The following is a 111,259-nucleotide window of genomic DNA, read 5'->3' as shown; positions in this document are numbered from 1 at the left end:
GGTCCTGGACGTACGCCGGATTCGTCGCCCAGGTCGAGATCAGTTCGACGATGCTCGCGGGCACGTGCGGTTCGGCTTGGCCCGGTCGCGTCGGGGCGGCGAGCTGATGCAGGTGCCGGCGGGAGGGTTCGTCCAGGCCGAGCGCCCGGGCCAGCGCGTCGAGGACCTGGGCGGACGGGTTCTGGTCGCGTCCCTGTTCCAGCCGGATGTAGTAGTCGCTGCTGATTCCCGCCAGGAGCGCGAGTTCTTCGCGGCGCAGTCCTCGTACGCGACGCCGCCCGCTGTCCGGCAGCCCGACGTCGGCAGGCGAGATCCGCTCGCGTCGGGCACGGAGGAAGTCGCCGAGGAGGGTGTCCACTTCGTCAGTGTATTTGATTCAGCCGCTGCTGTACTGTTTCGGCTGTGCTGATCTCTGAGACTCGCGAACTGGCGCTCGCCCGGCTCGGCCGGGCGCTGGCGGATCCGACGCGCTGCCGGATTCTCGTGGCGCTGCTGGACGGGGTCGTGTACCCGGCGCAGTTGGCCGCGAAGCTGGAGCTGAGCAGGTCGAACGTCTCGAATCATCTTGCGTGCCTGCGCGGGTGCGGGCTGGTGGTCGCGACGTACGAGGGCAGGCAGGTCCGGTATGCGATCGCCGACCCGCATCTCGCGCACGCGTTGTCGGAGCTGACGCAGGTGGTTTTGGCTGTCGCGCCGACGGATGCGTGCGACGAGGAACCGCGGGCAGTCCGATGAGCGAACCCTGCCGGGACTGTCGCGCGGAAGCGGTGTCGCTGGATGACTCGGGCAGCTGCGGTGCTTCGGGACAGTCGCGTCCCGTGGCGGATGCCGCGAGGCGTGCGGTCCTGCATCGGCGAGTGCGGTGGCTGGTTGCCGGGACGATCACGTACAACGTGGTCGAGGCGATCGTCGCGGTGTCGGTCGGGACGATCGCGTCCTCGTCGGCACTTGTTGCGTTCGGGCTCGACTCAGTGGCCGAGGTGCTGTCCGCGGTGGCCGTGGCGTGGCAGTTCGCGAGCGCGGACCCGGAGCGCCGGGAACGGGTCGCGCTGCGGGTGATCGCGGTGTCGTTCTTCCTGCTGGCGGCTTACGTCACGGCCGATTCGGTGCGTTCGCTGCTCGGCGGCGGCGAGGCCTCGCATTCGACAGCGGGGATCGTGCTTGCCGCGGTGTCCTTGGTTGTGATGCCGGTGCTTTCGAGCGCGCAACGCCGGGCCGGACGGGAACTCGGCTCCGCGAGCGCGGTCGCCGATTCGAAGCAAACGCTCCTCTGCACTTACCTTTCCGGAGTGCTGCTGGCCGGGTTGCTGGTGAACGCACTGTTCGGCTGGTACTGGGCGGATCCGGTCGCGGCGTTGGCGATCGCGGCGGTCGCGGTGCGCGAGGGGCTCGAGGCCTGGCGGGGCGAGCACTGCTGCTGATCGCGGGCCAAGCGGCGCTGGACGGTGCGCAAGGTCAAAGCGAAGGCGATGAACACGCCGATCAGCATCAGTGCGGCAGCTAGGTCGTTCACCTGCGGGCCTTTCTTCGGTGGTTGTTCAGGCCGGTCGAGCATGACCTGGCGCGGGTCCGGATTTCGGCGGCGCTCACGCTTCCTTGACTGCACTCCAGCCGATGTTGACGCCGCTGATGCTCGCTGGCGCATGCGGACACGTGTCCGGTAGTGTTGCGGACACGTGTCCGTTTATGTGTCAGGGGTGGGAATGTCTGTGCTGGCTGGGAAAGTCGTCGCCATCACCGGTGCCAGCAGCGGAATCGGCGAAGCGACCGGTCGGATGCTCGCGGCACGGGGCGCGGCGGTGGTCCTGGGTGCGCGCCGCGAGGATCGGCTCGACGCGCTGGTGAAGGAAATCCGCGACGGAGGCGGTCGCGCGGTCGCGTGTGTCACCGACGTGACGCGCCGCGCGGACCTGGATCGGTTCGTGCGGCGGGCGGTCGACGAGTTCGGCAGGCTCGACGTGCTGGTGAGCAACGCCGGGATCGCGAAGCTGGGGCCGGTGGCGGACGTCGATGTCGAGGGCTGGTCGGCGATGATCGACGTGAACGTGCGCGGGGTGCTGCACGGGATCGCCGCCGCGCTGCCGGTTTTCCGGCGCCAAGGCCGGGGCCATCTGGTGACGACCGTGTCGACGGCCGGGCTGAAGATCGTTCCCTCGCAGGCGGTTTACGCGGGGACGAAGAACGCGGTGCGGACGATCCTGGAGGCGCTGCGGCAGGAATCCACGGACGGAGTTCTTCGCACGACGTCGGTGTCGCCGGGGTTCGTCCGGACGGAGCTGGCGGATTCGATCGACGACCCGGGGGAGCGGGAGGCGATCCGGCGGAGGGTCGAGGAGTTCGCGCTGGACCCGGCCGCGGTGGCGCGGGCGATCGGGTTCGCGATCGAGCAGCCGGACGACGTCGAGATCGGGGACATCACGATCCGGCCCGCGGTGCAGAACTAGGGGGTTTGGCGCCGTCTTCGGCGGTCGGTGGCGCGGCGGGCTCGGCAGGCCAGGGGAAGCGGGAGTGCTGCTCCTGGCCTGCCGGGTGCCGGAACCTCTGCGGGACGGGCTCGCCCTGCATGCGGAGCGTGCTTCGGGCCGAAGCGGCGCGCCGGGTCAGAGGCAGGGCGGCTGGTAGCCGTCGATGAGCAGTTCGCGGAAGTCGAGCGTGTTGGGGGTCTTGCCGACGAAGACCAGGCCGCGGGCTTCGGTCAGCGCGGAGGCGAACGAGTACTGCGGCTGGCCCAGTTCGGGAAGCCAGGTCCACGCGTCGGGATCGAAGGGGAAGAACTTGCGGACCAGCTGGCCGCCGGTCGAGGGGATGCGGGTGAGCCATTTGTCGCCGCCGCTCCAGTGGGAGGCGGGGCGCAACTGGACGTAAAGGTCGTCGTCGGCGCTGTAGGTCAGCCAGAATCCTGACGAATGGCTGAGGTCGGCCTGTGCGTCGAACTGGTTGCCCAGCCAGACCACGGCGACGTGCCATTCGTTGTTCTGGAAGACGACCTTCGCCGCGTAGCCGTCGCCTTCGGGGACGAGAAGGCTGCCGGTGGGCGGGACGGTCGTTCCTTCGCCGCTGGCCAGCCACTTCTGCAGCCGGTTGATCGACGGGGTGCTGCATTCGTCTTGCACGCTGACGCCGGGGCGCCCGGCGGGAGCGGCGTGGGCGGCTGGCGCGGAGAGCGGAGCCAGCAGCAGTACGGAAATCGCGGCGAGGACTGGGATTCCGGCCTTGGTCCGGCGAGATGCGGGCATGAATCGGAAGCTACCAGCGGGATTTCCGGCCGGTCAGGGCCGATAGTCGGCTTTCGGGCAGTGGTATGGACCTTTTCGGGAAGGGACCAGACCACTTGCGGCGGTCGGGGGCGAAGCGCGCGGTCGGGTGGCGCCGGGGCCTGGGCGCGGCCGGGTGGCACCAGGACCCCAGCGTGCGGCCGGGTAGCGCCGGGCCCGAGCGTGCGGCTGGGTGGCACCTGGACCGAGCGCGCGGTCGGGTGGCACGGGACCCGAGCGCGCGGCGGCGACGGTCAGGTTTGCTGGGGCCAGCGACGGTCAGGCTCGCTGAGGCCGGGGCTGGCTGCCAGGCGCGATCTCTCGTGGTGACCAGGCCGGGCCGGTTGCCCGGAGCCCCGGGCCTTCGCGTCGCGCGGCCGGGATGAACACTTCCGGCGGCTGCGGCGAATATCCGGTGTGACTAGGGCGGAGCGGTACGCCGCGGCGGGCGCGGCGGACGGTGACGATCGACCGGACTTGTGCGGGCAGGACCTTCAGCCGATCTTCCAGAGCTTGTTCGACCGGCACGCCCGGGACGTGCGCCGATACCTGGCCAGCCGCGCCGGGCCGGTGGCGGCCGACGATCTGGTCGGCGACACGTTCCTGATCGCGTTGCAGCGCCGGGCCAGCTACGACCCGGCACGGGCCAGCGCTCGCGCCTGGTTGTTCGGCATCGCGACGAACCTGCTGCGCCAGCATGCCAGGGCCGAAATCCGGTACCTGCGGATGACCGCCCGCGACCACGGCGCGCCGGTCGCCCACGGTCATGCGGACCGGGTGGCCGACCAGGTCGACGCACAGGCCAGGGTCCGGGAACTGGCCGCCGCGCTGGCCGACCTCGCGCCGGGGGACCGGGACGTCTTGCTGCTGACCAGCTGGGGAGAGCTGGACGCCAGCGAGATCAGTGCGGTCCTGGACATTCCCGCGGGCACTGTCCGTTCCCGGCTGCACCGGGTCAGACGGCTGCTCCGAGCCCGAGCCACGCCGAAGGCCCCGCACAGTCTGGAAGGAGAGCGCGACGATGACTGAGAACAACGTCCGTCGCTTGTGGACGAACGACGAGCTGGACGAGGCACTGAACTCGCTGCGCGCCGAGGAACTCACCGGCAGCCGGCCGTTGGCCGCGGCCAACAAAGCGCTGGTGAACGCAGTGCGGTTCGCCGAAGGGAAAAGCACTTCCGTGCCGGAAACGATCCCGCCGACCGAGTTCAAGGGCAAGGCGGTGTCCGGCGCCGGGCGGCGCAGGTGGATCAGCGCGGTCGCCGCAGCGGCGGTCATCGCTGTCGGCGCCACCGCGGCGATCACCGGAGCCGGCTACGGCGACGCTCCGGCCCAGACGTCCGCGCCGGGGGTGAAGTTCTTGTCGGTGAAGCAGGCGTTGAATACCGCTGCTCACCAGATCCACGTCATCGGCGAGACCCCTGTCCCTGCGGGCAAGTTCCGCTACATCGCGACCCGTACGTGGCTCCTGTGGAACGACAGCAGGATCCCGGCCGCCTTTGCCGGGGAGCAGCTGACCCAGACTTGGCAGCCCAGCGATTTCGCCGGGCAGTGGCTGCTCAAGACCGCGCCCACCGGAAGCCGGAAATGGCTGATCGGCGACGAGCAAACGCTGAAGGCGGGCACCGAGAAGATCAACGGAGGCCACGCCGCCGACCTCAGCGAATACTGGCCGAGCGGCGAATGGCGCGCTGCCGGCGGAAAGTTTCCCGGCAAGGCCATGGCCACCGTCGGCCGGTCCGCCGACGAATGGGGCGCACCCACCGAACAGCGGCTGGCCGAATTGCCGCGCGACCCGCAGAAGCTGTACGACCTCATGGCGGCAGACCTCTCGGTGGTGAACAAGCCCAAGCTCGGCGGGGTGCTGGACATCGCCGCACAACTGCTCAAGACCGGCACTCTGCCTGCCGACCTCAAAGAGTCGCTCTACCGCGCGGTGGCGAAGATCCCCGGCCTCAAGGTGACCGAGCAGGTGGCCAACCTCGACGGCCGCACGGGCGTCGCACTGGGCGTGGATCCCGTCGACGGCACCTTCCGCATGGAAATCATCGTCGACCCCGCCACCGGCGAGTTCATCGGAGAACGCCGGACCCGGCTCAAGCGGGACGACACCGACATCACGACAGCGGGCATCAAACCCGGCACCGTGACTTTCTCCAGTTCGGTCCGGACCGCCGTCGCCGACGAGCAGGGAGTCGTCCCGCCCGGACTGTGATCCCGCCGCGTCACCTCCCCTTCCCGGCCGACCATCCGAAATTTCCCGCAAACCCGGCATCACCTCACCAGGGAGAACTGATGACATCACGGAGACGGTTGACCGCCGTCGTGCTGGCCACGGCCTGCGCGGCGGCGACCTTGGCGGCCGTGCCCGGCCCAGCGGTCGCGGCCGGTGCACCGGCCGCGACCGGGGACGGTGCCAGTCACCAGGTCACGTTGATCACCGGCGACCGGGTCAGCGCGCGCAAGGACGTGCGCGGCCACTGGTCGCTGGCCATGCAGGACGACGCCCGCTCCGGGCACACGCCGTACGTCCAGTTCGGCACCCGGCACGGCGACAGCACCGACTCGTACCTGGTGCCTGCCTCGGCCATTCCCCTCCTCGAATCGGGCCGGCTAGACCGGGAACTGTTCAACGTCACGGGGTTGATTCGTCAGGGTTACGACGACGCCAGCACCGACACGCTGCCCTTGCTGGCCGAGTACCCGGACGGCGCGGCCGCCCGCTCGGCCGCGCCGTCCGGCGCTCAGCGCGGCCGCAGCTTCGACGCACTGGGCTACACCGAACTCGGCGAGTCCAAAAAGGACGCCAAGGGGTTCTGGGCCGGGCTGAGCGCGGCAGGACCGGCCGCGCTCGCGGGCGGGCCGAGCAAGATCTGGCTCAACCACCAGGTGCACGCCTCGCTGGACCAGAGCGTGCCGCAGATCGGCGCGCCCACGGCCTGGCAGGCTGGTTACACCGGCAAGGGCGTCACGGTGGCCGTCCTGGACACCGGGGTGGACGCGGAGCATCCCGACCTGGCCGGGAAAGTCGCGCAGAGCAAGGACTTCAGCGGCAAGGGCACCGTGGCCGACGGCAACGGGCACGGAACGCACGTCGCCTCCATCATCACCGGCTCCGGCGCGGCCTCGGGCGGCAAGTACAAGGGGGTCGCCCCGGACGCGAGGCTGGCCATCGGCAAGGTGATGAACGACGGCGGCTCGGGCCGCGAGTCCGACATCATGGCCGGCATGGAGTGGGCCGCACGCGAGGCCAAGGCGAAGGTGGTCAACCTGAGTCTGGGCACCTATCCCACCGACGGCACCGATCCCAGCTCTCAGACGGTCAACAAGCTGAGCCGTCAGTACGGCACGCTGTTCGTGATCGCGGCCGGCAATTCGGGCCAGGACGAGGGAGTGAGCTCCCCGGCGACGGCCGACGCGGCGCTGGCGGTGGGCAGTGTGACCAAATCCGATGCGCTGTCCTCGTTCTCCGACCGCGGCCCGCGCGTCGGCGACGGCGCGGTGAAGCCGGAGATCGGCGCGCCAGGCAGCGACATCGTGGCTGCGCGCGCCAAGGGAACCGCACTGGGCAACCCGGTGGACGAGAACTACACCAGGCTCTCCGGCACCTCGATGGCCACTCCGCACACCGCGGGAGCGGCGGCCATCCTGGCCCAGGAGCACCCCGAATGGACTGGCGAGCAACTCAAGTCCGGGCTGGTCGGCACGGCCAAAGAACTGCCCGGCGTCGGGGTGACCGCGATCGGCGGCGGCCGGCTCGACGTGGCCGCCGCGGTGACCCAGGCCGTCCGGTCCGAGCCCGCGACGGTGAACACGGTCGTGCGGTGGTCGGACAAGCCCGGCAAGCGCACCGTCACCTACACCAACCCCGGTACCGCTCCGATCACGCTGAACCTGGCCTTCAGCTTGGCGGACAAGGATGGGCAGCCACCCGCCGCGAACCTGGCGAAGATCTCGGCGAACTCGGTCACCGTGCCCGCCGGCGGCAAGGCCGGCGTGGAGATCGCGTTCACCGCGAGGTCCGGCAAGCCAGGGACCTACACAGGTCTGCTGCTGGCCGGCACCGCGGACGGCAAGACCCGGGTGCGCACCCCGATCGGGGTGAAGGACGAGCCAGAACTGTACGACCTGTCGGCGAACCTGCTGGGCAGGGACGGCAAGGCCCCGGGCGAGCAGGACATCCAAACCTCGGTCGCGGTGAATGTCCACACCGGACAGAACTACCTGGGCTACGCCGGCAAGCCGCTGCGTGTGCCGCCAGGGGAGTACACGCTGAGTGCAGGGCTCACGGCCCGCAATCCGGGCGGGCCGCCGGAGATCACCGCGTTCGCCAACCCTGTCGTCAAGGTGGCCCGCGATACGAGGGTCTCCTTCGACGCCCGCCAGGCCAAGCCGGTGACGGTGCACACCGACCAGACGGGAGCCCTCGACGGCGGACTGGGCGCCCGGTTGGAGACCCGTCCCGAGGGACCGCACGAGCCGGTCTCGCTCGGGCTGGCCGCCGGCGCGCAGTTCCAGCGGCTCTACGCCTATTCGACCCCTGGCGCGAGCTCGAAGTACTTCCGCTTCACCGAGGACGTGCAGCTCTATCAGCCGTGGATCGAACTCGCCGCGGAAGGGACGCAGCCGCTGGCGGTGAGCGCGGGCTTCACGCGGTTCTCCGACAGCCTCCCTCCGTCCACTCAGCGGCTGGGCACCGTCTACGGCGGTGCCGGCACCCCGGCCGACCTGTCCACAGTGGACGCCAAGGACAAGCTGGTGGTGCTGGACTTCCCGGACGGCATGCCCGTCGTCGAGGCAGGCAAGCGCATCGACAACGTCAAGGCGGCAGGCGGGCGTCTCGCGGCCTTCCGGCTCGTCGATCCCGTCGCGTCGGCCAAGCTGCTCGGCAGCATGCCGGAGAAGTGGTCGCTGCCGACCCTGCAGGTGGACGGCTACACCGGCGACCGCTACGTGGCACTGGCCAAGGCCGGCGGGTTGACCTCTTCGCTGACCACGCGGGACCGCAGCGATTACCAGTACGACCTGTACTACCCGTCGGCGGGCAGCATCCCCGCCAACCTCACGCACGAGGCGAGGGCCGCGGACGTAGCCGCGGTGACCATGGCCTACCACGGCTACGCCAAGGAATTCCTGCCGATGGTGTACGCGATCGTGGCGGGTCCCGAAGGCGAAATCAACCGGGGCGGAGCGAGTGCCGCGCCGCAGTCCGAGCAACGGCGCTACTTCACCCCGGGCGACTGGCGGTTCGCGGTGCAGGGCGTCGAGTTCACTGAGGCCAGTGCTGCCGAGGGCGGCACCCTCGTCGAGGGACAGCGCACCCTGGCAGCGGGCAAGTCCTACCGCGTCGACTGGAACACCGCGGTCATCGGCCCCTCCTTCGCCGGGCCTACCGCGTCGGGCCGCCCGTGGGTGTGGCGGACCAAGGACTGGGCGCTCGACGTCACGGTGCCGGTGTTCTCCGACGCCTCCGGGCACAGCGGCAGCGCGGACTACCTCAACGGACTGGATGGAGGCACCACCTCGGCTTATCTCGACGGCCAGCTCCTCGGCACCCAGAACTCGCCGGGCCGCGGCGTTTTCCAGGCCCCGGCGCGGTTCGGCACGTACCGGATCACCGCGGAGGCGACCCGGGACAAGCCCTGGTGGCCGACCTCCACGAAGTTCAGCGGCGAGTGGACGGTCGCCCCGACGCTGTTCTCGGACGGCCCGCTGGGCATGCTCGCGGTCGGCTTCGCCCCGCCGGCGGACCTGCGCAACATCGTGCCGGGCGGCAAGGAGATCAGTTTCCCGGTGACCGTGACGCGGCAGGACTCGCCGCCGAAGGTCACCGAGCTGACGGTAGAGATCTCCTACGACGACGGCGCGACTTGGCAACCGGTGGAGCTGACTCCGGACGGTCCGCAGTGGACGGCCAAGGTCCGCAATCCGGCGAGCGGGTTCGCTTCGCTGCGGGCGAAGGCTGCCGACGACAAGGGCAATGCGGTGAGCCAGACGATTACTCGCGCCTATCAGATCGGTTGAGCAGGGCGGGGGTTCGTCGCGTCGGGCGAACCCCCGCCTCCGGCCGCTGGTGGCCGTCCAGGGTGCGCGGTGGCTTTCCGGTCTCAAAAGCCTGGCCGTGGCTGCGTGCCCTCCGGTTCTTCGAGGGTGGGTGCCACCGAGGCACCCTAGGTGACGACGACGGTGTGCTCGGAGCGGAGGCCGACCGGAACACTCGGTCCTCGGGTAATCCGGCAGGGCTCGGGCCAGGCTGACACGCGTCCGGTCAGTACTGCCGCAGCTTGACATTTTTCGGAACAAGAGATCTCCGCCTCGGGGTGTGGTGGTTCGGCGTGGTGAAGGGTTGGCAACTGACGCCGTAGCGCCCTGCCCGCAACGGGATGCAGGTGCTGCCACTGCCGGGAAAGGCGCGCTGGACCGTTCGTTTGACGACTGTGGCCGCGCCCAGCGGACAGGTGGCGATGTCCTTGTGCTGCCGCAGTTTCCGGTGCGGCGGCGCGGTCGTGGCACGGGCAGGGAGCATCCACGGGGCGGTAAGCCGCCAAAGCGGGCGCCAATGAGCGCGGGCGAAGGTCAGAAGGGTGGGGCATCGCCTGCCGTTACCGGGGTGTCGGTGATCCAGCCGTCGCCGGGCAAGGGGCTGTTGCCGTTCGCGGAGCGGGACACTTTGACGACCTTCGCGGTGGCATAACGCAGGGACGGGCCGATTTCGTCGACTAGCAGTTCGACTACCGTCCGGCGTTCGCCTTCTCTGGTTTCGTAGGAACGTTGCCGCAATCTGCCCTGCACGATTACCCGTGCGCCCCGCGTGAGGCTTTCGGCGACGTTTTCCGCGGGGTTCTTCCAGAGGCTGCAGCGGAGGAACAACGGGTCGCCGTCTTTGAAGTCGTTGGATTGGCGGTCCAGGAATCGCGGGGTGCTCGCGACGGTGAAGTTGACGACCGCGGCGCCGGACGGGGTGAAGGTGAGTTCCGGGTCGGCGGTCAGGTTTCCGATGACGGTGAGGACGGTTTCTCCGGCCATGGTGACGCTCCTCTGTTCGGTGCGGGCCCGGGGGGCGGGCGCCGCTTCGGGAATCAGGAGACCATCCGGGTACGACAGTTTCCGGGCTTTTCGGTCACTCCATCGGGTGGGACTGCCGCGGGTTCTCGCGGCGACGGCGGAGCGGTTCCCACCGTTCGGCTGTTGTTCCGGGGAGAGGCGGCGGGCAGCATGGGCGGCATGGCCGGTGGGAAGTGGGGACGGGCGGCGGCGGTGGTGGTCGCGGTCGTGGGGATTTCGGTGGCAGGACAGGCGATAGCACCTGCCGAAGCGGGGGCGAAGCCCGGTTCGGCGGCGGAAGGCAGAGCGGGCGGAAGCGGGCAAGAAGCGGCGGGAGGCACGCCGGGAGACTGCTGCGGCGGGCCGTCATCGTGGACAACCGGGGACAAATCCGCCCTCGGGACGGCCGCCGGTACGGCGAGCCCGTTGTGGTTCACGGTCGCGAAGGGCGTTGCGTCCGAGGTGTTCTATCCGCGTGCGGACGTCGCCAACATGCAGGACATGCAGTACGTCGTCACCGACGGGAAGTCCTTTGTGGACCTGGAACGCGACGCGACGGAACACGTCGTTTCGATGCCGGACGAGAAGGCACTCGAGTATACGGTCACGAACACCGCCAAGAACGGCCGCTATCGCATCGCCACGACGTACGTCACCGACTCCGGGCGGCCGACTCTCGTTACCCGAACGCGGTTTCAGGCGCTCGACGGCGGCCTGTATCAGGTCTACCTGCTGGCGAATCCCTCGATGGCGGGCGGCGCGGCGAATGACACCGCGGCGTGGGACGGGACCGGGCTGACGGCCAGCGGGACGGAGGACCTGTTCGGGGCGAGGACGACCGTGGCGTCGGCATTGCGGGCCTCGACCGGGTTCGTCGCGCACGACAACGGATATTCGGGTGCCGGGAGCGATTGCCTGGTAGACTTGCGGGCACATCAACGTCTTGCGAATCAATTCGATTCCACTGATTACGGCAACATAGTCCAATGTGGACAGATCCCGGTCGGGCAGGACACGACGTTCTCGGTCGCGCTCGGGTACGGGAGCGACGCTCACGGCGCGGCGGCGGCTGCGGACGGGTCGCTGGCGAGCGGGTTCGACAATCTCGAGCAGGCGTATCGGCGCGGATGGGAGGAGTATGCCGGCGGCCTGAAGGCGGCGCCGGGCAGCGTGGCGGGCGACGAGCGGCAGCGGAGGGCGTATTACGTCGCGCTGATGGCGTTGCACGCGGCGGAGGACAAGACGCATCGCGGCGCGAGTGTCGCGGGGCTGGCCACGCCGTGGGGCGACGTCGTGAACGGCGACGCGCTCAACGACGGGTACCACCGCGTGTGGGGCCGGGATCTGTACCAGCAGGCGACCGGGCTGCTCGCGGCGGGCGACGCGGCGCAGGCCAAGCGGATGGCGCAGTTCCTGTGGTCCTCGCAGTGGATTTCCGCGCCCACGCAAGGCGACGGGACGACGTATCCGGCCGGCGCGTTTCCCCGGTACAGCCCGGTGAGCGGGGTCCCAGGGGCGACGCCGCAGCAGCTCGGCTGCTGTGAGCAGCTCGACCAGGACTCCGACGCGATCGTTCTCGCCTGGATGACCGGGCTCACCGACGCGGCGACGTACGCACGGGTCAAAGTGACGGCCGAGCACATCCGGACGACCGGGCCCGCGACGACCGAGCGGTGGGAGGAGCAGTACGGCCGGTCGCCGTCGTCGATCGCGGCGGAGGTGGCCGGGCTCGTCACGGCCGGGGCGATCGCGCGGGCGAACGGCGACACCGCGGCGGCGCAGCAGTGGGAGTCCACTGCGGACTCGTGGCGGTCGCAGCTCGACGGCTGGACCCGGACGACCTCCGGGTACTGGGGCGGCCACACGTATTACGAACGGCTGGACAAAGGCGCCGACCCGAACGACAACGGCCAGATCTGCTTCGACGAAGGGTGTTTCTACGAGCACGACGTGGTCGACTTCGGATTCCTCGACCTGGTCCGGCTGGGGCTCCGCGCGCCGGCGGACCCGGCGGTCGCGGAGTCGGTGGCTCCGACGGCGGCGGCCCGCGACGGCAACGCGCCGATGCAGGTGACGACCCCGGACGGCGACATCTACTTCCACCGGTATCCGCACGACAACTACGGCGAGAGCACCTCGAACTGCACCGGCTGGCCGGCGAACGGGCCGCAGCGGTTCGGACGGCTCTGGCCGGTCCTGTCCGGCGAGCGCGGCGAGTACGAACTGGCCAGCGGACGTCCGGCGGCGGTGTACCTGAAGTCGATGGCGGACGCGGCGAACGACGGCTACTTCATTCCCGAGCAGGTGTGGGATCGCGCCGACGTCGCGTGCTTCGGGCTGGGCCGTCCGACCGGGAGCGCGGGGCCGTTGATGTGGGCGGAAGGCCAGTACCTCCGGCTCGCGCAGAACATGGACGCGCGGAAGAACCTGGAGACTCCGGAGGTGGTCCGGCAACGCTACGGCGGCTGACCCGCCCGTTCGCGACGACAGCCGCGACCAGGGCCAATCCGAGGCCTATGCCGGTCAGCACGGTGAACGGCTCGCCGAACAGCAGCGTGCCCCACACCGAGGTGACCGGTGCGATCAGGAACATCAGGCTGTTCACCGCGGTCATGCCGATCCGTCCGACGAGCAGCCAGTACAAGCCGTACCCGCCGAAGGTCGCCAGCACGACCAGCCAGGCCAGGGCGAACCAGAAGTGCCCGGACGCGGGCGGCACCGCGTTCCCGGTCGCCAGGGCGAGCGCGGTGAAGACGACCGCCGAGGCAGCGCAGTGGACGGCCAGCGCGCGCAACGGGGGAGCGGGGACGCGCGCCCGGCGTTCGAGGACTGTGGAGGCGACCAGTCCGAGCATGCCGGCGAACGGGATCAGATACGCCCAGGCCGGAGCGTTCGACGCGGCGTCCGACCAGCTGACCAGGACGACTCCGACAAGGCCCAGCGCGAGTCCGAGCCACTGCCGTCCGGTCGCCGCGACGCCGAGCAGCGGACCGGCGAGCGCGGCGGCGACCAGCGGCTGCACGCCGTCGATGAGTGCCGTCGTGCCGGTGCTGACGCCTTCGCCGATGGCCCAGTAGACGGTGAGCAGATAGCCCGACTGGGACAGCAGGCCGATCAGGATGTGCCTGCCCAGTTCGCCAACGGGCCGCACCCGCAAGAACGGTGCCAGCAGCAGGGCGAGCGGGAGGAACCGCCACATCAGCACGGTCGGCACAGAGGCGTCCGCCGCGCCGAGTTTCGCGCCGATGAACCCCGACGACCAGCACGCCACGAACAGGACGGCAGCTCCGACTATACCGATCGGTTTACTCATGGCACCGGACTATACAGATCGGTATACACTGGGGCCATGACGATCGACTGGACCCCGAAAGCGCAAGCGGTGCTGACAGCCGCGTCGGAGCTGTTCTACGAACGCGGGATCCACGCGGTCGGCGTCGACGTCATCGCGGCTAAGGCAGGGGTCACCAAGAAGACCCTCTACGACCGGTTCGGGTCCAAGGACCGGCTGGTCGTGGAGTATCTGTCCGCCCGGGACGCGCGCTGGCGGGAGTTCCTGGGCGAGTGGCTGGAGAAGGCCGGAACGGACCCGCGGGACCGGCTGGCGGCGGCGTTCGACGCGTCCGAGGCGTGGGCGAAGAAGTACGGCGGCAAGGGCTGCAGCATGATCAACGCGCACGCGGAGATCAGCGATCCCGCGCATCCGGCGTACGCGGTCGTGACCGAGAGCAAAAGGTGGATGCTCGGCGTTTTCGTCGAATTGGCCGGGTCGGCGGGCGTTTCGGATCCGCGTGAGACGGGCGAGCGGATCATGCTGCTGCACGAGGGCGCGGTCGTGATGGCGGGCATGCGGGTCGCGAAGGACGTCTTCGCGCGTGCAGCGGAAACGGCGGTGGTGTTGCTGGACTGAGCCGTCAGCGCGTCGACCGGACCTTTTCGTAATGCCGTGCGGCGCGCGCTCGGTTGCCGCAGGCGACGGAGCACCATTCGCGGCGCGGATGCGTCTTCATGAAGTAGAGCACGCAACCCGGCGCATAACAGGCGCGCAGCTTGGCCGCGTCCGGCCCGCCCAGAAGCGCGATCGATTCTCGCGCCACGCGGGCTAATCCCGTGACGACCAGCGAAGTGCCGCGCGTGGAACTCTCCTGCAATTTTCCTGCCACGAAGGTCAATTGGGGGACCGGCAGGCGGGTGACGAGGTCGTTCAAGTCGCTCAGCGCGGTGTCCAGGTCGACGGTCGGGGTCTGCCGGTCGTCGGCGGTGACTTGAGCGGCGAGGCGGCGGACGGCGTCGCGAAGCCGTCGCGCCTGCGCGAGTTCGGCGGCGGACGACGGCCGGTGCTCGATGCCGACGTCGTCGAGCCATGCGTCGAGGTCTTCGCGGGTGCGGAGGTCGTCGTGGAGCCCGCTCGTGTCGGCCCAGACGGTCGCCATCAGGCGGACCGGCACGACCTCGTCCGGCAGCATCCCCATGGCCGAGACCGTATCACGGATGGAACGGGTTGCATCCGTGAGAAGCGACTGCTAGAACTTCTCACGGAACATCGTCGCGCAACCCGTGAGAAAGGGAGGTGGCATGAACCCGCAGATCCAGCAGGCCTTCCACGCCGGCGAGCTGGCAGTCCAGCGCGAGGCCGGAGTCGAACGCCAGGCCGCGCGTTTGTCCCGGATGGCCGAACCCGCCGGGATTTCCGCGGGAATGGCGGGGTTCCTGGCCGAGCGGACACTTCTCGTGGTCACCGGGCGCGACGCTGACGGGCGGCTGTGGACGTCGCCGATCGTCGGCCCGCCCGGATTCCTCGAAACCCGATCGGCGACGACGCTCGCGATCCGCCGCGGGATCCCGGAGGGCGATCCGCTCCACGGGCTCCCGGCCGGGCAGAAGCTGGGGATGACGAGCATCGAGTTCGCCACGCGCCGCCGGGTCCGGATCAACGGCAGTCTCGCCATCGCCGCCGAAGACCACCTGATCGTCGACATCGAGCAGGCGTACGGCAATTGCCCGCAATACATCCAGCAGCGCGTGCTGTCCGAAGACGCCGTGCCGACGGCACCAGTGCAAGAGCGCACCGAACTGAGTCCCGGCGACGCCGAGCTGATCCAGGCAGCCGACACGTTCTTCCTCGGCACCATCAACCCCAGCCACGGCGCGGACGCGTCCCATCGCGGCGGCGCGCCCGGATTCGTCCGTGTCGAGGGAAATACCTTGTGGTGGCCCGATTACCCCGGCAACAACCTGTTCAACAGCCTCGGCAATATCGCCGCGAACCCGGAAGCCGCGCTGCTCTTCTTCGAGTTCGCCACCGGCCAGATCCGGCAAGTCTCCGGCGCCGCCGCGATCGAATGGGGCGAAGCGGGCCGTTCGGGCGACGACGGCTACACCGGCCGGATCGTCCGGCTCGAAGTGCGGCACGTCGTCTCCGGGCGTCCGGCCCCGCGCCAGGTCGCGCATACGCCGTATCCGCGCAATCCCCATCTCATCAACTGAAAGGACCCCGTCATGACCGAATCACGGCCACCGTTTCCGCCGTTCGACCTGTCCGCCGCTCTGAAGAAGGTTCAGGCCGCCGAGGACGCGTGGAACACCCGGGATCCCGAGAAGGTTTCACTCGCGTACACGCCGGATTCCGTGTGGCGCAACCGGGATACGCACGTCGTCGGCCGCGCCGCGATCGTCGAGTTCCTCGCCGCGAAGTGGGAGCGCGAGCAGGATTACGCGCTGCGCAAGGGACTCTGGGGATTCCGTGAGAATCGCATCGCCGTCCGGTTCCAGTACGAGAGCCGCGACGCGGACGGGCAATGGTGGCGCAGCTACGGCAACGAACTGTGGGAATTCGCCGAGAACGGCCTGATGAGCCGGCGCGAGGCGTCGATCAACGACCGGCGCATCGACGAAGCCGAGCGGCGCATCTTCGGGCCGCGGCCGGAGTCGGAGCACGGGGCCGACTTCCCGTTGTGGTGAAACGAAAGAACCCGGCCGCCCCTCCGGGGATACCGGAAGGGCGGCCGGGCCGGTCCCGCGTTCGAGGGGGTGAGGGAACGCGGGCTCCGCTCAGGCGCCGGTGCGCGCCTGCCGCCTGCGAGACACCAGCCGCCAGCCGACGGCGAGCACCACGACGATCGCCGGGATCGAGTAGAACGCGATCTTTTCGGCTCCGTCGGAGAATCCCATCAGCACCACGACCAGCACGAGGAAGCCGAGCGTGGCCCAGCCCGTGTACGGCGCGCCGGGCATGCGGTAGCTCGGCCGCTCCAGTTCGCCGCGCAACGACGCCTGGCGCATGCGCATCTGCGAGAACACCAGCGTCGCCCACGTCGCGACCACGCCGAGCGAGGCGATTGCGGTGGCGATGTCGAAGGCCTTCGACGGCACGATGTAGTTCAGGACCACACCGAGCACGTAAGCCACCGAGGTGAAGAGAATTCCGCCGTACGGCACGTGCCGCGAGTTCATCTTGCCGACGAACTTCGGCGCCTCGCCCTCGTCGGCGAGCGCGCGGAGGATGCGGCCGGTCGAGTAAAGGCCCGAGTTGCACGAGGACAGCGCGGCGGTGAGGACGACGGCGTTCATCACGTCGCCGATGCCGCCGATGCCCAGCCGGGAGAACACCGTGACGAACGGGCTTTCGCCGCCGTTGTAGAACGGCCACGGCATCAGCATCGCCAGCAGCAGCACCGAACCGACGTAGAAGACGCCGATCCGCCACACGACGCCGTTGATCGCCTTCGGCAGCACCTTGCGCGCGTCCTTGGTCTCGCCGGCCGCGATGCCGACGACCTCGATCGCGGAGTAGGCGAACACGACCGCCTGCAGCGTCATCAACGCGATGCCGACGCCCGCCGGGAAGAACCCGCCGTGGTCGGTCAGGTTGTGCACGCCGGCGGTGGTGCCGCCGATGTTCGCGCCGGTGAACACGAGCCCGAGCGCGGTCACCAGGAACACGATGATCGCGAGGACCTTCACGACGGAGAACCAGAACTCCAGTTCCCCGAACAGCTTCACGCTCAGCAGGTTGACCGCCATCAGCACGCCGAGCGCGACCAAAGCGGTGATCCACTGCGGCACGTCCGGCAGCCACTTGTGCACGTAGATGGCGACCGCGGTGATCTCCGCGATCCCGGTCATCGCCCAGTTCAGCCAGTACATCCAGCCGGAGACGAACCCGGCCCACGGCCCGATGAACTCGCGGGCGTAGGTGACGAAACTGCCGGAGCTGGGCCGGTGCATGACGAGTTCGCCGAGCGCCCGCATCACGAAGTAGGCCGCGATGCCGCACAGCGCATAGGAAAGGACCAGCGACGGCCCCGCTTCGTGGAGCCGCCCGCCCGCGCCGAGGAAGAGCCCGACCCCGATCGCCCCGCCGATCGCGATCATCTGCACCTGGCGATTGCCCAGTGCTTTCGTGTAGTTGTCGCCCTCTTTGGCGACCACTGTGGATTCCATGGTTGCGTGACGCTAGCGGTACCGCACCGCGTGACGCAGCACACCTAGGCTGGACTTAAGGTGTGCTCCAGATCACCGTGGAGGAACCGGGTAAATCGGGCAGGACCCGTTTGACTTCCGGAAATCGCGCTGGAGCTGCGCGGATGTCCACGGTGGACGGTCTCGTCGGAGACTTTCGGGTAACTCGGGGCGTCCGCAAGGGTATTCGGCTCCGGCGAGCCGCGACAGTCACCGGAACGGGCGACGCTCCGGCCGGGCGGCTATTCCACAGTGGACCGAGGTGATTACGTGGACGCGCCGGGAGCGGCCCGGCGCGGGCGCGCGAGGAGGAGCCGATGACGGCCACGGCGGAGGAGATCCGGGAGGAACCGGCGCCGGCGGCGCTCTCGCGGCGCAAGATCCACGCGGTGTTCGGTGCGGTCGTGCTCGGCATGCTGCTCGCCGCGCTGGACCAGACCATCGTCGGGACCGCGCTGCCCACCATCGTCGGCGACCTCGGCGGGGCCGGGCACCTGTCCTGGGTCGTCACCGCGTACCTGCTGGCCGAGACGATCATGACGGTCGTCGTCGGCAAGCTGGGCGACCTCTTCGGCCGCAAGCTGATGTTCCAGCTGTCGGTGGTCGTCTTCGGCGTGGGCTCGTTCTTCTGCGGGTTCGCCGACAGCATGACCTGGCTGATCATCTGGCGCGCGGTGCAGGGCCTCGGCGGCGGCGGGCTGATGGTCACCTCGACCGCGCTGATCGCCGACGTCGTGCCGCTGCGCGAACGCGGCAAGTACCAGGGCGCGCTCGGTTCGGTGTTCGGCGTCGTGACCGTGGCCGGGCCGATGCTCGGCGGGCTGTTCGTCGACCATCTGTCGTGGCGTTGGGCGTTCTACGTCAACATCCCGCTCGCGGTGGTGGTGCTCGCGGTCGCGGCGTCGGCGATGCCGAGCGTGCGCGCCGCGGTCAAACCGGTGATCGACTACCTCGGCATCCTGCTGATCGGTCTCGCCGCGACCGGGCTGACGCTCGTCACGAGCTGGGGCGGCACCACCTACGCGTGGGGTTCGCCGGTGATCATCGGCATGGCCGCGGGCTCGGTGGTGCTGCTGGGCGCGTTCGTCGCGGTCGAACTGCGCGCGCCGGAGCCGATGCTGCCGATGCGGCTGTTCCGGAATCCGGTGTTCACCGTCGCCGGGATCATGAGCTTCGTCGTCGGGTTCGCGATGCTCGGCGCGCTGTCCTATCTGCCCACCTACATGCAGTACGTCCAAGGCGTCTCGGCGACGACGTCCGGCGTGCGGCTGCTGCCGATGGTGCTCGCGCTGCTGGTCGCCTCGATCCTGTCCGGCACGCTGGTGAGCCGCACCGGGAAGTACAAGATCTACCCGCTCGTCGGGTCTGCGGTGATGACGGCCGGGCTGTATCTGCTGTCGCGGCTCGGCCCGCACACCGGGTTCTGGGAATCCGCGCTCTACATGGCGGTCCTCGGCCTCGGGATCGGGCTCGGCATGCAGGTGCTGACGATCGCGGTGCAGAACACGGTGGACTACAAGGATCTCGGCGTCGCGACGTCCGGGGTGACCTTCCTGCGTTCGATCGGCAGTTCTTTCGGCGCGGCCATTTTCGGCACCGTTTACGCGAATCAGCTCGGCCCGAATCTGGCGAAGGCGCTCGCCGAACATCCGCTGCCGCCGGGCGTCGACCCGAAAGCGGTCCAGGTTCCGCTGGCCTTGCACCATTTGCCCGCGACGGTTTCGGAACCGGTGATCAGCGCGTACGCGGATTCGCTGCACGTCGTGTTCCTTTATGCCGCGCCCGTCGGGCTGGTCGCCTTCGTGCTCGCGTTCTTCCTCAAGGAAATGCCGTTGCGCGACACCGCCCGCGCCGCCGCGCCGGACCTCGGCGACGGATTCGCCATGCCCGAAGCGCACGAACCCGACCGGGAACTCGAACGGGCGATCGCGACTTTGCTGTTCCGGGAACGCCGCAAAGCCGCGCCCGCGATCGTCGCGCGGGCGGGTTCGGAGCTGGACGTCGGCGGCCTGTGGTGCGTTCTGCAGGTCCGGCTCCGGCAGCGCGCCGGGCGGCCGGCGACGCTGGAAACGATCGGCGAGGACCACGGCGTCCCGGCGCAGGTGCTCGAACCGGCCTTCGCGCGGCTGGAACTGACCGGACACCTGAACTACGCGCGGGACAGCTGGTCGCTCACCGAATCCGGGACACGGGAATGGGACAAGCTCGTCCGCGCGTGGCACGACTGGATCGCCGAGCGCCTCGGCGACTGGGGCGCGGGCGACCGGTCCGAACTGGACGCCGCGATCACCCGCGTGGCGACCCGGATCCTCGACCAGGGCGCCGACCGCGCCGGCGGACGGCACGCGCTGGCGTGAAACCGCGGGAAATTCTCCCGTGCGGCGGGAAACCGTTGCGAAACCGGTACCGCTGGGGGAGAGGGTGCGGCGGCGCCGACGTTTCGGACAGCCCGTTAGCATCTGCCTGTCAGACACCCTCTACTGTTCCGGGATCATGTCGGTGGATGAATCTGTGCTCACGACTTCGGACGACGCGAACAGCGCGGAAAGCGCGCGCGTTCCCGTCCGGTCCCGCCTCGCCGCGTGGCTGCCACTGGCCGCCGCCGTGCTCGGCCTGCTCTCGTTCCTGCTCGTGCGCGGGAGCCTCACCGACGACGGGTACATCACCCTGTCCTACGCGAAGAATCTCGCGTTGCACGGCGAATGGGCGCTCGTTCCCGGTTCGGTCGCGAACTCCGCGACGTCGCCGCTCGACGTCCTGCTGCTCGGGTTCCTGACCTTCGTCACCCGGATCAGCGGCTCCGCGCACCCGGTGCTGGCGCTCGGCGCGCTCACCGTGCTGAGCAGCGCCGCGATCGGCTGGGCGTGGGCGCGGCTGACCCGCCGCTTCGGCCTGTCGCCGTGGGTCGGCGTGCTGGGCCTGCTGCTGGTGATCGCCAACCCGTTCCTGCTGTCGGCCACCGGCCTCGAGGTGCTGCTCGTCCCGACCGTCCTGCTGTGGCTCGTCGTGGCCGCGCTGGAGAAGCGCCCGGTGCTGTTCGGCGCGGTCGCCGCGCTGACCGTGCTGACCCGCCTCGACCTGGTCGTGTTCGTCCTCGTGATCGCGTTCTCCACCGCGGCGATCCGCAAGAAGTTCTGGACCGCGGTCGCCACCGCGGCGATCGTGTCCGCGCCGTGGTTCCTCACGAGCTGGTTCGCGCTCGGTTCGTTCATCCCGGACACGCTGGTGATCAAGCAGGACCAGGAAGGCCTCTTCGGGGCCTGGGGCTACTTCAGCGGCCCGATGATGTACTTCCTGTACCTGCCGTTCACCGTGATGGTCGCCTTTGCCTCGGCGCTGGTCGGCGTGACCGTGCTGCTCGGCTGGCTCGCCCTGCGCTTCGCGCGCCGGTGGGACGACTTCCCGCCGCTGGCCCCGGTCGTCGCGCTCGGCGCGGGCGGCGTCGTCTACTACATCGTCTACTCGACGCTCGGCGTCGGCCCGTACCACTGGTACTACGTGACCCCGATCGTCAGCACGGCCTCGTTCGCGGTCCTGATGCTCGGCGTCTGGCACGCCGAGACGAAGAAGCGGCCGAAGCTCAACCGCGTCCCGCCGCTCGTCGCGCTCGGGCTCGGCGGCGCGGTCGCGCTCGCCAACGTGGGCGTGGACCTCGCGCAGGGCGTGCCGTGGCCGTCGCCGGTCATCTTCGGCAACTGGGCGAGTTCGACCGATTACGCCCGGGTGGGCAAGGAACTCGGCGCGCGGCTGCAGGGCAAGTCGGTGGCCGGGCCGGGCGAGATCGGCACGCTGGCCTACTACTGCGACTGCCAGATCCTCGACGTCTTCTCCGACCGCAGCCAGGTCACGATGATCGTCAACAAGCGGCTCGCGGAGGACGGCTTCTTCAGCAAGACGATCCTGCGGATCAACTACCACTGGTTCAAGCGGCTGCCGCTGCGCAAACCGGACTACCGGCTGCTCTACGACCCGGGCCCCGGCCACGGTCCGGACCAGTGGACGGTCCATTCCGCGGCCAAGGGCGTCGGGCATTTCACCCTCGTGCCGTTCGACCGCTGACGCACCGGGCGATTTCCGGATACGGTCGGTTCCATGGCGAAGGGCGAGGCCGTCGAGCTCGAGGTGGGGGACCGGACGGTCCGGGTGTCCAGCCCGGACCGGGTCTACTTCCCGGCGCGCGGCGAGACGAAGCTCGATCTCGTCCGCTACTACCTGTCGGTCGGCGACGGGATCGTGCGCGCGCTGCGGGAGCGGCCGTGCATGCTGCACCGTTTCCCGTCCGGGGTGGCCGGGGAGAAGGTGCACCAGAAGCGGGTGCCGAACGGCGCGCCGCCGTGGCTGGAGACGGTGCGGGTGCAGTTCCCGCGCTATAACCGGCACGCGGACGAGCTGTGCGTGACGGAGCTGGCGCACGTGGCGTGGGCGGTGCAGATGTCCACTGTGGAGTTTCACCCCTGGAATTCCCGCCGCGCGGACACTGAACGGCCGGACGAATGGCGGATCGACCTCGATCCGATGCCGGAATGCGGGTTCGGCACGGTGCGCCGGGTCGCGCACGTGGCGGAGGAAATCCTGGACGAGCTGAACATCCGCGGCTGGCCGAAGACGTCCGGCGGCAGCGGCATGCACATCTACGTCCGGATCGAGCCGCGGTGGGGCTTCGCGGACGTCCGCCGGGCGGCGCTCGCGTTCGCCCGCGAGGTCGAGCGGCGGGCTCCGGACGAGGTCACCACCACCTGGTGGCGCAAGGACCGCGACCCGAAGAAGCTGTTCGTGGACTACAACCAGAACGCCCGGGACCACACGATCGCCAGCGCTTATTCGGTGCGCGGCGTGCCGGAGGCGCTGGTGTCCACGCCGATCCGCTGGGACGAGGTCGACGACGTCGACCCGCACGACTGCACGATCGCGACCGTGCCCGCCCGGTTCGCCGAACTCGGCGATCTGCACGCGGGCATCGACGACACGGCGTATTCGCTCGAGCCGTTGCTGGAGTGGGCCGACCGGGACGGGTTGGAGGCGGAAGACTCCTGAGCGAAGTCATTCGGGCGCCTGGCGTCATGGGGGAGTCCCCGCCGCGTCTCCCTGGGGACCGAGCGGAGGAGAGCACGATGGACAGTGCTGGGCAGAACGATCCGCTCGCCGTGCTTTATCGCCTGCACCACCAGTTGCGCGTGCTGTCGCCGGTGCTGACTGTCGCGCCCGGACGGCCGGAAACGAAAGCCATGCTGGACGGGCTCGCCGAGACCGTTTCCGAAGCGGCGGGCCTGCTCTCGACCGCGGAACCGGCCACGCTGGCCGCCCTGCGGCAGGCGTTCGACCACGCTCGCGCGGGACGGGGCAACGAGGCGACGTCGGAGCTGATCACCGCTTACGGGCGGCTGTCGGTGCTGCTGCGGAAGGACGCGCCGCGCCGGGACAGCACGGACGAGCCGACTGTGCGGTGGCGCTCGAGGTTTTGACTCGCTCGAGGTTTTGACTCCCGCGGTGCCCGGCGTGCCAGGATGGCGGACGAGAGCCGGCTGAGCCCGGGCGGTGCGGCAGCGGGAGGACCACGTGGCCGAGCAGATCCTCGTCACCGGCGGGACCGGACAACTGGGCCGGGTGGTCGTGGAACGGCTCCGCGCCGTGGAGGCTCCGGTGCGGGCGTTGAGCAGGCGGCGACGGTCCAGCGAAGGTGTCGAATGGACGGCCGGCGACCTGCGCACGGGGCGGGGCATCGACGTCGCGGTCGCCGGGGTCGGCATCGTGATCCATTGCGCGACGGACTACCGCCGCGAGGTCGAGACGGTCCGCACGCTCGTCGAGGCCGCGCGGTGGAGCGGGCAGACGCCGCATCTGGTGTACGTCTCGATCGTCGGCGCCGACAAGATCCCGATGGGCTACTACCAGGCGAAACTGGCTGCCGAGCAAGTGATCGCGGATTCCGGGATGCCGCACACGATTCTGCGGGCGACGCAGTTCCACTCGCTGGTGCGGACGATCCTCGCCGGCGCCGCGCGGCTGCCGGTCGTGCCGGTGCCGAAGTTCCGCTTCCAGCCGGTCGACGTGCGCGACGTCGCGGCCCGGCTGGTCGAGCTGGCGCAGGGCGAGCCGCAGGGCCGCGTCGCGGATTTCGGCGGACCGGAGGTGCGGACGACGGCGGACCTGGCGCGTGCCCTGCTCGCCGCGTCCGGGAAGGACAAACGGCTCGTTTCGGTGCCGGTGCCGGGGCGGATCGGCCGGGGTTACGCGACTGGCGCGAATCTGACCCCGAAGCATGCCGACGGCGTGGTTACCTTCGAGCAGTATCTGGCGGAGCAGGGCAAGCCGACCGCGTTGCGGTACCGCTAGCCGGCGGCGCGGCGGCGGACGGTGCGCTCCAGGATGCCGAGAGTCGCCTTGAGCGCGGACTCGGGGACGACCGGGAACGTGAGGCGCTCCTTCCACTCGTCGGACAGTTCCGACCAGTCGTAATAGGACGTGACGCGCGTGCCGCCCTCGGCGGGTTCGAGCCGGTAGCCGTAGATGTGGCGGACGTGCGGGCGGAGGCTGCCCTCGACGGTCCAGGCGATCTCCTCGTCCGGGACGAGCTTCGTGATGACGACCTCGACGTCGTATTTGCCGATGGGCCGGTCGCCGAGCGCCTGCCGGTCCATGTGGACCACGAACCGGTCGCCGGCCTGGGCGACGGGTTCGCCTTCGGCGTCCATGAGCATTCCGGAGGCGTCGATGTCGACGTGGCCCTGCGGATCGGTGAGGACCGCGAAGACGGCGCTGGCGGGGGCGGGGACGAGCCGCGAGACCTCGAGGCGTTCGGTGGTGGTCATGTCATCGACTATAGCAGAAATAATCGATGATTTGCCCGGGGCTAGCTCTGGACGAAGAAATGCCAGCCGACCCACCACCAGGCCAGCACGAGCGCGATCCGCGTGGACCGCTTGCGCATCAGCGCGGAGAGGACCCGGGTCAGCGGCGGGATCTTCTTCGGGAACAGGCGGCTGCCCAGCCACAGCACGACGGCGGCGGCCACGATCGCGCCGAAGCCGATTTCGGTGATCAGCCTGCTGCTCATGCCGTTCTCCTCGCCGCGGCCGCGGCACGCAGCATCGCCAGCCCGGCGGCGACCCAGACGCCGAGCGCGAGGGCCTGGACGACGCGGTTGTCGAGCATCGGGTCGACGAGGTCACTCATCGTCGGGTGGGTGAGCGAGAGTCCGCCCGCGGCTTGTTCGTAGACGAAGGAGACGAGTTCCCAGAGGCACCAGGAGATCGCGAGCGCGACCCACAGCCACCCGCGCCGCGGGACCGGTTGCGGCGGGAGCGACGGGTCCCGCCATTCGACGACCAGCGCGCCGATGCCGATCGCGGCGATGGTGAGGAACATCGGCACGGTCTGGCGGCCGAAGACCAGTGCTACCAGTGCGACGGCAGCTATCAGCGAGGCGCCGGGGAGCCGGGTGGAGGGTGCGAGGAGGGCGTCGGCGGCCATGCTGTGGCGTTCGGTGAAGAGCAGGAGGATCGCAGCGGCGAAGAAGATGACGCCGTCGGCGGGGGCGCCGCGGATCCAGTGGGCGAGGGACGCGATCAGGAGGGCGGCGATCGGGAGATCGACGGCCAGCCGAGGCGCCGGGTAGTCCGCCGCGTGCCGTTCGGGTGTTGCCATGCGACGCACCCCATTTCGTGCCGATCCTGCTTTGAGGACAACACGGAAGGGGGCGCTTGGCTTCCCGGACGGGCGATCTTTTCGGGGATCGAGGGAAACGGCGGTGCGGACTGGACGGTTCGGTGAAAAAAGCGCTGGCGGGAACGGTCAGATCGGGCGGGCTTCGTCGGCGCTGACTGGGGGATCAGCCGGAATGCCGTGGAGCACCGTCGCGAGGATCTCCGCGCCGCGCACTACACGCGGGCCCGGACGGTTGAAGTACGCCGGGCCGTCGAGGAGCCAGACCCGGCCGTTCCGGACTGCGGGCAGGTCGGCCCAGCCTGGGCGCGAGGTGAGGACGTCGAGTTCGGCCTCGGCGCGGTCCGGCGAGAAGCCGCAGGGGAGAACGAGCAGGACGTCCGGCCGGACGGCGACCACGTCGTCCCACGTCATCGGCTTGGTGTGCTCGCCTGGTTCGGCGAGGAGCGGCGTGCCGCCCGCGGCGGAGATCTGCTCGGGCACCCAGTGTCCGGCGGGCCAGAGCGGGTCGAGCCATTCCAGGGCGACCACCCGCGGCCGGGGGAGTCCGGCGGTTTGGCGACGGACAGCGGCGAGCCGTGTGCGGAGCTCGGCTGCTCGGGCAGCGGCGACGTCCGGGACGCCGAGTGCGTCGCCAAGCGTGGTCAGGCAGTCGAGGACTTCGTCCAGGGTGCGGGGTTCGAGGCTGAGCACGCGCGGTCCGGCGTCGAGCATCCGTACCGCCGCCGCGACGCGCGTGTAGGACACCGCGCAGACCTCGCACAGGTCTTGCGTGAGCACGAGGTCTGGTGCGAGTGCGGCCAACTGATCGAGGTCGACTGAGTAGAGCGACGATCCTTGGTGGGACGCTCCGACGGCGGTGGAGATTTCGCGGCTGGTCAGGGAGTTGGAGTCGAGGTCCGCGGCGGTCACCACCGGCACGGACGCGACCTCGGCGGGCCAGTCGCATTCGTGGGTGCGGCCGACGAGGTCGCCCGTCTTGCCGAGGACGGCGACCAGGTCGGTGGCGGCGGGCAGCAGGGACACGATCCGCATGCGTCCACGGTAGGTCAGGCGGCCTCGTGCAGCGCCGCCAGCAGCGAGGAAGCCCGGTGGTCGACGTCCTCGGCCTGAAGTTCGTTCGTCACGAAGGAAAACGCCAGGCCCCGCGACGGCCACGCGCCGTGGCGGCCTCCGCCGGCGCCGGAGTGGCCGAAGGCGGCCGGGTCGGCGCTGGCGGGGCCGTAGGTGCCGATCGGGTCGGCCAGTTCGAAGCCGAGGCCGAAGCGCAGCGGGCGGTCGTTGATCGCGTCGATGCCTTCGGACCAGGTGCGGGTGGCCTGGGCGAGGATGTCGTCCGGGACGAGCTTGCCGGAGCGGAGCAGGTCGTACAGGCGGGCCATCGCGGTCGCGGTGCCGACTGCGCCGCCTGCGGCCAGCGTCGCGCCGCGGTATTCCGGCGAGTTCATCGAGTCGCCGGAATCGAGAAGACCGCGGTACATCCGTTCGACGATCCGGCGGCGTTCCTCGTCCTGGAGGAACGTGCTGATCCGGTAGCCGGGCGCACGGCGGAGCGTGGCGACCGGGACGGTCGGCGGGGTGCCGAGCCGCAGGTCGAGACCGTGCGGCTCGGCTAGGAGGTCGCGGACGAGGACTCCAAGGTCCTCGCCGGCGACTCGCCGGGCCAGTTCGGTGGCGAGGTAGCCGTAGGTGAGCGCGTGGTAGGCGACTTTCGCGCCGGGAGTCCACAATGGACGCTGGGCGGCGAGGGCGTTCGCGTTCGCCGCGTTGTCCAGCATGGGCAGGTCGGGCTCGACGTAGGGCAGCCCGACGGTGTGCGAGAGCACCTGCGAGACCGGCACGTTTTCCTTGCCCGCCACGGCGAACTCGGGCCAGTAGCGGGCGACCCGCTCGTCCGGGTCGAGCTTCCCCTGTGCGGTCAGCATCGCCAGGACGGTCGCGACCACGCCTTTGGTGCCGCTGAACAGCACGGCCCGGGTGTCCTCGGTCCACGGCACGCCGTCCGCCGCCGAGCCGCCCCACAGTTCCACCACCGGAGCGCCGTCGCGGAAGACGCTGAACGCGGCACCGCCGGTGGTCGTGTCGATGATGTCGCCGAAAGCTTCCCGCACGCCCTCGTAACCGGGCTTTACCGCTCCGTGAACAGTCATGACCGGCTCCTCACAGCCTCGGCGTCGTAGCGAGAAGCTCGCTGGTGTACTCGTGCGACGGGGAGTTCAGCACCGTTTCGACCGTGCCCTCCTCGACGATCTCGCCGCCGCGCAGGACCGCGATCCGGTCCGCCACCTCCGGGGCGAGGGCGATGTTGTGGGTCACGAACAGCATCGCCATGCCGAGTTCCCGGCGCAGTTCGCCGAGCAGCTCCACGATTGTGGCCTGTACGGACACGTCCAACGCCGACGTGACCTCGTCGCACACCAGGACGTCCGGAGTGGTGACGAGCGCGCGGGCGATCGCGGCGCGCTGGCGTTCGCCGCCGCTGAGCTGGTCGGGCAGCCGGTTCGCGAGGTCCTGCCGCAGGCGTACCCGGTCCAACGTCTCGGCGACGCGCTTCCGGCGCTCGGTGCGGGAGAGGGAAGTCAAGCGCACCAACGGAACCTCGATCGACTGCGCGATCGTTTTGCGCGGGTTCAGCGACGAGAAGGGGCTCTGGAAGACGTACTGGATCCGCCGCAGTTCGTCGGTGCTGCGCTGCCGGGCGGCCGGGGCCAGCGGGGTGCCTTCGAGCGCGACGGTTCCGGTGAAGCCGCGGTTCAGCCCGGCGATGCACTGCGACAGCGTGGTTTTCCCGGAGCCGGATTCGCCGAGCAGCATCACGCTTTCCCCGCGCGTCACGGCGATATCGATGCCGCGCAGCACCTTCTGCTGCCCGTAGGACATCCGGATGTCGCGCGCGGCGAGCACTGCGTCGTCCGGCGGGGGAGCAGCGGCGGGTTCCGCGCCGAGGTCTGGCACCGCCGCGAGCAGACGCTTGGTGTACGCGTGCTTCGGCCGTCGCAACACGTCGTCGGCGACGCCGCATTCGACCAGGTTTCCCTGGTACATCACGGCGACCCGGTCGGCGAGCTGCGCCACCACTGCGAGGTCGTGCGTGATGTACAGCGCCGCCACACCGTGCTCGGACGTCAGCTGCCGGACGGTTTCCAGCACCAGCGCCTGGGTCTTCACGTCCAGCCCAGTGGTCGGCTCGTCCAGCACCACGACGCTCGGGCGGCAGGCGAAAGCCATCGCGATGCCGACCCGCTGCTGCTGTCCGCCGGACAGTTGATGCGGGTATCGCCGCTGGTAGGCCTCGTCGGAAGGCAGCCCGACCTCGGCGAGCACCTCGGCCGCCCGGTCGTTCGCAGAACCCGGATATCCGTGTGTTTCCAGTACTTCAGCGATCTGCCGCCCGATCCGCAATGCCGGGTTCAGCGACAGCGCCGGGTCCTGCGGGATGTACGCGACAGCGCTGCCGCGCAACTCGCGGCGCGCGGCGTCGTCGAGCGTCAGCACGTCGACCGGCTCGCCGTCGCGCGGGTGCAGCACCACTTTGCCGCCGCCGGACACCAGCCCGCGCCGGAAATGGCCGAGCGCGGCCAATCCGGCGGTCGTCTTGCCGGAGCCGGATTCGCCGACGAGCGCGAGGACCTCGCCGGGCGCGATCTCGAAGGACACCGAATGCAGCACCGGACGGCCCGCCGCGGTGTGCACGGCCAGTCCGGTCACCTCCAGAGCGGTCGTCATGCCCGTCCCTCCCGGGTCCGCCCGGCCGCGGCCGAGGCGAGCGAGTCGGCGACGAGGTTCGTGCCGACGGCCAGCACCGCGATCGCGACCACCGGGAGCAGCACGCCCCACGGCTGCACGACGAGCGCGATCCGGTTCTCGTTGATCATCAGGCCCCAGTCCGCGGCCGGCGGCTGGATGCCGAGCCCGAGGAACGACAGCGAGGCGATGTAGCCGATCGAATAGGTCAGCCGCAGGCCCAGCTCCACCATCAGCGGGCCGGTGATGTTCGGCAGGATCTCGCGCAGCAGGATCCGGCTGCGCGGGACGGCGTACATCTCGGCGGCGCGGATGTAGTCGTGGTTGCGCACCGAAACCGTCGCCTGCCGGGCGACCCGCGCGGTCCGCGGCGCGTGCGTCAGCCCGATGACCAGCACCAGCAACCAGCCTTTCGGGCCGATCACCGCGATCGCCAGCAACGCGATGACCAGCTGCGGGAACGACAGCAGCACGTCGTTGCCGCGCATCAGCAGGCTGTCCAGCCAGCCGCCGCCGTATCCGGCGATCATGCCGAGCAGCGCGCCGAGCACGATGCCGAGCGCGGTGGCGAGGACGGCGTACAGCAGCAGCGTGGTGCCGCCCGCCAAGAAGCGCGTGAGGACGTCGCGGCCGAGTCCGTCGGTTCCCATGAGTCCGTCGGGTTTGAACGGTTTCCCGGCGAAGTCCGTGGTGGTGTGCCCGGTGATGACCGGCCCGAGCCACGGGCCGAGAAGCGCCACGAGGACGACGACTCCGGCCAGCACGGTGCCGACTTTGGCCTGCGGGAACGCCCAGGCGGTGCGGATCAGCCCGGCCGCGCGCGGCGGCGTTTCCGGGACGGCGGGGACCACCTGTTCTTCTTCGACCGCGGTCATCGCACTGCCTCCGTCCGGAGCTTGGGATCGGCGAGGATGCCGATCACGTCGGCCAGCAGGTTCACCACGATGTAGACCGCGGCGATCAGCAGCGTCACCGCCTGGACCACGGCGACGTCGCGTTTGCCGACCGCGTCGATCAGCGCCTGGCCGATGCCGGGGTAGCGGAACAGGAATTCGACCACCACGACGCCGCCGGCCAGCCAGGCCAGCTGGATCGCGACGACCTGCGCGACCGGCCCGACCGCGTGCGGCAAAGCGTGCCGCAGCAGCACCGTCCGCTCGCGCATTCCCTTGAGCCGCGCCATTTCCACGTAGCCGGAATCGAGGACTTCGTTCATCGTCGCGCGCATCATCCGGGTGATGTACGGCGTCACGACCAGCACGAGAGTGAGCACCGGGAGCACGAGCTGACTTGGTTGTGCCCATACCGCTTCGCCTGGCGGCGTGAGCGTGACCGAGGGCAAGAAACGGAACACTGTGGTCGCGAAGAGAACGATGAGCGCCACGCCGATCACGAACTCCGGCAGTGCGGCGATCACCAGGCTGACTCCGGACACCACCTGGTCGCCGGCGCGACCGCGGCGCATCGCGCTCCACGTGCCGAGCGCGAGCCCGAGCGGGGTGGCGATCACCGCGGCGAGCACGAGCAGGACCAGCGAGGCCGACACCCGGTCCGCCAGCAGCGTCGTGACCGGGCCCTGGGTCGAGGTCGACGTGCCGAGGTCGCCGGTGAACAGGCCGCCGAGCCAGGAGAGATAGCGCTGCCAGACCGGTTCGTCGAGGTACAGCTGGTGCTGCAGCGCGGCGATCCGCTCCGGAGTCGCCTGCTGGCCGAGGATGGCCCGCGCCGGATCGCCCGGCAGAAGCAGTGTCGCGACGAACACCAGCAGGGTGACCAGCCACAGCACCACGAGGCTCACGAGAAGCCGTTTGAGGATCAGCCGGGTCATGCCGCGCCGCCTTCCGCCGTGCCGAGCCAGACCTGCCGGAACTGGTAGCCCGACAGCGAGATCCCGGTCCGGTCCGGCACGAATCCGGCCACATAGGACTGGTAGGCGTCGACCTGGTCGACGAACCCCCACACGATCAGGCCGCCGCGTTCGTACTCGATCTGCTGGGCCTTTCGCAGCAGAGCGGCGCGCTCTTTCGGATCCACCGTGGCGCTCGCCCGCGTGGCGAGGCCGGTGAATTCCGGGTCGTTCCAATGGGTTTCGTTGTACGGCGCTTTCGGCAGCGAACCGGACGCGACCTGCGGCAGGTAGTTGCGCGTGTACCAGAAGTCCTGCGCGAAATCCCAGGACAGGTAGTTCTCGCCGTAGAACGTGGTGGTGTCGATCTTCCGGATCCGCACGTTCACGCCGGCTGCCTTGGCCTGCTGCTGGAACACCTGCGCGGCCTCGACCGCGCCCGCCTGGATCGGCGCGGTGACCAGCTCGATGTCGAGATTCGGCTTGCCCGCTTCGGCGAGCAGCCGTTTCGCTTCCGCGATGTTCTGCTTCCGCTGCGGCAGCTGCCGGTTGTACGCCGGGTCGAAGGGCGCGTACAGGTCGTTGCCGACCCGGCCCTGTCCGCTGAGCACCTGGTTGATCATCTGCTCGCGGTCGACCACCAGGCGCAGCGCCTGGCGCACGCGCACGTCGTTGAACGGCGGACGGTCCACGCGCATGGTGAACGGCAGCCAGGTCCCGGTTTCCGACCGCAGCACCTGGATGCGCGGATCGCTGCGGAGCACGTCCACGAGCGCGACGGGGACCTGGTCGATGGCGTCCACCTGGGACGAGAGGAGAGCGTTGATCCGGGCGTCGTCGTCGGCGAAGTTGATGAGCGACAACCGGTCCAGATACGGCTCGCCCGGCCGCCAGTAGTGCTCGTTGCGCACGAAGGTGCTCTGCAGCCCGGCGGTGAACGTGTCGGCTTTGAACGGTCCGGTGCCGATCGGCCGTTTGACGTCGAAATCGGCCGGGACGATGCCGAGGCTGTACTGGCCGAGCAGGTCGTCGAAGCCGGAATTCGGGGAGGTGAGCCGGAATTCGACGGTCCGGTCGCCGGTGGCGACGACCTCGCCGAGCATGGTCAGCCCGGCCGCGCCGCTCTTCGGGTCCTTCGGATCGGTGATCCGGCGGAAGGTCGCGACGACGTCGGCCGGGGTCACCGGGCGGCCGTCGTGGAAGCGGATGCCGGAGCGCAGCACGGCGGTCCAGGTGCGCGCGTCCGGCGAGGACTTCAGCGATTCGGCGACCAGCATCTGGAGCCGGTAGTCGTGATCGCGCAGCAGGAGTGGCTCGTAGAGGTTGAGCACGCGCGCGATGTCCGGGTTCGTGGCCGGGATGTGCGGGTCGAGCGTGTCGGACGCGCCTCCGCCGGTGACGCCGACGCGGAGGGTGCCGCCGCGTTTGGGCGGCCCGGAGGGCACGGCCGCGGCGACGGTGGAGCCGCAGGCGGCCAGCAGAGGAGCGGCACCGGCGAGCGCGGCGCCGGCGACGGCTGCGGTGAGGAATCGGCGGCGGGAAACGTTGGTCGGTTTACATCGGGCTTCCATGGGTGACTTTCGAGCGGGTGTCGTGAGTGGCAATGCCGGTGGGAACCGGCATTGCCACTCACGACACGGTGGGGGAGGGGATCAGGCGATGGCGCGTCCCGCGTAGTCCGGGACCGGGGCCAGGTGCGTGTCGAGCGCGGTGGCGATTTCGGCGGGGAACGGCGTCGCGCGACCCCCGGAAACGTGCAGGCACAACAGCTCTTCGGTGGCGACAAGCTCGCCGCCGACCCGCATCTCGTGGCAGAGCCGCACCTTTTTCGCGCCGACTGACAGCACGGAGGTCGTCACTTTGAGTTCGGCGTCCGCGCCGACTTCGCGCAGGTACCGGACGTGAGCCTCCACTGTGTACAGCGACGCCCCGGTTCTCTCGCGGTAGCCGGGACCGAGGCCGACGATGTCCATCAGCGAGGTGGTCGCGTCGCCGAAGACGAGCACGTAATACGGCTCGGAGAGGTGGCCGTTGTAGTCGATCCACTCTGGACGGACCCGGTCGCGGTACTCAGCCACGACGGGCCTGCCCGACCGCGCGCTGGATCGCGATGACCGCCCGGTCGCGTTCGGCGATCAGGTCGGCGATCGTGCGCCCGTCCGCCTCGTCGTCGCACCCGGCGACCACGGCGTCGCGCAGGTCCTTGGTGAGTTCCGGGGCTTCGAGGCGCGTCCACGGCGACTTCAGCGACGGTCCGAAGTGGTCCAGCATGTGCGCCATGCCGCCCTCGCCGCCGGCCAGGTGGAACGTGAGCATCGGGCCTTGGACCGGCCAGCGCAGCCCCGGCCCGTCGGTGATCGCGAGGTCGATCTGCTCGACGGTCGCCTCGCCGTTCGCGACCATGTGCAGGGCTTCCCGCCACAGCGCTTCCTGGAGCCGGTTCGCGATGAACCCCGGCACCTCGCGGTCCATCGTGATCACGGACTTGCCGACGCGCCGGTAGAACTCGGCGGCCCGCTCGACCGCCCACGGCGCGCTGAGCTTCCCGCCCGCGACCTCGACCAGCGGGATCAGGTACGGCGGATTGAACGGATGCCCGACCACGAGCCGTTCCGGGGTTTTCGCGGCGACCTGCATTTCGGTCATGCCGTAACCGGAGGTGGACGAGGCGATCACGACGTCCGGAGCGGTGACGGCGTCGATGTCGGCGAGCAGTTTCTGCTTGAGCGCCAAGTCTTCCGGCGCGCTTTCCTGGACGAAGCCCACGCCGTCGACGGCTTCCGCGAGCGTCGCGGTGACGGTGAGCCGGTCCCGGCTCGCGCCCGGCTTGAGGCCCAGTTCGGTGAGCGCCGGCCAAGCCGCATTGACGAGTCGTTCGAGTTTCTCGGCGGCGTCCGGCGCGGGGTCCCAGGCCCGGACGTCGAAGCCCTGGGCGAGGAAATGCGCGACCCAGCCGCCGCCGATGACTCCAGCCCCGATGCACGCGACGGTGTCCACAGTGTCCTCAGGCATTGGCACGCTCCTTCAACCCGAGGATTTCCCGCGCCCGGTCCGGGCTCGCGATGTCCGCGCCGAGCTTCTGGACGATGTCCACCGCGCGTTCGACGAGCTGCCCGTTGGTGGCCTTGACGCCGCGCGCGAGGTAGAGGTTGTCCTCCAGCCCGACCCGGACGTGCCCGCCCAGCAGCACCGACTGCGCGACCCACGGCATCTGGTCGCGCCCGATGGCGAACGACGCCCACTGCGCGCCTTCGGGCAGCAGGTGCACCATCGCCTGCAGCAGCCCGGGATCCGGCGGCGCGCCGTACGGGATGCCCATGCAGAGCTGGAACAGCGGCGGCGGGTCGATCAGGCCTTCCTCGACCATTTTCGTGGCGAACCACAGGTTGCCGGTGTCGAAGATCTCCAGTTCGGGCTTCACGCCCAGCTCCTGGATCCGCTTCGCGCCGGTGCGCAGCATGTCCGGAGTGGACACGTAGAGCTGGTTGCCCTCGCCGAAGTTCAGCGAACCGCAGTCGAGCGTGCAGATGTCCGGCAGGAGTTCTTCGACGTGCGGGAGCCGGTCGTGCGCGTTGACGAGGTCGGTGCCGTCGACCGGCTTGAGCGGGTCTTCGGCGTCGATGACGAGGTCGCCGCCCATGCCCGCGGTGAGGTTGACGACCACGTCCACACCGGACTCTTTGACCAGCCGCACCGCCTCGCGATACAGCGCGACGTCCCGCGACGGGGCTCCGGTCTCGGGTTCGCGCACGTGGATGTGGACCACGGCCGCGCCGGCGTTGGCGGCCTCGACGGCGCTTTCGGCGATTTGCGCCGGGCTGACCGGGACGTGCGGGCTCCGGCGGGTGGTGTCCCCCGCGCCGGTGAGCGCGCAGGTGACGATGACCTCGTGGTTCATCAGGCTCCTTGGACGATCGAGCGGTCGATGAAGTCGTGCAGGTGCGCGCGCATCGCGCCCACCGTGCTGCCGGGGCGTCCGGTCAGCACCTGGATGCCGAGGCCGTCGATCAGCGCGGTGAGCCGGGCGGTGGCGGCCTCGGGGTCGGCCAGGCGGAACGCGCCCTGTTCCTGGCCGGTGCGGATGGTCATGAGAATGGTCTGGTACCAGCGGTCGTAGGAATCGGTGTAGAGCGAACGCAGCCGCGGGTCGAGCGCGACCTCGTTCCAGACCTGCAGCCACACCGACCATTCGGCGCGCAGCAGGCCCTCGGTGGGCAGTTGGAGTTCGACCAGCTTGAGCAGCCGGTCGTGCGCGCCGGGCACCGCGTGCAGCTCGGCGACCTGCCGGTCGAACGCGAGCTTCACGTTGCGCCGCAACGCTTCGTCGAGGACTTCGGTTTTGGTGGGGAAGTGGTAGTGGATGGCGGCGGTGCTGGTGCCGCACGCCTGGGCGATGTCGGCGATGCGGACCCGGTGGTAGCCGCGTTCGGCGATGAGCTGCCACGCGGTTTCGAGGATTCGCCGTCTTGGCTCGGAGTGGGCGAGGTCGTCGGGGTCGCTCGCGGTTCCGGCGGCGGGGGCTGGGACGGCGGTGACGGTTTTGGCGTCGTCGCTGCCGTTGAGCAGCCAATTCACCGTGACGCCGGAGTATTCGGCTACGCGGACCAGTTCGTGCGGGGAGAAGCGGCGGGCGCCGTTGAGGGCTTTGGAGAGTTTGGTCTGGTCCAGGCCGATGGCGGCGGCGAATTCGCGCTGGGCCACGGGCATGGAGTGGATCAGCTGCCGCACCCGGTCTCTCAGCTGGTCCGTTTCGTCCATGGGGCGAGACGGTAATGCTGCGTTGCGAAAATCGCAACTCTGGTGGGGTTGGGGATGTAACGGTTTGTGGGAATGGTTGTGTGCCAAGGAGTTGCGATTGTCTGTTGACTGGCGGATCAGTCGGTGGCGGTTTGGGGTTTCGGTACTGCGTTGCGTTGGGGCACCCCGAACCGCAGGGAGGCTTCGTATCGGGGTGCGGGGGGAGGGGCTGGGCGCACCGCTGGGTGGGGTGCGTCGGCTGCGGTGGGGTGGTGGGGTTGCCGCGCCCGGGGTGCCGGGGTCGTGCGCCGCGCTGGGCCCGGAGCCCGGCGTGCCGCTAACGTGCTATGGCGGAAAGCCGAACGTGCCCGTCCATCAGCCGAACGAACTCGATGAGGTCCGGATGTTCGCCACTGTCGTCGCGCTGATCATCGGAGTCGTCGGCGTGTCCGGGACGCTCGCTTCCGCGGTTCTCACTCAGCGGCTCGGCCTGCGAGCGAAACTGCAGGAACTGGAACACGCGGACCGGCTGCGCAGCGCGGAGCTGGAGGCCGCGGAGAAGCAGCGGAAAGCCGAACAGCTGCGCGAGTGCTACATCCAGCTGACTGCGAACAACCGGAACTACCGGGACGCGATGCTGACCTACGCGCACGCGCTCAAGGCGGGAACCCCGGCCGAGGCCGAGGCCGCCGAGGTGCAAAACCGCCCGCCGCGCCCAGCGCGACACCCGGGCCGAGGCGCAGATGACGGCGAGCGACGAGGTGCTGGCTGCGGAGAAAGGGATGAACCGGCAGCTGACCGTCGCCTACCGGATGCTCAGGTCGGCCGAGCACGAGCCGGACGCGACCGCGCGGGCTCGCCTTCTCGACGAGGTCATCGACCTTCTCGACAAACTCGTCAAGCTGCATGCCAAGGCACGGCTCGCGATGCGGGTTGACCTGGGATCACGCGCCAGCCGCCGTGTTGACCCTTTCGCCGCGCCCGGTGCCCGGTTCCACTCGCCGGGACGACGGCGTCCTCTCGCGGCGGATGATAGGAATGGCCGGTGACCCAACCGAACTTGATCGACGCCGCCGCGGACGAGGCTGTCACGCTTACCAGCGAGCTGATCCGCATCGACACCACCAACACCGGCGACCCCGAAACCCTCGTGGGCGAGCGGGTCGCGGCCGAGTACGTCGCGGAGAAGCTGACCGACGCCGGATACGACGAGATCACCTACGTCGAGTCCGGCGGCAAGGACCGGCACAACGTCCTCGTGCGGCTGCCGGGGGCGGACCGCAGCCGCGGTGCGCTGCTGATCCACGGCCACCTCGACGTGGTCCCGGCGGACCCGGCCGAATGGTCGGTGCACCCGTTCTCCGGCGCGGTCCAGGACGGCTACGTGTGGGGGCGCGGCGCGGTCGACATGAAGGACATGGTCGGCATGACGCTGGCCCTGGCCCGGCACTACAAGATCAACAATATCGTCCCCCCGCGCGATCTCGTGTTCCTGTTCGTCGCCGACGAGGAGGCGGGCGGCAAGTTCGGCGCGCAGTGGCTGGTCGAGCACCGGCCGGAGCTGTTCGAGGGCGTCACCGAGGCGATCAGCGAGGTCGGCGGCTTCTCGATCACGTTGAAGGACAACGTCCGCGCGTACGTGATCGAGACGGCCGAGAAGGGCATCCGCTGGATGAAGCTGCGCGTGCGCGGCACCGCGGGCCACGGGTCGATGATCCACCGCGACAACGCCGTCACGAAGCTGTCCGAGGCGGTCGCGAAGCTCGGCACGCACCAGTTCCCGTTGGTGCTGACCGATTCCGTGCGCGAGTTCCTCGCCGGCGTCACCGAGATCACCGGCTGGGACTTCCCCGAGGACGATCTCGAGGGCTCGGTCGCCAAGCTGGGCAACATCTCCCGGATGATCGGCGCGACTCTGCGCGACACCGCGAACCCGACGATGCTCACCGCCGGCTACAAGTCGAACGTGATCCCGTCGGTCGCCGAGGCCGCTGTCGACTGCCGCATCCTGCCCGGCCGGATCGAGGCGTTCGACCGCGAGCTGGACGAGCTGCTCGGCCCGGACATCGAAAAGGAATGGATGGAACTGCCGCCGGTCGAGACGACGTTCGACGGCGCGCTCGTCGACGCCATGACCGCCGCGGTGCTCGCCGAGGACCCGGGCGCGCGCACCCTGCCGTACATGCTCTCCGGCGGCACCGACGCGAAGTCTTTCCAGCAGCTCGGCATCCGCAACTTCGGGTTCGCGCCGCTGAAACTGCCCGCCGATCTCGACTTCTCCGGCCTCTTCCACGGCGTCGACGAGCGCGTCCCGGTCGACGCGCTGAAGTTCGGCGTCCGCGTGCTGGACCGGTTCCTCCGCTCGTCCTGACATGCCAGAGTTCCGGCTCGCCGACGGCACGCCCCTGCACCTCGTGCGCAGGGGCGACCCGGCGGCGGCCGTGACCGTCGTGCTGCTGCACGGCTACGCGCTCGACCAGCGCAGCTGGAGCCGGATCGCGCCGGTGCTGCCGGAAGCGGTCGAGCATCCGCTCGCCGTGATCAGCTACGACCACCGCGGCCACGGCGAATCCGGCCGGGCCGCGCGCGGCACCGCGACGATGGGCAAGCTCGCCGACGACCTCGCCGAGGTGATCGAGCAGGCCGTCCCGCACGGTCGCGTCGTGCTGGTCGGACACGACATGGGCGGGCTCGCGGTCATGTCGCTGACCCAGCGGCATCCGGAGCTGTTCGCCGCGCGCGTCGGCGGGCTGGTGCTGCTGTCGACGTCGTCCGGGCGGATTGCCACCGAGGCGTCCGCGGCTTGGCCCAACGCGCTCGGAAAGCTCGCGCAGGACCTGGAAATGGTGCTGGGCGCGAAGCTGTACGGCCTGGTCCGCGAGCACACCAGCCGCGCGGTGAGCGCCGGGCTGCGCTGGTGGTTGTTCGGCGACGATCCCGACCCGGACCTCGTCGAGCTGACCGTCAAGATGATCCGCGGCAATTGGCCGCACACGATCGCGCAGTTCCGGCCCGCGCTCGACGCCTACGCGCGCGAAGCGGCGTTGACGCTGGTCGGCGACCTGCCGGTGACGGCGATCGTGGGGGAGCGGGACCGGATCGTCGCGCCCGCCGACGTCGAGCAGTTCGTCCGCGGGCTCGCCCAGGGATACGCGGTGGTGCTGCCCGGCGTGGGGCACGTCGTCCCGCTCGAGGCCGCCGCGCAGGTCGTCCCGCGGATCGCCTCGGTCGTCAACGAGGTCCACCGACAACAAAACCTGTCTTGACAATCTGAGTGTTCGAAAGCACGATGGGACGCATGTTTCCCGTTGCGGTGATCGAGGACGCGGCCGCGGCCGAGGTGTCGCTGGACCCGGTCCGCGCCCGGCTGCTGGCCGAACTGGCGCAGCCTGCCTCGGCGACGATGCTGGCCGCCCGCGTCGACCTGCCGAGGCAGAAAGTGAACTACCACCTGCGCGCGCTGGAAAAGCACGGGCTCGTGGAGCTGGTCGAGGAGCGGCGCAAGGGCAACGTCACCGAGCGGATGATGCAGGCGACCGCCTCGTCGTACGTGATCTCGCCGTCCGCGCTCGCGGCCGTGCAGCCCGACCCGGCGCAGTCTCCGGACCGGCTGTCCGCGCGCTGGCTGCTGGCGGTCGCGGGACGGTTGGTGCGCGACGTCGGAATCCTGATCACCGGTGCGGCGAAAGCGAAAAAGCGCGTCGCCACCTTCGCTCTCGACGGCGAGGTCCGATTCGCCTCGGCTGCCGACCGCGCCGCGTTCGCGGAGGAACTGGCGACCGCGGTGACCGCGCTGGTGGGGAAGTACCACGACGAAAAGGCCGAGAACGGCCGCGTGCACCGGGTGGTGCTGGCGGTGCACCCGAGCGTGCCGACGGGGGAGGAAAACGAGGATGGGTAAGGAATTCCGGGAGATCGACGTCGCCGAGGTCCCGGTAGAACCGGAGCAGGTCTGGGCGGCGATCGCGACCGGGCCGGGCATCGACTCCTGGTTCATGGGCCGCAACGAGGTCGAAGGCGGAGTGGGCGGCGCGGTGCGCGGAGCGTTCGCCGCCTACGAGCCGACGCACGCGATCACCGCCTGGGACCCGCCGAACCGGCTGGCCTACGGCGGAGAACCCGCGCCGGACGGACGCCGGATCGCCTACGAATTCCTCGTCGAGGGCCGCGACGGCGGCAGCTCGGTGATCCGCTGCGTCACGAGCGGCTTCCTGGCCGGAGACGACTGGGCGGACGAGTTCGAGGCCATGCAGGCGGGCGGTGCGCTGTTCTTCCGCAACTTGGTGGAGTTCGTGCGGTATTTCCCAGGCCGGACGGCGACGCCGGTCACCGCGTTCGGGCCGGCGGTGATCTCGGACTGGCCTGCGTTGTGGGCCGCGCTGGCCAAGGAAGTGGGCGTCGAAGCGTTGACCGTCGGCGCGCAAGTCCGGCTGGCCGGGGCCGACGGAGTGGTCTACGCGGTGAACGACCAGACCGCTGGGATCCGCACTGGCGAGGGGCTTTTCTGTTTCATGCAGGGCTTCCGCGGCCCGCTGGTGGCGACGCACCACCTCGTCGCGCCGGACGTCGACGTGGCGGCGGAGGAAGCGAAGTGGGCGGAGTGGATGGCCGCGCTCAGCTGAGCGGTGTCGAAAACCGGTGCAGCCCGTTCGTCATCCGGTCGAGAGTGTCATCCGGCCAGGAGGAGAAACCGTGCAGTACGCGATGCTGATCTGCGGCGACGACCGCGAATGGACCGCCTTGTCCCCGTCGGACGAGGAGGACCAGATGAAGCGGATCTACGCCTGGTTCGAGCGCTGGCAGCCGACCGGCAAGGTGGGCAGCGGCGTTGAACTGCAGCCCCGGGAGACGGCGAAAACGGTGCGGGCCGGGGCCAACGGGAAACCGGTGGTCACCGACGGGCCGTATGTGGAGCTGAAGGAGGTCGTCGGTTCGGTGATCCTGCTGGAATGCGCCGATATCGACGAGGCGGTCGAGGTCGCGGCGAGCTGGCCGCTGGGTCCGGGCGTGAGCGCGGTGGAGGTCCGGCCGGTGACGAGCCGCGAGGAGGAATGACGGCTACCGCCGGACGGCGAGCTCGTCCACGCGACGCGCCATCAGCTCGCGTTCGGCCGGATTCGCCGCAAGCTCGAGCGCCCGCTCCGCCGACGCCAGCGCCTCGGCCGGTCTGCCGAGCGCCGCAAGCAGATCGGCCCGAGCGGCGTGCCACAGCCGATAGCCGGACAACTGCTGGTGGAGCGCGTCGACCTCCGCAAGCGCCGGAGCCGGGCCGACGGCGTACCGGGTAGCCACCGCCCGGTTCAGCAACACCACCGGCGACGGGTCGAGCAGGGAGAGCCGGTCGTACATCGCCCGCACGGCACCCCAGTCGGTGTCCTCGAAACTGGCGGTGACGGCGTGCATCGCGGCGATGCCAGCCCGGGTTTGGTAAGGCCCGGGCTGGCCAAGCCGCACTGCCTCGCGCAACCGCAGCACCGCACGCTGAATTGCCGGACCGTCCCACAGCCGCCGATCCTGCCGTTCCAGCACCACGATCTGGCCCTGTGCGTCGAACCGTGCCGCGACGCGCGCGTGCTGCAGCTCCAGCAACGCGGCCAGTCCGGCGGCTTCCGGTTCGCGAGGCAGCACATCGGCGAGCTGCCGGGCCAGCTCGACTCCCTCGCTCGCCAATTCCTGCCGCCGCGCCGAATCGCCGCTGGCGAGATAACCCTCGTTGAACACCAAATAGACCACTGCGAGGACGGCTGGCAGCCGGTCGGCGTACTCGTGCGGCTGCGGCGGTTCGAATCCGACGCCGCGTTCCCGCAACAGCCGTTTGGCCCGTGAAAGCCGTTGCGCCATCGTCGGCAACGGCACCAGAAACGCGGCGGCGATCTCGGCGGTGGTCAACCCGCTCGCGGCATACAGCGTCAGCGCGACCTGCACCGGTTCCGGCAAATCCGGGTGGCAGCACGCGAAAATCATCGCCAGCCGGTCGTCGGACCCCGGTTCCGGCGGCGGTTCCGCCGCCGCCCGGACGGCTTTTTCCCGGCCGGCCGCGTCCCGGCGAAGGCGGTCGACTGCCTTGCGCCAGCCCGTCGTGACCAGCCATCCGGTGGGACTGGACGGCACTCCTTCGCCGGGCCAGCGCTTGAGCGCCTCGGCGATCGCTTCCGCCAGCGCTTCCTCGGCGCGATCGAAGTCGCCGAGCCGACGGCTGAGCGCCCCCAGCATGCTGGAGGCGTCCGTGCGCCAGATCCGCTCCGTCAGTTCGGCGACGTCGTTCACGAGGGCTCAGGCGCGGACGTACCGCAGCAAGGCGACGCCGCTGCCGAAGATCCGGCTCTCCGCCAGCTTGTAGCGGTCCACCGAGAACTCGGCGTCGAACAACGGCGCACCGGAACCGAGGACGACCGGGTTCAGCTTGAGGTGGATCTCGTCCACTTCGTCGCGCAGCGCACCGGCGAGCGCGCCGCCGCCGCACAGCCAGATGTCCTTGCCGTCTTCCTTCTTCAGCTCCCGGATCTTCTCGACCGGGTCGGTGCCGACCAGCTGCACGGCAGGGCCGGGAGCCTCGGTCATGGTGCGGGAGAAGACGTAGTGCCGCAGGTGCGTGTAGGCGTCCGCGACACCGAGGTCCACGGCCATCCGGTAGGAGACCCGGCCCTCCACGACGGTGTCGAAATGCCGGTGCGGGACGTCCTCGACGCCGAGCGCGGACCGGGCGTGCGCCGGCACCATCTCCGGGTACTCGCGGATCAGCGGCTCGGCGTGGTCGCCTTCGAAGGGGAACACCGAGCCGGTCGGGTCCTCCCGGGACGGCGCGGCGATGAAACCGTCGAGAGTGGACGCGACGAGGTAGACCAATTTACGCATAAGGGACAGCTAACCAGGTCAGGTGGCGAGCCCCGACGAGTGGTCGGCCGCCGATCGCTTGCGGCGCAGCCAAATCCTCCGCGTCCCGTCGGCATAGAGCCGGACCGTGCGCAGTTCCCAGCCCGCGAACTCCGCGTGGATGGAGAGCTGGATCATCGCCGCGCGCCGGGAGACCGCCGGGGGGAGGCGCAGGCGGCGATACTCCCAATCCCCTTCGACCACCGCCTCGTCGACTGTCGTCATGGCTGGATCACCTGGGTCCCTTCTCCCGCGGCCGAGCCGACGAACACGCGGCCGCTCTGGTCGTCGACGCCCACCGTGTCCGGCTGGCGCACGGTCGGGAATCGGTACTTCTCGACGGGCTCTCCGCCGCGGACGTCGTAGCCGACGACCTCGTTGCGGGCGGTCAGGGTGATCCACGCCAGGCTGCGTTTCGCGTCGTAGGCGATGCCGTACGCGCCGCCCGGAACCGGGTAGCGCTGGCGGAGGATCAGCGGGTTGGTGGAGAACGCGAGCAGCGCGCCCGCGCGCGCGTCGGTGACCAGCACGCGGCCGTACGAATCGGCGATCGCGTTGGCCGCGCCGTCGCCCGCGCGCAGGCCTTCGTCCATGGTTCCGGCTTGGACGTCCACGCTGAACACGGCGGTGCGCAGCCGGTCGAGGACGACGACGCCGTTGCCGGTGTTGACCACGTCGTCGGCGCTGTAGAGCTGTCCGGTGATGGTTTTCGCCACGGAGCCGTTGTTCAGCACCTCGACGGCCTTGCGGTCGCGGACCGCGACGAGCGTGTCCGGCCCGTCAGCGGTCCCGGCGGCGGGCTGTCCGGCGACCTTCTCGGCGGTCAGCTGCCCGCTCGGCAGCGCGACGCGGGCGAGCACGCCCTTGCCCGGGACTCCGGCGAGCGCCTGGCCTCCGGACACGCTGAGCGATTCCGCCGGACCGGGCAGAGCGACGGTTTTCTTCGGGGCACCGAGTGCGCCGAGGTCGTATAGCCGCAGCTCAGGCGGCTGCGAGAGAGCCACGACGAGAGTGTGGCTCTGCTGGTCGGTCGCGATCGCGGACACCACCGGCATCGGCAGCACCTGCCCGGCCGGCGGCACCGCGCGGGCGGGGGAGACGGCCGGTTTCGCGGCCGTCGGATTGGCCACGACCTGCAGGTTGTCCTTCGGCTCGGCCGAGGACGAGCAGGCCGACAGCGCGAGCGCACCGGCCAGCGGGATCGCGATCCGCGACGCGGCGGTGAGCCGACGCACCTTGAAACCTCCGGCAAAGCTCCGGCGAACAGATCCCTCCAGCATCCTCTCCGAACGCCGAACCGTCACGCCCGTGTCACCGACTCGACACCGGCGGCTCACCGGGTGCCCCGTTCCGGATAGCCGAACTCGACGCTGCTGACGTCGTCCAGCGCGCTGCGGATCGCGGGCGGGAGCGTCAGGTCCTCGGAGGCGAGCGACCCGGTGAGCTGGCCGGTGTCGCGCGCCCCGACGACCGGGGCGGCGACGCCGGGCCGGTCCCGGACCCAGGCGAGCGCCACCGCGAGCGGCGACGTGCCGAGCCCTTCGGCGGCGGTCACGACGGCCTGCACGATCCGCGCGGCGCGTTCGGTGCGGTGGTGTTCGACGTATCCGGCGTACTCGGCGGACGCGCCGCGCGAGTCCGCGGGCGTGCCGGTGCGGTACTTCCCGGTGAGGACGCCGCGGCCGAGCGGCGCCCACGGCAGCACGCCGATCCCGTGGTGCGCCGCGGCCGGGACGGCTTCGCGTTCGATGCCGCGTTCCAGCAACGAGTACTCGAACTGCCCGGAAACGAGCGGCACCGTGGCGAGCGAGGCGGCCGTGGCGAGCTGCCAGCCCGCGTAGTTGGAAACGCCCACGTAGCGGACTTTGCCGCTCGTCACCGCGTAATCGAGCGCGGACAGCGTTTCCTCGATCGGCACGCAGGAGTCCCACGCGTGCAGCTGCCACAGGTCGATGTGGTCGGTGCGCAGCCGCTGCAGCGAGCCTTCGAGCGCGGACAGCAGCGCGCCGCGCGAGGCCCCGCCGCCGAACGGGCCGTCTCCGCGGCGGGCGACAGTCTTGGTGGCCAGCACGATGTCCTCGCGCGGGACCAGGTCCGACAGCAGTTCGCCGAGCATCCGCTCGGCCTCGCCGCCGGCGTACAGGTCGGCGGTGTCCACGAGCGTGCCGCCCGCGTCGACGAACGCGACCAGCTGGCTGGCCGCCTCGTCCGGATCGGTGTCGCCGCCCCACGTCATGGTGCCGAGGGCCATCCGCGATATCCGCAGTCCCGACCGGCCGAGCTGTCGCTTTTCCACGACCGCCGAGCCTAGTGGGCGCACCCCCCGCCGACGGACGAAGGTGACCTCGTGTCGCACCGGCGCCCTCGCGGGAACCCTCGGGAACCACCCGATAGGTTCCCGACCGTGCGAATCGGACTGCGCCCCGTGCGGGCGGGCGAACCGGCGGGAGCGGCCTGATGGGATGGTTCGAGGCCCTGGTGCTGGGGCTGGTGCAGGGGCTCACGGAGTTCCTGCCGATCTCCTCGAGCGCGCACGTGCGGATCGTCGCGGCGCTGTCGGGCTGGGACGATCCGGGCGCGGCGTTCACCGCGGTCACCCAGATCGGCACCGAGCTGGCGGTGATCCTCTACTTCGGGCCGAAGATCGGCCGGATCCTGCGCGCCTGGTTCTTTTCCCTCTACCGCCCGGACTGGCGGCGCGACCCGGACGCTCGGCTCGGCTGGCTGATCATCGTCGGCTCGCTGCCCATCGTCGTGCTCGGCCTGCTCCTGCAGGACGAGATCGACCGCGCGTTCCGCGACCTGCGGATCACCGCGACGACGCTGATCGTCTTCGGCCTGATCCTGCTGTTCGCCGACCGCACCGCGAAGCAGCAGCGGACGCTCGACCACCTGAACGTGCCGCACGGCCTGGTGTACGGCTTCGCGCAGGCGCTCGCGCTGATCCCGGGCGTCTCGCGCTCGGGCGGCACGACGAGCGCCGGTCTGCTGATGGGCTACACCCGTTCGGAAGCCGCGGAGTACTCGTTCCTGCTCGCGGTGCCCGCGGTGTTCGGCTCGGGGCTGTACAAGCTCACCGACATCGGCAAGAACGGCGAGAACGCGCAGTGGGGCCCGACGATCCTGGCCACGCTGGTCGCCTTCGGCGTCGGTTACCTGGTGATCGCGTGGCTGATGGCCTACATCAAGAAGCGCAGCTTCGTGCCCTTCGTGATCTATCGCGTCGTGCTCGGCGTCGTCTTGTTCGGCCTGGTCTTCGGCGGGGTGCTCGACCCGAACGCGGGACCCGCCGGGGGCTGAACCCAATGGTCACCGGTTAGGGTGGCGTCGTGAGTACGGTCATCTTGCTCCGGCACGGAAAGTCCACGGCCAACGGCTCGGGCGTCCTCGCCGGGCGCACGCCGAAGGTCGGGCTGGACGACACCGGCCGGGCACAGGCCGCCGCCCTCGTCGAGCGTTTCGCCGGGGTGCCGGTGGCCGAGCTGGTGGTGTCGCCGATGCTGCGCTGCAAGCAGACCGTCGCGCCGCTGGCCGCCGCGCAGGGCCTGGAAAAGGTCGTCGAACCGCGGCTGTCCGAAGTGGACTACGGCGAGTGGACCGGCCGGGAGCTCAAGAACCTGGTGAAGGAACCGCTGTGGCGCGTGGTGCAGGCGCACCCGTCGGCGGCGGTCTTCCCGGGCGGGGAAGGGCTCGCCGAGATGCAGGCGCGCGCGGTCGCCGCGATCCGCGCGCACGACGCCCGGATCACCGCCGAGCACGGCGACCACGCGGTGTGGGTGGTGTGCAGCCACGGCGACGTGATCAAGTCGATCCTGGCCGACGCGCTGGGCCAGCATCTCGACGCTTTCCAGCGGATCGTCGTGGACCCGGCCGCGGTGTCGGTCGTCCGCTACACCGAAACGCGGCCGTTCGTGCTCCGGGTGAACGAGCACGGCGGCGATCTGGCCGGGATCGTGCCGCCGCCGCCGAAGAAACGCGGCCGCGCCAAGAAGGGTTCCAGCGACGCGGTCGTGGGCGGAAGCACGGGCCGCTGACGATCGACAGTCCTTCCGTCGGATGCCAAACCCCGTAGGGTGGGCGGAACCACGCGGAGAACCCTGTGGAGAACCAGGAGCGCAAACCCGAATGATTTCCCCGGACAACCCGTTCGCCGTCCCCAGCGACCTGCCGTACGAGCTGCCGCCGTTCGACCGGATCGCCGACGAGCACTACCGGCCCGCCTTCGAGGCCGGTCTCGCGGAGCACGCCGCCGACGTGGAGCGGATCGCCGACGACCCGGCCGAGCCGACCTTCGAGAACACGATCGCGGCGCTGGAGCGGGCCGGAGCGCTGCTGACGCGGGTGTCCGGCACGTTCTTCAACATCTCGGGCTCGAACGCGACCGACGAGGTCCAGGAGATCCAGGCCGAGCTGGCTCCGAAGCTGGCCGCGCACGAGGACGCGATCCACCTGAACCCGCGGCTGTTCGCGCGCATCGACGCGCTGTACCAGAAGCGGGCCGAGCTGGGGTTGAGCGCCGAGGCGCTGCGGCTGCTGGAGCGCCGCTACACCGACTTCAGCCGGGCCGGAGCCGGGCTGCCCGAGGCCGACCAGGCGAAGCTGCGCGCGCTGAACGAGCAGCTTTCGACGCTGCAGACCCGTTTTTCGCAGAACCTGTTGCGGGACACCAACGAACTCGCCGTCGTGCTCGACGACGCCGCGGAGCTGGCCGGGCTCGGCGAAAGCGCGATCGCGGCGGCGGCGCAGACGGCGGCCGAGCGCGGTCTCGAAGGCAAGTACGTGCTGACCCTGACGCTGCCCACCGCGCAGGCGGCTGTGGCGTCGCTGGAGAACCGCTCGGTGCGCGAGCGCGTCTTCACCGCTTCGGTGTCGCGAGGCAACCGCGGAAACGACTACGACAACAACGCGATCGTCGAGGAGATCACGCGGCTGCGGGCCGAGCGGGCCGCGCTGCTGGGCTACCCGAACCACGCGGCGTACGTGATCGCGGACGAGACGGCGAAAACGGTCGAGGCCGCCGGCGGACTGCTGGAGCGCCTCGCGCCGGTCGCGGTCGCGAACGCGCGCACCGAGGCCGCGGAACTGCAGAAGCTGCTGGAAGCCGACGTGCCGGGCGCGACGCTGCAGCCGTGGGACTGGGCGTTCTACGCCGCGAAGGTGGAGCGCGAGCGGTTCCAGCTGGACAGCGCGGCGCTGCGGCCGTACTTCGAACTGGACCGGGTGCTGCACGACGGTGTGTTCGTGGCCGCGAACCGGTTGTACGGCTTGACTTTCACCGAGCGGAACGACCTGCCGAAGTACCACCCGCAGGTGCGGATCTTCGAGGTCTTCGACGCCGACGGCAGCGGGCTCGGCCTGTTCCTGATGGACTACTACACCCGCGACTCCAAGCGCGGCGGCGCGTGGATGAACAACTTCGTGGACCAGTCGCGGCTGCTCGGGCGGCGCACGGTGGTGGTCAACGTGCTGAACGTGACCAAGCCGCGCGAGGGGGAGCCGACCCTGCTCTCGCTCGACGAGGTGCGCACGGCGTTCCACGAGTTCGGGCACGCGCTGCACTCGCTGCTGTCCGGCGTCGAGTTCCCGGCCTTCACCGGCACCAACGTGCCGCGCGACTTCGTCGAGTACCCGTCGCAGGTCAACGAGATGTGGATGTTCTGGCCGGAAATCCTGGCCAACTACGCCAAGCACCACGAGACGGGGGAGCCGCTGCCGGCCGGGCAGGTCGAACTGCTGGAGGCCGCGCAGCAGTACGGCGAAGGCTTCCGCACGACCGAGTACCTCGCCGCCGCGCTGCTCGACCTCGCGTGGCACCGCCTCGGCCCGGACGACCGGGTGGAGGACGTGCAGCGGTTCGAGGCCGAGGCGCTGGAGAAGGCGGGCGTGGCACTGGAAAGCGTCCCGCCGCGCTACCGGACGACGTACTTCAACCACGTCTTCTCGGGCGGCTACAGCGCCGGGTACTACTCCTACATCTGGAGCGAGGTGCTCGACGCGGACACCGTCGAGTGGTTCACCGAGAACGGCGGCCTGAAGCGCGAAAACGGCGACCACTTCCGGTCGACCCTGCTGGGCCTCGGCGGCAGCGTCGACCCGATGGAGGCGTTCGCGACCTTCCGCGGCCGCGCGCCGGAGATCGAGCCGCTGCTGAAGCGGCGGGGGCTCGCGGGCGCGTAAGCTGGGTGTATAACGACCTATACGGCGGGGCTGGGGCGACCGGCCCCGCCGTTGGCGTTCAGGCCCAGCTGGGGACCAGGCTCACCTGATCGCGAAATTCGGCAGCCATAGAGCCAACAACACAACGAACGTGACCAGGCCGGCGCTGAGGCCGATCGCCTTGGGATGTTTGCGCGGCAAGTTGTACGCGCCGACTCCCACGAAAGAAGCGATCCCGCCGCCGAACAGCACGGAGGCGACGACGGCTTCTCCCTGGTTGGAAGCGTGCATGGAGCCCGAAAGAGTGGCCGCGGTGAAGGCGGCGGCCATGACCAGGCCGAAAGCCAGCAGGATTGCCCCGGCGAGGAACCCGCGGGGAGTCCCGCCCTCGTGCGGTGTCTTCGGCCCGCGGTGGCGCCGTGTCGGCTGTGAGCCGGTCTCGACGAGGGTGTCGCGGGGAGCCGAGCCTGTCGCGGCGGCCAGCCGGCGGGCCTCGGGGAAGGAGGGCCGCCGGTCGGGATCCTTCTCCAGCAAGCCGGTGATGAGGCCGGTCAGCGCGCCCGCGCGGCGAGGCGGCGGAGGCTCTTCGAAGAGGATGGCGGCCATCGTCGCCTTCGCGGTGTCGCGGCCGAACGGGGAGACGCCCTCGACGGCGTGATAGAGGGTGGCCCCGAGCGAGAACAGGTCGCTGACCGCACCGCGGCCGTGGCCTTCCAATCGTTCCGGGGCGGTGTGCTCGACCGAGCCGATGAACATGCCGGTGGAGGTCAGCTGGGTGTCGGCGTCGTGAGTGGCGATGCCGAAATCGGCGAGCAGCACCTGGCCGCTCCCGGTCAGCAGAACGTTGCCGGGTTTGACGTCCCGGTGCGCGATGTCCGCGTCGTGCGCGGCGCCGAGCGCGTCCACCAGCGCCGCGGCGACCGGTCGCGCCTGCTCGGGGGAGAGCGGGCCGCCGGCGAGGCGGTCGGCCAAGGTCTGCCCGTCGACCAGGCGCATCACGATCCACGGGACGCCGTCCTCGACCACGACGTCGTGCACGGCCACGATGTTCGGATGGTCGCGCAGCCGGGCCGCGTGCCGGGCCTCCCGCTCGGCCCGCTTGAGCCGGTCGGCCTGCTCGGCGTCGCTGGACGACGGCGGCAGCCGCATCTCCTTCACCGCGACGGTCACGTCGAGAGTTTCGTCGTGGGCTCGCCACACCCGCCCGAAACCGCCGGAACCGAGTTCGCCGATCAGCCGGTAACGGCCGCCGATCATCGTGCCCGGTCGCCCCTCGGCCATGCCCACCGTCCCTGCGCGCTCGCGGATGTCAGCTTCGCCAGCGTAGGGAACGACGGCGTCTCCCGGTGCCGAACGGCCGGTTCCGGCCGCCGGTTTCCCGGCGTCCGTACCTCGGCGAAACCGCCTTTTCGTCGGATCCGCTGACGCTCGGGCCCGGGATTCGGCGAATCCGACGAAGCCGCGGAGGGGGTCCATGACCGGACAATGCGGCGTCGCCGAATCAAGGAGGATCCGACGGTGAGCATTCGCAGTTCCGCCCCGGTCGTACGGCGGACCGAACGGACCACGTTGGCGCTGCTGGTCGGCGTCTTCATCATCGACTACATCGACCGCGTCATGATCGCGGTCGCGCTGCCGCTGATCGGCGCCGAGTTCGGGCTTTCCAAGACCACGCAGGGCCTGGTCGTTTCCGCGTTCGCGATCGCTTACCTGCTCGGGCAGATGCCCGGCGGCCTGCTCGCGGACCGCGTGGGCGCGCGGCCGTTGCTGGTGATTTCCCTGGTGGCGTGGTCGGTGTTCACCGCCGCCACCGGATTCGCGCCGGGGCTGGTGGTGCTGCTCGTGCTGCGCGCGGCGTTCGGGTTCGCGCAGGCGCTCTTCCCTGGCGCGGCCTTCAAGGCGCTTGCCGAACGGACGACGCAGGAAGGCCGAAGCCGCGGTGCGGGGCTGTTGCTGGCGTCCAACTCGGTCGGAGCCGGGCTCGGGCCGCTGCTGGTCGCGCCGCTGGTGGTCGCCGCTGGCTGGCGGCACACGTTCTGGATCGTCGCGGTGGCCGGGCTGGTCGTCGGGCTCTTGCTGTGGCGGTTGCTGCCGGCGCCGCTGCCGCGCGAGCTGACCGAACCCGAGGCGCGCGTCGCCCCGGTGAAGGTGCCGGTGTCGCAGGTGCTGCGCAACCGGCTGGTGATCCGCTGCGCGGCGATGTTCGCCTGTTTCAACATGCTCGCCTACGGGATGATCACCTGGGTCCCGTCGTACCTGGTCGAGACGAAGGGCCTGTCGCTGGTCGCGGCGGGGATCTCGGCGGCGATCCCGCAGCTGGTCAGCGCGGCGGCGGTGCTGATCGGCGGCTGGCTGATGAGCCGGTATTTCGACCGCAGGCCGCGCTGGCTCGTGGTGCCCGCGCTCGTCGCCGCGGCCGGGGTGCTGGTCGCGATGCTGCTGTCGGATTCGGCGACCGGGTTCACCGTGCTGCAGACCGTCGCGATGTTCATCAGCGGCCTCGCCTCGATCGGCATCGTCGGCCTGCCGTTGCGCGTGCTGCCGCGCGATCTGGTCGGCGCGGGGATGGGCCTGGTCAACACCGGCGGACAGCTCGCCGGCGTGCTCGCGCCGCTGGTGATGGGCTGGCTCGCGGACAGGTTCGGGTTCGCCGCGGCGTTCGGCTTCCTGGCGGTGTCGACGCTGGCCGCGGCCTTGATTTCGCTGACCACGCGGTCGACGACGTTCGCGCTCGGCGCGCCCGCTCCGGCCAGGGAACAGGTGGGCTGACCAGTGGGTCTCGTGAGTGTTTGTGCCGGTTGGAACCGGAACAGGCACTCACGAGACCGGACCACCGGGCCCCGGTGGCGCCCGACGATCCGACCCGGCCGTTCGGCCGCATTAGTGGTCTAGACCTTGACGGGTGACTGGTCCAGTCCAATTCTGAGAAGGTTCCGGCCGTGCGCCGCCGCCGCACGGCCCCTTTTTCGGCACTGGAGCCCCGCATGCGACGAAGAAGTCACTTGTCACGATTGTCCGCTGTCCTGGCCGCCGCCGCGGCTCCGCTCGGCGTGCTGGTCGCCACCGCGGCCCCGGCGCACGCCGCGACGCCGCTGCCCAGCCACGTTTTCGCGCCCTACTTCGAATCCTGGAACGGCCAGAGCCCGGCCGCGATGGCCCAGGAAGCCGGCGTCAAGCACCTGACGATGGCCTTCCTGCAGACCGCCTCCTCGGGTTCGTGCACCGTGCTCTGGAACGGCGACGCGAGCCTGCCGGTGGCGGATTCGTCGTTCGGCGCGGACTTCCGCACCATCCGCTCGCGCGGCGGGGACGTGATCCCGTCGTTCGGCGGCTACACCGCGGACCACAACGCCACCGAAATCGCCGACAGCTGCACGAACGTCGACCAGATCGCGGCGGCGTACGAATCGCTGATCACCACCTACGACGTGCCGCGCCTCGACATGGACATCGAGGACAACTCGCTGACCAACTCGGCGGGCGTCGACCGCCGGAACAAGGCGATCAAGAAAGTCCAGGACTGGGCCGCGGCCAACGGGCGCTCGCTGCAGATCTCCTACACGCTGCCGACCACCACGAGCGGCCTCACCAGCGCGCTGGGCGTCCTGCAGAACGCGGTTTCCAACGGGGCCAAGGTCGACGTGGTCAACCTGATGACCTTCGACTACTACGACAACGCGACCCACAACATGGCTCAGGACACGCAGACCGCCGCCGCCGGGCTGGTGTCGCAGCTGGCGTCGCTGTACCCGGACAAGTCGCAGGACCAGCTGTGGGGGATGGTCGGCATCACCGAGATGCCGGGCATCGACGACTTCGGCGCGGCCGAAACCTTCACCACGGCCGACGCGGTCACGGTCTACAACTGGGCCGTGTCCAAGGGCATCAACATGCTGTCGTTCTGGGCGCTGCAGCGGGACAACGGCACCTGCCCGGGCACCGGCGCGCAGGACACCTGTTCCGGCATCCCGCAGGACAAGTGGTACTTCAGCCACACGTTCGCCCCGTTCACCGGCGGAACTCCGGTGCCGGGCAACGACTTCTCGGTGTCGGCCAGCCCCGCCTCGGCTTCGGTCGACCCGGGCGGCTCGGCGACCGGGAAGGTGACCACCGCGGTGACTTCCGGTACGGCGCAGCAGGTTTCCCTTGCCGTGAGCGGTGCGCCGGGCGGCGTGACTGCCTCGGTCAGCCCGGCCACGGTCAAGGCGGGGGAGAGCGCGAACCTGTCGATTGCCACGACGGCCGCGACTCAGCCGGGCGTCTACCCGCTGACCATCACCGGTTCGGTGGCGGGCGGCGGCAGCCACACCGCCACGTACACCTTGACCGTCAACGGAACCAGCCCGACCGGCAGCGTCGTCAACGGCAACTTCGAGACCGGTGCGCTGAGCCCGTGGACCGGGGGGACGATCGTGTCCTCGCCGGTGCACTCCGGCAGCCACGCGCTGCAGGTGTCGCCGACGGCGTCGACCACCGGGGAAGCGGCGCAGAACCTCACCCTCGCGCCGAACCGCTCGTACACGATGACGGCATGGGTGCAGGGCGGATACGCCTACGCGGGAGTCCGCGGGGGAGCGACGGCCAGCTCGTGGACGTCCAACACCGGCTGGACCAAGCTGTCGGTGCCGTTCAAGACCGGAGCTTCCGGCGCGGTGACGATCTACGTCCACGGCTGGTACGGCCAGAGCCCGATCTACGCGGACGACATCTCCGTCGGCTGATTAGTGTATAACGACCTATACAGCCGGGCGCTAGGCGAGAAACTTCGCCTAGCGCCCGGCTTGCGTTCAAAAGCGGAAAAACTCAATGACGGCCGAGGGCCGAGACCAGGCCGCGGTAGAGCCAGTACATCGGCTTCGGGGCGTAGTCGTCGGTCATCAGGCCGAAGTTGTCGAACGGGCTGGGGGAGCCGGTGACGTCGTCGCGGAGGTCGAACATCTCGTAGCTGGCCACGTTTTCCGTCACGCGGTCCTGGTTGACCGCCAGGATTTCCGTGGTGAGCGCACGGGCCTGGTCGGCGGGCGTGCGCTCGGCGGTGTGCGTCGCCCAGCCGTTCTCCGACACGCGGATCGGCACGTCGGCGCCGAGGCCGGCGATCGGCATCTCCTGGGTGCGGACGTTGTGCAGGGTCTGGTGGACGAATCCGGCGAGGTCGGACTGCGGCGGGATGCCGGGCAGCCCGGCGTCCGGGTAGAGGTCGATGCCGACGAAGCCGACCGAGCGGCTGAACTCCGCGCCGCCGAGCTGCGCGAGGTGCTGCCAGAACTGGGTGAACGGCTTGGTGAAGGCGACCTCGTCGAAGCCGATCTGCAGCCGGTCGAACCCGTCGCGGTCGGCGGTCTTCTTGCCGGCGATCACGCCCTGCACCAAGGCGGTGTCGCCGTTCGGCTTGGGCAGCACGTTCTGTTCGAGGGTCACCGAGATCGTGTCGGCGACCGGGCCGTAGCGGTGCACCGTGTTTTCCACGCAGGTCTGCCATTCCGGCATGCTTTCGCCGGAGTAGCTGAGCACCACGTCCAGCCGGCGGCCCGGGGCGAGGTACTGCATTTCGTCGTCGGCAGGGGCGCTGCCGCAGCCGCGGTAGTCGCGGAGCAGGAACGGCTTGTGCCCGGATTGCAGCTGCGCCAACGCTTTCCGCACCTTGGCCGGATTGTCGGGTTTGCCGGTGGTGGAGCCGCCTCCCGCGTATCCGCCCGGGTAGATGCCGAAGGTCAGGGGCGAGGTCGTGGCGTCGGCGGCGGCCGGGGCGAGCACGGAGAATCCTGCGACGAGGGCGGCGGCCGCGGCGGCGGTCCGGATCTTGTTCATGCCAGTGAGTATTCAGGACCACAGTGGACAGACCCGATGACGGATGTCATCTTCCGGCCGGGGTATTCGTCAGCAGTGCGGGGAAGGTTCCTTCGGGCGGGCAAGACCGTTCAGTCGCGGCCGGGGCGGCGCCGGGGCCGATGACGACCGGTTCTTCGCTGCCGAGGGCGGCGTCGAAGACCGCGGGATCCCATCGGCCCCACGCGATCGACACGGCTGGCAGGCTTTTCGCGTGCCGGTGCGCGGCGAGGGCGTCGAGGAATCGGTTGGCGGCGGCGTAGTTCGCTTGTCCGGCTTCGCCTAGAGCTCCTGCGACGGAGGAGAACAGCACGAAGGCCGACAGCGGCAGGTGTTTGGTGGCTTCGTGGAGGATCCAGGCGGAGTCGGCCTTGGCGCGCAGGACCGGGTCGAGGCGTTCGGGCGTTTGCTCCGCGAGGACAGCGTCCTCGAAGACGGCGGCGCAGTGGATCACGGCGGTGAGCGGCGGGTTGCAGGAGGCGATGAGGCTTTCGACCTGTCCCGGGTCGGCGGCGTCGATGGCGGCGATGCGGACGTCCGCGTCGAGGTCCTGCAGGTGCTCGGCATTGGGTGCGGCGGGCCCGCTGCGGCTCGCCAGCACGAGGTGCCGGACGCCGTGCCCGGCGACGAGGTGTTCGGCCAGCAGCGCACCGATTCTGCCGGTGCCGCCGGTGACGAGGACGGTGCCGGACGGATCGATGGGCCGGGCGGTCCGGACCGCGGCGGGGCGGATCCGGAGGGCGTGCGGGACTCCGTCGCGAAGGGCGAGCTGGGGTTCGGTGTTGCCGCCGACGAGGTCGAGGATCTTCGCGGCGGGCGTTGGCGCGTCGAGGTCGACGGCGGGGATCTTGGCCGAAACGACCGAACCCCAGACCGCGGCGCTCGCGAGGTCGGGATCGGGTCCGGTGGCATTGGTGGTGACGACGAGCCTGTCTTCCCGGTGCTGGAGCGCGTCAAGGGAGCGGAGGTCGGTGCCGGCCGGGATTTCGAGGATTTCGGCTGCGCCGGGCTTGGCCGGGACGGGGATCCACTGCGGACGGTAGAGCCTGGCTTCGGCGGGCAGGTCGACCTGCCGGGCGCCGCGGCCCGCGAAGACTGCGTTCCAGCTCACCGGGATTCCTGCGGTGTGCACCCGGGCGACCTCGGCGAGGAGGTCTTGGACGGAGGCCGGAGTGAGGTCCAGGACGAGGCTGGTGTCGTCCCAGGGCTGTTTGGTCAGCCGCGCGACTGCCTCCGGGTAGAGACCCCAGGATTCCAGCAGACGGCACAACGCGGCCTGGAAGGCGAAGAGGCGGTCGTGATAATCGGCGAACATTGCGTCGAAGGTGGCGACGAACAGCGGAAACCGTTGCGCGAATTCAGTTTCCCGTCCATGCGGAAGGTCGGTGCCGAGGGAGACGAAGGTCAGCCGGGGATGCTCGGACGCGGCTTGCCCGATCGTTTCGCCGCTCGCGACCGCCTCGAGAGCGGCCCGATCGCCGGCCGGGACCAGGACGCGGAGGGCTAGCGGGGGCCGGGTCGCGAGGGAATAGGCGAGGTCGAGGTCGGAGGCCGTGCTGTCGAGGATGCCCGCGGCGAGGGCGCGCAGGGCGACGCTGTCGGTCGCGCTGAGCAGCCAGGGCGGCGTGGGGAAGTCCGTGGGTTCGGGCATGGGAGTCTCTTCCGGAAGGACCTGCGCGGGTTCGGGGCGAGGAATGCCGGGCCGGTGAGGGGGAATGGCGTGGTGATTCCGGCGAACTCTCGGCCGCGGCGAAGCGGGACGGTGCTGGGGTCAGCCGCGATATCCGTAGCGGCCCTTGTCGCCTCGGATCCGGTCCGCGGGCGCACCCCGCCCTCGGCGAGGGTGCGCGCGGTCCGCCCGGCAAGCGGCGGCCGGACCGCGTCGGCTCTGTGTCCTGGCACTCCTCGACATATACCGCGCTCAGGCCGGCCTGGGCGGCGGGCTTCCCGTTTGGTCCCCGTTCCGTGCACTCGGTGCCTCCGCCGTTGCTCGGCGGGCAACGATCGCCGCGACGCTCGCGCACGTTTCGTCCGGGTCGAGGTGTTCGGTGTCCAGCACTGTGCACTGTGGACGGAGCGGGAGATACTCCGCGACGTGGTCGTGGATCCGGTCGAGCACCACCGGACCGCCCAATTCGGCCATCGCGTCGGCGGCCGCGTGGTCCCCGCGCGCGGCGAATCGGGTCTTCGCCTGCGGCCGGGGAGCGGTGAGCATGATCTCGAGGTACTCGCCGCCTGCCGCGCAGGCTGCTTCCTCGAACCGCTCGGCCTGCTCGACGCGCGTCACCAGTTGCGGCATGACCACGTCGTACCCGGCCCGCAGATGCGTTTCCGCCATGGCGAGCGCGAGCCGTCGTGCGGCGGGGAGCGTGTCCCAGAACGCGGTCCGCCAGCCGCCGATCATCGTGACCACCTGGTCGGCTTCGAGGGCGAGCACGCCGGGGCGGAGATCGGCGTAGCGCCGCGCGACGGTGGATTTCCCGATGCCGGACGGGCCGTTGAGATGGATCAGCCGGGCCATTCGTCCGACCCTAGCGGTCGAGCGGATGCCAGCGGCCGTCGCGGACGCGCCCGAAGACGACGTCGGCGAAGTGGTTGCCGAAGCCGATGGTGCCGGGCTCGGCGAGTTCGGCGGCGAGCTTCCGGCGGTGGCTGGCTGCTTCGACCGGATCGTGGTCGTACACGCAGGACCAGTCGGGATTTTCGATCTGCACCGGGGAATGGACGGCGTCGCCGAACGCGATCAGCCGTTGGCCGCCAGCCGTGATGACGTACTCGGCGTGTCCCGGCGTGTGCCCGGCCGCGAAGCGAACCTGCACGCCGGGAAACACCTCCTCGCCGTCTTCCACCGTGCGGACCTGCGGTGCCAGCGCGTCGATCTCTTCGGACGCCTCGCGCTGCGCCCATTCCGGCTTCGGCACCAGAAATTCGGCCTGTGCGAACACCGTGCGCTGCGAAGCCCAGCCGATGTGGTCCGAGTGCAAGTGCGTGAACGCCACCGCCTCGATGTCTTCCGGCTTCCGCCCGAGCTCAGCCAGATTGTCGAGCAGCGCGCCGCCGTACAGGACGCCGTTCGGGGTTCCCGGCACTGCGGGCACTGACTGCGGTCCGAATCCGGCGTCGATCAGCAGTGCCCGGCCGTGGCGTTCCACCAGGAGGCCGCCGATACTCGCGACGAGGTAGCCGTCGTCGTCCAGATACTCCGGACGCTCGGCCCAGGTCTCGGCAGTGCTGTCAGGCAGCCATTTGCGCGGATTCCCTTGCACGGCCCCGTCCGGCACGAAGGACACCTTCGTCTCGCCCAGGTTCACGGTCTGGAGCAGCGCGGGCCGGCGCAGTCGGTCGTCGAGCACGGTTTCGGTCCCTTCCCTCGGTCTTCCACCGACCATAAGCATCAAGCTAGAAACATTCAAGCTGTAAATATTCTGACTTGATGGAGTTGCTAGGATGGGAGCATGACGGAACCTCAGGCGATCGCCGAGCGGGAACTGTGCGGCCTGGTGAACGGGCTGGCGCAGCAGATCGCCGACCACGTCCGCGAGCGCGCGGTGACGCTGGGGCTGACCGCGGCGCAGGCGACGGCGCTGCGGGAGCTGACTGGTCCGATGACTATGCGCGAGCTGGCCGAGCGGATGAGCTGCGAGCCGTCGAACGCGACGTTCGTCGTCGACAAGCTGGAGAAACAGGGCCTGATCGAGCGTCGCGCGCACCCGACCGACCGCCGCGCCAAGCATCTCGTCCTGACCGAAGACGGCACGGCGTTGCGGGAGCGGCTGCTCGAATTGCTGACCCGGGATTCGCCGCTGGCCGGGCTCAATCCGAAGGAGCAGCGGGTGCTGCAGGGCCTTCTGGAGCAAGCGATCGTGCCGGGCGCAGGCCGTCGAGGATGATGCGGAGATTCCGCCGCCACTGGTCGCCGCCCGGGACGAGGCCGATCGTGTGGCCGGGCGGGATCGCGGTGGCGAGGGCGAACGGGACGTCCCGCCAGTCGAGGTCGGGGCGGAGCACGCCGGCCTTTTGCGCGCGCTGAACGAGGGCCCGCATTGCTCGCTGCAGCCGGGTGATGCGCGGCTCCAGGTCAAGCCGTTCGCCGAGGCCGGACAGTGCGTCGTGCAGTCCGCAGCTGGACGCGCGCAGCTGGACGTAGCTCTCAGCGAACTCGGCGAATCCCTGCCACGCGTCGGGGGAGTCGAGTGCGTGTGCGGCGCGGTCGGTCATCTCGTCGATGGTGTCGGTGAGGATCGCCGCGAGGAGTGCGTCCAGTGAAGGCACGCGCCGATACAGCGTGCCGAGGCCGACGCCCGCGCGCTGCGCGATGTCGCGCGTGGTGACCGCGAGCCCGAGTTCGTCCAGCGCCTCGCGAGTCGCTGCGACCAGCCGCTCGACGTTGCGCCGGGCGTCCGCACGCGGTTGGCCTTGGGCGAGCAGCGCTGCGACGGCGGAGTCCTGCATGCCCGCAGTCTAAATCAAGCGGGTCATGATGTTCCGCTTCTGGTAGCTTGACGGAAACGGAACACGTTGACCCGCTTACTGGAGGTGGGACTTGACCAAGCCGATCGGCGTCGGAATCCTCGGTGCGAACCCGGACCGGGGCTGGGCCGGGCGGGCGCACATTCCCGCGATCGCCGCGTCTCCGGGCTTCTCGCTCGCCGCGGTCGCGACCACTCGCACCAGTAGTGCGGAAGAAGCGCGCGCTCGCTTCGGCGCCCGGTACGCCTTCACCGACGCCCGGAGTCTCGCCGAGCATCCGGACGTTGACCTGGTTGTCGTCACCGTGAAGGTTCCCGCGCATGTGGAGCTGGTGACGGCCGCGCTTGAGGCGGGCAAGCACGTGTACTGCGAATGGCCGCTGACGACGACCGCTGAGGAAGCCGCCGCGCTGGCTGCGGCGGGGGAGCGGGCCGGAGTGCACACGGCCGTCGGGCTGCAGGCGCGGTTCTCTCCGCCCGTCCGCCGGGCCCGCGAGGCGATCGTCGAGGGCCGGATCGGCACCGTGCAGTCCGCGACCGTCTACAGCTCGCGCGGCAAGGGAAACGCGCGTGACGTCCCAGGCTGGACGGCCTACACCTACGACCGTCGTGCCGGGGCTGGACTGGTCGAAGTCCTCGGCGGGCACACACTGGACCTGGTGCAGCACCTGCTCGGGCCGATCCGCGAACTGGCCGCCCGCACCGCGATCCGGAACGGCTCGCATCGCGTCGCCGAGACAGGGGAGCCGATCGAGGTCACGGCGCCGGACCATTTCCTGGCACACGCGGAACTCGACGGCGGGGCAGTGGTGTCCGTCCATCTGCACGACGGGGAAGCAGCGGTGCCGCGGACGCGGATCGAGATTGCCGGCACCGAGGGGAGTCTTTCGCTGACTTCTGTGCCGGAGACCGATCCGTGGGCCGCGCAACTGCAGATCGGCAAGCTGGAGCTTCGCTTGTCGCGCCCGGAGAGTCCGGAGTGGACGGTGGTTCCGGTGAGCGAGCCCAGCGAGGTGCCGATCCAGGCGGCGAACGTAGGCCGGGTCTACGAACAGCTGGCGGCGGACCTCCGAGACGGCACGCGGACGGTGCCCGACTTCGGCATCGCCAGCCGGCTGCACGAACTACTCTCAACTGTATAACGACCTATACGGCGGGCGATCGGTAAAGACTCCGCTATTGCCAGGCATCCGAGTCACCGCACCGCTCAAACCAACCGCAAAGACGTCGAGAACGAACGATGGCCGCCCCGAAACCGGGGCGGCCATCGCGGAAAACGAACCTCAGATCAGGCCCAGCTTGCGGACCGCGTCGCGCTCCTCGGCCAGTTCGGCCACGGAGGCGTCGATGCGCGGGCGGGAGAACTCGTCGATCTCCAGGCCCTGCACGATCTCGTACTTGCCGTCCTTCGCGGTGACCGGGAAGGAGGAGATGAGGCCCTCCGGGACGCCGTAGGAGCCGTCGGAGACAACGCCCGCCGAGGTCCAGTCGCCCTCGGCGGTGCCGTTGACCCAGGTGTAGACGTGGTCGATCGCGGCCGACGCGGCGGACGCGGCCGAGGACAGGCCGCGGGCCTCGATGATCGCGGCGCCGCGCTTGGCGACGGTCGGGATGAAGGTGTCGGCGAGCCACGCCTGGTCGTTGATGGTCTCGGCGACGTTCTTGCCGTTGACCTCGGCGTGCTGCACCGACGGGTACTGCGTGGCCGAGTGGTTGCCCCAGATCGCGACCTTCTTCAGGTCGGTCACGGCCACGTTCAGCTTCTTGGCCAGCTGGGCCAGCGCGCGGTTGTGGTCGAGGCGGGTCATCGCGGTGAAGCGCTCGGCGGGCACGTCGGGGGCGTGCGACTGGGCGATCAGCGCGTTGGTGTTGGCCGGGTTGCCGACCACCAGCACGCGGATGTCGTCGGCCGCGCCGGCGTTGATGGCCTCGCCCTGGGGCTTGAAGATGCCGCCGTTGGCCTCGAGCAGGTCGCCGCGCTCCATGCCCTTGCTGCGCGGGCGGGCTCCGACCAGCAGGCCGATGTTCGCGCCGGAGAAGGCCTGCTTCGGGTCGTCGAAGATGTCGATGCCGGCCAGCAGCGGGAACGCGCCGTCGTCCAGTTCCATCGCGGTGCCCTCAGCCGCCTTGACCGCCTGGGGGATCTCCAGGAGCCGCAGCTTCACCGGGGTGTCGGCGCCGAGCAGCTGACCGGACGCGATGCGGAACAGCAGCGCGTAGCCGATCTGGCCGGCCGCACCGGTGACGGTGACGTTGACAGGGGCTTGGGTCATTGCGCTTCTCCAGCTTGAGACGACTTTGGCTAGTACCGAGGATGCTAGCCCTACTGGCGGGCGCCGTCCGGGTGCGTCCAGTCACGGTAGCCAAGGTCACGTTCGCGGCCGGTGCGATCCGCCTTAAGTCGCGCGCCGAAGGGCGTAACTCGAGATCACGATCTCGTTGCGGGCGGGGCGGGTCCGGCGCCGCGGAGTTCGGCGGCCGCGCACGTCATGGGCTGCCGTGCCGGCGCGAGCCGCCGAATCGCGCGGGAGGCCGGGGCCGGCGCGGAGGGACGCGCGGGCTCGAACCGTCCCAATTGCCCCGGTTTTCGGGCGTGTTTTCGGCCGATTGTCCGGACCAGCCGGGTCCGGTGGTTCTGCGTCGTGTATTTTTGTATCATTTTTGTTGATTCGTCAATTGTCCATAATAGCTTTTGTCAACGACTCGTCAACACGTTGCTGTGCGCAGCTAAGCAGTTACGTTGCTCCATTCAGTGGGACTCGGAGAGTAGTTCCCGCGCTACCCTGTCGAAACCCCCACCCGCATCGGAAGTAATGGGAAGGAACCCATGCTTACCACGATGGCCGCTGCACTTTTGGCCCTTTCTTCGACTATTACCCCGCATTCCTGGCCGCAGAATCCTCCGCCGGACAAAATTATCATCGACGTGGCGACCGTGAACGGGACCGGCTGCCCGCCGGACACGTCCGCGGTTTCGGTTTCCACGGACAACACCGCTTTCACCGTCACCTACAGCCAATACACCGCGCAGGTAGGCGTCGGCGCGCAGCCGACGGACTTCCGCAAGAACTGCCAGATCGGCCTGCGCGTGCACGTGCCGCAGGGCTTCACGTACGGAATCGCCTCGGCGGACTACCGCGGATTCGGGCACCTCGAAAAGGGCGCGTACGGCGTGGAGCGCGCGAACTATTACTTCCAGGGAAACTCGCCGACCGCGTACGAGACGCATCGGCTGGACGGGTTCTACGACAATGACTGGCAGTTCTCGGATTCGACGGACATCGACGCGATTATCTACGAACCGTGCGGCCAGGAGCGCAACCTGAACATCAACACTGAATTGCGGGCGTATGCCGGTTCTTCGGACCCGGCGAAGACGACGAGCTTCCTGACGATGGACTCGACGGACGGCAGTGTCCAGACGGTTTACCACTTCTCCTGGAAGACTTGCCCGACAATGCCGTAACCGCATTGACTCGGACCCGTGAGCGCTTCCTCGGAACGCTCACGGGTCCGTTTGCGTGACGTTTTCCGTGAGCCGGGACAGCAATGCGGCCAGGGTCGCGATCTCGTCGGCGGTGAATCCGCGGCGCATCCGTTTGTCGTGCGCGATCGCGGCGTCGGCGAGGCGGTGGAAGGTCCGTTCGCCGTATTCGGTCAGCTCGACCTGGTGCACGCGCCGGTTTTCCGGGTCGCGGGTGCGGGTGAGCAGGCCCGCGGTTTCCATGCCGTTGAGGTGGTGGGTGAGCGTCGCGCCTTGGATGCCGACGGCGTCGGCGAGTTCGCGCTGGCTGGCGTGCCGGCGGGTTTTGAGCGCGATGAGGATCTGCCACACCGGCTGCGATCCGCCGACCTCGGCCAGCGCGCGGTCGAACGCCTGGCCCGCGGTCTTGGCGGTGCGGGCGAGGAGAACGCCGAGCGGGGGCGTGGCGGGTCGGGGCACGGGGAGACGGTACCGCAGGTTCGTCGAACTCTAATCATTTGACGACGAATGATTAGATATCTAACGTTTGTGGTGTCTCATCGACAGTCACCGGAGGGCATCATGGACACCGCGGACATCGCTGAACTGGGGAAACGCTGGGTCGCCGCCGAGGTCGCGGGCGACACGGACACGCTGGGCGCCATGGTGGCCGACGGATTTCGGCTCGTCGGGCCGCTCGGCTTCGTGCTCGACCGGGAGCAGTGGCTGGGCCGCTACCGGTCCGGCGCGCTGGCGACGCTGCGGCTGGATTGGCGTGACGTCGAGGTGCGCGTGCACGGGGACACGGCGATCGCGATCGGCGTGCACGATCAGGAAGCGACTCATCAGGGGAACCGCGTCGACGGCACGTTCCGGGCGACGCACGTGCTCGTCCGCGGCGAGGACGGGTGGCGGATCGCGGGGATGCACCTCAGTCCGATGGGCGCACCGCCTGCTTTCGCTCGCTGATCCGGCGGAGGCACCGGTACGGGCCAGGCTGGTGTGGCTTGGAGTACCGCCTAGTTCAACGGTGGCGGGAGCATGGATCGAGCACTCCGTCGCGGCATTTGGTGCGGCGTCAGGGTTTTCGCCACAGGTGCACGGTCATGTCCGCCGTCGAGCCGGTAGTGGTGGCGATGGTTTTCCTGTCCGGGCTGACCGCGAAGCCGAGGATTCCGGGGAGACCGGCTCCGTCCTGTTTGCCGTCGAGGTCCCGGACCGTGACGGTTCCCGCCGCGATCGCGAGGAGGTGCTGGTCGTCCAGCCCGGCTGAGGCCATGAAGACGTAGGCGTCCCTCATCTCCCCGTAGGCGGAAGCCTGGACCAGGGAAAAGGCCGGACGTAGCTGCTCGTGCGTGGCGGTGTCCCACTGCCGCACCTCCGGCGGTCCACCGGCTCCGGCGCTGGTGGTGATCAGCGTCCGGCCGTCCGGCCGGAAGGCGAGGCAGCAGATCGGCTCGGTTTCGGCGAAGACGATCGGTTTTCCCGCTGGCTTGAGCGAAGCCGTGTCCCACAGGTCGAGCTGACTGGTGTGGGCGGAGTGGCCGTCCCACTGGTAGACGGCGAGGGTGCGTCCGTCGGGGCTGAATGCCGAGCTCCGGAAGGCAGCCGGCGTTTCGATGCTGCCGATGCGGGTGCGGTCGGCGACGCGCCACAGTTCGGTCCCGCGCGGGGAGGCCGTCGGCACCGCCGCGACGCTGCCGTCGGGACTGAGCTCGGGCCAGGCGCCGCCGCGGTCGATGTTTTCGAGCACGAGGGGCTCGCCGATTTCCCGGCCGGTTCGCGGGTCCCAGGTTCGCGCCGTGAACTGGTTGTCTTTGACCTGCGAGGTCACCAGGGTGATGCCGTCAGCGCGGAAGGTCATGCCGGGCAGGCCGGTTTCGGGGAAGGGGCCGATGCGCGGTCCGACCGGTTTGCGGGTCACGACGTCCAGGACGTCGATGGTGAAGTCGGCGTTCGCCGTGGCGAGGAGCCGGCCGTCGTTGTTGAACGTGGCGAATTGCGGATGCCCGCGCGCGACGAGGAACCCGGATTCGACGAGCGGCGGTGGGGGTGCGGGAGGAAGCGCGTCCGGTGCGGGCGGGTCCGGCCAGGCGATCCAGGCGGCGAGTCCGGCGATCACCAGGGCGAGCACGCTGATCAGGATCCGCCGGCGCGGGGCGGGACGGCGCGGGGGCGGCGGGGAGTCCGCGACTTGGTAGATCACCGACTCGTCCGGTGGTACCGGCTGGCCGTCGAGGAACTGGGCGAGTTCGGCGGTGCGCTCGGCGATGAGCTTCTCGACGGCGGGCGGCCACGGGTCGGCGGACGGACTGAGCGCTTCGAGCAGTTCGGCGGCCGTGGGCCGGTCGGCGGGGTTTTCCGCGAGGCACGGGCGGAGCGCCTCGGGAAGCGCGGACTTCGCGGCGAGAAGCGTGCCGAGCGCGAGGAGGTCGTCGGCCGGGTCGTCGCCGGTCGCGCGGGCGATGAGCCTCGCTCCGCTGCTGGTGAGCCGGATGTGGGACGGCGTCAGTCTGCCGTGCGCGAGCCCGGCGCTGTGGAGCTGGGCCAGGTCGGCCGCGATTCCGGCGGCCAGCCGGAGCACGGCGGGTTCGGGCAGGGCGTCGGGCACGTCCTGCAGTGAGGGACCGGGATGGAATTCCTGTGCCCACCAAGGCGTGGATGCGTCCGGGTCGGCCTCGAGCACCGCGCTCAGCGCCGCGGCTTCGCCGGACTGCCGGGGCGCCAGCGTGAGCGCGACCAGACGGTCGCCGGGTCCGCTGCCGAGCAGTGCCCGGGTCGTCTCGCCCCGGGCCAGTTCCGCGACCACCCGGTACTGCCCGATCCAGAGCGGGTCGTCGACTGCCGGTCTTCGCATCAGCTGCCTCCCCAGAAAGCTGTCCGAGAAGGAAGATCTTGCCAGCTCGCCGGCCGGGCAAGGCACGGACGGGCAGAATCTCCCGTCGGCACGGGCATGCCCGGGGCGGGGAGTGCTTGAATGCGATCATGGTCGCACTTCGCACACTGGGCTCATCCGACCTCGCCGTCTCCCCGCTGTGCCTCGGCGGGAACGTGTTCGGCTGGACCGCCGACGAAACGGCGTCGTTCGCCGTGCTGGACGCCTACGCCGAGGCGGGCGGGAACTTCCTCGACACGTCCGATTCGTACATGTACCACTTCCCGGGCAACGAGGCCGGGCAGTCCGAGACCATCATCGGCAAGTGGCTCGCCGCGCGCGGCAACCGGGACGGCGTGGTGGTCGCGACGAAGGTCGGGGACAGCCCGCGGTTCAAGGGGCTCGCTCCGGCGAACATCAAGGCCGCGGCCGAGGAATCGTTGCGGCGGCTGGGGATCGAGCGGATCGACCTGTACTACACGCATTTCGACGACGAGTCCGTCCCGGTCGAGGACATCGTCGCCGCGCTCGACGAGCTGGTGAAGGAAGGGAAGGTCCGCGCGATCGGGACGTCGAACATCAGCCCGGAACGGCTGGCCGCGTCGCTGGAGTTCTCCGACCGCGAGGGGCTGGCCAAGTACGTCGCGCTGCAGCCGAAGTACAACCTTGTCGCGCGGGAGTACGAGAGCGAGCGGCGGGGGATCGCGGAGCGGCACGGGCTGGCCTGCGTCCCGTATTTCGGTCTGGCGTCCGGGTTCCTGACCGGCAAGTACCGGCCCGGACAGCAGGTCGACAACATCCGCAACCTGCCCGGTCTCGCGGGCGGGTACGCGGACACCGAGCACGGCGTGAAGGTGCTGGCGGCGCTGGAAGAGGTCGCGAAGGCGCGCGGCGCGGAGATGCCGACGGTCGCGTTGGCCTGGCTCGCGCAGCAGCCGACGGTGGCCGCTCCGATCGCGTCCGCGCGCACCGTCGAGCAGGTTCCGGCGCTGGTCGCGATGCAGGACGTACAGCTGAGCGACGACGAGCTGCGGATCCTCGACGCCGCCTCCGCGTAGGTCAGCTGTGCCGCGGCGGGTCCTGCGCGCCGACGCCCAGCACGCGGCCGAGCGCGATGAGCCCTTCGTCGAGGTGGCTCAGGCTGGACAGCACCGCGCGGGTTTCGGCCTCGTCGATCCGGTCGGCGACCGGGGTGCCGTCGTCGCGCACGAGCTTGCGCAGCCGGGTGCTGCCCGGGTTGCTGACTGCTTCGTGCACGAGGTCGACGTTCGCGATGATCCGGCCGGCGAACTGGTCGAGCCGTTCGGAAACCGGTCCGGCGAGCTGGCCGGGCTGCGCGCGGGCGGCCACGTGCCGGGCGCGGAAGGCGATGCCCTCCAACGTGGTCAGGACGTGCCAGCCGTAGTCGCGGCGGGCGCTGCGCAGGTTGATCGGGTGGGTGAGCGGTTCGATCGTCAGCCGCACCTGCTCGACCGCCCGGTCGAGGTCGCGGGACATCTCGATGATGTTCACGTTCTCCCGGCCGGACAGCAGCGTCGCGGCGGACTCGACGAACTCGTGCAGTTCGTCGAGCGCGATCGCGATGTCGTCGAGCATCACCGCGCGCGTGCGGACCGGCAGCACCACCACGGCGGCGAGCAGCCCGCACGCGGCGCCGACCGCGGTTTCGGCGACGCGGATCCACAGCACTTCGATGCTGAACGTGCCGAGCAGGCTGTAGAGCAAGCCCAGCATGCTGGTCACGAAGAACGCCATCAGGAACTGCGAAACCCGCGCCGTGTAGACCATGCCGAAGACGCAGACCAGCAGCAGCGCGAGGATCGCTGGGGTGTTGCCGCTGACCAGCAGCGCCAGCGCGACTCCGCCGACGATGCCCAGCAGCGTCCCGCCGGTGCGGCGCATGCCCTTCACGAACCGCGCGCCCGCGCTGGACGTGCCGATGAACACGACGAACACCGTCAGCACCGCCCAGTACCAGCGTTGCGGCGAGATCAGCTGCCCGGCCAGCACGGCGAGCCCGCCGCCGAGCACGGCCTGGATCGCGCCGCGCGTCTGGTTGTCGTAGGCGAACGCCTTGGTCGGCTCGTCTTCCTCGTCCTCTTCCGCCGGGAAGTCCACTTCTGCCTGCAGGCTCGCGATGCGCTGCGCCCGGTCGTCCGCCACCGCCAGCTCGGCGATCGCACGGCGGACGCCGTCGCCGGGATGCGCGCGTTCGTCGATCCGGCTGCCTTCCACGAGCATCCGGCTGTATTCGCCGGTCTGGCTGATCAGCGGCAGGTCGCGCGGATCGCGTTCCATCAGCGACCGGAACCGGGACAGCCGCGCCACGAGATCGTCGGCGACGCCCTCGGGCAGCGGCTGCGAGCACGTCCGCCGCACGGTGATCACCAGCCACTGCACGGCCAGCTCGACCTCGATCACCCGGCGGCGCAGCTGGTCGGCGCGGCGGTCGTCGACCACGTCGGGAGCGTGGTCCTCGATCAAGAGGACTACCTCGTGCAGCCGTTCCACTGACGTGCGGATCTGCCGGTTGCTGCGGTCCGAACCGCCGGACGAGATGTACGCCTCGGTCGCGCGCACCGCCGCGCCGAGCCGTGCCCGGAAAGCCTGGCGGTAGCGGATCAGCTCGCTTTCGGCGTTGCGGCGCAACAGAAGGAACCGCACGACCGCGTTCGCCGCGACGCCGATCGCCAGCGCGATCAGCAGGTGCGGCACCTGCGCGAGGTGCGCCTGCAGGAACATCGGGAAGAAGAACAGGAAGAACGCCATCGACCCGAGCGCGATGCCGCGCGCGCCGAACCGCTGCACGTACACCGCGACGAAGATCAGCAGCACGAAGACGATGCTGTCGAGGGGCGCGTAGGCAGAGCCGAAACAGGCGGCGGTGATCGACGCGGCCCCCACCACGAGTGCGAGCAGCAGCGTGACGGCTTGGCCGCCGCTGGTGGCGTCGTTGACCGTGAACGCGCTCATCATCGCCGCGATGGCCGCGACGAGCGTGGTGGTGAGCGGGAAGTGCAGCGGCAGCATCGCGAGGACCGCGATGACGATGCCGAGGACTGCCGACGCGGCGAGCCGCAGCCGGACGAGGCCGGGGTCGGCTGCCGCCAGCCGGTCGAGGAAGGCGTTGCGTACGTCGGTGATCATCGGGCCAGCAGCTCCCACTGGGCGAGGGCGACGCGCCGCCGGGTCGAGGCGCGGACCCGCAGCCGGTAGTGCCGGCACGCGGCGGGGTTGACGAGCACGAACGGCCGGGTCTGGCGCCGCCAGCGGAACACCTCGCCGGAGCGTTCGTCCAGGGTCCGCCACTGCTGTCCGTCGTCGGAGCCTTCGAGCACCCACTCCTGGGGATCGCCCGCGCTGGCGCCGGAGGTGAGCGTGTAGAGGACGACTTCGCGCGGCTCGCCTTCGGCGGTGAAGGTGATGGTCGGCCTGGGCGTGCGGAAGACGGCCTGGGTGCGGCTGGTGTTGTCGGTCAAAGCGGCGATCCCGGCGCCGGTGAGATCGCTGAGCGGCGCGGGGGCGACCGGGGTGACCGGTTCGGTGCCCCAGTCGCCGGGCTCGGCGCGGACGTCGAACTCCAGCACCGCGCCGCGGGCGAGGACCGCGTGGGCGAGGGTGGCCGAAGGGTGCGGTTCGCCGTCGACAGTCAGGCCGTGCACGTACGGCGTGTCGGCTTCGCTGTCGGCGCTCGCGGCGCGGGGTGCTCGGATCACCAGGTCCTTTCCGTTCTCGAGGTGCACGGTGGCGGAGCGGAACAGCGGCGCGCACACCGCGTACCGCGGGCTGCCGACGGTCAACGGGTAGAGACCGAGGGCGGTGAAGACATACCAGGCCGACATCTCGCCGTTGTCCTCGTCCCCGGGATAGCCCTGGCCGAGTTCGCTGCCGAGGTACAGCCTGCGCAGCACCTCGCGGACGGTGCGCTGCAGTTTCGCCTGCGCTCCGGCGAAGGCGTAGACGAACGGGATGTGGTGCGAGGGCTGGTTGGAATGTCCGTACTGGCCCATCCGCACGTCGCGGGCCTCGGTCATCTCGTGGATCCGGCCGCCCTGGCCGGTCTCCGGGGTCCGGAAGAACTCGTCGAGTTTCGCCTCGAGACTTGCGGGGCCGCCGTGGAGCGCGGCCAGGCCGGGACCGTCGTGCGGCACGGAGAAGGCGGTGTTCCAGGCGTTGGTTTCCACGAAGTCCGGGCCCCACGCTTCGGGGTCGAACCCGGCGGCCGGGTGCCGCCAGCCGCCGTCGAGGGTGCGGCCCTGGAAGAAGCCGACCCGCGTGTCGAAATGGTTGGCGTAGTGCTGGGCGCGCTGGCGGAAGTAGACGGCGTTGTCGGCGAACCGGCGGGCCCGCGCGCCGCTGCTTTCCCGGGCCAGCGCGTCGGACAGGTTGGCGAGGCCGAAGTCGTTGAGACAGCCTTCGAGCGCCCAGGACAGACCGCCGCGCGTCGAGGCCGGCGTGTAGCCGAGGAACGCGGAACGGTCGAGCCCCTTGCGGCCCACACCCGCGCGCGGCGGGGTGACGGTGGCGTTCTTGAGCGCGGCGTCGTAGGCGGCCTCGACGTCGAAGTTCGTGACGCCCTTCAGATACGCGTCGGCGAACGCGACATCGGAGCTGGTTCCGGTCATCAGGTCGGCGTAGCCGGGGGAGGACCAGCGGGCGATCCAGCCGCCTTCGCGGTACTGCTGCACGAAACCGTCGATCATCCGGCCGCACTGGCGCGGCGCGAGGAGCGCGTACGCGGGCCAGACCGTGCGGTAGGTGTCCCAGAAGCCGTTGTTGACGTACAACTCGCCGTCGACGACCTTCGCGCCGGTGCGCCGCCGCGTGCTCGGCCGGAAACTCCGCACGACCGGGCTCGCGTGCCGGATGCCGCGCGGCGTGTTCTCGTGCGCGACGTTCGGGTACAGGAACATCCGGTAGAGGCTGGAGTAGAAGGTGGTCAGCTCGTCCTCGGACGCGCCTTCCAGCTCGACCCGCCCGAGCACCTCCTGCCAGCGTTCCCGCGCCTGGTCCCGGACCTGGTCGAACGTCGTGCCCGGCGGGATTTCCAGCGTCAGGTTCCGTTTCGCCTGCGCGAGACTGATCAACGACGTCGCGATCCGCAGCGTCACCTCCGGCGCGGAGAACTCCAGGCTCCCGGTCACCGTCCGCCAGAACGGCCGCCGGATCCGCCCGCCGCCGCACGGCTGTTGATCAGCCTCGGCGTAGACGAACATCCGCCGCGCGCCGGTCGACAGCCCGCTGCGCACCCACGTGTGCCCGGTGACGATCCCGCGCTCGGCATCGATCCGGAGGCTGCCGCGGTTGCGGGCATTGTCGAACAGCACCCAGCCGCGGCCGTCGGGGAAGGCGAACCGGAACATCGCCGCGTGCTCGGACGGCGCGACCTCAGCGGCGATGCCGGTGCGAAACCGCACTCGGTAATGGTGCGGCCGGTCGGTCTCGTCGTCGTGGCCGAACGCGAGCGAACGCCGCACGCGGTCCGGCTCGACCGGGCCGGCGCCGGGCATCAGGTGGAAGGTGTGCCGGTCGCCCATCCACGGGCTCGGCTGATGGCTGAGCCCGAACGCCTGCAGCCGCGGCTCGTTCCGCTCGTCGTTGTGCCGATGGTAGGAGTAGAACCAGTTCAGCGCCCGCGCGTCGGTGACCGGGGTCCAGAAGTTGAAGCCGTGCGGGACAGCGGTGGCCGGGAAGGTGTTGCCGCGCGAGAACTCGTTACTGGAATGCGTGCCGCGAGTCGTGCGGACCCAGTCGACCGGGTCGTCGCGCCGCGGCGGATGCTCGGCGATCCGGACGTCGTCCAGCCACCCCGTCGCGTCGCCGTCGAACCCGGTCGCCAGCAGGATCCGCCGCACCCGCCGTCCCGCGAACGCGCCCAGCGGACGGCGCACCAGGTTCCACTGGTCGACGTAGAGTTTCTTCGCCTCCGGCGAGAACCCGGCACGGCTGCCGTCGTCGAACTCGACGTCGAGCGCCACGTACGTGCTGCGGTAGCTCGGGACCGGACCGTCGGACGCCGGGAAGACCACATACGACAGTGCACTGTGGTCAGTGACCGGAACGTCCACCTCGAACAGCGTCACCGGCGGCCCGGCCTGGTAGTGCAAGGCTTTCGCCCCGGTGAACCCGACGCCGCTCTTCGCGGTCGGCGCCCGGCGCGGCCCGCTGTCCACCCGAGCCCCCGCGACCGGCTGCGGATCGCCCGCTTCGAACGAGGAGAAGAACGCAGCCGTGGTCACGGTCCCCACGGTAATCGCTCCCGCACCGGCGGTGCCGGATCAGCTCGCGGTGAGCCTGATCAACCCCGCGTCGGTGGAGAGGAACCCGCAGGCGTCGAAGTAGAACGGGCGCAGACGCGGTTCGAAGTCCACGTGCAGCCATTCGCAGCCCGCGTCCCGGGCTGCCTCGCGGGCCCGGCGGACGAGTTCGGTGCCGATCCCGCGGTGCTGCCAGTCCGCGTGGACCTTCGGGTCGAGCAGGAAAGCGTGGTCCGCGCCGTCCCAGGCCAGGTTCGCGAAGCCGACCAGGGTGTCGCCGTCGTGCGCGCTGACCCAGCCGAGACTGTGCTGCCGCGCGCGGTCCCACCAGCCGGGTTCCGCGGTTCCGCCGTGCGCTTCGGTGAGGGTGACGAGCTGCGCGTCGGACAGGGCGGCCCGCCAGGCGTAGTTGATCTCCATCGGCCGACGCTCCCATGGCGTCGGATGCGCGAGCCACCGAATAAGCTGGTGCGGCGATGAAACACGTCAAAGTCGAAGCGACCGGCACGGGCAACTACCTCGATCCTCGACCGTATCTCCGCCTGTTGCCCGCTCTCTCGGCACAGCTCCCGCCTGGCGCACGAGCGTTCGCCGCCGACCCGGAGCACTACAACTTCCCCGGACAGCGGTGCGTCAAAGACCTCGTGCTCGAAACGCTGGTGCGCGGAACAACGGACGGCGAGGACTGGTTGCGGCTCGGCTTCCGCCACAACTGCTGGAAACACGAAGAAGACCTGACCATCCGCTACGCCGGCGTCAAGACTCTCGCGCACGACCCGGCCGACTGGACCGGCTTCCACCCGGTCACGCTGGACGAGATCCTGCCCCACGACCACGGATGCAGCCACGAGATCGGCTTCCTCGCCGGATCGCTCACCGTCGTCAGCCGCGACCTGATCGCGACCTGGACCGAAGCCGACTGCCCGGACAAATAGCCCGCCAAACACCGCAGGCCAGGCGCCCGGAACGAATCCGAACCCCTGGCCTGCGGCGATATGCCGGAAATCAGCCGATCAGAACTTCGCGCACTGCCCCGCGGACGGACCGCGGACCGTGTTGCCCAGGTCGTGATCGGTCGGAGCGGGGGAGTTGCCGGTGCAGGCCAGCGGCCCGCCCACGGTGCTGCTCGTGATCAGCGGCCCCTGGTTCCCCGTCAGGTTGACCGGGCCCGAGATGTCGGTCAGCTCGATCGACACCGGACCGGTGCTGCCGGTGATCGACACCGGCCCGGACACCTTCGTCCGGTTCAGCACCACCTGCGCCGCACCCGCCGCCGCGAGCGGTCCGGTGATCTGGCCGCCGCGCACGATCAGCGAAGCGCCGCGCGCCACGTTCACCGGACCCGACACCGTCGCGCCGTTCAGGCACACCACGCCGCTCGACACGGTCAGCGGGCCGTTCTGCACGCCGGTCAGCGTCTTGCCGCACGACGCGTCCGGACGGCCCAGCAGCTCGAACTCCGCCAGCGTCGCCGGACCGCCGGTCGTCGCGGTGACCTCCAGCCGGTAGTAGGCGTAGTGCGCCGGGTTCTTCACCGCGAACGCCCGGGTCTGCTGCCGCCACGGGAAGGACTGGTCGGTCTGCTGATCGGCGACGCTCCAGCTCTTCCCGTCGTACGAACCCTTCAGCGTCCAGCTCTTCGCGTCGCCCGCGCCGGTGCCGGAGGTGAGCGTGTAGTGCGTGACCGCCTCGTCGGTCGACTTCAGCTGGTACTGCACCGCACCCGTCACCTTCGCCTGCGTGCGCGAGGTGTTGTCCACCAACGCCGACGCGTCCGAACCGTCCGAAGTGGACAGCGTGCCCAGTCCCGGGCCGGTCTCGTCGTGCAACGGCGTCGGCACCGCGTCGCCGGTGGTGATCGACTTCGGCGCGTCGCCCGCGCCGGTGCCCCACGCCGACGGGTTCGGGCCCATGTCGAAGTCGAGCGTGGCGCCGTGGGCGAGCACGTCGTGCGGCAGCGACGTCGACGTCCAGTTCTTCCCGTTGACCTTCAGTCCCTGGACGTAGACGTTCTTCGCCGAGTTCTTCGGCGCGTTGATCACCAGGTCCCCGCCGGGCAGGTGCACGGTCGCCTTGGTGAACAGCGGCGACCCGATCGCGTAATCCGGGCTGCCCATCTGCAGCGGGTAGAAGCCCAGCGAGCTGAACACGTACCACGCGGACATCTCGCCGTTGTCCTCGTCGCCCGCGTAGCCCTGGCCCAATTCGCTGCCGGTGTACAGCCGCGACACCGCTTCGCGCACCTTCGCCTGCGTCTTCGCCGGCTGGCCCGCGTAGTCGTACATGTAGAGCAGGTGGTGCGAAGGCTGGTTGGAGTGGCCGTACTGGCCCATCCGCACGTCCCGCGCCTCCCGCATCTCGTGGATCACGCCGCCGTAGCTGCCCGGGAAGTCCGCGGTCTCCTGGTCGGCGAAGAACTGGTCGAGCTTGGCGCCCAGCTTGTCCTTGCCGCCGTAGAGATTCGCCAGCCCCTGCCCGTCCTGCGGCACGGTGAAGGCCATGTTCCAGCCGTCGGTCTCGGTGTAGTCCCCGCCCCACTGGCGCGGGTCGTAGTCGGCCTTGGCCTTCGTGAACTTCCCGCTCGCGTCCTTGCCCTGGAAGAACCCGGTGCTCGGGTCGAACAGGTTCACGTACTGCTGCGCGCGGCTGGTGAAGTACTGGTAGTTCTCGAGGTACTCCGCCTTGCGCGGGTCGTTCGCCGCGGCCGTGTCGTACAGCTTCTTCGACAGGTTCGCGATGCCGAAGTCGTTGACGTAGCCCTCGATCGCCCACGAGAAGCCCTCGCCGGTCGAGTTCGGCGTGTAGCCCAGGAACTCCGACTGGTCCAGACCCTTGCGGCCGACCGCCGAGTTCGGCGGCGTCACCGTGGCGTTCTTCAGCGCCGCGTCATAGGCCGACTTGACGTCGAAGTTCGTCACGCCCTTCTGGTAGGCGTCGGCGAACGCGACGTCCGAGCTCGTGCCGGTCATCAGGTCCGCGTAACCGGGGGAGGACCAGCGCGCGATCCAGCCGCCGTCGCGGTACTGCTGCACGAACCCGTCCACCATCTTGCCCGCCATGTCCGGCGTGAGCAGCGAATACGCCGGCCACGTCGTGCGATAGGTGTCCCAGAACCCGTTGTTCACATACGTCTGCCCGTCGACGACCTTCGACCCGGTCTGCGTCGCGGTGTCCGTGCCGGTCTTCGGCGACACCGGGCTCGCGTACTGGTACTTCGGCGCTTCCTTCGTGCCGACGTTCTCGAAACCCTCGTTCGGGTACAAGAATAACCGGTACAGGTTGGAGTACAGCGTCTCCGTCTGGTCCTTCGACGCGCCCTGCACCTCGATCACGCCGAGCTGCTTGTCCCACGCCTGCTGCGCCGCGTCCCGCACCGAGTCGAACCCGGCGTCCGGGGCGATCTCCTGCTCCAGGTTCTTCTTCGCCTGGTCGACGCTGATCAGCGACGTCGCGATCCGCATCGTCACGGTCTTGTCCGCGCCCGCGGCGAACCGCAGATACCCGGTCACGTTGTCCCGGTTCTGCCCGGTCAGCTTCCCGCCGGTCGCGACGGGCTTGTCGAACGTCGCGTACACGAACATCCGCCCGGCGCCCGCGGACAGGCCGCTCTTCGCGTCGGAATACCCGGAGAGCGTGCCGTGCGCCGGGTCGAGCGTGAGACCGCCGGAGTTGTTGACGTTGTCGAAGATCAGGCTGGAATCATTGCCCGGGAAGGAGAACCGCATCATCGCCGCGTGATCCGCCGGCGCGATCTCGGTCTTGATCCCGTTCTGGAACGTCACGCCGTAGTAGTGCGCCCGCGCCACCTCGTTGTCGTGCGTGAACGGCAGCGCCCGCTTGTCGCGGTTCGCGTCCGGCACCCCGCTCGCGGCCGACGGCATCACCTGGAAGCTCTGCCGGTCGCCCATCCACGGGCTCGGCTCGTGGCTCACGCTGAACGCCTGCAGCTGCGGGAGATTGTCCGCGTTGTTCTGCGAATGGTAGTTGTACAGCCAGCTCGCCGAACCCGCGTCCGTCACCGGCGTCCAGAAGTTGAAACCGTGCGGCACCGCGGTCGCCGGGAAGTTGTTGCCCCGGGAGAACGTGCCGTTCGCCATCGTGCCGCGCGTGGTGAGCACGTTGTCGCTGGGCCGCGTGCTGGCCGGCGGGGTGGGCGTCGCGGAGATCTTCAGATCGTCCAGCCAGCCCGCGAACTGCGCCGGGCCGTTCGCGTTGTCGTAGCCGATCGCGATCCGGTCGATCGTCTTGCCCGCGGCGACCCGCCCGATCGCCGAACGCACCAGGTTCCACTGGTTCGCGTAGAGGACCTTGCTCGCGCCCTGTCCCTCCGGCGTCAGCGGGAACCCGTACTGGTCGGTCGCGCCGAGATCGCGCAGATGCGTCCCGTCGGTGAAGTCCAGGTCGACCGCGACGTTCGTGCTCGGGTACTTCAGATCGCCCTCGACGAACTGCGGCTGCACCTTGTACGACAGCTCGGTCGTCCCGGTCACCGGCAGGTCGACGTCGTAGACCTTGTTGTAGGAGTACCCGTGCCCGGCCTTGGGCTGGCTGCCGGAGTAGCGGAACGCCTTCTTGCCGGTGAACCCGACCCGGTTCTTGTTGGTGTAGCCCTGATTCGGGCCCGAATCCACGACGCTGCGCATGTTCGGCAACGGCGGCGGGGCCGGATCGTCGTTGGCCAGCAGCAGCTCCGAGAACTGCATGATGTCGTCGCCGTGATTGCGCGTGACGTCCATCTGGTAGTACCGGTACGCGTCGCTCGGCGCGGACAGCTTGTAGTCGTTCTGCTGGAACCGCTTGTCGAACGACTGGCCCGACTGCTTGTCCAGATCGGTCCACTTCTGCCCGTCGTTCGAACCGCGCAGCGTCCAGTCCTGCGGGTCGCGGCCGGGCGCGTCGTTGGCCGAGGACACCGCGTAGTGCGTGATCTTCGTCGGCTCCGACAACGTGAACGTCACCGAGGCAGTCGGGTCCCACGACAGCCACTTCGTGCCGGTGCTGCCGTCGATCAGGTTCGCCGCGACCTCGCCGCCGCCGGTGTTCTCGCTGGTCGCGCTGAGGTCGGTGACCTTGCCCCGGATGTCGCCGGGGATCGAGGTCCCGTTCGCGCCGTCGACGCCCGAAGCCCGCGGCTTCCCGGCGGCATCGGTGTCGACAGCGTCCTGGACCGGTGGCGGATCGGTCGGCTCGAACGAAGAAACGAAGTCCGGCGGGGCGGCCTCGCCCGGCGCGGCGCCGGCCGCGGCGGGAAGGACGACCAGGCCCGCCGCCGCCACGGCCGCGGCGAGCACGACGTGGAACGGTCTGGCGCTTCGGGGCATCATTGCTCCCAGTTCGTCAGGGGGATCGGGGATCGGGGAAAGGGATCGGGACTCGGGGCCCCGGAAGCTCAACGCGCGGGTGACATCGATGTCAAGGCCGCCCCGCAAACCTGACCGGAAACGGACAACCGCGCGGGGCGGCGGCTGCGGCAACCGGGTGGCGCCGCACGGCCAGTCGAGCGCACCGGCGCCCAGGCCCGGCGGGTATAACAGAGCCCATGCCAGACGACGCCATCGATCCCGACGAGGAAGCCCGCCGCCGGGCCGGACTCGCACTCGCCAACGGTGACCCCACCGGGTGGTTCGAGCCCCTGTACGCGGCCGCGGAAGCCGGAGAGGCCGTCCTGCCGTGGTACCGCGGCAAGCCCTCGCCGGAACTCGCCGCCTGGATCGAGCAACGGCCCGGAGCCGGGCGCCGCGCACTGGTCGTCGGCTGCGGGATGGCCGACGACGCCGAACTCCTCGCCGCCTCCGGATACGAGACCTCCGCCTTCGACGTCTCGCCCAGCGCGATCAAAGCCGTGCTCAACCGCTTCCCGGACACCGTCGTCTCCTACCGCACCGCGGACCTGCTCACCCCGCCCGCGGAATTCCACTACGCCTTCGACCTGGTCGTGGAGATCATGACCGTCCAGTCGATGCCGAAGGACGTCCACGACCCGGCCATCGCCTCGGTCGCCGGGTTCGTCGCCCCGGGCGGCACGCTCGTCGTCGGCGCGGTCGCCGAGGAAAGCATCGACCTCGCCACCTGGGAAGGGCCGCCGTGGCCGCTCAGCAAAGCCGAGGTCGAGTCCTTCGGCCGCGACGGCGTCACCCTCGCCTCGCTGGAACGGGTCCGCGACGACAGCCGCTGGTGGGCGGAGTTCACCCGCTGATGCCCGAGGACCGTCCCGCGACAAGCCACGAACGCCAGGCAGGCCGTCCGTGGGACGAGTCCTATCAGGACGGTCCGGCCCCGTGGGACCTCGGACGCCCGCAACCGGCGATCGTCGAACTCGCCGCCGAGGGCGCGTTCCGCGGCACGGTCCTCGACGCGGGATGCGGAACCGGGGAGAACGCGCTGCATCTCGCGGTGGCGGGACTGTCCATTGTGGGCATCGACGTCGCGGAAACCGCGGTGGCGCAAGCGAAAGAGAAAGCCCGCGAGCGGGGGATCGCAGCCGAGTTCGCGGTCGGCGACGCGTTCCGGCTGTCCACTGTGGACCGGATCTTCGACACGGTCCTCGATTGCGGGCTGTTCCACACCCTCGACGCCAGGGAACGCCAGACCTACGTCGCCAGCCTCGCGTCCGTCACCGAACCGGGCGCGAGGCTGCACGTCCTGTGCTTCCGCGACGCAGGCGGCGACTCCGGCCCGCACCCGGTCGCCCGCGCCGAACTCGAAGCGCCTTTCCGGAGCGAAACCGGTTGGCACATCGAAACCCTGCGAGACAGCAGGATCGTCGCCCGGTTCGCGCCGGACGGTCTTCCAGCCTGGCTGGCGACCGTCCAGCGCGTCGACCCGTGAACCTCAGCAAGACTCCAGGAACCGCGTCAGCACCCGCGTCCCGAACCGCAGCCCGTCCACCGGCACCCGCTCGTCCACGCCGTGCGCCATCGCCCGGTACGGGAAGCCCTCCGGCAGCGCCAGGGGAGCGAAGCCGTAGCACGCCATCCCCAGCTGGGTGAACGCTTTCGCGTCCGTCCCGCCGCCCATGCAGTACGGCACCACGACCGCCTCCGGATCCTCCGCCCGCAGCGCGCCGGCCATCGCGTCGAACCACGGCGAATCGACCGGAGCCTGCACCGGCGGCTGATGCGCCACGAATTCCCGCGTGACACCCTCGCCCAGCAACGAATCCAGTACCGCGAACAGCTCGTCCTCGGTCCCCGGCAGCACCCGGACGTCGACCTGCGCGCTCGCCTTCGACGGGATCACGTTCACCTTGTACCCGGCGTCGAGCATCGTCGGCGTGGTGCTGTTGCGCACCGTCGGCACCACCAGCGACCCGGCCGTTCCCAGCCGCGCCACCGTTTCGTCGACCGCGTCGCCCGACGAAAGATCCACCGGCACGCCCAAAGCGGCGCCGGTCCGTTCCAGGAACGCGCGCACGGTCGGCGTCAGCTGCACCGGCCAGCGGTGGTCCGCGATCCGCTGCAGCGCCCCGACCAGCCGCACGACCGCGTTCTCCGGGTTCGGCCGCGACCCGTGCCCGGCGCGCCCGCTCGCGGTGAGCCGCAGGTGCGCGGTCCCGCGCTCCGCGGTGCCGACCGGGTACAGCCGCACCTTCCGGCCGTCCGCGGCGGGCACGTGATAGCTGTACCCGCCGGACTCGCTGATCGCAGCCGCGCAGCCCTCGAACAGGTCCGCGTGCTCCTTGACCAGCCAGTGCGCGCCGTAGTCGCCGCGGTCCTCCTCGTCGGCGACGAACGCCAGCACGACATCGCGCCGCGGCCGCAGCCCGGACGCGACGGCGGCCAGCACCATCGCGCAGAAATCCTTCATGTCGACCGCACCGCGGCCCCACAGGAATCCGTCGCGGACCTCGCCGGAGAAAGGCGGTACAGACCAATCGGCGGCGGCTGCGGGCACCACGTCCAGATGCCCCTGCACGAGAAGCGCGGGCAGCGTCGGATCGGTGCCCGGGATCCGCGCGACGACATTCGACCGCTGCGGTTCGGGCTCCAGAATCCGCGCCGAAACCCCGTACTGGCCAAGGAATTCGGCGACGTACTCGGCGGCGAGGCGTTCGCCCGCGGCCTCCCCGTCGCCCCAGTTGGTGGTGTCGAACCGGATCAGGTCCGCGCACAGCGAAACAACGTCGATCTCAGCCATAAATGCCCTGCACCGCCCCTGCCGCGATGGCCGTGACCACCTTGAACGCCTTCATCGCCTCGGTCATGCTCGGCGCCTCGAACGCGACCCGCCGCGTCCCGGTCTGCTCCACGGTCGGGATCACCGCGGTCGCCTGCGCCAGATGGCTCGCGTCGAACTCGACCTCGATCCGGTGCCGCCCCGGCGTCCGCTCGGCCCGCCCGGCCAGCGCCATCGACTCCCGCGCGCCGGTTTCCAGCAGCTTCGCCGTGCGCGCCGGCGGCAGGCAGATCGCCGCGTACCGGCTCACGCATTCCTTGACCTGCACCAGTTCCGCGTCCGGCGCGTAGTCGCGCGCGTCCTCGCAGGTCTGGTCGTCGCCGCTGACCAGCAGCACCGGCACGCCGTACTCGGCCGCCATCGCCGCGTTCAGCCTGCCCTCGCTCGCCGGCACGTCGTCCAGCCACACGCCGGTGATCTGGTTCTCCAGATACGTGTGCGACAGGACGCCGTCGAACCCGGCTCCGGCGTGGTAGCCGAGGAACACCACACCGTCCACACCGGAATCGATGCCCTGCATCATCGACAGCGGCTTGTGCCGCCCGGTCAGCATCCGCGCGCGTTCGTCGAGGTCTTCCAGCAGCAGGTTGCGCTGCGACGAGTGCGCCTCGTTGACGAGCACGTCGGTCGCGCCCGCCGCGTACAGGCCGGCCAGCACCGCGTTGACGTCGCCGGTGAACATGCCCCGGAACCGCTGCCACTGCGGGCTCCCGGGCACGACGTCGTCGGTCCAGGTGACCCCCGTGGCGCCTTCCATGTCGGCCGAGATCAGGATCCGCATGCCGGGCACTCTAGTGAGCCGCGCCGCGACCATAACGATCGGACACGCAGCGGCACCGTCACATATTGCGCGCTTCCCGCCGTATGTGGTTACTTTTCGTCTCTGGGGTCGGGGATTGACGATGGGGTGGTTCTCAAGTGCGAAATAAGCACAGGCGGCACGGGTTGCGCCGCGTTTTCGGTGTCGTAATGGCAGGAACGCTGGCGATTCTGCCGTTGGCGGGCACTGCGACCGCGCAGCAGCAGGCGCAGCCGAAGGTGCTGCGGGTCGCGTTGACCACTGGTATCGACCACTTGAACCCGTTCACCGCCGGGCTCGCCGCGTCGACGCAGGTCGGCCGTTTCATCTACGAGTTCCTGACGATCCCGTCGCAGGACAAGGCCGAGGCCGCCCCGGCGCTCGCCGAATCGTGGACGACGTCGCCGGACAAGCTGACCTGGACGTTCAAGATCCGCAAGGGCGCGAAGTGGTCCGACGGGCAGCCGGTCACCGCCAAGGACGCCGCGTTCACCTTCAACCGGATGCTCACCGACGCCACCGCGCGCACCGCGAACGGCAACTACGTCGCGAGCTTCCAGTCGGTGACCGCGCCGGACGACGCCACGCTGGTGATCAAGACCAAAACCGTGCAGTCGTCGATGGACCTGCTTGACGTCCCGATCGTGCCCGAGCACGTGTGGTCGCAGATCAAGGACCTCAGCGACCCGAAGACCGACACCATCCCGGTCGTCGGCGTCGACGACGGGCCGTACCAGATCACCGAGTACAAGCAGAACGAGTACGTCAAGTTCAAGGCCAACAAGGACTATTGGCGCGGCGCGCCGAAGGTCGACGAGCTGCAGCTGCTGGTGTTCAAGGACGTCGAAGCCGCCGTCAACGCCCTCAAGCAGGGCGAGGTCGACGTGATCAACCGGCTCACCCCGACCCAGTTCGACGCGCTCAAGGGCCAGCCGAACATCGAGCTGAACAAGGCTCCCGGCCGCCGCTACAACGAAATCAACCTCAACTTCGGCGTCGAGAACTCGGAGAACAAGCCGATCGGCAACGGCAACCCGGTGCTCAAGGACATCCGGGTGCGCCAGGCGATCGCGCAGTCGATCGACATCAAGACGATCGTGGACAAGGTCGCCGGCGGCTACGCCCAGCCCGGCGGCGGCGTGATCCCGCCGATCTATTCGGCCTACCACTGGGATCCGGCGCCGGGGGAGGCGCGCAAGTTCGACCTCGCCGCCGCGAACGCCGCGCTCGACGCGGCCGGCTACGCGAAGGGCCGCGACGGCATCCGCACCGCGCCCGGCGGCGCGCGCCTCGAATTGCGCCTCACCGGGCACGCGAACCGCGCGCCCGACCAGCGCCTCGCCCAGTACGTCACCGGCTGGCTGCACGACATCGGCATCTCGGTGAAGCAGGAACTGGTCTCCGACGACGAGCTGAACGACCGCACCAACGCGGGCAACTACGACCTCGCGATCTCCGGCTACGCGAACAACCCCGACCCGGACTACTCGCTGGCCCTGCACACCTGCGCCGCGCGGCCGAACGCCGAGGGCAAGGGCGGCACCACGGACACGTTCTTCTGCGACCCGCAGTACGACGCGCTCTACGCCAAGCAGCTCGCCGAAACCGACCCGGGCGTCCGCGCGGGCTACGTGAAGCAGGCTCAGGCGCGGCTCTACAGCCAGGCCGTGAACGTCGTCTTCGACTACGACAACTCGCTCGAGGCCTACCGCTCCGACAAGTTCTCCTCCTTCGGCAAGCAGCCCCAGCCCGAGGGGTCGATCCTCGAGCAGACCGCCTACTGGGGCGTCTACGGCGCGGTCCCGGCCGACGCTTCGGCCGCTTCGTCGGACAGCGGTTCCGGCACGACCGTGTGGATCGTCGTCGGCGCAGTGGCGCTCGTCGTGCTCGTGGGCGGCGGCATCGCGCTGTCCCGCCGCGGCAAATCCGCTGACGACCGGGAGTAAAGCGCGTGAGCCAAGCGATAGCTCCCGACCAGGCCTCGGTGCTCGCCGACCCCGACGAGCGCCGAGGCGGGACCGGGACGCTCCGGTTCGTCCTCACGAAGATCGCCGAGGCGGTCGCCAGCATTTTCCTGGTGATCGTCCTCGGGTTCTTCCTCTTCCGGCTGCTGCCCGGCGACCCGGTCGCGTTCATGGCCCGCGAACGGCCCACCGACCCCGGCCAGATCGCCGAACTGCGCGACCGGCTCGGCATCGACAAGCCCATCCTCGCGCAATTCGGGAACTACTTCGTCGGCCTGTTCCAGGGCGACTTCGGCGAGTCCTACATCGAACGCCGCCCGGTGCTGGACATGATCGGCGAACGGCTCTGGCCGACCGTGCTGCTCGTCGGCAGCGCGACCGTCCTGGCCGTCGCGCTCGGGCTGTGGCTCGGCATCCGCGCGGCGTGGAAGCGCGACAGCTTCTTCGACCGCGCGCAGACCGGGATCGCGCTGACGCTCTGGTCGGTCCCGCAGTTCTGGCTCGGCCTGCTGCTGCTCGTCGCCACCAACGGGCTGTTCCCCAGCCGCGGCATGCATTCGCCCGACGCAGGGCCCGGGTTCTTCGCCCAAGGCCTCGACGTGCTGCACCACCTGGTCCTGCCGTGCCTGACGCTGCTCGCGGTGTTCTACGCGCAGTACATGCTGGTGATGCGCTCGTCGCTGCGCGGCGAAATGGACGCCGACTATCTGACGACCGCCCGCGCGAAAGGCCTCCGCGACGACCTCGTCCGGCGGCGCCACGCGGTCCCGAACGCGCTGCTGCCCACGGTGACGCTGGTCTTCATGCAGTTCGGCATGGTGGTGTCCGGCGCGGTCACCGTCGAGGCCGTGTTCAGCTGGCCCGGACTCGGCCAGCTCACCTACGACGCGCTGCACGGCCCGGATCTGCCGGTGCTGCAAGGGGTTGTCGTCGTCCTCGCCAGCGCCGTCGTCCTGATGAACCTGTTCGCGGAACTGCTCTACCGCGTGCTCGACCCGAGGGTGCGTACCGCATGACCGCAGCCACCGGAACCCCCGCCGAAAGCGCCCGCGCGATCGCGTGGCGCCGCCGCCGCGCCGGAATCGCCCGCACCTGGCACGAATTCGCCACGCAGAAAGCCGCGCTCGCCGGGCTGTGCCTGCTCGTGCTCACTGTGCTGCTGGCTCTGCTGCTGCCGCTGATCAGCGACCAGAGCGGCCTCGACGTCACGCGCGTCACCGGCAAACCGCTCAGCCCTCCGGACAGCCAGTTCTGGCTCGGCACCGACATCGACGGCCGCTCGGTCCTGCTGATGACCGTGTGGGGCACCCGGCTCTCGCTGCTCGTCGGCTTCTCGGCGACCGTGCTCAGCGTCTGCATCGGCACCCTGATCGGGATCACCGCCGCGCACTTCGGCGGCTGGGTGTCGGCGATCCTGTTGCGGTTCACCGACTTCTTCCTCGTGCTGCCCTCGCTGGTGCTCGCGATCGCGCTGTCGGCGGTGCTGCGGCCGGGAGTCTGGACGATCGTGGTCGCGATCGGCGTCACCGCGTGGCCGAGCACCGCCCGGCTCGTCCGCGCCCAGACGCTGACCATCGAAAGCCGCCCGTACATCGAACGCGCCCGCGCGCTCGGCGGCGGACACCTGCACGTGGTCGCCAAACACGTGCTGCCCGGCGTCGCGCCGCTCGTGCTCGCCAACACCACGCTGGTGGTCGGCAACGCGGTGATCGCCGACGCCACCCTCTCGTTCCTCGGCGTCGGCGACCCGACCTCGATCTCCTGGGGCGCGATGCTGGAAACCGCCCTCAACAACGGCGCGGTCACCCGCGGCGCCTGGTGGAACCTCCTCCCGCCGGGCATCGCGATCGTGCTCGTCGTGCTGATGTTCACCCTCGTCGGCCGCGGCCTCGAAACCGTGCTGAACCCGCGGCTCAAAGGACGGCACTCGTGACCGCGCTGCTCGAACTGAAAAACCTCGGCGTCACCTACCGCACCGGCGGCGGCGACGTCCCCGCGGTCCGCGGCGTCGACCTGCGCCTCGACGCGGGCGGCACGCTCGGCGTCGCGGGGGAGTCCGGCTCCGGGAAGTCCACCGTCGCGATGAGCGTGCTCCGGCTCCTGCCGCGCAGCGCGAAGATCACCGGCGAAATCCTGCTCGACGGCGAGGACGTCAGCGAGATGCGCTGGGGACGGCTGCGCGCGGTCCGCTGGGCCGAGGCGTCGGTGGTGTTCCAGGGCGCGATGCACGCGCTCAACCCCGTCCGCCGCATCGGCGAGCAGATCGCCGAACCGATCCGGCTGCACGCGCCCGAGGGCAAAGCGCAGTCCGAAGCCCAGGTACAGGCGCGCGTCACCGAACTGCTCGAACAGGTCGACCTGCCGCGCTCGCGGGCGGGCGCGTACCCGCACGAGCTGTCCGGCGGCCAGAAGCAGCGCGTGATGATCGCGATGGCGCTGGCGTGCGAGCCGCGGCTGGTGATCGCCGACGAACCCACCACCGCGCTCGACGTCATCGTCCAGGCCCAGGTGCTGTCGGTGCTGTCGAAACTGGTCGCCGAACGCGGCATCGGGCTGATCATGATCAGCCACGACCTGTCCGTGCTCGCCGCCACTTGCGAACGCATCGCGGTGATGTACGACGGCGAAGTCGTCGAAGAACGCCCCAGCGCCGAGCTGATGTCCTCGCCACAGCACGAACACAGCCGCGCCCTGGCCGCGGCGTTCCCGACCGTCGGCGACCCGGTCTCGCGCTACGCCCCGGCCACCGCGACGCCGCTGCCGCCGGAACCGGAGGAACGCGCTGGCCCCGGCGAAGCGCCGCTGCTCGCCGCCGAGGACCTGCACGTCACGTTCCGTGACCGCAAGGGCAAGCGGATCCACGCGGTCAACGGGGTGAACCTCCAGGTCGGCCGGGACGAGATCGTCGCGCTGGTCGGCCAGTCCGGCTCCGGCAAGACCACCCTCGCGCGAACGCTGCTCGGACTGCAGAAGCCCGACTCCGGCGCGGTCCGCTACGCGGGCAAACCGGTGCCGTCGGGCGGGGCCGGGCTGCGCGCTTACCGGCGGGAAGTCCAGCTCGTGCTCCAGGACCCGACGAGCGCGCTGAACCCGGCCCACACGGTGTACGAGGCGGTCGCCGAAGGCCCGCGCATCCACGGTTTGCCGGACGAACGCGACGTCGTGCTCAAAGCGCTCGGATCCGCCGAACTGCGCCCGCCGGAGAAATTCCTCGACCGGCTGCCGCACGAGCTGTCCGGCGGTCAGCGCCAGCGCGTCGTCATCGCCGGAGCACTCGCGCTCGAACCGTCGCTGCTGCTCGCCGACGAGCCGGTGGCCTCGCTCGACGCGTCGGTGCGCGGCGAGATCCTCGCGCTGCTGCTCCGGCTCCGCCGCCAGCTCGGTCTTTCCGCGCTCGTCATCACCCACGACCTGGGCCTGGCCTGGAACATCGCCGACCGGGTCGCGGTGATGTACCGCGGCGAACTCGTCGAGACCGGTACCGTCGAACAAGTCCTGCTCGACCCGCAGCACGAGTACACGAAGTCGCTGCTCGCGGCGCTCCCCGGGGGCACCGCGCAGCGGACCGCGGCCGAGGCCTGACCGCAGTCCGCTCCGGGCGCGCGCCGAAGCCCCGCGCGCCCGGAGCCCGTGCGGGGCGGGCCGACTGCACCCGGTAATCTCCTGGATCGAAATGGCCACCACTACCGACAACGCGCAGCCGAACGCCGGCAGTCTCGACCGGCAGTTCCTGACGCCCGCGCGCTTCCCCTACCGGACCATCGCGATGGGCACGGTCGGAAGCGCCCTTCTCATGCTCGCCGCGCTCGGCGCGGGCGGCATCCTCATCCGCGACCCCGTCATCGGCCACGGCCCGCTGTCCTGGATCCGCTACGGCCACGGCCGGGCGCTCGCCAACGCGCTGCTCTACAGCGGCTTCGGCCTCGTCGTGTGGGCGTGGGTCCGGCTCGGCCGCTACGCGCTCGCCGGGCGCATCGGCAGCAAGCCGATCCTGATCGCCGCGCTGTGCTGGATGGCGCCGCTGATCGTGTCGCCGCCGCTGTTCACCCGCGACGTCTTCTCCTACCTCGGCCAGGGCGCGCAGCTGCTCTACGGGCTCGACCCGTACGCCAACGGCCCCGCCGAGCTGCCCGTGCTGCCGAACGTCGTGCAGAACGTGCACCCGCTGTGGCAGACCACGCCCGCCCCGTACGGCCCGCTGTTCCTGCTGATCTCCAAGGGCATCGTCGCGATCACCCAGGACCACATGATCGCCGGCGTCATCCTCACCCGGCTCGTCCTGCTCGTCGGGCTCGGCATGACGCTGTGGGCGCTGCCCCGGCTCGTCAAGCACCTCGGCGGGAAGCTCCCGGTCGCGCTCTGGGTCGCGGTCGCCAGCCCGATGATGGTCATCCACCTCTTCGGCGGCCCGCACAACGACCTGATGATGCTCGGCTTCCTCACCATCGGGATGCTCGCCGCGCTCGAGCGCAAACACGTCGTCGCGGTCGTGCTCGTGACGATCGGCATGCTGATCAAGCCGACCGCCGCCGTCGCGCTGCCGTTCATGGTCTGGATGTGGGCCGCGGACATGCGGGGCCCGTCGAAGACGAAGAACTTCTTCAAGGCCGGAGCCGCGGCGGTCGGGCTGTTCCTGCCCGTGTTCGTCGTCGGCACCTGGGTCTCGCTCGGGTCGCTCAACCTCGGCTGGTGGTCCGGGCTCAAGGCCCCGCAGCTCATCACCAACTGGCTGAACTTCCCCAGCGGCATCGGCGAGGCGGTCTACAACCTCGTCCACATCGTCGCGACCGTCCAGCCCTCGCCGTTCGTCACCGTCGCGCGCGCCATCGCGATGGTCGGCCTGGTCGTGTTCGGCGTCCGCCAGTGGTGGCTCGCCCGCGGCGGCGGCAAGGAAGCCGTCTACCGCGCCGCGATCACGCTGCTGGCCGTCGCGATCCTCATGCCGCCGACCCTGCCGTGGTACCTCACCTGGGGCTTCGTGCTGATCTCGGCGTTCCCGTGGGAACGGCGGAACCTGTCGGCGATCGTGGCGATCTCGGTGTTCGTGACCCTCGTGTACTACCCGACCGGGGAGCAGGCGCTCTACGACTGGTGGTTCATCGCGATCGTCGTCGTGGTCAGCCTGTACGCCGCCGCGTCGCTGCTGCGCCCGGACCCGCTCGGGCTCGTCGCCGCGTGGCGGAAGAAGCCCAAGGACGAGGAATTCCTCCCGGACGCTCCCGCCAAGTCCTCGTGAAGCGGTGGTCCCGGCTTCTCGCCGGGACCACCGTTCGCCCGGGCTACTTGCGGTCCGCGCGGTAGTTCCGGAACAGCAGGTACGTGTCGAGAATGTCCGCCTGGTCGCTCTCGACCGAGCGGTAGATGCCCCACTTCGGCCGCACATAGTCGCCCTGAGCCGGCAGCTTCACCCCGGTCTTGCTGCCCCGCGCGGCAACCGGCGCGCCCGCACCGGCGCCGCTGCGGATCACGCAGGCCGCCGCGCCCGCGTCGCCCGGCGTCAGCGTCCACTCGATCGTGATCCACTTGTCCCGCAACGGAGCCAGCTTCGCCGCCGCGATCGACGGCGAGCCCGGATTCGCGTACGCCCGCGCGGAAATCATCTCCACGCCGCCGTCCCGGACCAGATCGAGCGTCACCCACGGCCCCTCGTTCGTCGCCGGGGTCTTGGTCTGGAAGATGTGCGTGAACCGGCTCGTGCCGTGCAGGCTCGCCGGGATGAACATCTCATACGACAGCGTCCAGGTCTCGCCGTCGCGCATCTTCAGCGCGGAACCGTTCTGCACCATGCCCTTCGTCTCGGTCCGCTGCCGATCCCCGCCGCCGGTGGTGTCGCGGTCGTCGCGCCAGATGGCGAACCGGTAGTGATTTCCCTCGACTGTCACGTACTTCCGGTCCGGATGCAGCCCGCCGCGATCGGCCTCGACGCCCTCGAACGCCTTCAGCCCGTCCTTCACCGGGTCCGGATGCCACAACGGGCTCGCGGCGGTGGCGCAATGAGCGAGCGGACCGGTCAGAAGCGGGAGGGCGAGCGCCGAACCGACGATCGTGCGCAGCGCCGCACGGCGCGGGAAACCAGGAGATTCCGGCATCACGGAGTGTCCTTTCCGAACAGGAACGAAAGGGGCACATCGGCCGGCGGCGTCGTACATCCGATGTCTGGCAGGTCAAAGGTAAGAGTCTTTCCGAACGCGGTCAAGCGCACGATGTCACGCCGGCCCGGCCCGGAACGATGAACCGAGACAGCGGAACCCCGAGGGAGAAGCCGGTGCAGGAAACGGATCAGCACGAACTCGACGCCTTGCTCGCCACGTCCCGCATCATCCGCACCTTCAACAGCTACTACCGCGCGGTCGACGAGCGGCAGTTCGACGCCCCGCGTTTCCAGCGCATCTTCGCGCCGGACGGGAAAATCGTGCGCCCCAACGGCGCCGAGACAGCCGGACCGGCGGACATCGCCGACAGCCATGCCCGCAGCTTCGCCCGCTTCGAAGCGAGCCAGCACCTGCTGACCGGCCACGACGTCGAACTCGACGGCCCCACGGCGGAGGTGCGGGCGAACCTCGTCGCGATCCACCTGTGGAAAGACCGCCCGGTCACCGTGCGGATGGAGGATCGAGCGTTCACCGCGGGCGGCGTGGTCACCGCGGACCTGCGGGACACGGGGAAGGGCTGGCGCATCACCGAAGTCCGCACGAGGATCCTGTGGCGGACCGGGTATTTCGGGGCCCTGGCTCAGACCCGGTGACTCCGGCTCACCGCTTCGCCGCCCGGTACCGATTGATCAGCGCGGTGATCGTCGCGTGCTCCGCCCCGCTGTTGAGCGCGGCGACCAGATCGTCCGGGCAGAGCTGGTAGTGATCGCCCCACCAGCGGCGGGCACGGTTGTCCCAGATCTGGTACCCGCCGGGCACGCCCCGGGCGACGTAGCGTCGTTTCGCCATCGTCAGTCTTGGTCGAAGGCCGCGAGGAAGGTCGGGGCCAGCCGCGTCAGTTCGGCCTGTTGTTCTGCGGCATTCGCGCGCCAGCCGGCGGAAGTGAGCGCCAGAACGCGGTTGCCGTGGCCGAGCACCACCACGCACGCGGCCACTCTGGCCCCGACCTGACCGCAGAACCCGAACTGCGGATCGGCGACCCCGGGGAGCGAAAACCGGGTCCTCATCGCGAGTTGCTCGTCCTTGACCACTGCTTGCCCGCAGCTCAGCGCGGTGCGGAGGCCGGAAACGACCTGCTCGCCGGAATAGCCCCGGTACTCCGCGAGCAGTTCCCCGATCTGCACCTGGTCCGTCACCGAGATCGCCTGCGCGCCGTTCTGCACGGCGGAATCCCACGGCTGGTCCGCGCCGCACGCCCGCACGATGCGCAGGGGAGTGTTGGCGCCGACGACGTAGGGCAGGGGCTTCTGCTGACTGCGGACACGGGCCGCCGACAACTGCTCTTCGCTCGGAAGATACTTCGTCAGGTCCTTGACGGTCGGGGCGGCGGAAGTTGACGCTAGTGCGGAACTGGACGGCGGCGAGGATTCCGGCACCGGGGCCGCCGCCGGGGTTTCGGCCGCACACCCCGCGACCAGCAGCACAAGACCGGTCATTATTAGCGCAATCCGCATGATCCTCCCCATTTCGGGAGAAAGATCGTGAGACTTCGGTCCAGTGTTACGAACCCGCCCAACCCCGCCAGGCCCGCACCTCGGTCACGACCACCGCATGCTCCGGCGGCCGCTCCGCGTACTGCGGGTACTTCTCCGTCAACCACCCGACATACGAAGCCCGCGAAGCGTCAGAGACCATCCGCGCCACCCCGTCCGCACGGGCCCACCACAACTGCGACCAGTCCTCGTCGTACTCGTCGACCAGGAACGACACCGCCGGGTTCTCGGCGATATTCGCCAGCCGCCGCAACGCCGTCGTGCTCTTCGGCTTGTGGTCGACCGCGAATACAACCGTGTCGTCGCGCACCGCGAACGTTACCGGCACCAGATGCGGCGCCCCGCGACTGTCCGCTGTGGCGAGCCGGGCCACCCGCGCCGCCGCGAACCTCGCCCGGGTTTCCACAGTGGACAGTCGCATCCGGCTCAGTCCAGCGCGGGGGAGTCGAGGGTGAGGGTGCCCAGTTCGGTGTCGAGCGAGGCCGACACCCCGAGCGGCAGCGTCGGAGACCCCGCCACGTGCCCGAAGCCGAACCCGCTCAGCACCGGAACCCCGAGCGGCGACAAGCGTTCCGACAGCAGTTCCCGGACCTCCGCCGGGTCGCCGCACGCGGCCCACGAACCCAGCACGATCCCGCGCACGCCGTCGAGCCAGCCGGAACGCAGCAGTTGCGTCACCATCCGGTCGATCCGATACGGGCTCTCGGTCACGTCCTCCAGCAGCACGATCCCGCCCCGCGCGGACCCCTGCTCGGCCGTCCCGACCCCGGACGCCAGCAGCGAAAGGTTCCCGCCCACCAGCACGCCCAGCGCGCGGCCGGGCACGACCACGTCCGGCTCCCGGGCCCGAAGCACCCGCGCGTGATCCGGCTCGAACAACGTCCGCCGCAAGTGTTCGGACGCGGCTTCGTCGAACAGGACGCTCGACGGCATCGGCGAGAGCAACGTGGCGAGGTCCAGGTGCGTGTGCACGGCCCGGTGCAGCGCGGTGACATCGCTCGAGCCGGCCAGCACCTTCGGTCCGGCGGCGCGCAACGCGGCCCAATCCACCAGATCGATCATCCGCTGCGCCCCGTAGCCGCCGCGCGCCGCGAGCACGCACTGGACCTCCGGGTCCAGCCACGCCTCGGCGAACTCCGCCGCCCGCGCCTGGTCCGGCGCCGAAAGATAGGACTGGCCGGAAGCCCGCACTACCGCGCCGATCCGCACCTTCACGCCCCAGCCGCGGAGCACCGGCAGCGCGGCGTCCAGCAGGTCCTGCGGCACCGGCCCGGACGGCGCGACGAGCGCGACGGTGTCCCCGGCGGAGAGTCTCGCGGGCCTCATCGGGACAGCTCCAGCCGCGGCACGTCCGGCGTCTCGAAGCCGAACACCTGGCCGTAGAAGGAAAGTTCCGCCTCCAGCGCGGCGACGATCGTCTCCGCCTTCCGGAAACCGTGCTGCTCGCCCTCGAACCGCAGGTACGCGTGCGGGATCCCGCTGCCGTCGATGCCGGCGACGAACCGGTCCGCCTGGTCTGGCGGGCAGATCTCGTCCTCCAGGCCCTGCAGGAACAGCACCGGCCCGGCCAGCGAGCCCACGTGCGTCATCGGCGAGCGCTCCCAGTACCGGTCGGCCGCTTCCGGATACGGGCCGACCATGCTGACCAGGTACTGCGACTCGAAGTCGTGCGTTTCGCCGCCCTCTCCGGTCCAGCCCGCGAAATCGAGGATCGGGAACTTCACCGTCGCCGCCGCGTAGGTGTGGGTCATCGTGATCGACGCGGCCGAGGTGAACCCGCCCGCGCTGCCGCCGCGGATGCCGAGGCGGGCCCGGTCGGCGATCCCTTCCGCGACCAGCGCTTCGGCGACCGCCGCGCAGTCGCGGACGTCCACCACGCCCCACTGCTCCCGCAGCCGCTCCCGGAACGCGCGCCCGTACCCGGTGGAGCCGCCGTAGTTGACCGCGACGACACCGATGCCGCGGCTGGTGAAATACGCGAAGTCCAGATCGAGCGATTCGTCGCTGTGCCCGGTCGGCCCGCCGTGCACGTGGACCACATACGGCGGCAGTTCGCCTTCCGGCGCAACGAAGTCCGGGTTCGTCGGCGGGAACACGTACGCCGGGATGTCCGCGCCGTCCGGCCCGGTGAACACCCGCTCCTGCGGCACCGGCAGGTACTCCGCGGGCGGCAGCGAGGCCGGCTGCGGCGTGAGCGCGCGCCACTTCCCGGTGTCCGGGTCCAGCACCACGACCGCGCTCTCGTGCCGGGGCCCGCCCGCGATCCCGGCGATCCCGTCCGGCGTCGCGACCAGCCCGATCGACGACCACACGGTCAGCTCGGTGTCGATCCGCGCGACCGAACCGTCGCTCTCGTCGAGGATCGCCGGCTTGCCGGAGTCGAGGACCGCGTGCTTCCCGCCGCCCAGCGGGGCGAACCAGCTGGTGCCGAGCTTCCACATCGGCCCGCCCAGCTCGCGCTCCACCGGCGCGAGGTTGACCGTCGCGCCGTCGAGCCCGACCCGGTGCAGGTTCCACCAGCCGTCCGGGTCGGCGAGCACGAGCAGCTGATCCGCGGTCTCCCACGCCACCTGGCACACCGCGACCTCCGGCCCGCCCGCCAGCACGCGCGCGTCCCCGAACGAACCGTCGGCCGCGACCGGAGCGACGAACAGCTCGGTCCCGTCCCACGGCATCGCCGGGTGGTCCCACGCGATCCACGCGGCGTGCGCGCCGTCCGGCGACAGCTGCGGAGCGGTGAAGAACCGGTGCCCTTCGACGAGCACCCGTTCGGCGGAGCCGTTCAGCGGGATCGCGACCAGCTCGCGGGAGATGTCGGTGCGCCGCGGCCCGGTGCTGCGCTCGCGGACCGCCCACACCTCGCCCTCGCGGCCGGGCCGGAGGTCGCCGTACCGCACGCCTTGCGGCGAGGCCGGTTCCGGCGTCAGCGCAGTGACTTCGCCGTCCTTCAGCGCGTACACCCGCTGATCGGCCCAATGCGTGAACACCACGACGCCGTCGACCGCGAGCCACGGCCGTCCGCCGTACTCGTGCACCCGGTTGCGGACGTTCCACGGCGCGGGCAGCACGTCCTCGACGCCGCCGCCGGGCAACGCGCGCACGAGCGCGACGCGACCGCCTTCGGCAGGCCGCGCCTCCGCCCACCAGAGTGCGCCGTCGACCGCGGCGAGCCATTGCGCGCCGCCGCCGGCAGCCGCCGCGTCGGCCGCCGTGACGGGAGAGGTCCAGGTTCCATGAGGAGAGATGCGAGGCACCCGGAAAGCCTAACGAGGATCCGCTGCGTGTCCGGATCCGCACGCACCGCGCAGGAATCCCGCGCGAACTCCCCTCAACCCGGGGCGGCGGATGCCGATCATGCGTGCGTGGCCTAGGGTCGAAGACGCTATGTCACGCGTAATCCACGTCTTCCGCAAGCCCGACCGGTTCGTGGCCGGCACGGTCGGCGAGCCCGGCGACCGCACCTTCTACCTCCAGGCGACGGAGGACGTGCGGACGATCAGCGTCACCATCGAAAAGCAGCAGGTCGTCGTCCTCGCGGAGCGGCTCGGGTCGCTCCTGGAGGAGGTCGCCAGCCGGTTCGGGGCCGACGTGCCCGCACAGGCCCCCGACGACGAGGTCGACGTCGAGCCGCTCGCGGTGCCCGTCGAGGAGGAGTTCCGGGTCGGCACGATGGGGCTCGGCTGGGACGCCGACTCCGGCGCGGTCGTCGTGGAACTGCTCGCGATCACCGAGGGCGAAATCGACGAGACGGTCGTGCTCGACGACACCGAGGAGGGCCCGGACGCGGTCCGCGTGTTCCTCACCCCGGTCGCCGCCCGCGCCTTCGCCGAACGCGCCGACCGCGTCGTCAACGCCGGCCGCAAGCCGTGCCCGCTGTGCGGCGAACCGCTCGACCCGGCCGGGCACATCTGCCCGCGGCAGAACGGGTACCGGCGCGACGTCGACGTGACCGAGGACTGAGGGCGCCCGTGGCGAGCACTCCGCCGGGGCCTGCCGATCCGGCCGCCCGCGATTTCGTCTCCCGCGGCCGCATCGACGTCGAGGGCAGGCTGGTCGACGCCTCCAACGTCACGCTCTTCTGCGCGATCGAACTCGACGGCGTCACCGGCCGAGTCGTGTACAAGCCGGTGTCGGGGGAGCGCCCGCTGTGGGACTTCCCGGACGGCACCCTCGCCGGCCGCGAGGTCGCCACCGCGATGATCTCCGACGCCTGCGGCCTCGGCGCGATCCCGCCCACCGTGCTGCGCGACGGCCCGTTCGGGCCCGGCATGGTGCAGCTGTGGGTCGAGACCGACGAGGACGCCGAAGTCGTCGACGTGTGCCCGCCCGAGGAAGTCCCCGAAGGCTGGCGCACCGTGCTGCACGCACACGACCGGCTCGGCGAACCGGCGGTCCTCGTCCACGCCGATCACCCGGACCTGCGCGAACTGGCGGTCCTCGACATCGTCGTCAACAACACCGACCGCAAGGGCGGCCACCTGCTCGCCGCGACCGACGGCCATGTCTACGGCGTGGACCACGGCATCTGCCTGCACACCGACCCGAAGCTGCGCACAGTGCTGTGGGGCTGGATCGGCGAGGAACTGCCCTCCGAGGCCGTCGAGAAACTGCAGAAACTTCGCGCGGACCTCGACGGCCGCCTCGGTGCGGAACTCGGCGAGCACCTGACCGCCTTCGAGATCCGGGCGCTTTCGCAGCGCACGGACTATCTGCTCGCCGAGGCGGTGTTCCCCGAGCCCGGCGACGACTGGCGCGCGATCCCCTGGCCGCTGTTCTGATGGCGGAACTGATGGACAACGCTCTGATGGACGCCGCCGCCCGCGCCCGCCTCGTGGGCCGGTTCGGCCCGGCCGCGCAAGCCTGGTGCGACGCGCTGCCCGCACTGGTCGACCGGCTCTGCCGCCAGTGGGGCCTCACCGTGTCCGAAGCCCGGCCCGGCAACACCGGCCGCACTCTGCTCTGCCGCGACGGCGAGGGCGCGTTGAAGGTGCTCAAACTCTGCCCGGACCGCGCGATCGCGACCGCGGAGGCCACCGCGCTGGGCTCGTGGGCCGGACTGTCGCGGGTCGTGCAGATCCTCGACGCCGACCTAGACCACGGCGCCGTGCTGCTCGAAGGACTCGAACCCGGGGACACGTTCACCGAACGCGGCGCGGACGTTCCCTGGGACCAGATCGGCGAACTGCTCGCCGACGTGCACGGCGTCCCGGCCGCCGGGCCGTTCCCGACGCAGCTCGAACGCGTCCGGTTCATGTTCGGCCTCGCCGAGCAACGCCTGGCCGGATCGCCGGCCGAAGCGCACCTTCCGCTGGCAGCGCTGCGCACCGGACTGGCCCGGTCCGAGAAACTCGCCGCCAGCGGCCCGATCGCGCTCGTGCACGGCGACCTGCACCCGGGCAACGTCCTCGACGCCGGGCCGGAACGCGGAGCCGTCGCGATCGACCCGCGCCCGTGCGTCGGCGACCCGGCCTTCGACGCGGTCGACTGGGCAGTGCTCCCGATGGCCGACGGCGGCGAACTGGAGGACGGGATCGCCGAACTCCCGCATCTGGACGGCGACCGGGTGCGCGCGTGGTGCGTCGCGCTCGCCCCGCTCGTGGCGATGGGCCCGCTCCGCCGCGGCGGGCCGACGCCGTTCACCGACGCGGTGCTGCGGATGGCGAGCTGAGCCCGTCCCGTCGCCGCGCCGAGAACAGCCCGTCCCCGGCGTGGCGGCGGGACGGCCGGCCGCCGCGGGCGATAACGTGCCCGACCGTGCGCTATCACGACGTGCTGTCCGGCCCCCGCAGGCGGAAGATCCCGGAGGTCCCCGCCGAACCGGGCCTCGTGGTCGAAGACCCGGCCAGCGGCTACTGCGGCGCGGTGGTGAAGATCGAGTACGGCAACGTCGTCCTCGAGGACGCCAAGGGCCGTCACCGGGTGTTCCCGCTCGCGCCCGCCGCCTTCCTGCTGGAGGGCAAGCCGGTCACGCTCGTGCCGGTCAAGAAGACCGCCGCCCCCGCGCGGCAGGTGTCGGCGTCCGGTTCGGTCCGCGTGCAGGGCCTGCAGGCGCGGGTCGCGCGCGACTCCCGGATCTGGGTCGAGGGCAAGCACGACGCCGAACTGGTCGAACGCGTCTGGGGACACGACCTGCGCGTCGAGGGCGTGGTCGTGGAACCGCTCGACGGCGTCGACGTCCTGGCCGACCGGATCGCCGAATTCGGCACCGGGCCCGGCCGCAGGCTCGGCGTGCTCGTCGACCACCTCGTCGCGGGCAGCAAGGAGTCCCGGCTGGTGGAGCAGATCCGCGACGAGCAGGTGCTCGTGACCGGGCACCCCTACATCGACGTCTGGCAGGCGGTGAAACCGGCGTCGGTCGGCATCCGCGCCTGGCCGGAGATCCCGCGCGGCATCGAATGGAAAGCCGGCATCTGCGACGCGCTCGGCTGGGGCGAACCGTACGAGGGGTGGCAGCGCGTGCTCGCCGGGGTGCGCAGCTTCCGCGATCTCGAAACGCCGCTGATCGGCGCGGTGGAACGGCTCATCGACTTCGTGACCGAACCAGGCGACGACGCTCCGTAGTGTCCGGTTTGCCGGAAAAATCCAAGGTCACGCGTCGGTCACGTCGAGTAGTTTGCCCGGTGCGAAACGACGCGATCTGAGAGCATGAGGGCATGGCAGCGGCTCTGATCTGGCTGATCATCGGCATCGTCCTGATGATCGCGGAGGTGATCTCCGGGGACTTCGTGCTGATCATGCTCGGCGTCGGCGCGTTGCTCGGAGCCGGCTCGGAAGCGCTCACCGGCAACATCTACATCGACGTCGCCGTGTTCGCGGTCAGCTCGGTCGGGCTGCTCGCGCTGGCCCGCCCGGCGCTCAAACGCCGCTTCCTCGCCGGGTCGGGCATCCCCACCGGCATCGACGCGCTGGTCGGAGCCCGGGCCGTCGTGGTGTCCACTGTGGACTACGATGCCGGCCAGGTGAAAATCGGCGGCGAGGTGTGGTCGGCGCGCGCCGTGCACGAATCGCAGCCGCCGATCGCCCCGGGCACCAGCGTCACGGTCGTCGAGATCTCCGGCGCCACGGCCGTGGTGGACATCGTCTCGTGAGGCTCCGTCCGAGGAACAACGGTACTAGGTAAGGGGAAACGCTCTTGTCGACAATAGCGATCGTCGTGGTCGCACTGCTGGCTCTGTTCGTCATCATCACAGTGGTCAAGGCGATCATGGTGGTGCCACAGGCCCAGTCGGCGGTGATCGAGCGGCTCGGCCGGTTCCGCACGGTCGCTTCGCCCGGCCTGACCTTCCTCGTCCCGTTCCTGGACAAGGTGCGCGCGCGGATCGACCTGCGCGAGCAGGTCGTCTCGTTCCCGCCGCAGCCGGTGATCACCGAGGACAACCTGACGGTGAACATCGACACCGTCGTGTACTTCCAGGTCACCGACTCGCGCGCCGCGGTCTACGAGATCTCGAACTACATCATCGGCGTCGAGCAGCTCACCACCACCACGCTCCGCAACGTGGTCGGCGGCATGAGCCTGGAAGAAACGCTGACCTCCCGCGATTCGATCAACACCCAGCTGCGCGGCGTGCTCGACGAGGCCACCGGCCGCTGGGGCATCCGCGTCGCCCGCGTCGAGCTGAAGGCGATCGAGCCGCCCGCCTCCATCCAGGACTCGATGGAGAAGCAGATGCGCGCCGACCGGGAGAAGCGCGCGATGATCCTCACCGCGGAAGGCCAGCGGGAATCGTCGATCAAGACCGCGGAAGGCCAGAAGCAGAGCCAGATCCTCGCCGCGGAAGGCCAGAAGCAGGCCGCGATCCTCGCCGCCGAAGCGGAGCGGCAGTCGCGGATCCTGCGCGCGCAAGGTGAACGAGCCGCTCGCTACCTGCAGGCGCAGGGCCAGGCGAAGGCGATCGAAAAGGTGTTCGCCGCGATCAAGGCAGGCCGCCCGACGCCGGAAGTCCTCGCCTACCAGTACCTGCAGACGCTGCCGCAGATGGCGCAGGGCGACGCGAACAAGGTCTGGATGATCCCGAGCGACTACGGCAAGGCCCTCGAAGGCTTCGCCCGCGCGCTCGGCGCTCCCGGCGACGACGGCGTGTTCCGCTACGAACCGCCGAAGGACGACACCCCGGCCAAGCCGGACCTCGACGACGACGAGGTCGCCGGCTGGTTCGACACCAGCAGCGACCCGAAGGTCGCCGAAGCCGTCGCGGCCGCGGAAGCGGTGGCGCGCAAGGAGGTCGACGGTCCGCTGGGCGCGTCGGCGGAGCGCCGGGCGATCGGCGGGGCTTCGGCCGCCAAGCCCGAAGCCCCCGCGCCGGTCCAGGAAGAAGAGCCGCCCGCGCCGCCGGAGCGGCCGCAGCAGCCCGCCACTCCGCCGCCCGCTCAGCACCAGCAGTCGCTTCCGCAGCCCCATCCTCCGGCGGGGCCGCAGGGCGGGCCGTACCAGGGACCGCCGCCGCAGCAGTTCGGCGGACCGCAGGGACCCGGACCGGGAAGCGGGCCGTTCCCGCAGCAGGGCCCGTTCGGCGGACCTCAGGGCGGACCTCCGCCGCAGCGCTGACCGCGTCGTACCAAGCACCAAGGGGCTGCCACTCCGGTTTCGGAGTGGCAGCCCCTTTTTTGTGTCGGCTGTCGAATCCGGCGGACCCCGATCGACGCACCAGTGAAAGCGCGAAGGAGGCACTGGAATGAGGACCCTGCGCATCGGACTGCGGGTGACCGATCTCCCTCGGTCATTGGCGTTCTCCACGGCGATCGGCTACGAGACCGTCGGCATCGAACTCGTCCAGTGGCCCGCAGGCCACGGCGACGGCATGACCGCCGCAGACTTTCCCGAGAAGAGGATTGAGAAATGAGCAGGACACCACTGCGGCTGTACATGTCCATGTCGGTCGACGGCTATATCGCCGGACCGGACGACCGGCCCGGCCAGGAACTCGGTCGCGACGGATTCCGGCTGTTCGACTGGCTCGACCATCGGAAGGAAGAAGGCGTCAACAAGGAGGTGTACGCCGAGGCCGAGGCGACCGGTGCGGTGATCTCCGGACGCCGCACGTTCGAACTGGCCAGGCGGTGGCACGGCGACCACCACGACGGCGTCCCGATCCACGTGCTCACCCACCACGTCGACCCGGGCGACGAGCCGCCGGGCAGCGCGAAGTTCTACACCGACGTCAACGCGTGCGCCGACGAAGCCCGGGAGAAAGCGGGAGATCGCGCCGTGCTGGTCCACGGCGCGGGAGCGGCACAGGCCCTGCTGGCAGCAGGCCAGCTCGACGAACTGGAACTCCATCTCATCCCGGTGCTGCTGGGCGGGGGACGGCGGCTGTTCGAACCGACCGGAATTGGCCAGGTCGAACTGGAGCCGGTGCGTCGGCTCGAAGGCCGCGGCGTCACCCACCTCCGTTACCGCGTGGTCGATCGCGCCCGGTGAGTCAGCGGGTGTAGACGGTGAGATCGTCGATGTCGGCCTTCGAACGGTCCGGCAGGGCCAGTACGCACGCCACGGTCACCACGACCGAAGCCACGATGTAGATCGAAATCGAGTACGGCGTGCCGGTGGTGTGCAGAAGCCAGACCGCCAGCAGAGGCGCGGGGCCTCCGGCGAACACCGACGCCAGTTGATATCCCAATCCCGCGCCGCCGTAGCGCAGATGTGTCGGAAAGCTTTCGCCGATCAGGGCTGCTTGCGGGCCGTACTGCATCGAATGCGCCACCAGGGACACGATGATCGCCAGGAAGATCATCGCGTGGCCGCTGTGGGTCAGCACGGTGAAGTACGGGAACGCGATCACTCCGGTCAGCACCGCGCCGGTCAGATAGACCTGTTTGCGGCCGATTCGGTCGGAGAGCTGGGAGAACAGCGGGATCAGCACCAATTCCGCCGCCGCGCCGACCAGGACCGCGTCGAGGACGAAGGTTTTGCTGAATTCCGGTCGTTGCACTACATAGACCAGGACGTAGCTGGTGAACAGGTAGAACGGCATCTGCTCGCTGAACCGCAATCCGGCCGACAGCAGGATTTCTCGCCAGTGGTGGCGGACGACGTCCTTCACCGGGGCTTTCGAGGTGCGCTTGGCGGCGACCGCGGCGGCGAACATCGGGGTTTCCAGGATGCGCAGCCGGATGACCAGGCCGATCGCCACCAGGACCAGGCTCAGCAGGAACGGGATTCGCCAGCCCCACGAGGAAAAAGCGGCCGGGGACAGCGTCGCGGACAGCAGGGTCATCCCGCCGGTGCCCAGTACGAGTCCGACCGGGACGCCGACCTGTGCGAAACTCGCCAGCAGTCCTCGCCGGCGCTGGTCGCCCCATTCCATGGCCAGCAGGACCGATCCGCTCCACTCGCCGCCGATCGCGATGCCTTGCACCAGGCGCAGCAGGACAAGGATCAGCGGGGCCGCGACGCCGATGGTCGCCGCGCCGGGCAGCAGGCCGACCACCGCCGAGGACAGGCCCATCAGCAGGAGCGTCACGATGAGCGTCGCCTTGCGGCCGAGCCGGTCGCCCCAATGGCCGAAGATCGCCGCGCCGACCGGGCGGGCCGCGAAACCGACCGCGTAGGTGGCGAACGACTGCATGACCCCGGCATAGGAGGACGACGCGGGGAAGAACAGATGGGGAAAGACCAACGCGGCGGCGGTGTTGTAGAGGAAGAAGTCGTACCACTCGATGGTGGTGCCGATCGATCCGGCCAGGGCCGCCCGGCGTACCTGCACCCGGCGGTCGCCGGAGGAAGCTTGGACTGACTGGGTGACCTCGTTGTCGCCTAGAGTCATGGTCGTGCACCTCTCGTGACGGTCGTCACACTACAGTGTGAACGACCGGCAGAGGTTTGACGATTCCCGACGTCTGCTCCGGACGGGTTGTTTCCGGCCCTCCGGCACGCCGAACCCACCTGGATCGGGCGCCGCGCGGCCAGGACGCGCGACTACCATCACAGCCGTGACGGAGGACAAACCGCTGCGCGCCGACGCGCGGCGAAACCGCGCCAAGGTGCTCGAAGCCGCCGAGACCGTGTTCGCGGCGAAGGGCACCGGCGCGCCGACCGAGGAGGTCGCGCGCGAGGCCGGCGTCGGCATCGGCACGGTGTTCCGGCACTTCCCGACGAAAGAGGCGCTGCTGGAAGCCGTGCTCTACGCGCGGCTGCACCGGTTCGTCGACGAGGCGGACGCCGTCGTCGCGCAGAACGCCGAGGACGCCGGAGCCGCGTTCTTCACCTTCCTCACCAGCTGGATCGAGATGTCCAGCGCCAAAAACGCCTACTTCGAAGCGCTCACCTCGGCCGGCGTGTGCGTCCCCAGCACGGGTTCGGTGATCGGGGAGCGGCTGCGCGAATCCCTCGGCGTGCTGCTGCGGCGCGCCCAGGACAGCGGCGCGGTGCGGCGCGACGTCACCACCACCGAGCTGATCCCGGTGATCATCGGCACCGCGAAGGCGGCCGAGCACGTCGGGGCCGATCGCGAGCTGCGAGACCGCACCATCGCGATCCTGTTCGACGGCCTCCGCACCTGAGTCAGCGAAGCACGGCGGCCAGCAGATCGCGCTCGCGCCGCTCGGCCCGGCGCGCTCTGGGGCGGGCTCGCCGGAGCGACGCTGTTGTCCGCGGGCGCCGTCGCAGGGAGTGGGGGAGGCGCGCCTAAACTGAGCCAATGACCAACCGCTTAGTCTGCATTGGCGATTCGTTCACCGAAGGCGTCGGGGACGACGATCCGTCCGCGCGCAACGGGGTGCGCGGGTGGGCCGACCGGGTCGCCGAGGTGCTGGCCGCCGGCGAGCCCGGGTTCCGGTACGCCAATCTGGCGGTGCGCGGGAAGCTCCTGCCGCAGGTGCTCAACGAGCAGATCGAACCGGCGCTGGCGATGAAGCCGGACCTCGTCACCCTCTACGCGGGCGGCAACGACCTGATGCGACCGCGGGTCGACGTCGACAGCCTCGCCGATTCGTATGAGCGCGCGGTGGCCCGGTTCCGCGCGGCCGGCGCGCAGGTGCTGCTGTTCACCGGTGTCGACGGCGTGGAAGACGCGCTGTTCCGGCAGATCCGCGGGCGGGTCGCGATCTACAACGAGCACGTGCGCGGCATCGCGGCCCGGCACGAGACGCTGCTGGTGGACATGTGGTCGATGCGCCAGCTGCGCGACCGTCGCATGTGGTCGCCGGATCGCCTGCACCTCAACGCGGCCGGGCACACCGAAATCGCCATCGCCGTCCTCGACGCGCTCGGTGTCCAGCACAGCCTCGCGCACGCCGCGCTGGGACCGCGCCCTCGCCTGTCGGCGCGGGAACAGCGGGCGGCGAACCTGCGCTGGGGCCGGGAACACGCGTTGCCGTGGATCGGCCGCCGCCTGCGCGGCGAATCCTCCGGCGACACGATCGCCCCGAAATACCCGGAACTGCAGTCGTTCGAGGAGACCGCTGGCTGACCCGCGGCCTAGCCCGCGAGCTGCCGCGCGCGATGGTCGGCGACGTTGACCCGCGTGCCGCAGCGAGTGGAGCAGAACCGCCGACGCCCGTTGCGCGACGTGTCCACGAACGCGATGCCGCACCCTTCGCGCGCACAGACGCCGAGGCGGTGCGGCTCCTCGCACACGAGATGCGCGAGCCCGCCCGCGGTGTAGGCATAGAACCGCTCGACCACGCCAGCACCTTCGCTGGAGTAGTGCAGATGCGGCGCTTTCCCGTCGTGGCTGGCGATGTTCGGCCGGCACGCGGCGACGGCGAGCAGCTCGTTCAGGAGATCGATGCGCTCGGCCGTCGTCTCCGCGACGAACACCTCGTGCAGCCGTCGCCCCCACGCGAGGATCCGCTCGGCGTCGTCCGCCGTGATGCGCGGGAGCACCATGTCGCGCGCCTGCCCCGCGTCCCGCACCTCGGCGGCGGTGACGTCGTCGCGCTGGGCAAGGGTGGCCAGGTCGGCGGCTACCTGCGCGCCCGCGCCGCCGTAAGGGTTGAAGTGCACTCGTCCATTACAACACGATCCGCCTTCCGGGGACAGCGCGGCCGAAAACATTTCTCCGGAAAATAAGATTGACGCGCCGCTTCGGTGTAGGTGAAGATGAATCCACTACAGCGGATGAAGGAGCGGTCATGACGAACATGCGGAAGCGGGAGATGCGAGGCCGATATCCGGCCGCGGTCCACGCTGTCCGGCGTTCGGTTCATCAGCGCCGCACCGGCCGAAAAGGCGGATTCCTCGGCGGTATTCGCTCCCTGACGTGACGCAGTAGTCGTCGCGCACCGGGAGCCGCCCGTCGGGAAACCGACCCGGGCGGCTTTTTTCGCCAGCCTCACCAATCGCGGTGCCTTCTTTTCGCCAGCTCCACTGACCGCGGTGCCTTCTTTTCGTCAGGTCCACCGACCCGGGCGGCTTCTTTCGTCAGGTCCTCCGAATGCAATTGAGTTTCGCGGTCGCGATCTACTTTCGCGTCGGCTTTTCCCTGCTGCCCATTTTTTGGCGCGGCGAGGTTCTTTGACCACCGCCTAGCGGTGCAAGACATTTCCGAGACTCGTCCCCGTCGCCTCACCCGCGGCCAGGACGAGCGCCGGGTCCGGCAGCCGCGCGCCGCCGGACCCGCACGGTGAAGACGGGGCGGTGGCGGCCCCACCCGGCTGTAACCCGGGCGCCTCCTTGAGGCAGTGAGGGTTCGACTCCCTCCTTCACCACTGCGCCCCGATCAAGGGGCGTCCTGCGGTCGTGGTGAACTCGGCGGACACGTCGGTCTTCCAAACCGAAGAAGAGGGTTCGATGCCCTCCGGCCGCTCGCGGTCCGGCCCCGTGCCGGACGCACACCCCTGTAGCTCAGCGGGAAAGAGCGCCGCACTACGAATGCGGAGGCGCCAGGTTCGAGTCCTGGCAGGGGTACGGGCCCGGCGCCGAGGGGGCGCCGGGGCCGCTCGCCAGGCGGGTCCGGCCCGCATCCCGGATGCGAGGGCGTCGGCGACCCCGCCAGGTCCGCGTTCTGGACCGTGGCCGTTTGTCCAACGCCGCGCTCTGGACGCGGCGAGGTTCGCACCCTCGGCGGTCGGCTGTTCCTGCACCACCGCGGGCCGTTAGCTCAATCGCGCAGAGCAGCCGGCTTTTACCCGGCGGGTTCAGGGTTCGAATCCCTGGCGGCCCACTCTCGAACCCCCGGTTGCCGGAACCGGTGACCTGGTGTTTTATGCTGTCCGGACGAGTTTCTCCTGGGCCTGCACTGTCCATTGTGGTCTGATGGGAGCCCGAGGGGAGCCCGAGAGCGCGGGCACGGTGCAGCGCGGCCCGCCGGGGGATCGCCGACGCGAGTTTCCGAATGCCACGGACTTCCCGATGAGCTTCCCGAACGCCGGCTGCGACAGCTTCAGCCTCGTCCGCCCTTCCCTGATCACGGCACCGATGCGCCGCGAGTCCTCGTCACTCACCCGTGACGCCGCCCTTGGCGCTGACGGGCCGCAGGAACTCGACCCGGTAGCTGTCGACGAACTGCGTGCGCTCCTTGAGGAACCGCCGCACGTGGGGCTCGGTCTCGTGAACCTCGAAGGCGGCTTCGTCCTGGTAGACCTCGTAGAACACGCGCGACAGGGGTGCGCCCTCGACGGTGTGCACGACGTACTGCAGCGTTCCGGGTTCCTCGGACTCGATCAGCGGCAAAGTCCGTGCGACCAGGTCGTCGAATCCGGCCGCCGCCGCGTCGTCCTTGAGTTCAAACCGCACCACGAGCGCGTGCATTGCCGTCCTTCCGCCGAGAGACCCGTACGAAGCGTACGGGTCTGCAGGTCGCGGCATGATCGAGTACAAAAAGTATCAACGTGAATGCTAGTCAGCGGGGCAGCTCGCGCGGAGGCGAGCCTGCGCATCGCCGAACACCGTCGAGGCAGGGCGAGCGTCGGCGACCGCCGCGTTCACCGGGCATCCGATCGACCGCCTGGCTCAGCCTGTGCCGATGTCGCGGCTGCATGACGATCGTCGGCGAGAACGGCCCGGTTGCCGGCTCGATCAGTTCCCGGTCGGCGCTTCTTCGTCGGTGCCGAGTGATGACCACCACGTTCCCTGATGTCACATTCGCCGCGCTGGCGTCGTCCTGGAGTCGTGAAGGCCGATCAGGCGGGAGACGATCGCAGGTTGCGCGTGCTGATCCGGCACGGCCGTGAAGTCATAGAAGCGAAGGGGACAACGTCATGAAGTCCGTCATCGTGTGCACCTCCGTGTCGCACGGCAACACCAAGAGGATCGCCGACGTCATGGGCCGGGTACTGGACGCCTCGGTCGCCGCTCCGGACGAGGTCGACCTGGCTGGACTTGCTGCCTGCGACCTCGTGGGATTCGGCTCGGGGATCTTCCTGGGTTCCTTTCATCCGCAGCTGCGCGAGTTCGTCCGGTCGCTGCCGCGGGAGCGACGGGGCGCGGCGTTCGTGTTCGCCACCAGCGGTTTTCCCGAAGCACGGTTCCAGCCTTTCTTCCGTCCGATGACACAGCTTCTCGAGCGGAAGGGATTCGGCGTGGTCGACGCCTTCTCGTGCCGCGCGTGGGACACCTACCTTCCGTTCAAGCCGATCGGCGGCATCAGGAAGGGCCGACCCGACGCCGCCGATCTGGAAGCGGCACGCATCTTCGCCGAACGGCTGCGAACCCGGCCGGGCGCCGCGTCCTGACCGAGTGCCGAAGCCGCAGCGCGAGAGTTCCCCTCGGGCGGCCGGGCCGTTGCCGACCTGGGATATGCCGCTGCCGCGCCCGCCTCCCGCCAGTGGATCTGGGAAACCGCGTGCGTGCAACGGGTGCTGACTGTCCAACGCAGGACAGAAGATCGCCGACCTCAACGCCCAGACCGCCGTGATCCTGGCCGGCCGCAACCCCGCCATGCTCGACATCTACGGGGTCGGACCCGACACCGCCGCCACGCTCCTCATCGCCGCCGGCGACAATCCCGAACGCCTGCGCAGCGAAGCGTCGTTCGCCGCGCCGTGCGGTGTCGGCCCGGCGGAAGCGTCCTCGGGCAGGACGCAACGCCACCGGCTCAACCGCGGCGGCGATCTCCAGGCGAATTCCGCCCTGCGCCGCATTGTGCGGGTCCGCCTGCGCTGGGACAAACGCACCCGCGACTACATCGACCGACGAGTCCGCGAAGGCAAGGCCAAACGCGAAGCCGTCCGGTGCCTCAAGCGCTACATCGCCCGCGGACTCTACCGAGTAATCACCGCGCCCGATCCACGGACAGCACCGGCACGCCAGGCTGCTTGACGAACAAGATGGGCATCGAGACCTGCCCGAAGGCGGCCGTGTCCTGAGCAGCGGTCCCTCGATGCCGCCAAACCCGGTGACACCCCCCGGATCATGGGTTCGACTGGGGGACTAAGTCGTGCCGGGTCCGGCGACCACGAACTCCTTGATCAGGAGCTGCGAAGAAGGTAACGGGGGCCTGCCAGTCCAAAGGCCGCGACTGACCCGCTGGCCGCGACGTCAGGCCCGGTCGGCGGGCCGCCGTGTTCGCAGTGCTGCCCTGCGTTCGTGCCAGCGACCCATCATCGCGCGGGTCTCCTCCCTGAGGAACTGGATGAGTTCGAGCGTCTCGTTCAGCCGGTCGGCCGCCGATGAGTCGCCCAGGACGGCGATGCCTTCTCGCAAGTCGGCTTCGCCTCGTTCGAGGAACGGGTTCGCGCTGACGGTCGACTCGTACCACGAGCCGTCGACGACGTAGGCGTGGCGGCGCGTTCCTGGGTCCCGTTCTGTGCGGATGAGGCGGACTTGGACCAGGTAGCGGACGGCACCCGAAACCCCGCCGGTGCTGGCGTGCAGCGATTCCGCGAGTTCGGCTGCGGTCATCCGCCCGCTCTCGCTGACCAGAAGCGTCGCGAAGACGCGGGCGGCGAGACGGGGAAAACCGGCGGCAGTGAGGGTGGAGGCGAAGCGCTCGACGAATCTGCCGATCTCGTTCATCTCGTCTTCGCGCACGGAACTTCCCTTCGGTCGCCTCGCCATCAGGGTACTGCAGTAGCACTAACTTTCAGTAATTTCTGAAAGTTAGTGCTAGATTGTGGCTGGACGGCAGGCGGGCCGGGTCGAGCTCCGCTGGCCGGCGTGGTGGATGAGGCGACGGGAGACGCGCATGGCCAAGCACGTGGTGTGGCGCGGAGGAGGGAGATGAACCGACGAGCCAAGGATAGGACGCTCGGGCAGCGGCTCGTCGATCTGCAGTGGACGAAGTACGCTCGGCTTCCCGTTCCGACGAGCGACTACGCCGTGATCCGCGAAGTGCGAGTCCCGATGAGAGACGGCGTCGAACTGCTCGCGGATCTCTACGAGCCGAATGAGCCGGCGTCGGGAACGATTCTCGTCACCTCGCCCTACGGCTGGAATCTGGTTGGCGCGGCCATGACGGGTGGAATGTTTGCCAGCCGGGGTTATCGGGTCGTGCTGGTCCGGTGCCGGGGAACGTTCGGCTCGGGTGGGACGTTCGAGCCGTTCATGCGGGAAGTCGACGATGCGGCCGACATCGTCGCGTGGATGCGCGTGCAGCCGTGGTTCGACGGGCACTTCGCCACCCACGGCTATTCCTATCTCGGCTTCACTCAGTGGGCGTTGCTGATGGATCCGCCTCCAGAGCTGGTCACTGCGGTCATCGCGTGCGCGCCGCACGACTTCGGTGCATTCGTCTACACCGGCAGGGCTTTTCTGCTCAGCACAATGTTCGAATGGTCGTTCGTGGCGACCAAGCAAGAGAAGCCAATCCTGCCTCGCATCTTCGCGGTTCTGTCTGCCCGGGGCCGAATCAAAAAGGCCCTGGCAATGATTCCCCTGGCCGCCGCCGACGAAGAATTGATGGGCGGGAAGGCGCCGTGGTACCGCGAGTGGATCAGCCGGCGGGATCTGGGCGACCCATGGTGGAAAAGCGCCGACCTGACCGCAGCGCTGGATCGGGTGCGCGTCCCCGTGTTGCTTCAGGGCGGCTGGCAGGACGGCTTTCTTCGCCAGACGCTGGCGGGATACGCGCGGCTGGCCGACCGGGGCGTCGATGTCGGACTCACCATGGGTCCGTGGACGCATGCTCAGGGAGGCGCCGCAGGCACCCGCATCCTGCTCCCCGAAGCGCTCGCCTGGTTCGACGAGTATCTGGCCGGATCCGACGTCCGGCGTCGCGAGATGCCGGTCAAGGTCTTCGTCAGCGGTCGGGACGAAGGGTGGCGCGACCTTCCGGCCTGGCCGCCGGCAACGGTTGAGCAGATCCTTCGTCCCCGCGCCAGCGCACACCTGGGCGCTCAACCGGCCGACCCGGGAGAAGCGAGCGAGTTCGCCTATGACCCAGCCCAGCCGACCCCCACGTACGGTGGCGCGTTTGTCACCCAAGTCTCCCCGGGGTTGACCGCGGGCTACACGGACGACAGCGCGCTCGCCTCGCGTTCGGACGTGCTGGCCTTCACCTCAGACCCGTTGACCGCCGACCTCGAGGTCCTGGGCAGCCCAGTCGCGGAAATAGGTCACAGTTCCGACAACCCCTTCGCCGACCTGTTCGTTCGCGTGTCGGAAGTGGATACCCAAGGCCGCGCACGCAACGTCTGCGACGGGTTCGTCCGGCTCGACCCGTCGGCGTGCCAAGGCGTGGTTCGGGTGGAACTCGACGCCGTCGCACACCGGTTCGCACGAGGCAACCGGATTCGGTTGATCATCGCGGGCGGGTCGCATCCCCGCTGGGAGCGCAATCTGGGAACAGGCGAAAACCCGGCTACCTCGACGAGGATGCTGCCGTCACACCGGACGATCGACCTGTCGAGCTCACGGCTCGTCGTTCCGGTCACCCCACCGCCCGGGCATGCAGATGGGCCGTGTCGCCAAACCGGTGATCGTTAGCGGTCACCGCACGAGCCGCCGGACCGGGCTGGCGCGCCGAGGAGACATCGCGGACTGTGCCCTCGGTGTACGCGCCGCTGCTGCGTCGCTCGCGTTCGGCCCGGATCGTGAACGTTGCGAGCGATTCGGCGATGTTCGCCAAGTCCACCGAACCGGGCTCGATGTTCGCGCGGTCTCACGAGTCCTTTGTGTACTCCGCGGTGAATATGCTGACGGTCAAGTACGCCAACGCATTCCTTGACGATCCGGAACTCGCGCACCTCAAGGTCAACGCGGTGACGCCGGGCTATGTGGCGACGGATCTGAACAACTTCAACGGCGTCCGCACCACAGCGGAAGGCGCGCGGGCACCGGTGCACTGGGCGACTGCGGGCGACGACGCCGAAACGGGCGGCTTCTTCGGCGACGAAGGCCGGTGGCTTGGTGAGTCGCGGGCGGACAGCGGCCCGTGGGATCAGTCCGTCAACGAGCATCCGGGGTCCGCCTCGTACACTTTCGTGCGAGCAGGGAGCCGACGGAGCCGAACCGGCGTCGCGCTCGCTACTTCGCACCGAAGCGAGGCAGTATGGGCCAGGAATACGCACTGACGTGCGAAGCGATCGATATCGTCCTGTCCGACTCGCCGCTGAAGGCGAAGCGGCTTCTGCTGGGCGATGTTCTGCGTCGCATGCTGAGGGCGGACGTCTTCGCCTCCTATGTCTGCGATTCGTCCGGGCCCTACGCCGATCCGGTCCAGCTCGATCTCGGCGACGACGCTCTCCGCGCCTACCATCGGCATTTCCGGCACGTCGACGACCTGACCCCGAAGCTTTACGCGCGGGGGAGCGCTTCGCGGATCACTCCGGCGGCCGGGATCTCCGCCGAGTTCGTCCAGGACTTCCTGCATCGCGGCGGCATGTACCACGGCATGAACTATTTCCCGGCGAGCGCCGGTCCCGGTTCGGTGGACCTGCGGCTGTGGCGGGGACGCGGCGGCCGCGCGTTCACCGAGGCAGATGCGCGGGTTTTGCGGTCTTTCGGGGATCTGGTCGCCCGGACCTGGCCGCGGGAGGTCCCGTCCGGTCAGAAGCCGTTGTCCCGGCGCGAAGCCCAGGTCGCGGAGCTGGTCGCGGACGGGTACAGCGACAAGCAGATCGCTGCGGCCCTCGGGATCGCACCGCCGACGTTGCGGACCCACCTGAGCAACGCGTTCGCCAAGACCGGCGCCCCTAACCGGGCTGCCCTGGCGGCGCACCACCTCCGCCATCGTCAGAAATGACGATGGCGGAGACCCCGCGGCATGCAGAGACTTCCGGACAAGCCTCATTCGCTGCAAAGGAGCCCCGGATGCCGCTTTCTCCGGCGGGCGTCACCGCCCGCCCCGCTGTCCTCGGGCCGGTCGAACGACCGGAACCGGGCGAGTGGACGCAAACCTGTACTGCCGGGGAAATCGCGGCCCAGTTGCCGTTGGCGGGCGGGAAGCCGTATCCGCTCGCGGTGAAGGCGAACATCGCGGTGCGCGGACTGCGCCGGTCCGCGGGGTGCGAGCTGCTGGACCTCGGACCGGAGGAGGCGGACGCCCCGGTGGTTGCGCTGCTGCGCCGCTCCGGCGCGGTGGTCGTGGGCATGGCGAACATGCACGAACTCGCCTTCGGGATCACGTCGCAGAACACCTCCTACGGCGCGGTGCGCTTGCCCGGCCGCCCGGGCTATCTGGCAGGGGGATCCTCGGGCGGCAGCGCCGCGGTCGTCGCGCGCGGGCATGCCGAGGTCGCGCTGGGCACCGACACCGGGGGATCGATCTCGATCCCGGCCAGCCTGTGCGGGGTCGCGGGATTCCGCCCCAGCACCGGACGCTGGCCGACCGCGGGCATCGTCGGCCTGTCGTGGACGCGGGACGCCCCCGGGATCTTCGCGCGATCGGTGCGACGCCTCGCCGAGATCGACCGGACGATGCTCGGCGGAGCAACGGACCAGGACCGTGCACGGCCCCGGGTCGGGGTGCCCGCCGAACTGGTCCGCGAGCTGCACCCCAGCACGCGAGCGGCGGTCGAACCGGCCTTGGAGGCGCTCGCGGCCGCCGTCGAGCTGGTGCCGGTGAACCTCGCGGAAATCTGGGAACTGAGCCACGCGGCGGCGATGCCGATCGTCTGCTGGGAAGCCCGCCGGCTGCTCGGAGACGTTGCCGCTCGCGCGCTGGGCGTGAACGCGGAACAGGGGTTCGC

104 protein-coding genes, 3 tRNA genes and 1 pseudogene (2 of these 108 cut by a window edge) are annotated in these 111,259 nt (G+C 69.9%); 59 read left to right on the top strand and 49 right to left on the bottom strand.

Going from position 1 to position 111,259, the window contains the following annotated elements:
* Positions 1–358: the 5' end (the start) of a helix-turn-helix transcriptional regulator gene (locus ACZ7OI_RS13720; protein WP_470264519.1), read on the bottom strand. Its footprint begins 449 nt before the window's first position; the window shows 358 of its 807 coding nt (coding positions 1–358); it begins with the start codon at positions 356–358; its stop codon lies off the left edge, out of view.
* A 44-nt stretch (positions 359–402) separates the two neighbouring features.
* Between ACZ7OI_RS13720 and cmtR the strand changes: the two genes are divergently transcribed.
* The 3 genes from cmtR (at position 403) to ACZ7OI_RS13705 (ending at position 2,444) form a co-directional block, all read left to right on the top strand.
* Positions 403–735, top strand: coding sequence for a Cd(II)/Pb(II)-sensing metalloregulatory transcriptional regulator CmtR (gene cmtR, locus ACZ7OI_RS13715; protein ID WP_470264518.1), 333 nt, complete (start codon positions 403–405; stop codon positions 733–735).
* Positions 732–1,421, top strand: a complete 690-nt coding sequence (locus tag ACZ7OI_RS13710; protein ID WP_470264517.1) for a cation efflux transmembrane domain-containing protein — start codon at positions 732–734, stop codon at positions 1,419–1,421. The genes cmtR and ACZ7OI_RS13710 overlap by 4 nt, the downstream gene beginning before the upstream one ends.
* 282 nt (positions 1,422–1,703) lie before the next feature.
* Entirely contained in the window at positions 1,704–2,444 is a 741-nt protein-coding gene (locus ACZ7OI_RS13705) for an SDR family oxidoreductase (protein ID WP_470264516.1), read from the top strand.
* A gap of 156 nt (positions 2,445–2,600) precedes the next feature.
* On the opposite strand, the gene ACZ7OI_RS13700 is transcribed toward ACZ7OI_RS13705, so the two are convergent.
* The gene (locus ACZ7OI_RS13700; RefSeq protein ID WP_470264515.1) at positions 2,601–3,236 is read right to left on the bottom strand and encodes a hypothetical protein; all 636 of its coding nucleotides are present in this window, start codon (positions 3,234–3,236) and stop codon (positions 2,601–2,603) included.
* A 435-nt stretch (positions 3,237–3,671) separates the two neighbouring features.
* On the opposite strand from ACZ7OI_RS13700, the gene ACZ7OI_RS13695 reads away from it, so the two are divergent.
* The 3 genes from ACZ7OI_RS13695 (at position 3,672) to ACZ7OI_RS13685 (ending at position 9,278) form a co-directional block, all read left to right on the top strand.
* Entirely contained in the window at positions 3,672–4,283 is a 612-nt protein-coding gene (locus tag ACZ7OI_RS13695; protein WP_470264514.1) for an RNA polymerase sigma factor, read from the top strand.
* Positions 4,276–5,469: a CU044_5270 family protein gene (locus tag ACZ7OI_RS13690; protein ID WP_470264513.1), complete on the top strand. Its 1,194-nt coding sequence runs from the start codon at positions 4,276–4,278 to the stop codon at positions 5,467–5,469. Before ACZ7OI_RS13695 ends, ACZ7OI_RS13690 begins: the two co-directional genes overlap by 8 nt.
* 80 nt (positions 5,470–5,549) lie before the next feature.
* Entirely contained in the window at positions 5,550–9,278 is a 3,729-nt protein-coding gene (locus tag ACZ7OI_RS13685; RefSeq protein ID WP_470264512.1) for a S8 family peptidase, read from the top strand.
* Positions 9,279–9,830: 552 nt separating this feature from the next.
* Here the strand turns inward: ACZ7OI_RS13685 and ACZ7OI_RS13680 are convergent.
* Entirely contained in the window at positions 9,831–10,280 is a 450-nt protein-coding gene (locus ACZ7OI_RS13680) for a single-stranded DNA-binding protein (RefSeq protein WP_470264511.1), read from the bottom strand.
* Positions 10,281–10,469: 189 nt separating this feature from the next.
* On the opposite strand from ACZ7OI_RS13680, the gene ACZ7OI_RS13675 reads away from it, so the two are divergent.
* Positions 10,470–12,767 (top strand): glycoside hydrolase family 15 protein, encoded by a 2,298-nt coding sequence (locus tag ACZ7OI_RS13675; RefSeq protein ID WP_470265172.1) that lies wholly within the window; start codon positions 10,470–10,472, stop codon positions 12,765–12,767.
* 22 nt (positions 12,768–12,789) lie between these two features.
* On the opposite strand, the pseudogene ACZ7OI_RS13670 reads toward ACZ7OI_RS13675, so the two are convergent.
* Positions 12,790–13,611: pseudogene (locus ACZ7OI_RS13670) on the bottom strand (DMT family transporter); the annotation flags it as partial.
* A 36-nt stretch (positions 13,612–13,647) separates the two neighbouring features.
* On the opposite strand from ACZ7OI_RS13670, the gene ACZ7OI_RS13665 reads away from it, so the two are divergent.
* Complete coding sequence (locus ACZ7OI_RS13665; RefSeq protein WP_470264510.1) at positions 13,648–14,208, top strand: TetR/AcrR family transcriptional regulator; 561 nt, start codon at positions 13,648–13,650, stop codon at positions 14,206–14,208.
* 4 nt (positions 14,209–14,212) lie between these two features.
* On the opposite strand, the gene ACZ7OI_RS13660 is transcribed toward ACZ7OI_RS13665, so the two are convergent.
* Positions 14,213–14,770, bottom strand: coding sequence for a CGNR zinc finger domain-containing protein (locus tag ACZ7OI_RS13660; protein ID WP_470264509.1), 558 nt, complete (start codon positions 14,768–14,770; stop codon positions 14,213–14,215).
* Positions 14,771–14,873: 103 nt separating this feature from the next.
* On the opposite strand from ACZ7OI_RS13660, the gene ACZ7OI_RS13655 reads away from it, so the two are divergent.
* Positions 14,874–15,785, top strand: coding sequence for a pyridoxamine 5'-phosphate oxidase family protein (locus ACZ7OI_RS13655; RefSeq protein WP_470264508.1), 912 nt, complete (start codon positions 14,874–14,876; stop codon positions 15,783–15,785).
* A gap of 12 nt (positions 15,786–15,797) precedes the next feature.
* The gene (locus ACZ7OI_RS13650) at positions 15,798–16,259 is read left to right on the top strand and encodes a nuclear transport factor 2 family protein (protein WP_470264507.1); all 462 of its coding nucleotides are present in this window, start codon (positions 15,798–15,800) and stop codon (positions 16,257–16,259) included.
* A gap of 90 nt (positions 16,260–16,349) precedes the next feature.
* Here the strand turns inward: ACZ7OI_RS13650 and ACZ7OI_RS13645 are convergent, their stop codons facing one another.
* The gene (locus tag ACZ7OI_RS13645) at positions 16,350–17,741 is read right to left on the bottom strand and encodes an amino acid permease (RefSeq protein WP_470264506.1); all 1,392 of its coding nucleotides are present in this window, start codon (positions 17,739–17,741) and stop codon (positions 16,350–16,352) included.
* 335 nt (positions 17,742–18,076) lie between these two features.
* Here ACZ7OI_RS13645 and ACZ7OI_RS13640 point away from each other — a divergent pair, with 335 nt between their 5' ends.
* The 5 genes from ACZ7OI_RS13640 to ACZ7OI_RS13620 all read left to right on the top strand — a co-directional run bounded on the left by ACZ7OI_RS13640 (position 18,077) and on the right by ACZ7OI_RS13620 (position 24,092).
* Complete coding sequence (locus ACZ7OI_RS13640) at positions 18,077–20,116, top strand: MDR family MFS transporter (RefSeq protein ID WP_470264505.1); 2,040 nt, start codon at positions 18,077–18,079, stop codon at positions 20,114–20,116.
* A 136-nt stretch (positions 20,117–20,252) separates the two neighbouring features.
* A complete protein-coding gene (locus tag ACZ7OI_RS13635) occupies positions 20,253–21,818 on the top strand; it encodes a hypothetical protein (protein WP_470264504.1) in 1,566 nt (521 codons plus the stop codon).
* Positions 21,819–21,851: 33 nt separating this feature from the next.
* A complete protein-coding gene (gene ligD / locus ACZ7OI_RS13630) occupies positions 21,852–22,793 on the top strand; it encodes a non-homologous end-joining DNA ligase (protein WP_470264503.1) in 942 nt (313 codons plus the stop codon).
* A 77-nt stretch (positions 22,794–22,870) separates the two neighbouring features.
* The gene (locus ACZ7OI_RS13625; protein ID WP_470264502.1) at positions 22,871–23,221 is read left to right on the top strand and encodes a hypothetical protein; all 351 of its coding nucleotides are present in this window, start codon (positions 22,871–22,873) and stop codon (positions 23,219–23,221) included.
* 94 nt (positions 23,222–23,315) lie between these two features.
* The gene (locus tag ACZ7OI_RS13620; RefSeq protein WP_470264501.1) at positions 23,316–24,092 is read left to right on the top strand and encodes an SDR family oxidoreductase; all 777 of its coding nucleotides are present in this window, start codon (positions 23,316–23,318) and stop codon (positions 24,090–24,092) included.
* Here ACZ7OI_RS13620 and ACZ7OI_RS13615 read toward each other — a convergent pair.
* The 13 genes from ACZ7OI_RS13615 to ACZ7OI_RS13555 form a co-directional block, all read right to left on the bottom strand.
* Positions 24,089–24,568 (bottom strand): SRPBCC family protein, encoded by a 480-nt coding sequence (locus tag ACZ7OI_RS13615; RefSeq protein ID WP_470264500.1) that lies wholly within the window; start codon positions 24,566–24,568, stop codon positions 24,089–24,091. The two genes, ACZ7OI_RS13620 and ACZ7OI_RS13615, sit on opposite strands and share 4 nt — an antisense overlap.
* A gap of 41 nt (positions 24,569–24,609) precedes the next feature.
* Positions 24,610–24,813, bottom strand: a complete 204-nt coding sequence (locus ACZ7OI_RS13610) for a DUF6186 family protein (protein WP_470264499.1) — start codon at positions 24,811–24,813, stop codon at positions 24,610–24,612.
* Positions 24,810–25,403, bottom strand: a complete 594-nt coding sequence (locus ACZ7OI_RS13605) for a hypothetical protein (RefSeq protein WP_470264498.1) — start codon at positions 25,401–25,403, stop codon at positions 24,810–24,812. The genes ACZ7OI_RS13610 and ACZ7OI_RS13605 overlap by 4 nt, the downstream gene beginning before the upstream one ends.
* A gap of 147 nt (positions 25,404–25,550) precedes the next feature.
* On the bottom strand, positions 25,551–26,456 hold the full coding sequence (locus tag ACZ7OI_RS13600) for a cobalamin-binding protein (protein WP_470264497.1): 906 nt from the start codon (positions 26,454–26,456) through the stop codon (positions 25,551–25,553).
* Between the two features lie 14 nt (positions 26,457–26,470).
* A complete protein-coding gene (locus ACZ7OI_RS13595; RefSeq protein ID WP_470264496.1) occupies positions 26,471–27,571 on the bottom strand; it encodes a serine hydrolase domain-containing protein in 1,101 nt (366 codons plus the stop codon).
* 10 nt (positions 27,572–27,581) lie between these two features.
* Entirely contained in the window at positions 27,582–29,147 is a 1,566-nt protein-coding gene (locus tag ACZ7OI_RS13590) for an ABC transporter ATP-binding protein (protein ID WP_470264495.1), read from the bottom strand.
* Positions 29,144–30,040, bottom strand: coding sequence for an ABC transporter permease (locus tag ACZ7OI_RS13585; protein ID WP_470264494.1), 897 nt, complete (start codon positions 30,038–30,040; stop codon positions 29,144–29,146). Before ACZ7OI_RS13585 ends, ACZ7OI_RS13590 begins: the two co-directional genes overlap by 4 nt.
* The gene (locus ACZ7OI_RS13580; RefSeq protein ID WP_470264493.1) at positions 30,037–30,993 is read right to left on the bottom strand and encodes an ABC transporter permease; all 957 of its coding nucleotides are present in this window, start codon (positions 30,991–30,993) and stop codon (positions 30,037–30,039) included. Before ACZ7OI_RS13580 ends, ACZ7OI_RS13585 begins: the two co-directional genes overlap by 4 nt.
* Positions 30,990–32,582, bottom strand: a complete 1,593-nt coding sequence (locus ACZ7OI_RS13575) for an ABC transporter substrate-binding protein (RefSeq protein ID WP_470264492.1) — start codon at positions 32,580–32,582, stop codon at positions 30,990–30,992. The genes ACZ7OI_RS13580 and ACZ7OI_RS13575 overlap by 4 nt, the downstream gene beginning before the upstream one ends.
* An 81-nt stretch (positions 32,583–32,663) precedes the next feature.
* Complete coding sequence (locus ACZ7OI_RS13570) at positions 32,664–33,089, bottom strand: thioesterase family protein (protein WP_470264491.1); 426 nt, start codon at positions 33,087–33,089, stop codon at positions 32,664–32,666.
* Complete coding sequence (locus tag ACZ7OI_RS13565) at positions 33,082–34,023, bottom strand: 3-hydroxyacyl-CoA dehydrogenase NAD-binding domain-containing protein (protein WP_470264490.1); 942 nt, start codon at positions 34,021–34,023, stop codon at positions 33,082–33,084. Before ACZ7OI_RS13565 ends, ACZ7OI_RS13570 begins: the two co-directional genes overlap by 8 nt.
* Complete coding sequence (locus tag ACZ7OI_RS13560; protein ID WP_470264489.1) at positions 34,016–34,909, bottom strand: beta-keto acid cleavage family enzyme; 894 nt, start codon at positions 34,907–34,909, stop codon at positions 34,016–34,018. Before ACZ7OI_RS13560 ends, ACZ7OI_RS13565 begins: the two co-directional genes overlap by 8 nt.
* Positions 34,909–35,769, bottom strand: a complete 861-nt coding sequence (locus ACZ7OI_RS13555) for a TetR/AcrR family transcriptional regulator (RefSeq protein WP_470264488.1) — start codon at positions 35,767–35,769, stop codon at positions 34,909–34,911. The genes ACZ7OI_RS13560 and ACZ7OI_RS13555 overlap by 1 nt, the downstream gene beginning before the upstream one ends.
* Positions 35,770–36,491: 722 nt before the next feature.
* Here ACZ7OI_RS13555 and ACZ7OI_RS13550 point away from each other — a divergent pair.
* The 6 genes from ACZ7OI_RS13550 to ACZ7OI_RS13525 all read left to right on the top strand — a co-directional run bounded on the left by ACZ7OI_RS13550 (position 36,492) and on the right by ACZ7OI_RS13525 (position 40,803).
* A complete protein-coding gene (locus ACZ7OI_RS13550; protein WP_470264487.1) occupies positions 36,492–36,797 on the top strand; it encodes a hypothetical protein in 306 nt (101 codons plus the stop codon).
* Positions 36,794–38,119, top strand: coding sequence for a M20/M25/M40 family metallo-hydrolase (locus ACZ7OI_RS13545; RefSeq protein WP_470264486.1), 1,326 nt, complete (start codon positions 36,794–36,796; stop codon positions 38,117–38,119). The genes ACZ7OI_RS13550 and ACZ7OI_RS13545 overlap by 4 nt, the downstream gene beginning before the upstream one ends.
* Before the next feature lies 1 nt (position 38,120).
* On the top strand, positions 38,121–39,014 hold the full coding sequence (locus ACZ7OI_RS13540; RefSeq protein ID WP_470264485.1) for an alpha/beta fold hydrolase: 894 nt from the start codon (positions 38,121–38,123) through the stop codon (positions 39,012–39,014).
* 32 nt (positions 39,015–39,046) lie between these two features.
* Positions 39,047–39,649: a winged helix-turn-helix domain-containing protein gene (locus tag ACZ7OI_RS13535; protein WP_470264484.1), complete on the top strand. Its 603-nt coding sequence runs from the start codon at positions 39,047–39,049 to the stop codon at positions 39,647–39,649.
* Positions 39,642–40,370 (top strand): SRPBCC family protein, encoded by a 729-nt coding sequence (locus tag ACZ7OI_RS13530; protein WP_470264483.1) that lies wholly within the window; start codon positions 39,642–39,644, stop codon positions 40,368–40,370. The genes ACZ7OI_RS13535 and ACZ7OI_RS13530 overlap by 8 nt, the downstream gene beginning before the upstream one ends.
* 70 nt (positions 40,371–40,440) lie before the next feature.
* Positions 40,441–40,803, top strand: coding sequence for a YciI family protein (locus ACZ7OI_RS13525; RefSeq protein ID WP_470264482.1), 363 nt, complete (start codon positions 40,441–40,443; stop codon positions 40,801–40,803).
* 3 nt (positions 40,804–40,806) lie between these two features.
* On the opposite strand, the gene ACZ7OI_RS13520 is transcribed toward ACZ7OI_RS13525, so the two are convergent.
* The 5 genes from ACZ7OI_RS13520 to ACZ7OI_RS13500 form a co-directional block, all read right to left on the bottom strand.
* The gene (locus tag ACZ7OI_RS13520) at positions 40,807–42,015 is read right to left on the bottom strand and encodes an RNA polymerase sigma factor (RefSeq protein ID WP_470264481.1); all 1,209 of its coding nucleotides are present in this window, start codon (positions 42,013–42,015) and stop codon (positions 40,807–40,809) included.
* Positions 42,016–42,021: 6 nt separating this feature from the next.
* Positions 42,022–42,603: a dihydrofolate reductase family protein gene (locus ACZ7OI_RS13515; RefSeq protein ID WP_470264480.1), complete on the bottom strand. Its 582-nt coding sequence runs from the start codon at positions 42,601–42,603 to the stop codon at positions 42,022–42,024.
* Between the two features lie 18 nt (positions 42,604–42,621).
* Positions 42,622–42,846: a DUF5703 family protein gene (locus tag ACZ7OI_RS13510; RefSeq protein ID WP_470229381.1), complete on the bottom strand. Its 225-nt coding sequence runs from the start codon at positions 42,844–42,846 to the stop codon at positions 42,622–42,624.
* Complete coding sequence (locus ACZ7OI_RS13505; RefSeq protein ID WP_470264479.1) at positions 42,843–43,856, bottom strand: YncE family protein; 1,014 nt, start codon at positions 43,854–43,856, stop codon at positions 42,843–42,845. The genes ACZ7OI_RS13510 and ACZ7OI_RS13505 overlap by 4 nt, the downstream gene beginning before the upstream one ends.
* Before the next feature lie 98 nt (positions 43,857–43,954).
* A complete protein-coding gene (locus tag ACZ7OI_RS13500; protein WP_470264478.1) occupies positions 43,955–44,917 on the bottom strand; it encodes an aldo/keto reductase in 963 nt (320 codons plus the stop codon).
* Between the two features lie 161 nt (positions 44,918–45,078).
* Here ACZ7OI_RS13500 and ACZ7OI_RS13495 point away from each other — a divergent pair, with 161 nt between their 5' ends.
* The 3 genes from ACZ7OI_RS13495 (at position 45,079) to ACZ7OI_RS13485 (ending at position 48,798) form a co-directional block, all read left to right on the top strand.
* On the top strand, positions 45,079–45,921 hold the full coding sequence (locus ACZ7OI_RS13495) for an undecaprenyl-diphosphate phosphatase (protein ID WP_470264477.1): 843 nt from the start codon (positions 45,079–45,081) through the stop codon (positions 45,919–45,921).
* Positions 45,922–45,950: 29 nt separating this feature from the next.
* A complete protein-coding gene (locus tag ACZ7OI_RS13490) occupies positions 45,951–46,655 on the top strand; it encodes a histidine phosphatase family protein (protein ID WP_470264476.1) in 705 nt (234 codons plus the stop codon).
* Positions 46,656–46,746: 91 nt separating this feature from the next.
* Positions 46,747–48,798: a M3 family metallopeptidase gene (locus ACZ7OI_RS13485; RefSeq protein ID WP_470264475.1), complete on the top strand. Its 2,052-nt coding sequence runs from the start codon at positions 46,747–46,749 to the stop codon at positions 48,796–48,798.
* Positions 48,799–48,879: 81 nt separating this feature from the next.
* Here the strand turns inward: ACZ7OI_RS13485 and ACZ7OI_RS13480 are convergent, their stop codons facing one another.
* Positions 48,880–50,058 (bottom strand): serine/threonine-protein kinase, encoded by a 1,179-nt coding sequence (locus ACZ7OI_RS13480; RefSeq protein ID WP_470264474.1) that lies wholly within the window; start codon positions 50,056–50,058, stop codon positions 48,880–48,882.
* Positions 50,059–50,295: 237 nt separating this feature from the next.
* Between ACZ7OI_RS13480 and ACZ7OI_RS13475 the strand changes: the two genes are divergently transcribed.
* Together ACZ7OI_RS13475 and ACZ7OI_RS13470 are read left to right on the top strand one after the other, a co-directional pair.
* Positions 50,296–51,546 carry an MFS transporter gene (locus tag ACZ7OI_RS13475; RefSeq protein ID WP_470264473.1) on the top strand — a complete coding sequence of 417 codons (1,251 nt, stop codon included), beginning with the start codon at positions 50,296–50,298 and terminating at the stop codon, positions 51,544–51,546.
* A 233-nt stretch (positions 51,547–51,779) separates the two neighbouring features.
* Positions 51,780–53,498 carry a glycosyl hydrolase family 18 protein gene (locus ACZ7OI_RS13470; RefSeq protein ID WP_470264472.1) on the top strand — a complete coding sequence of 573 codons (1,719 nt, stop codon included), beginning with the start codon at positions 51,780–51,782 and terminating at the stop codon, positions 53,496–53,498.
* An 82-nt stretch (positions 53,499–53,580) separates the two neighbouring features.
* On the opposite strand, the gene ACZ7OI_RS13465 is transcribed toward ACZ7OI_RS13470, so the two are convergent.
* The 4 genes from ACZ7OI_RS13465 to ACZ7OI_RS13450 form a co-directional block, all read right to left on the bottom strand.
* Complete coding sequence (locus ACZ7OI_RS13465; RefSeq protein ID WP_470264471.1) at positions 53,581–54,585, bottom strand: hypothetical protein; 1,005 nt, start codon at positions 54,583–54,585, stop codon at positions 53,581–53,583.
* Positions 54,586–54,631: 46 nt separating this feature from the next.
* The gene (locus tag ACZ7OI_RS13460; RefSeq protein ID WP_470264470.1) at positions 54,632–56,254 is read right to left on the bottom strand and encodes a beta-ketoacyl reductase; all 1,623 of its coding nucleotides are present in this window, start codon (positions 56,252–56,254) and stop codon (positions 54,632–54,634) included.
* Positions 56,255–56,524: 270 nt separating this feature from the next.
* The gene (locus tag ACZ7OI_RS13455) at positions 56,525–57,124 is read right to left on the bottom strand and encodes a P-loop nucleotide/nucleoside kinase family protein (protein WP_470264469.1); all 600 of its coding nucleotides are present in this window, start codon (positions 57,122–57,124) and stop codon (positions 56,525–56,527) included.
* A 10-nt stretch (positions 57,125–57,134) separates the two neighbouring features.
* On the bottom strand, positions 57,135–57,956 hold the full coding sequence (locus tag ACZ7OI_RS13450; protein WP_470264468.1) for an MBL fold metallo-hydrolase: 822 nt from the start codon (positions 57,954–57,956) through the stop codon (positions 57,135–57,137).
* Positions 57,957–58,058: 102 nt separating this feature from the next.
* On the opposite strand from ACZ7OI_RS13450, the gene ACZ7OI_RS13445 reads away from it, so the two are divergent.
* The gene (locus ACZ7OI_RS13445; RefSeq protein WP_470264467.1) at positions 58,059–58,493 is read left to right on the top strand and encodes a MarR family winged helix-turn-helix transcriptional regulator; all 435 of its coding nucleotides are present in this window, start codon (positions 58,059–58,061) and stop codon (positions 58,491–58,493) included.
* Here the strand turns inward: ACZ7OI_RS13445 and ACZ7OI_RS13440 are convergent.
* Entirely contained in the window at positions 58,417–59,055 is a 639-nt protein-coding gene (locus tag ACZ7OI_RS13440) for a TetR/AcrR family transcriptional regulator (protein WP_470264466.1), read from the bottom strand. The two genes, ACZ7OI_RS13445 and ACZ7OI_RS13440, sit on opposite strands and share 77 nt — an antisense overlap.
* Before the next feature lie 91 nt (positions 59,056–59,146).
* Here ACZ7OI_RS13440 and ACZ7OI_RS13435 point away from each other — a divergent pair, with 91 nt between their 5' ends.
* Positions 59,147–60,214: a Gfo/Idh/MocA family protein gene (locus ACZ7OI_RS13435; RefSeq protein ID WP_470264465.1), complete on the top strand. Its 1,068-nt coding sequence runs from the start codon at positions 59,147–59,149 to the stop codon at positions 60,212–60,214.
* A gap of 141 nt (positions 60,215–60,355) precedes the next feature.
* Here the strand turns inward: ACZ7OI_RS13435 and ACZ7OI_RS13430 are convergent, their stop codons facing one another.
* Positions 60,356–61,345: a malate dehydrogenase gene (locus ACZ7OI_RS13430; protein ID WP_470264464.1), complete on the bottom strand. Its 990-nt coding sequence runs from the start codon at positions 61,343–61,345 to the stop codon at positions 60,356–60,358.
* 554 nt (positions 61,346–61,899) lie between these two features.
* On the opposite strand from ACZ7OI_RS13430, the gene ACZ7OI_RS13425 reads away from it, so the two are divergent.
* Entirely contained in the window at positions 61,900–62,538 is a 639-nt protein-coding gene (locus ACZ7OI_RS13425) for a DUF4360 domain-containing protein (protein ID WP_470264463.1), read from the top strand.
* 39 nt (positions 62,539–62,577) lie between these two features.
* Here the strand turns inward: ACZ7OI_RS13425 and ACZ7OI_RS13420 are convergent, their stop codons facing one another.
* On the bottom strand, positions 62,578–63,015 hold the full coding sequence (locus ACZ7OI_RS13420) for a MarR family winged helix-turn-helix transcriptional regulator (RefSeq protein WP_470264462.1): 438 nt from the start codon (positions 63,013–63,015) through the stop codon (positions 62,578–62,580).
* A gap of 102 nt (positions 63,016–63,117) precedes the next feature.
* Here ACZ7OI_RS13420 and ACZ7OI_RS13415 point away from each other — a divergent pair, with 102 nt between their 5' ends.
* A complete protein-coding gene (locus ACZ7OI_RS13415) occupies positions 63,118–63,504 on the top strand; it encodes a nuclear transport factor 2 family protein (protein WP_470264461.1) in 387 nt (128 codons plus the stop codon).
* Positions 63,505–63,613: 109 nt separating this feature from the next.
* Here ACZ7OI_RS13415 and ACZ7OI_RS13410 read toward each other — a convergent pair whose 3' ends face one another.
* A complete protein-coding gene (locus tag ACZ7OI_RS13410) occupies positions 63,614–65,392 on the bottom strand; it encodes a hypothetical protein (RefSeq protein ID WP_470264460.1) in 1,779 nt (592 codons plus the stop codon).
* 128 nt (positions 65,393–65,520) lie between these two features.
* Between ACZ7OI_RS13410 and ACZ7OI_RS13405 the strand changes: the two genes are divergently transcribed.
* Positions 65,521–66,468 (top strand): aldo/keto reductase, encoded by a 948-nt coding sequence (locus tag ACZ7OI_RS13405; RefSeq protein WP_470264459.1) that lies wholly within the window; start codon positions 65,521–65,523, stop codon positions 66,466–66,468.
* Position 66,469: 1 nt separating this feature from the next.
* Here the strand turns inward: ACZ7OI_RS13405 and ACZ7OI_RS13400 are convergent, their stop codons facing one another.
* Genes ACZ7OI_RS13400 through ACZ7OI_RS13390 form a run of 3 tightly spaced genes read right to left on the bottom strand, consistent with a single transcriptional unit; the run spans position 66,470 to position 72,087 of the window.
* On the bottom strand, positions 66,470–68,557 hold the full coding sequence (locus ACZ7OI_RS13400) for an FUSC family protein (protein WP_470264458.1): 2,088 nt from the start codon (positions 68,555–68,557) through the stop codon (positions 66,470–66,472).
* The gene (locus ACZ7OI_RS13395) at positions 68,554–71,649 is read right to left on the bottom strand and encodes a GH92 family glycosyl hydrolase (RefSeq protein WP_470264457.1); all 3,096 of its coding nucleotides are present in this window, start codon (positions 71,647–71,649) and stop codon (positions 68,554–68,556) included. Before ACZ7OI_RS13395 ends, ACZ7OI_RS13400 begins: the two co-directional genes overlap by 4 nt.
* Positions 71,650–71,688: 39 nt before the next feature.
* Positions 71,689–72,087 (bottom strand): GNAT family N-acetyltransferase, encoded by a 399-nt coding sequence (locus tag ACZ7OI_RS13390; protein WP_470264456.1) that lies wholly within the window; start codon positions 72,085–72,087, stop codon positions 71,689–71,691.
* 56 nt (positions 72,088–72,143) lie between these two features.
* Here ACZ7OI_RS13390 and ACZ7OI_RS13385 point away from each other — a divergent pair, with 56 nt between their 5' ends.
* Positions 72,144–72,602 (top strand): hypothetical protein, encoded by a 459-nt coding sequence (locus tag ACZ7OI_RS13385; protein WP_470264455.1) that lies wholly within the window; start codon positions 72,144–72,146, stop codon positions 72,600–72,602.
* A gap of 78 nt (positions 72,603–72,680) precedes the next feature.
* Here the strand turns inward: ACZ7OI_RS13385 and ACZ7OI_RS13380 are convergent, their stop codons facing one another.
* Positions 72,681–76,988, bottom strand: a complete 4,308-nt coding sequence (locus ACZ7OI_RS13380; RefSeq protein ID WP_470265171.1) for a GH92 family glycosyl hydrolase — start codon at positions 76,986–76,988, stop codon at positions 72,681–72,683.
* Positions 76,989–77,206: 218 nt separating this feature from the next.
* Here ACZ7OI_RS13380 and ACZ7OI_RS13375 point away from each other — a divergent pair, with 218 nt between their 5' ends.
* Positions 77,207–77,863 (top strand): class I SAM-dependent methyltransferase, encoded by a 657-nt coding sequence (locus ACZ7OI_RS13375; protein ID WP_470264454.1) that lies wholly within the window; start codon positions 77,207–77,209, stop codon positions 77,861–77,863.
* On the top strand, positions 77,863–78,495 hold the full coding sequence (locus ACZ7OI_RS13370; protein WP_470264453.1) for a class I SAM-dependent methyltransferase: 633 nt from the start codon (positions 77,863–77,865) through the stop codon (positions 78,493–78,495). Before ACZ7OI_RS13375 ends, ACZ7OI_RS13370 begins: the two co-directional genes overlap by 1 nt.
* Before the next feature lie 3 nt (positions 78,496–78,498).
* Here ACZ7OI_RS13370 and ACZ7OI_RS13365 read toward each other — a convergent pair whose 3' ends face one another.
* Together ACZ7OI_RS13365 and ACZ7OI_RS13360 are read right to left on the bottom strand one after the other, a co-directional pair.
* A complete protein-coding gene (locus tag ACZ7OI_RS13365; protein ID WP_470264452.1) occupies positions 78,499–79,803 on the bottom strand; it encodes a M20/M25/M40 family metallo-hydrolase in 1,305 nt (434 codons plus the stop codon).
* Entirely contained in the window at positions 79,796–80,623 is an 828-nt protein-coding gene (locus ACZ7OI_RS13360) for a M55 family metallopeptidase (RefSeq protein ID WP_344275397.1), read from the bottom strand. The genes ACZ7OI_RS13365 and ACZ7OI_RS13360 overlap by 8 nt, the downstream gene beginning before the upstream one ends.
* A gap of 188 nt (positions 80,624–80,811) precedes the next feature.
* Between ACZ7OI_RS13360 and ACZ7OI_RS13355 the strand changes: the two genes are divergently transcribed.
* The 5 genes from ACZ7OI_RS13355 to mptB all read left to right on the top strand — a co-directional run bounded on the left by ACZ7OI_RS13355 (position 80,812) and on the right by mptB (position 87,841).
* The gene (locus ACZ7OI_RS13355) at positions 80,812–82,587 is read left to right on the top strand and encodes an ABC transporter substrate-binding protein (RefSeq protein WP_470264451.1); all 1,776 of its coding nucleotides are present in this window, start codon (positions 80,812–80,814) and stop codon (positions 82,585–82,587) included.
* A 5-nt stretch (positions 82,588–82,592) separates the two neighbouring features.
* Complete coding sequence (locus ACZ7OI_RS13350) at positions 82,593–83,621, top strand: ABC transporter permease (protein ID WP_470264450.1); 1,029 nt, start codon at positions 82,593–82,595, stop codon at positions 83,619–83,621.
* On the top strand, positions 83,618–84,538 hold the full coding sequence (locus tag ACZ7OI_RS13345) for an ABC transporter permease (protein WP_470264449.1): 921 nt from the start codon (positions 83,618–83,620) through the stop codon (positions 84,536–84,538). Before ACZ7OI_RS13350 ends, ACZ7OI_RS13345 begins: the two co-directional genes overlap by 4 nt.
* Positions 84,535–86,187, top strand: a complete 1,653-nt coding sequence (nikE, locus tag ACZ7OI_RS13340; protein WP_470264448.1) for a nickel ABC transporter ATP-binding protein NikE — start codon at positions 84,535–84,537, stop codon at positions 86,185–86,187. Before ACZ7OI_RS13345 ends, nikE begins: the two co-directional genes overlap by 4 nt.
* Positions 86,188–86,278: 91 nt before the next feature.
* A complete protein-coding gene (gene mptB / locus ACZ7OI_RS13335; RefSeq protein ID WP_470264447.1) occupies positions 86,279–87,841 on the top strand; it encodes a polyprenol phosphomannose-dependent alpha 1,6 mannosyltransferase MptB in 1,563 nt (520 codons plus the stop codon).
* Between the two features lie 43 nt (positions 87,842–87,884).
* Here mptB and ACZ7OI_RS13330 read toward each other — a convergent pair whose 3' ends face one another.
* Positions 87,885–88,694 carry a hypothetical protein gene (locus ACZ7OI_RS13330; RefSeq protein WP_470264446.1) on the bottom strand — a complete coding sequence of 270 codons (810 nt, stop codon included), beginning with the start codon at positions 88,692–88,694 and terminating at the stop codon, positions 87,885–87,887.
* A 176-nt stretch (positions 88,695–88,870) separates the two neighbouring features.
* Here ACZ7OI_RS13330 and ACZ7OI_RS13325 point away from each other — a divergent pair, with 176 nt between their 5' ends.
* A complete protein-coding gene (locus ACZ7OI_RS13325) occupies positions 88,871–89,350 on the top strand; it encodes a nuclear transport factor 2 family protein (RefSeq protein ID WP_470264445.1) in 480 nt (159 codons plus the stop codon).
* 7 nt (positions 89,351–89,357) lie between these two features.
* Here ACZ7OI_RS13325 and ACZ7OI_RS13320 read toward each other — a convergent pair whose 3' ends face one another.
* From ACZ7OI_RS13320 to ACZ7OI_RS13300, 5 genes are all read right to left on the bottom strand, one after another.
* The gene (locus ACZ7OI_RS13320) at positions 89,358–89,546 is read right to left on the bottom strand and encodes a hypothetical protein (protein WP_470264444.1); all 189 of its coding nucleotides are present in this window, start codon (positions 89,544–89,546) and stop codon (positions 89,358–89,360) included.
* Positions 89,547–89,548: 2 nt separating this feature from the next.
* A complete protein-coding gene (locus tag ACZ7OI_RS13315; protein WP_470264443.1) occupies positions 89,549–90,193 on the bottom strand; it encodes a hypothetical protein in 645 nt (214 codons plus the stop codon).
* A gap of 64 nt (positions 90,194–90,257) precedes the next feature.
* Positions 90,258–90,671, bottom strand: a complete 414-nt coding sequence (locus ACZ7OI_RS13310; protein WP_470264442.1) for a TIGR03668 family PPOX class F420-dependent oxidoreductase — start codon at positions 90,669–90,671, stop codon at positions 90,258–90,260.
* Between the two features lie 5 nt (positions 90,672–90,676).
* A complete protein-coding gene (locus tag ACZ7OI_RS13305) occupies positions 90,677–91,576 on the bottom strand; it encodes a S66 peptidase family protein (RefSeq protein WP_470264441.1) in 900 nt (299 codons plus the stop codon).
* On the bottom strand, positions 91,573–93,504 hold the full coding sequence (locus tag ACZ7OI_RS13300) for a S9 family peptidase (protein WP_470264440.1): 1,932 nt from the start codon (positions 93,502–93,504) through the stop codon (positions 91,573–91,575). The genes ACZ7OI_RS13305 and ACZ7OI_RS13300 overlap by 4 nt, the downstream gene beginning before the upstream one ends.
* Positions 93,505–93,634: 130 nt before the next feature.
* Here ACZ7OI_RS13300 and ACZ7OI_RS13295 point away from each other — a divergent pair, with 130 nt between their 5' ends.
* From ACZ7OI_RS13295 to ACZ7OI_RS13260, 8 genes are all read left to right on the top strand, one after another.
* On the top strand, positions 93,635–94,210 hold the full coding sequence (locus ACZ7OI_RS13295) for a DUF3090 domain-containing protein (protein WP_116200612.1): 576 nt from the start codon (positions 93,635–93,637) through the stop codon (positions 94,208–94,210).
* Positions 94,211–94,218: 8 nt separating this feature from the next.
* Positions 94,219–95,028 (top strand): SCO1664 family protein, encoded by an 810-nt coding sequence (locus tag ACZ7OI_RS13290; protein ID WP_470264439.1) that lies wholly within the window; start codon positions 94,219–94,221, stop codon positions 95,026–95,028.
* An 11-nt stretch (positions 95,029–95,039) separates the two neighbouring features.
* Positions 95,040–95,918: a phosphotransferase gene (locus tag ACZ7OI_RS13285; RefSeq protein ID WP_470264438.1), complete on the top strand. Its 879-nt coding sequence runs from the start codon at positions 95,040–95,042 to the stop codon at positions 95,916–95,918.
* An 86-nt stretch (positions 95,919–96,004) separates the two neighbouring features.
* The gene (locus ACZ7OI_RS13280) at positions 96,005–96,811 is read left to right on the top strand and encodes a DUF3097 domain-containing protein (protein WP_470264437.1); all 807 of its coding nucleotides are present in this window, start codon (positions 96,005–96,007) and stop codon (positions 96,809–96,811) included.
* Between the two features lie 92 nt (positions 96,812–96,903).
* Positions 96,904–97,338, top strand: coding sequence for an NfeD family protein (locus tag ACZ7OI_RS13275; protein ID WP_470264436.1), 435 nt, complete (start codon positions 96,904–96,906; stop codon positions 97,336–97,338).
* Between the two features lie 116 nt (positions 97,339–97,454).
* Positions 97,455–98,798, top strand: a complete 1,344-nt coding sequence (locus ACZ7OI_RS13270; RefSeq protein ID WP_470265170.1) for an SPFH domain-containing protein — start codon at positions 97,455–97,457, stop codon at positions 98,796–98,798.
* A 127-nt stretch (positions 98,799–98,925) separates the two neighbouring features.
* Positions 98,926–99,093, top strand: coding sequence for a hypothetical protein (locus ACZ7OI_RS13265; RefSeq protein WP_470264435.1), 168 nt, complete (start codon positions 98,926–98,928; stop codon positions 99,091–99,093).
* Complete coding sequence (locus ACZ7OI_RS13260) at positions 99,090–99,671, top strand: dihydrofolate reductase family protein (RefSeq protein WP_470264434.1); 582 nt, start codon at positions 99,090–99,092, stop codon at positions 99,669–99,671. The genes ACZ7OI_RS13265 and ACZ7OI_RS13260 overlap by 4 nt, the downstream gene beginning before the upstream one ends.
* 1 nt (position 99,672) lies before the next feature.
* Here ACZ7OI_RS13260 and ACZ7OI_RS13255 read toward each other — a convergent pair whose 3' ends face one another.
* The gene (locus ACZ7OI_RS13255) at positions 99,673–101,016 is read right to left on the bottom strand and encodes an MFS transporter (protein ID WP_470264433.1); all 1,344 of its coding nucleotides are present in this window, start codon (positions 101,014–101,016) and stop codon (positions 99,673–99,675) included.
* Between the two features lie 166 nt (positions 101,017–101,182).
* Between ACZ7OI_RS13255 and ACZ7OI_RS13250 the strand changes: the two genes are divergently transcribed.
* Positions 101,183–101,752 (top strand): TetR/AcrR family transcriptional regulator, encoded by a 570-nt coding sequence (locus ACZ7OI_RS13250; RefSeq protein WP_344275325.1) that lies wholly within the window; start codon positions 101,183–101,185, stop codon positions 101,750–101,752.
* 137 nt (positions 101,753–101,889) lie between these two features.
* Entirely contained in the window at positions 101,890–102,660 is a 771-nt protein-coding gene (locus ACZ7OI_RS13245; protein WP_470264432.1) for an SGNH/GDSL hydrolase family protein, read from the top strand.
* Between the two features lie 8 nt (positions 102,661–102,668).
* On the opposite strand, the gene ACZ7OI_RS13240 is transcribed toward ACZ7OI_RS13245, so the two are convergent.
* A complete protein-coding gene (locus tag ACZ7OI_RS13240; RefSeq protein ID WP_470264431.1) occupies positions 102,669–103,196 on the bottom strand; it encodes a CGNR zinc finger domain-containing protein in 528 nt (175 codons plus the stop codon).
* A gap of 729 nt (positions 103,197–103,925) precedes the next feature.
* On the opposite strand from ACZ7OI_RS13240, the gene ACZ7OI_RS13235 reads away from it, so the two are divergent.
* The 3 genes from ACZ7OI_RS13235 to ACZ7OI_RS13225 all read left to right on the top strand — a co-directional run bounded on the left by ACZ7OI_RS13235 (position 103,926) and on the right by ACZ7OI_RS13225 (position 104,355).
* Positions 103,926–103,998: transfer RNA gene (locus tag ACZ7OI_RS13235), tRNA-Gly, on the top strand.
* Positions 103,999–104,025: 27 nt separating this feature from the next.
* Positions 104,026–104,099, top strand: a tRNA-Arg gene (locus tag ACZ7OI_RS13230).
* 182 nt (positions 104,100–104,281) lie between these two features.
* A tRNA-Lys gene (locus tag ACZ7OI_RS13225) sits at positions 104,282–104,355 on the top strand.
* A 272-nt stretch (positions 104,356–104,627) separates the two neighbouring features.
* Here the strand turns inward: ACZ7OI_RS13225 and ACZ7OI_RS13220 are convergent.
* Positions 104,628–104,942 carry a putative quinol monooxygenase gene (locus ACZ7OI_RS13220; protein ID WP_470264430.1) on the bottom strand — a complete coding sequence of 105 codons (315 nt, stop codon included), beginning with the start codon at positions 104,940–104,942 and terminating at the stop codon, positions 104,628–104,630.
* 449 nt (positions 104,943–105,391) lie between these two features.
* Between ACZ7OI_RS13220 and ACZ7OI_RS13215 the strand changes: the two genes are divergently transcribed.
* The gene (locus tag ACZ7OI_RS13215) at positions 105,392–105,865 is read left to right on the top strand and encodes a flavodoxin family protein (RefSeq protein ID WP_470264429.1); all 474 of its coding nucleotides are present in this window, start codon (positions 105,392–105,394) and stop codon (positions 105,863–105,865) included.
* Positions 105,866–106,043: 178 nt separating this feature from the next.
* Positions 106,044–106,451, top strand: a complete 408-nt coding sequence (locus ACZ7OI_RS13210; RefSeq protein WP_470264428.1) for a transposase — start codon at positions 106,044–106,046, stop codon at positions 106,449–106,451.
* 219 nt (positions 106,452–106,670) lie between these two features.
* Here ACZ7OI_RS13210 and ACZ7OI_RS13205 read toward each other — a convergent pair whose 3' ends face one another.
* A complete protein-coding gene (locus tag ACZ7OI_RS13205; protein WP_470264427.1) occupies positions 106,671–107,162 on the bottom strand; it encodes a GbsR/MarR family transcriptional regulator in 492 nt (163 codons plus the stop codon).
* Between the two features lie 189 nt (positions 107,163–107,351).
* Between ACZ7OI_RS13205 and ACZ7OI_RS13200 the strand changes: the two genes are divergently transcribed.
* The 4 genes from ACZ7OI_RS13200 to ACZ7OI_RS13185 form a co-directional block, all read left to right on the top strand.
* The gene (locus tag ACZ7OI_RS13200; RefSeq protein WP_470264426.1) at positions 107,352–109,055 is read left to right on the top strand and encodes a CocE/NonD family hydrolase; all 1,704 of its coding nucleotides are present in this window, start codon (positions 107,352–107,354) and stop codon (positions 109,053–109,055) included.
* Positions 109,056–109,111: 56 nt separating this feature from the next.
* Entirely contained in the window at positions 109,112–109,642 is a 531-nt protein-coding gene (locus ACZ7OI_RS13195) for a Rossmann-fold NAD(P)-binding domain-containing protein (protein ID WP_470264425.1), read from the top strand.
* Positions 109,621–110,313 (top strand): helix-turn-helix transcriptional regulator, encoded by a 693-nt coding sequence (locus ACZ7OI_RS13190; protein ID WP_470264424.1) that lies wholly within the window; start codon positions 109,621–109,623, stop codon positions 110,311–110,313. The genes ACZ7OI_RS13195 and ACZ7OI_RS13190 overlap by 22 nt, the downstream gene beginning before the upstream one ends.
* 68 nt (positions 110,314–110,381) lie before the next feature.
* Positions 110,382–111,259: the 5' portion of an amidase family protein gene (locus tag ACZ7OI_RS13185; protein WP_470264423.1), read on the top strand. The gene runs 448 nt beyond the window's last position; only the first 878 of its 1,326 coding nucleotides appear in the window; it begins with the start codon at positions 110,382–110,384; its stop codon lies off the right edge, out of view.

Source organism: Amycolatopsis sp. NPDC114503, assembly GCF_055633655.1.
Note: the sequence above shows the minus strand (reverse complement) of the source record. Positions and strands in the feature narration are given on the sequence as shown.

Bases quoted from the DNA above. Each gene is read 5' to 3' on its own strand.
- ACZ7OI_RS13275 (WP_470264436.1), top strand. From the start codon at position 96,904: ATGGCAGCGGCTCTGATCTGGCTGATCATCGGCATCGTCCTGATGATC.
- ACZ7OI_RS13495 (WP_470264477.1), top strand. From the start codon at position 45,079: ATGGGATGGTTCGAGGCCCTGGTGCTGGGGCTGGTGCAGGGGCTCACG.
- ACZ7OI_RS13405 (WP_470264459.1), top strand. From the start codon at position 65,521: ATGGTCGCACTTCGCACACTGGGCTCATCCGACCTCGCCGTCTCCCCG.
- ACZ7OI_RS13355 (WP_470264451.1), top strand. From the start codon at position 80,812: ATGGCAGGAACGCTGGCGATTCTGCCGTTGGCGGGCACTGCGACCGCG.
- ACZ7OI_RS13590 (WP_470264495.1), bottom strand. From the start codon at position 29,147: ATGACGACCGCTCTGGAGGTGACCGGACTGGCCGTGCACACCGCGGCG.
- ACZ7OI_RS13615 (WP_470264500.1), bottom strand. From the start codon at position 24,568: ATGACCACCACCGAACGCCTCGAGGTCTCGCGGCTCGTCCCCGCCCCC.
- ACZ7OI_RS13645 (WP_470264506.1), bottom strand. From the start codon at position 17,741: ATGGAATCCACAGTGGTCGCCAAAGAGGGCGACAACTACACGAAAGCA.
- ACZ7OI_RS13585 (WP_470264494.1), bottom strand. From the start codon at position 30,040: ATGACCGCGGTCGAAGAAGAACAGGTGGTCCCCGCCGTCCCGGAAACG.
- ACZ7OI_RS13460 (WP_470264470.1), bottom strand. From the start codon at position 56,254: ATGCCCGAACCCACGGACTTCCCCACGCCGCCCTGGCTGCTCAGCGCG.
- ACZ7OI_RS13540 (WP_470264485.1), top strand. From the start codon at position 38,121: ATGCCAGAGTTCCGGCTCGCCGACGGCACGCCCCTGCACCTCGTGCGC.
- ACZ7OI_RS13200 (WP_470264426.1), top strand. From the start codon at position 107,352: ATGAACCGACGAGCCAAGGATAGGACGCTCGGGCAGCGGCTCGTCGAT.
- ACZ7OI_RS13575 (WP_470264492.1), bottom strand. From the start codon at position 32,582: ATGGAAGCCCGATGTAAACCGACCAACGTTTCCCGCCGCCGATTCCTC.
- ACZ7OI_RS13380 (WP_470265171.1), bottom strand. From the start codon at position 76,988: ATGCCCCGAAGCGCCAGACCGTTCCACGTCGTGCTCGCCGCGGCCGTG.
- ACZ7OI_RS13445 (WP_470264467.1), top strand. From the start codon at position 58,059: ATGACGGAACCTCAGGCGATCGCCGAGCGGGAACTGTGCGGCCTGGTG.
- ACZ7OI_RS13440 (WP_470264466.1), bottom strand. From the start codon at position 59,055: ATGCAGGACTCCGCCGTCGCAGCGCTGCTCGCCCAAGGCCAACCGCGT.
- ACZ7OI_RS13595 (WP_470264496.1), bottom strand. From the start codon at position 27,571: ATGACTGTTCACGGAGCGGTAAAGCCCGGTTACGAGGGCGTGCGGGAA.
- ACZ7OI_RS13530 (WP_470264483.1), top strand. From the start codon at position 39,642: ATGGGTAAGGAATTCCGGGAGATCGACGTCGCCGAGGTCCCGGTAGAA.
- ACZ7OI_RS13635 (WP_470264504.1), top strand. From the start codon at position 20,253: ATGTCGGTGGATGAATCTGTGCTCACGACTTCGGACGACGCGAACAGC.
- ACZ7OI_RS13700 (WP_470264515.1), bottom strand. From the start codon at position 3,236: ATGCCCGCATCTCGCCGGACCAAGGCCGGAATCCCAGTCCTCGCCGCG.
- ACZ7OI_RS13485 (WP_470264475.1), top strand. From the start codon at position 46,747: ATGATTTCCCCGGACAACCCGTTCGCCGTCCCCAGCGACCTGCCGTAC.
- ACZ7OI_RS13270 (WP_470265170.1), top strand. From the start codon at position 97,455: ATGGTGGTGCCACAGGCCCAGTCGGCGGTGATCGAGCGGCTCGGCCGG.
- ACZ7OI_RS13285 (WP_470264438.1), top strand. From the start codon at position 95,040: ATGGACAACGCTCTGATGGACGCCGCCGCCCGCGCCCGCCTCGTGGGC.
- ACZ7OI_RS13430 (WP_470264464.1), bottom strand. From the start codon at position 61,345: ATGACCCAAGCCCCTGTCAACGTCACCGTCACCGGTGCGGCCGGCCAG.
- ACZ7OI_RS13220 (WP_470264430.1), bottom strand. From the start codon at position 104,942: ATGCACGCGCTCGTGGTGCGGTTTGAACTCAAGGACGACGCGGCGGCG.
- ACZ7OI_RS13665 (WP_470264510.1), top strand. From the start codon at position 13,648: ATGACGATCGACTGGACCCCGAAAGCGCAAGCGGTGCTGACAGCCGCG.
- ACZ7OI_RS13515 (WP_470264480.1), bottom strand. From the start codon at position 42,603: ATGCGTAAATTGGTCTACCTCGTCGCGTCCACTCTCGACGGTTTCATC.
- ACZ7OI_RS13400 (WP_470264458.1), bottom strand. From the start codon at position 68,557: ATGATCACCGACGTACGCAACGCCTTCCTCGACCGGCTGGCGGCAGCC.
- ACZ7OI_RS13675 (WP_470265172.1), top strand. From the start codon at position 10,470: ATGGGCGGCATGGCCGGTGGGAAGTGGGGACGGGCGGCGGCGGTGGTG.
- ACZ7OI_RS13660 (WP_470264509.1), bottom strand. From the start codon at position 14,770: ATGGGGATGCTGCCGGACGAGGTCGTGCCGGTCCGCCTGATGGCGACC.
- ACZ7OI_RS13690 (WP_470264513.1), top strand. From the start codon at position 4,276: ATGACTGAGAACAACGTCCGTCGCTTGTGGACGAACGACGAGCTGGAC.
- ACZ7OI_RS13415 (WP_470264461.1), top strand. From the start codon at position 63,118: ATGGACACCGCGGACATCGCTGAACTGGGGAAACGCTGGGTCGCCGCC.
- ACZ7OI_RS13610 (WP_470264499.1), bottom strand. From the start codon at position 24,813: ATGAGCAGCAGGCTGATCACCGAAATCGGCTTCGGCGCGATCGTGGCC.
- ACZ7OI_RS13710 (WP_470264517.1), top strand. From the start codon at position 732: ATGAGCGAACCCTGCCGGGACTGTCGCGCGGAAGCGGTGTCGCTGGAT.
- mptB (WP_470264447.1), top strand. From the start codon at position 86,279: ATGGCCACCACTACCGACAACGCGCAGCCGAACGCCGGCAGTCTCGAC.
- ACZ7OI_RS13555 (WP_470264488.1), bottom strand. From the start codon at position 35,769: ATGGACGAAACGGACCAGCTGAGAGACCGGGTGCGGCAGCTGATCCAC.
- ACZ7OI_RS13385 (WP_470264455.1), top strand. From the start codon at position 72,144: ATGAAACACGTCAAAGTCGAAGCGACCGGCACGGGCAACTACCTCGAT.
- ACZ7OI_RS13465 (WP_470264471.1), bottom strand. From the start codon at position 54,585: ATGAACAAGATCCGGACCGCCGCCGCGGCCGCCGCCCTCGTCGCAGGA.
- ACZ7OI_RS13320 (WP_470264444.1), bottom strand. From the start codon at position 89,546: ATGGCGAAACGACGCTACGTCGCCCGGGGCGTGCCCGGCGGGTACCAG.
- ACZ7OI_RS13265 (WP_470264435.1), top strand. From the start codon at position 98,926: ATGAGGACCCTGCGCATCGGACTGCGGGTGACCGATCTCCCTCGGTCA.
- ACZ7OI_RS13305 (WP_470264441.1), bottom strand. From the start codon at position 91,576: ATGAGGCCCGCGAGACTCTCCGCCGGGGACACCGTCGCGCTCGTCGCG.
- ACZ7OI_RS13510 (WP_470229381.1), bottom strand. From the start codon at position 42,846: ATGACGACAGTCGACGAGGCGGTGGTCGAAGGGGATTGGGAGTATCGC.
- ACZ7OI_RS13375 (WP_470264454.1), top strand. From the start codon at position 77,207: ATGCCAGACGACGCCATCGATCCCGACGAGGAAGCCCGCCGCCGGGCC.
- ACZ7OI_RS13605 (WP_470264498.1), bottom strand. From the start codon at position 25,403: ATGGCAACACCCGAACGGCACGCGGCGGACTACCCGGCGCCTCGGCTG.
- ACZ7OI_RS13295 (WP_116200612.1), top strand. From the start codon at position 93,635: ATGTCACGCGTAATCCACGTCTTCCGCAAGCCCGACCGGTTCGTGGCC.
- ACZ7OI_RS13410 (WP_470264460.1), bottom strand. From the start codon at position 65,392: ATGCGAAGACCGGCAGTCGACGACCCGCTCTGGATCGGGCAGTACCGG.
- ACZ7OI_RS13215 (WP_470264429.1), top strand. From the start codon at position 105,392: ATGAAGTCCGTCATCGTGTGCACCTCCGTGTCGCACGGCAACACCAAG.
- ACZ7OI_RS13580 (WP_470264493.1), bottom strand. From the start codon at position 30,993: ATGACCCGGCTGATCCTCAAACGGCTTCTCGTGAGCCTCGTGGTGCTG.
- ACZ7OI_RS13705 (WP_470264516.1), top strand. From the start codon at position 1,704: ATGTCTGTGCTGGCTGGGAAAGTCGTCGCCATCACCGGTGCCAGCAGC.
- ACZ7OI_RS13560 (WP_470264489.1), bottom strand. From the start codon at position 34,909: ATGAACCACGAGGTCATCGTCACCTGCGCGCTCACCGGCGCGGGGGAC.
- ACZ7OI_RS13330 (WP_470264446.1), bottom strand. From the start codon at position 88,694: ATGCCGGAATCTCCTGGTTTCCCGCGCCGTGCGGCGCTGCGCACGATC.
- ACZ7OI_RS13655 (WP_470264508.1), top strand. From the start codon at position 14,874: ATGAACCCGCAGATCCAGCAGGCCTTCCACGCCGGCGAGCTGGCAGTC.
- ACZ7OI_RS13550 (WP_470264487.1), top strand. From the start codon at position 36,492: ATGACGGCGAGCGACGAGGTGCTGGCTGCGGAGAAAGGGATGAACCGG.
- ACZ7OI_RS13640 (WP_470264505.1), top strand. From the start codon at position 18,077: ATGACGGCCACGGCGGAGGAGATCCGGGAGGAACCGGCGCCGGCGGCG.
- ACZ7OI_RS13600 (WP_470264497.1), bottom strand. From the start codon at position 26,456: ATGCGGATCGTGTCCCTGCTGCCCGCCGCCACCGACCTGGTCGCCGTC.
- ACZ7OI_RS13260 (WP_470264434.1), top strand. From the start codon at position 99,090: ATGAGCAGGACACCACTGCGGCTGTACATGTCCATGTCGGTCGACGGC.
- ACZ7OI_RS13255 (WP_470264433.1), bottom strand. From the start codon at position 101,016: ATGACTCTAGGCGACAACGAGGTCACCCAGTCAGTCCAAGCTTCCTCC.
- ACZ7OI_RS13310 (WP_470264442.1), bottom strand. From the start codon at position 90,671: ATGCGACTGTCCACTGTGGAAACCCGGGCGAGGTTCGCGGCGGCGCGG.
- ACZ7OI_RS13565 (WP_470264490.1), bottom strand. From the start codon at position 34,023: ATGCCTGAGGACACTGTGGACACCGTCGCGTGCATCGGGGCTGGAGTC.
- ACZ7OI_RS13345 (WP_470264449.1), top strand. From the start codon at position 83,618: ATGACCGCAGCCACCGGAACCCCCGCCGAAAGCGCCCGCGCGATCGCG.
- ACZ7OI_RS13315 (WP_470264443.1), bottom strand. From the start codon at position 90,193: ATGACCGGTCTTGTGCTGCTGGTCGCGGGGTGTGCGGCCGAAACCCCG.
- ligD (WP_470264503.1), top strand. From the start codon at position 21,852: ATGGCGAAGGGCGAGGCCGTCGAGCTCGAGGTGGGGGACCGGACGGTC.
- ACZ7OI_RS13650 (WP_470264507.1), top strand. From the start codon at position 15,798: ATGACCGAATCACGGCCACCGTTTCCGCCGTTCGACCTGTCCGCCGCT.
- ACZ7OI_RS13425 (WP_470264463.1), top strand. From the start codon at position 61,900: ATGCTTACCACGATGGCCGCTGCACTTTTGGCCCTTTCTTCGACTATT.
- ACZ7OI_RS13680 (WP_470264511.1), bottom strand. From the start codon at position 10,280: ATGGCCGGAGAAACCGTCCTCACCGTCATCGGAAACCTGACCGCCGAC.
- ACZ7OI_RS13535 (WP_470264484.1), top strand. From the start codon at position 39,047: ATGTTTCCCGTTGCGGTGATCGAGGACGCGGCCGCGGCCGAGGTGTCG.
- ACZ7OI_RS13480 (WP_470264474.1), bottom strand. From the start codon at position 50,058: ATGGCCGAGGGGCGACCGGGCACGATGATCGGCGGCCGTTACCGGCTG.
- ACZ7OI_RS13245 (WP_470264432.1), top strand. From the start codon at position 101,890: ATGACCAACCGCTTAGTCTGCATTGGCGATTCGTTCACCGAAGGCGTC.
- ACZ7OI_RS13190 (WP_470264424.1), top strand. From the start codon at position 109,621: ATGGGCCAGGAATACGCACTGACGTGCGAAGCGATCGATATCGTCCTG.
- ACZ7OI_RS13625 (WP_470264502.1), top strand. From the start codon at position 22,871: ATGGACAGTGCTGGGCAGAACGATCCGCTCGCCGTGCTTTATCGCCTG.
- ACZ7OI_RS13685 (WP_470264512.1), top strand. From the start codon at position 5,550: ATGACATCACGGAGACGGTTGACCGCCGTCGTGCTGGCCACGGCCTGC.
- ACZ7OI_RS13365 (WP_470264452.1), bottom strand. From the start codon at position 79,803: ATGGCTGAGATCGACGTTGTTTCGCTGTGCGCGGACCTGATCCGGTTC.
- ACZ7OI_RS13390 (WP_470264456.1), bottom strand. From the start codon at position 72,087: ATGGAGATCAACTACGCCTGGCGGGCCGCCCTGTCCGACGCGCAGCTC.
- ACZ7OI_RS13370 (WP_470264453.1), top strand. From the start codon at position 77,863: ATGCCCGAGGACCGTCCCGCGACAAGCCACGAACGCCAGGCAGGCCGT.
- ACZ7OI_RS13360 (WP_344275397.1), bottom strand. From the start codon at position 80,623: ATGCGGATCCTGATCTCGGCCGACATGGAAGGCGCCACGGGGGTCACC.
- ACZ7OI_RS13455 (WP_470264469.1), bottom strand. From the start codon at position 57,124: ATGGCCCGGCTGATCCATCTCAACGGCCCGTCCGGCATCGGGAAATCC.